The following is a 112,281-nucleotide window of genomic DNA, read 5'->3' as shown; positions in this document are numbered from 1 at the left end:
GAACCTCGTAGACCGACGGCGTCCCTGCGCGATGCTCGACGCCGAGAGCGGTCGACGCGTTCCCCTGGGGATCGTTGTCGATCACCAGGACGTTGAGCCCGGCCATCGCCAGCCCGGCGGCAAGGTTCACCGTCGTCGTGGTCTTCCCGACGCCGCCCTTCTGGTTCGCGACGGTGATGATCCGGGTCGTCACCGGTCGGGGGAAGCGACGTCCGTGGAGGTCGATCCGGCGGCGAGCGTCCTCCGCGAGCTGAGCCGCCAACGGCGTCGACTCGTCGGCGACGGGAAGACTCGCCATCAGCGCTGCCCGGCGGTCGTCCTCGGTTCCCATGCTCCGATCGCCCTCCCCGTCGTGGGAGAGCGCCACCTGCTCCTCGGAGCCGTCGGGGCCCACAGGGCTCTGCGTCACGCGTCTCATCCTCTCCGTCGTCGCCTCTCAGCATCCGCCGTGCGCCATGGCTTTCGACGGATGTCGGGGCCGAGATCGGGCGTGTCGCTCACGTCCTCGGCACCCGTTCCCCAGATCAGCGGGATCCAGTCTGCCGCACGATACGAACGACCGTCGTGGTCTCCACGCCGGGGAGCGTCGGTGCCTCGATGATCTCCGGCTCCGACCCCTCGAGCTTGCGCAGGACCTTCCGCGCCGGATCGATCTCGCGACTCACGTTACGACCCTTGAGAACGATCATCTCTCCGCCGGGTCGAACCAGCGGGAGCGACAGTCGCGCGAGCTTGTCGAGTGCCGCGACGGCTCGCGACGTCACCGCGTCGCACTCGAACGCCCCGTGATACTCCTCGGCCCGTCCTCGCTTGACCTCGATGTTCGGCAAGGAGAGGTCCTCGGCGATCTCCGTCAGCCAGGCGCAGCGCCGCTCCATCGGTTCGATGAGGTAGACGGTCGCCTCCGGCCGCATGGCGGCGATCACGACGCCCGGCAGGCCGGCGCCCGATCCCACGTCAGCGATCAACCCGGTCCTGGGCAGGAAGGGCACGACGGCGGCCGAGTTCAGGATGTGACGATCCCAGATCCGCGGAACCTCCCGCGGTCCGATGAGACCGCGCAGCTCGCCTTCGCTCCGCAACCGTTCGGCGAACTTCTCGACGACGACGAACGCGTCACCGAAGTACTCGATCAACGCCTCCCGGGGGATGTCCGGATCCTCGTTGCCTACGGACTCGTGCTGCATCGGGTCGTCTGCCTCCTCGTGTGCGAACGCCTCATCGTTTCACGTGAAACGACGTCGAGCGTGCGCGGCCCACCGAGTGCGGAGCGAGGTTCGACGCGCTGCGACCACGGTCCCGCACGTTCCGAGGATCGTCGTCACACTTCTCCTCGCCGACGCGAGGAACGGCGGTCGTCGCGACGTAGCGAACGCCGTCTATCAGGGCATCGGCCCGGGACCGCACACGCCCCGCCACCGGCGCTCGCCGCGCCCCGCATCTCCTGTGCGGTTCCCCTGCCGGCGGGATCGTCAGCAGTTCCGCACCCAGAGTCACTCGCAGCTCGTGGGCACCTGCACACCCTCAGGAACGCACTTCGCCCCGCGTTTCACGTGAAACGCGGGGCGAAGAAGCGGAGGGGTCGTCTCCGACGGTGTCAGTCTGCCGGGTAGATGACGACGTAGCGCTGCGGCTCGACACCCTCCGAGTCGCTCCGCAGCCCTGCTGCGGCCACGGCGTCGTGGATGACCTTGCGCTCGAAGGCGTTGAGCGGCTCGAGCGAAACCTTGGTGCCCTCGGCACGCACGCGCTCGATCGCCTCTGCGGCCTGCGCCGTGAGCTCACGACGGCGGCCCGCACGGAAGCCGGCGACGTCGAGCATCAGGCGGCTCCGCTCCCCCGTCCTGGCCTGCACGGCGAGACGCGTCAGCTCCTGCAGCGCATCGAGCACCTCGCCGTCGTCGCCCACGAGAGAGCTCAGAGCGGCGGGGTCGTCCGCGACGATCTCGACAGCGGCCCGGTCGTGCTCGACGTCGATGTCGATGTCACCGTCGAGGTCCGCGATGTCGAGGAGCTCCTCGAGGTAGTCCGCCGCGATCTCCCCTTCCTCCTCGAGTCGGGTGGTCTCCGGGGCGGATTCCTCGGTGGACGTCGCGTCGGGCGCGGGCGTCTCGGTAGGCGTCATGCGTTGCTCCTCACGGCACGTGCGCGCTCGGGCGCAGGTCTACTTCTGCTTCTTCTTCTTGGGCGCGGGCTTCGACGCGCCGGTCCCGGACCCGCCCTTCGCGGCACCGCCCGGTGCCGGCTTGTCCGCCGGGGCATCCTCCACCGGGGCATCCTCCGGGGTGGTCGCGGACACCGTCCCGACGGGACGGGGGGCGCTCTTCTGGCGGTCCTTGCGCTTGGGCTGCTGACGCTGGCCGCGAGGCTGCTCGATGACCGGCGTCGCGTCCTCGACGACGCCCTTCGCCGCGCGCTTGCGCGCCTGGCGCTCCTTGAGGAGGCGCTCCGCCTCCGAACCCGGGGCCGGCATGCGTCGGATCGTGTAGAACTGCTGCCCCATCGACCAGAGGTTCGTCGTGGTCCAGTAGACGAGGACGCCGACGGGGAAGTTCACGCCGGAGACGGCGAAGATGAAGGGGAAGACGTAGAGCATCATCTTCTGCGTCGAGGCCATCGGGCCCTCGAGAGCGGCCTTCGGCATGTTCTTCATCGTGAGCTGTCGCTGCGTGAAGAACGTCGTCGCGCACATCGCCAGGATGAGCACGGCGATGACGATGCGGGTCTGCAGGTCGTCCGTCTGGAGGAAGACGTCGGAGAGCTTGGCTCCGAAGACCGACGAGCTCTCGATGTCGCTCGCCACCGAAGCGTCGATCGGTCCGATGCTGTCGCGCGAGTACGTACCGTCCGAGATCGGCTTCAGCGAGTTCAGCACCCGGAAGAGTGCGAAGAAGATCGGCGACTGGAGCAGGATCGGCATGCACGAGGCGAAGGGGTTCGTCCCGTGCTTGCGGTAGAGCTCCATCGTCTCGCGGCTCATGGCCTCACGAGACGCGGGGTCCGTCTTCCCCTTGTACTTCTTCTGGATCGCCTGCATCTCGGGCTGCAGCAGCTGCATGCCGCGCGACGCCTTGATCTGCTTGAAGAACAGCGGGATCAGCAGGATGCGGATGATGATGACCAGGCCGACGATCGACAGGACCCAGGCGGGCCCCGGGCCGTCGGAGAACCCCAGGAACGTGAGTCCCTGGTGGCAGAAGTACATGATCCAGGCGACTACCCACTCGATCGGGTAGAGAAACGCGAAGAAGTCCATCCGTGACTGCTCCCTCAACTTCGGACAAAGCGTGTGAAAGCCCGTTTCCCGGGCAGCGGGCTAGTGCGTGTGTCGTGCCGGCGGAACGTCGTCGACCCCACCGAGGCTCCAGGGGTTGCAGCGCAGCAGCCGCCAGAGGGCGAGGCCCGTTCCGCGCAGGGCGCCGTGACGACGCACCGCCGTGAGGGCGTACTGGGAGCAGGACGGGTAGTACTTGCACGTGGGCCCGGTCATCGGGGAGATCACCGACTGGTAGGCCCTGATCATGCCGATCAGCGTGAGAGCGGGGACCCGGCGCAGCAGGTCGACGACCCGGCGGACGATGCCGCGCTCGTCGGTCCCCGGCTCCTCGGGCGAGGACGGCGCAGGGACGCGCGGCGGGTGGGTCGTCGTCATCGACGCTCGCCCGCTCGCTCGTCGAGCCGACGGGTCGCACGTACGAGACCGCTGTCGAGGTCGGCGCTGAGCTCCTCGAAGGAGGCGAGCGCCGCGCCGGGAAGCGCGCGGACGACGGCGCGCCCGTGCGCGGGCAGCACGGAGAGGCGCGACGCCGTGGCGGCACGCAGTCGGCGCTTCACGAGGTTGCGGTGCACCGCGTTCCCCACTGCCTTGGAGACGACGAAGCCGACCTGCGGCTGGGCAGCGCCCTCGGGATCCTCCGAGAGGTGCACGACCACGGTCGACCTACCAGCACGCACGCCGCGGCGCACCGCCCGCTCGAAATCGACGGAACGGCGCAGTCGGTGCGCCGCGGGGAGCACGTGCGATCAGGCAGAGAGCTCGGTGCGGCCCTTGCGGCGGCGGGCAGCCAGGATGGCGCGGCCGGCGCGGGTCCGCATGCGCAGCCGGAAGCCGTGGGTCTTCGCCCGGCGCCGGTTGTTCGGCTGGAAGGTCCGCTTGCTCACGAGGTACTCCAAGAACGTCGGGGAGGTACACCGTCTATGTCCTCGACGATGCAGTGACAGGCTCCGGTTGGCTCCTGCCGGTGGTTCGGGTCGTGCGCCGGACGGTCCCCCGCCCGGTCACCGCTCAGGCGCGCGGACCGGATGGCCATTGCTGGGGGCACCGGGTCCTCGCAGGGAGTTCCTGACGTGAGGCCTCGCGTCGAGTTTCCTCCACGCGGGCGCGCCAAGAACACCTGGAACGGCTGTCTGACGTTACGCTGCGCGACCCCTCCGGGTCAAACCACGACGGGTGACCTTCGCCGCGTGCGACGATGGCGCGGCGTCGTCCCGGATCCCGGCATCCTGCCGGTGAGAGCATCCTCACCCTACAACCCACAGCCTGTGGACAACTATGTGGATGAGGGGTTCCCGTGGCACGATCGACCCCAGCATCACCCCATCCGTGACCTTCTCCTCGTCGGCGCACCCCCGCCCGGCTCGTCAGCGTGCTCGACGGCCGGAGCTCTGCCCGGCGCACGCTGTCGACCCCCGTGAGGAACTGCCCGTGGCCAACCCGGACGAGAACATCGCCGACGTCTGGGCACAGACCCTGAGCATCCTCGAGGCGAGCCCGGACATCACCCCGCGGCAGATCGCGTTCATCCGGCTGGCCAAGCCGCTGGCGATCCTGGACGACACCGTCTTCATCGCGGTTCCCCACGAGCAGACCCGCACGTACCTCGAGACGCGCGTCCGGGACGAGCTGGTGACCGCGATGTCGTCCTGCCTCGGGCGCGACGTCCGGTTCGGCATCACCGTCGACCCGGAGCTCAGCTCCGACCCCGTCCTCGCGCCCGCGTCGCGGCCGGCGGTGGAGCGCCCCTACATCGAGCCCGACGACGTGCTCCTCCCTGACCTGCCGGCACCTCCCCCGCCGCGTCCCCAGGCCGAGCCGAGCCGGCTGAACCCCAAGTACGTCTTCGAGACGTTCGTCATCGGCTCCTCCAACCGGTTCGCGCACGCCGCCGCGGTCGCGGTGGCCGAGGCACCCGCCAAGGCCTACAACCCGCTGTTCATCTACGGGGACTCCGGGCTCGGCAAGACGCACCTGCTGCACGCGATCGGGCACTACGCCCACAACCTGTACCCCAACGTGCGCGTGCGCTACGTGAACTCGGAGGAGTTCACGAACGACTTCATCAACTCCATCGGTGAGGGCAAGGCCGGGGCGTTCCAACGGCGCTACCGCGACGTCGACGTGCTCCTCATCGACGACATCCAGTTCCTGCAGGGCAAGGAGCAGACGATGGAGGAGTTCTTCCACACCTTCAACGCGCTGCACAACGCCAACAAGCAGGTCGTCATCACGTCCGACCTGCCCCCCAAGCAGCTCAACGGGTTCGAGGACCGCCTGCGCTCCCGGTTCGAGTGGGGCCTCATCACGGACGTCCAGCCGCCGGACCTCGAGACGCGCATCGCGATCCTCCGCAAGAAGGCGTCGAGCGAACGCCTCGCCGCTCCGGACGACGTGCTGTCCTACATCGGGTCGCGCATCTCGACGAACATCCGGGAGCTCGAGGGCGCGCTGATCCGTGTCACCGCGTTCGCGAACCTCAACCGCCAGCAGGTCGACCTCCCGCTCGCGGAGATCGTGCTGAAGGACCTCATCACCGACGAGGACAGCGCGGAGATCACCCCCGCCGCGATCATCGCGCAGACGGCCGCGTACTTCGGCCTGACGATCGACGACCTCTGCGGCAGCTCGCGATCGCGCGTCCTCGTCACCGCTCGCCAGATCGCGATGTACCTGTGCCGCGAGCTCACCGACCTGTCGCTCCCGAAGATCGGGCAGCAGTTCGGCGGCCGCGACCACACGACGGTCATGCACGCGAACCGCAAGATCACCGAGCAGATGGCCGAGCGCCGCTCCACGTACAACCAGGTCACGGAGCTCACGAGCCGGATCAAGCAGCAGCACCGCGGCTGAGGCGGCGCGGCCGTGCCCGGACGGTGCTGCTCCTCGACTCGACGACGTGCTCACCGCGGCTCTCTCCCCTCACCGTGCGGCTCGGTCCCGGACGAGGCGGGTCGCTCCCGCCGCCCCTGCGCACCGGGGCTCCCTGAGCCCACGGCGGGTCCGCCGTACGGCGGGCGACCGCACATCCCCGCCGCTCTGCCTCGCACCCGGGCACGACGCAGCCCTCGGCACGCGTCGCGGCCGGCGTCGCGGCCGGGCGTCGCGGCCGGCGTCGCGGCCGGGCTCTCTCGCGTCGCACCGCACGCCCCCGGTGGCCCTCCGTGTCACGCGCCCCCAGTGGCCTTCCTCGACCTGCGTCGAGCTCGGACGATCCACATCGATCGCGTTCCAGGCCTCTGCCCGGATTCCTGCTATCCCCGCGGAGCGGGTCCGAGATCACCGAGATCCCTCGGCGACCATCCGATCTTCTTCCGGCTGTCGAGCCTCGTCGCGACGAGACGCCGTCCGACGACCCCGGACGGACCGGACGCACCCCTCCCCGAGCGGCATGTCATCGGCCTTGTCCACCGCCGCCGGACGGTGTCGCCAGCTCGTCACGGACCCCGAAGACCCTTCCTCACCGGTCTCGCGTGCTGTCCACAGGGTTGCCCACTGCGGTGCCATATTCTGTGGATATCGGCTCCAAGCGACCACGCGACTCCCCAGCCACGGTCGTGAACGACACTCGTACACAGCATGTGGGTGGAGTTGTCCACAGTCATCCACAGGACTCCTGTGGGTATTCACATCCGCGGAATGCGGACGACGACGGTGGACCACAGGGTCTCGTGTGTCGCGACAAATCCTGACAACATCATGGTTTTCCCCCCGAAACCTGTGGATGGACGCCCTCGTACACACCCTGTGGACGGCCCACCCGGACCGGGCCTGTGCACAGTTCTGTGGACAGTTGTGGACGAAGGCCCTCTGGGTGTGGACGGGGCACCCTCGATCGGTGGACGACGTGTGGGGACAGATCGGCCGCCCACAGGCGCCGCGACTTTCCCACACTGGGCTCACCGGTTCGTCCACACGCATTTGTGCCCTCTGACCTGGGCGGACACCGGTTTTCCACGAGATCCACAACCCCTATGACGACGACGAAAGTGTTCTCAGAGGGGAAATTCCACACGCCTTCATCAGGCTCCGGCGGCCGACGGTGCGACCTGTGCTCCACGAGCCTGCTCCCGATCCTCGTCGAGCCGCGGCGAGCGCGCGACGTCGGCGGAGACCGCCGTCGGGCCTCCATCCCCAGGCCCGCCGTTCCAGTTCCTCCCACCCGCCTCCTCGCGTAGGGTTCATGCACGACACGTGTGCGCGGACCTGCGACCCGGCACCTCGTGTCCACAGCGGCAGACCTGCCCGGTGGACGAGCGAGGACGAGCGGCCCCGACGGCGAGCCCGGCGTCGCGGCGAAGCAGGACGGCACATGTGAAGATCGGGTCCGACCGAGACGTGGGGACGAGAGGGTGTGGGATGAAGTTCCGGGTTGAGCGTGATGTCCTGGCCGACGCGGTGACCTGGACGGCGCGAACCCTGCCGACCCGCCCGCCCGCGCCCGTCCTCGCCGGGGTCCGGCTCGAGGCCGACGCGTCGGGGACCATCGGGCTGTCGAGCTTCGACTACGAGGTCTCGGCCCGGTCGGAGATCCCCGCCGAGGTCAGCGAGCCCGGCACGGTCCTCGTCTCCGGCCGGCTGCTCGCCGAGATATCCCGGGCGCTGCCCGCGAAGCCCGTGGATGTCGTCCTCGAGGGCAACAAGGTCACGGTGACGTGCGGCGCGAGCCGGTTCACGCTCCTCACCATGCCGGTGGACGAGTACCCGGCGCTGCCCGCGATGCCCGAGCTCTCCGGCACCGTCTCGGGCGACGAGCTGACGAACGCCGTCGCGCAGGTCACGGTGGCGGCGAGCCGCGACGACACGCTCCCCCTCCTCACGGGCGTGCGCGTCGAGATCGAGGGCGAGAAGATCACGCTCCTCGCGACGGACCGGTACCGCCTCGCCCTGCGCGAGCTCACCTGGACGCCCGTCACCCCGAGCTACTCCGCCGTCGCCCTCGTGCGCGCGCGCACCCTCAACGACGTGGCGAAGTCCCTCGGCGGCTCGGGCCTCGTCAACATCGGGCTCAACACGGGCGCCGGCGTGGACCTCATCGGCTTCGAGGCCGGGGGCCGTCACACGACGTCGCAGCTCGTCGACGGCGACTACCCCGCCGTGCGCCGGCTCTTCCCGGACGAGACGCCCATCCACGCCGTCGTCCCCACCGCCCCGCTCATCGACGCCGCCAAGCGCGTGTCCCTGGTCGCCGAGCGCAACACGCCGATCCGTCTGTCGTTCACGGACGGGCAGGTCGTCCTGGACGCCGGGCAGGGCGACGACGCGCAGGCGTCCGAGGCGCTGGAGGCGGTGCTCGTCGGCGAGGACATCTCGGTGGCGTTCAACCCGCAGTTCCTGCTCGACGGCCTGGGCGCGCTCGGCACCGACTTCGTGCGCCTGAGCTTCACGCACCCGAACAAGCCGGTCGAGTTCACGGGTCAGGACTCCCTGGACGGCGAGGACTCGTCCCACTACCGCTACCTGCTGGTGCCGATCCGCTTCGCCGGCTGACCCCGACGGAGCCGGACGGCTCGCACCGCACCACCGCACCCGGAGGACTCGTATGGTCACGCGCATCGGCCTCGTCGGCCTCGGCAAGATGGGCAACAACATGCGGGCGCGCGTCCGCGCCGCCGGCATCGAGGTCGTCGGCTACGACCCTCGTCCGGAGGTGTCCGACGTCGCGACGCTCGCCGACCTCGTCGCGGCACTGCCCGACGACGGCCCGCGCATCGTGTGGGTCATGGTCCCGGCGGGCGACGCGACCCGCGGCGTGGTCACCGAGCTCGGCGGCCTGCTCGGCGAGGGCGACTTCGTCATCGAGGGCGGGAACTCCTACTACGCCGAGGACCAGGCGCGGGCCGCGGAGCTGGCCGAGAAGGGCGTCGGCTACCTCGACGTCGGCGTCTCGGGCGGCGTCTGGGGCCTCGAGAACGGCTACGGGCTCATGGTCGGCGGGGACCGGACGTACGTCGAGGCGGCCATGCCGGTCTTCGACGCGCTGCGTCCCGACGGCCCGCGCGAGGAGGGCTTCGTCCACGCGGGCGAGGTCGGCGCCGGGCACTTCGCGAAGATGGTCCACAACGGCATCGAGTACGGGCTCATGCAGGCGTACGCCGAGGGCTACGAGCTCCTCGCCGCGAAGAGCGAGCTCGTCAAGGACGTGCACGGCACGATGAAGGCGTGGACCCGTGGCACGGTCGTGCGCTCGTGGCTCCTCGACCTCTTCGTCAAGGCGCTCGAGGAGGACCCGCAGCTCGCCGCGATCGACGACTGGGTCGACGACTCCGGCGAGGGCCGCTGGACGGTCGACGAGGCGATCGACAACGCCGTCCCGCTGCCCGTGATCTCCGCCGCCCTCTTCGCGCGCTTCGCCTCGCGTCAGGAGCAGTCGCCCGCGCTCAAGGCCGTCGCCGCGCTGCGCCAGCAGTTCGGCGGGCACGCGGTCAAGGCGGCCGGTCCGGCCTCCCCGGGAGCCGGGCCGCTCGAACCCCCGGCCTGACCGGTCCCCGCCGACCTCCTCGACCCTCGCCGCACCGATGTACGTCTCGCACCTCTCCCTGGTCGACTTCCGCTCGTACGAGTCCGTCGACGTCGAGCTCGTCCCGGGCGTGAACGCGCTCGTCGGGCAGAACGGGCAGGGCAAGACGAACCTCGTCGAGGCGATCGGGTACGTCGCGACGCTCGCGAGCCACCGTGTCGCGGGCGACGCCGCGCTCGTCCGTGCGGGGGCCACGCGCGCGGTTGTGCGGACGCGCGTCGTGCGGGGCGACCGGGCGAGCACCGTGGAGCTCGAGATCGCGTCGGGGCGGGCCAACAGGGCGCGGATCAACCGGTCCCCGGCCCAGCGGCCGCGCGACGTGCTCGGCATCGTCCGGACCGTGCTCTTCGCGCCGGAGGACCTCGCGCTCGTCAAGGGCGACCCGGACGGACGGCGCCGCTTTCTCGACCAGCTCGCGGTGCTCCTGGTGCCGCGCGTGGCGGCGCTCCTTGCGGACTACGACCGGGTGCTGCGCCAGCGCGGCGCGCTGCTCAAGTCGGCGACGGCGCTGCGCGGGCGCGGCCGGCGGAGGCCGTCCGCCGCCGAGCCGCCGCCCGACGACGACGCGCCCGAGACCGCGGCCTCGCCGCTCGCGACGCTCGAGGTGTGGGACGCGCGTCTCGCGAGCCTCGGCGCGGAGATCACGGCGCTGCGCCTGCAGCTCGTGGCCGCGCTCACGCCCTACGTCGCGGAGGCGTACGAGCAGGTCAGCGCGGGGCAGGGCGAGGCGCGCATCGCGTACCGCTCGTCCGTGGACGAGGCGCTCGACGCGGACGACGGTCGGGTGGGGCCGCCCGCGGCGGGTGACGCCGCGGACCCGGGCGACGGACCGGCGTCGGGCATCCCCGACGTGGCGGCGCTCGAGAGGCGCATGCTGGAGGCCATGGAGGCCGTGCGCGCGAAGGAGGTCGACCGCGGGGTGAACCTCGTCGGTCCCCACCGCGACGACCTCGTCCTCACCCTGGGCGGCCTCCCGGCGAAGGGCTACGCGAGCCACGGCGAGTCGTGGTCGTTCGCGCTCGCGCTGCGACTCGCGTCGTACCGGCTGCTGCGCGACGGCGCTCCCGCGGGCCTCGACTCGCTCCTGTGGGCAGACCAGTGGGGGCCCGACGGCGAGCCGATCCTCGTGCTCGACGACGTGTTCGCCGAGCTCGACGTCCGCCGGCGCGAGCGGCTCGCCGAGCTCGTGGCCGACGCGGGCCAGGTGATCATCACCGCGGCCGTGCCCGACGACGTCCCGAGCCGGCTCGACGGCGCGCGGTTCGCCGTGCACGACGGGACGGTGCACCGTGTCGAGGACTGAGCCCGCGAACCGGGACCCGGCGGACCGCCAGGACGACGACGCGCGCCCCGGCCCGGCCGACGACCTCCCGGAGCGACGCGCCACGGGGCTGCCCGTCGGCCACGTCGTGGAGCTGACCCCGCCGGCGGAGGTGGCGCGCCAGGCCCTGAACCGCGCCAAGGCGGCGGCGCGCGCAAAGGGGCTGCGGCCCGGGCAGGAGCCTCGCCGACGCATCCTGGCGGACCCGCCGACGTCGGGGGCGCGCCCGGGCGGCCGCGACCCGCAGCTCCTGGGCGACGTCGTCGCGCGCCTGCTGCGCGAGCGGGACTGGGTCGCGGACGTGTCGGTGGGGGGCGTCGTCGGGCGGTGGCGGGAGGTCGTGGGCGACCAGGTCGCGGACCACTGCGAGCCCGAGACGTTCGAGGACAAGGTGCTCGTCGTGCGGGCCGACTCGACGGCGTGGGCGACGCAGGTGCGGCTCCTCACGCCGCAGCTGCTCGAGCGGCTCGCGCGCGAGGTGGGCGAGGGGGTCGTCGAGACGGTGACCGTCCTCGGGCCGGCGGGACCGAGCTTCCGCCGGGGGAAGAAGTCCGTCCGCGGGCCGGGTCCCCGCGACACCTGGGGCTGAGAGGGTCCGGACCGACGACGAGGCCCGCCGTGCAGGGGGCACGGCGGGCCTCGCGGGTGGTGACCGGGGCGTTGGTCACCACGTCAGGGGGGTCACGCCTGGGCGCGACGGCGCAGCCAGAGCACCAGGGCCCCGCCGCCGACGAGCAGCGCGGCGAACGCGGCCGCGCCGGCGACCGTCGCACCGGTCGTGGCGAGCGCGGGGCCGGTCGGCTCCTCGGGCCCGGCGACGTCCTCGACGGCCACGGGGGCGACCGGCGGGTTCGCGCACGCGCTCGTCGCCGGCGGGTACTCGACCACGGTCGAGTACGACGGGTTGACCTCGAACAGCACCAGGGCGCCGTCGCGGGTCCAGGCGTAGTTGCCGTCGGTCTCCGTGTACGAGCCGTCCTCGTTCCGGACGAACCCGGGCCACTGCTTCGGCTCCTCTGCCGAGGCTCCCGGCCACAGGAGGGTCCCGCTGAGCGGCTGGTCCGTCACGACGTAGTCCTCGCCGCCGTTCGGGTGCAGGAAGGTGATCGTCAGCGGGGTCTCCGAGTCGACCGTGACGCCCTCGGGCAGGCCGATCTCGTAGCCGAGGTACGGGACGTCGCCCTGGCAGACGGCGCCGATCTCGCCGGGCACGAGCGCGCACGCCTCGTCGGACGGCAGGAGGTCCTCGAGCGGGAAGAGCGCGAAGCGGCCGTCCTCGGTCACGAGGTAGCCGAGACCCTCGGTCTCGAGGGAGAACGTCGCCTCGGCGTCCTTCGGCTCGGCGACGACGCCCTCCTCGGTGAGGGTGTACCGGACGTCCTCCGACTCGGCGGGGAGGTTCTGCTCGGTGAGCTCGGTGCCGCACACCTCGACGGCGGTCGGCACGTCCGGCGTGACGAGGACGTCGACCTCCTCCTGGACCGGCTGGGCAGGCGCACCGGGCCTCGGGGTGTCGCACGCGCCCTCGGGGAGGAGGTCGGCGAGGTCCTGGTGGTCCCACGCGACGAGCGTGCCCTCGGGGAACTCCCCGAGGTGCTTGCCGTCGGGCGAGTAGCGGATGTCCGTCGGGAGGTCGTCGAGACCGCCGGGCAGGTCCACGAGGTCCTGCTGGACGGCCCAGGCGGTGCACAGCTCGGCGGTGTCGACGCCGGGCTGGATCGCGCGGGCGACCTCGCGCACGTCGTCCAGGTCGAGGGGCTGCACGACCCAGGCCTTGTCCCACGGCTTCTCGGGCGCGGCGATCTCGGCGCTCGTGACGATCTTCTGCGGACCGGAGTTCTCCCAGGCCGCGTCCTTCGTGCGGTCCAGCTTGGGGTACACGTAGACGCCGACCTGGACCGGGGCGTCGGGCGTCTCGCAGGCCCGGGTCGAGCCGGACTGCTCGTAGTCGTACTGGCGGCCGTCGGACGCGTCGACGGAGACGGTCCAGGTGTGGTCCTGCGTGGGGTCGAGGTCGTACGACCGTGTGAGCTGGCGCTCGAAGGTCGTGGACTCGACCTCCTTCCCGTCCACGGTGACGGTGAGCTCGTTGCTCTTCTTCGAGTAGGCCCAGAGCTTCACCGAGAGCGTCGTGCAGTCGGCGGTGACGTCGGGCGTGTGAGCGGAGGCGGGTGCCGCGGTGGCCACGAGCAGGCCGCCGAGCGCGAGCGCTGTCGCCGCAGCGCTCGCGAGGAGTCTCTTCACTGAGTGGGGTCCCTTCGGGGTCGAGCCGCCCGCGTGGTATCGCTGCTGCGCGGACGACGCGCGAATCAGGATGGTGTGTGGTATTAGACCACTTTCCGCGTGAAACACCGATTCCCGACTTGTCCGCTGCGGTAGCGCTCCCACCTGGAGCGCAGGACGGTTGCTGCGGGCACTTTTCCGGCGACCGTCGACGGTCGCCCGAGCGTCGTGCACAGAGCCTGTGGACAACCGTGTGGAGAACTTCCGCCGGGACGGCGCGGATCGCGTCGCGAATGCCCTGCGAGATGTCCTCAGGACGGCCGAGATCCGCGGAATTCGGCTCGTGGCGGGTAGACTGGGGAGGTCATTCCGGGTCTTGTCACCACCCGCCCGCGCAACCCGTCCGCGGCGCCTCCACCGGCCGTCCGCGGCCGGTCGGACGCTCCTCGCACGGAGCCGGCGCAGGCGGCGGTGCGGGCCCGGAACCTTTGAGCAGCGGCGGCCGGTCCGGCACGGACACGGCGGTCGCGCGCACGACGACGAGGAGCAGTCCTGCCCGTGGCAGAGCACACCGACACCGCCATCCCCGACCCGACGGCGTCCGCGGAGGCGGCACCCTCGGCGGGCGGCGGCTACGACGCGAGCAACATCACCGTCCTCGAGGGCCTCGAGGCGGTCCGCAAGCGTCCGGGCATGTACATCGGCTCCACCGGTGAGCGCGGTCTCCACCACCTTGTGTACGAGATTGTGGATAACTCTGTGGACGAGGCCCTCGCCGGGCACGCGGACACGATCGACGTGACGCTCCTGGCCGACGGCGGCGTGCGCGTCGTCGACAACGGCCGTGGCATCCCCGTGGCGATCCACCCGACCGAGGGCAAGCCGACGCTCGAGGTCGTCATGACGATCCTCCACGCCGGGGGCAAGTTCGGCGGCGGCGGGTACGCCGTCTCCGGCGGTCTGCACGGCGTGGGCATGTCGGTCGTCAACGCGCTCTCGACGCGCATGGTGTCCGAGGTCCGGCGCGACGGGTACGCGTGGCGGCAGGAGTTCACCGAGGGCGGGAAGCCGGTCGCGCCGGTCGAGCGGCTCGAGCCGTCGCAGGAGACGGGCACGACGCAGACCTTCTGGGCCGACCCGGAGATCTTCGAGACGACCGACTACGACTTCGAGACCCTGCGGGCGCGCTTCCAGCAGATGGCGTTCCTCAACAAGGGGCTGCGCATCACGCTCACGGACGAGCGTCCGGCCCACCTCGACACCGGCGACGAGGTGACGGGCGGGGACGACGCGGCGGCGGACGCCGACGGCGTCTCGGAGGCCGACGGCACCGCCGCGGCCGGCTCGTCCCCCGCGCGCACCGTGACCTACAAGTACGACGGCGGCCTCGTCGACTACGTGAAGCACCTCAACACGGCGAAGAAGGTCGAGCTCGTCCACCCCGACGTCATCGACTTCGAGTCGGAGGACACGGAGAAGCGCATCTCGGTCGAGATCGCGATGCAGTGGACGAGCGCGTACTCGGAGTCCGTCCACACCTACGCGAACACGATCTCCACGACGGAGGGTGGCACGCACGAGGAGGGCTTCCGTGCGGCGATGACCTCGCTGGTCAACCGCTACGCGCGCGACAAGGGCATCCTCAAGGAGAAGGACGAGAACCTCACGGGCGACGACATCCGCGAGGGCCTGACGGCGGTCATCTCGGTGAAGCTCGGCGAGCCGCAGTTCGAGGGCCAGACGAAGACGAAGCTCGGCAACACCGAGGCGAAGACGTTCGTGCAGCGCGTCGTGCACGAGCAGCTCACCGACTGGTTCGACGCGCACCCGAACGAGGGTCGCGACGTCATCCGCAAGGCGATCCAGGCGTCGCAGGCGCGCCTCGCCGCCCGCAAGGCACGCGAGGCCACCCGCCGCAAGGGCCTGCTCGAGTCCGGCGGCATGCCGGGCAAGCTTCGCGACTGCCAGTCGAACCGCGCGGAGGAGTGCGAGATCTTCATCGTCGAGGGTGACTCCGCGGGCGGCTCGGCCGTGCGCGGGCGCAACCCCCGGACGCAGGCGATCCTGCCGATCCGCGGGAAGATCCTCAACGTCGAGCGCGCGCGCCTCGACCGGGCCCTGTCGAACCAGGAGGTCCAGTCGATCATCACGGCGTTCGGCACCGGCATCGGCGAGGACTTCGACCTCACGAAGCTCCGGTACCACAAGATCGTCCTCATGGCCGACGCCGACGTCGACGGCCAGCACATCGCGACGCTCCTGCTCACGCTGCTGTTCCGGTACATGCGCCCGCTCATCGAGAACGGGCACGTCTACCTCGCGCAGCCGCCGCTCTACCGGCTCAAGTGGTCGAACGCCCCGCACGACTACGTGTACTCCGACAAGGAGCGCGACGCTTTCCTCGCCGCCGGGCAGGCCGCCGGCAAGCGGATCCCCAAGGAGAACGGGATCCAGCGCTACAAGGGTCTGGGCGAGATGGACTACTCGGAGCTGTGGGACACGACCATGGACCCCGAGCACCGCACGCTCAACCAGGTGACCCTCGACGACGCCGCGGCGGCCGACGAGATCTTCTCCGTCCTCATGGGCGAGGACGTCGAGTCCCGCCGGAGCTTCATCCAGCGCAACGCGAAGGACGTGCGGTTCCTTGACATCTGAGCCGCTCCTCGCGGAGCCGGGGGGCGGCAGGACCGGACACCCCGGCGCGGCCCGCCCTCCCGGGCGGGTCCGGAGGTCTTCCAGGACGACGACGCACGAAGAGACGAACGAACGAGGTAGACCGTGACCGACGAGCAGAACCCCGAGAACGAGCCCACGGCTCCCGGCGACGGGTCCGAGGAGATCGTGCACGCCGACGGGACGGCGGTCGCGGTGCACCACGGGCGCATCGAGCAGGTGGACCTGCAGCTCGAGATGCAGCGGTCGTACCTCGACTACGCGATGAGCGTCATCGTGGGTCGTGCGCTGCCGGACGTGCGCGACGGCCTCAAGCCCGTCCACCGGCGCGTGTTGTACGCGATGTACGACGGCGGCTACCGCCCCGACCGCTCGTACTCGAAGTGCTCGCGCGTCGTCGGCGACGTCATGGGCAAGTTCCACCCGCACGGCGACAGCGCGATCTACGACGCGCTCGTGCGCCTCGTGCAGGACTGGTCGCTGCGCTACCCGCTCGTCGCCGGCCAGGGGAACTTCGGCTCCCCCGGCAACGACCCGGCGGCCGCCCCGCGGTACACCGAGTGCCGCATGGCGCCGATCGCCATGGAGATGGTCCGGGACATCGACAAGGACACCGTCGACTTCCAGGACAACTACGACGGCCGCACCCAGGAGCCGTCGGTCCTGCCGGCCCGGTTCCCGAACCTGCTGGTCAACGGCTCGGCGGGCATCGCCGTCGGCATGGCGACCAACATCCCGCCGCACAACCTCCGCGAGGTCGCGGCGGGCGTGCAGTGGCACCTCGACCACCCGGACGCCTCGCGCGAGGAGCTCCTCGCGGCGCTGCTGCAGCGCATCAAGGGCCCGGACTTCCCCACGGGCGCCACGATCCTCGGCCACAAGGGCATCGAGGAGGCGTACCGCACGGGCCGCGGCTCGATCACCATGCGCGCCGTGGTCAACGTGGAGGAGATCCAGGGCCGCGTGTGCCTCGTCGTCACGGAGCTCCCCTACCAGGTGAACCCGGACAACCTCGCCGCGAAGATCGCGGACCTCGTCAAGGAGGGCCGCATCCAGGGGATCGCGGACATCCGCGACGAGACGTCGGGCCGCACGGGCCAGCGCCTCGTCGTCGTGCTCAAGCGCGACGCGGTGGCGAAGGTCGTCCTCAACAACCTGTACAAGCACACCCAGCTCCAGGACACGTTCGGCGCGAACATGCTGGCGCTCGTCGACGGCGTGCCGCGCACGCTGAGCCTCGACGCGTTCGTCCGGCACTGGACGACGCACCAGCTCGACGTCGTCGTGCGCCGCACGCGGTACCTGCTGGCGGAGGCCGAGCGCAGCATCCACATCCTGCGCGGGTACCTCAAGGCGCTCGACGCGCTCGACGAGGTCATCGCGCTGATCCGGCGCTCGCCCGACGTCGAGGAGGCGCGCACGGGCCTCATGGAGCTGCTGGGCGTCGACGAGGTCCAGGCGACCGCGATCCTCAACCTCCAGCTGCGCCGACTTGCGGCCCTGGAGCGGCAGAAGATCCTCGACGACCACGACGCGCTCGAGCGCCAGATCCTCGACTACCAGGACATCCTGGCCAAGCCCGAGCGACAGCGGTCGATCGTGGGCGACGAGATGGGCGAGATCGTCGCGAAGTACGGCGACGAGCGTCGGACGACGATCCTCCCGTTCGACGGCGAGGTCTCCATCGAGGACCTCATCGCCGAGGAGGAGATGGTCGTCACCATCACGCGCGGCGGGTACGTGAAGCGGACGCGCAGCGACAGCTACCGCGCCCAGAAGCGCGGCGGCAAGGGCGTGCGCGGCACGCAGCTGCGCGAGGACGACATCGTCGACCACTTCTTCGTGACGACGACGCACCACTGGCTGCTGTTCTTCACGAACCTCGGCCGCGTCTACCGCGCGAAGGCGTACGAGCTCCCGGAGGGCGGGCGCGACGCCAAGGGTCAGCACGTCGCGAACCTGCTCGCGTTCCAGCCGGGCGAGAAGATCGCGCAGGTGCTCGACCTGCGCGACTACGACGCGGCGCAGTACCTGGTGCTCGCGACGCGTCGCGGCCTGGTGAAGAAGACGCGGCTGTCGGAGTACGACTCGCCGCGCTCGGGCGGCCTCATCGCGATCAACCTGCGCGAGGACGAGTCCGGGACGCCCGACGAGCTCGTCGCGGCGCTCCTCGTGGACGCCGACGACGACCTCATCCTCGTGTCGCGCAAGGGCCAGTCCATCCGCTTTCCCGCCGACGACGACACGATGCGGCCGCTCGGCCGCGCGACGTCGGGCGTCACGGGCATGAAGTTCCGCGACGGCGACGAGCTGCTCTCGGCCGACGTGGTCGAGGAGGGCTCCGACCTCTTCGTGGTCACGGAGGGCGGGTTCGCGAAGCGCACGCGGATCGACGAGTACCGCGTCCAGGGCCGCGGCGGTCTGGGCATCAAGGTCGCCAACCTGGTGGAGGCTCGTGGAGATCTCGTGGGGGCTCTGGTGACGGAGGCCGACGACGAGGTGCTGGTCATCATGGAGCGCGGGAAGATCGTGCGGTCCGCGGTCGGCGAGGTGAACCTCACCGGTCGGAACACGCAGGGGGTGACGTTCGCGAAGCCCGACAAGGGCGACCGCATCATCGCGGTCGCGCGGAACGTCGAGCGTCGTCTCGGAGAGGATCGGGATACCGTGGAGGGCGAGGACGGGACCGGCACGGCCCCGGGCGTCACCGACACGAGCAGCGCACCGACCACCGACGCGACCGCCTCGTCCGACGGGGCGGGCGGGACCGACCCGGCCCCCGGAACCACCGAGGAAACCAGATGAGCAGCGAGAACAACGCACCGCCGACCATCACGCCGCGGCTGACCGTGCCGCGGCCGGACACGGACGCGTCGGCACGCCCCGCGGCCGCGTCCCCGAGCCGGCACGGCGAGGCGGACGGGACGTCGTCGAACGGCTCGTCGAAGAAGGGCTCGTCGAAGGGCGCCTCGGCGCCGGCGACCCCGCGTGACGGGGCGACGGCCGCCGTCCCGCCGCCTCCCCCGCCGCCCCCGGGCCCGGCCGCCCAGGCCGCGCCCGCGCCCGCGCAGGGCACGGTGGACGACGACGGCATGGAGCGCGCGTCGGGCGAGAGCCGTGTCGCGGTCGCCCGGGCCGGGGCCGTGAAGGCGGCGGCCGCGGCGATCGCGGCGGCGAAGACGGCCGCGAAGAAGGTGTCGGCGGCGGTCCCCGCCGCACCCGCAGAGACGGAGCCCGAGCGCGGGCACGACGAGATCGACGACGAGACGGTGAGGCGCGTGCCCACGACCACCTCGGCCCCCACGAGCGCGGGTGCCGCCGGCGCTCCCGCCGGGGCCTCCATGCACTACTCCGCCGCCGGGGTGACGGGCACCGCGAGCCCGCTCACGGGCGCCACGCCCGCCGTGGGGACCGCGACGGGCGCGACGCCCGCCGTCCGGCCCGACGGCGGCCCGCGCCGCGTGCGGCTCGCGGTCTCGCGCATCGACCCGTGGTCCGCGATGAAGCTCGGCTTCCTCCTCGCGGTCGCCATCGGGATCATGACCGTCGTCGCGACCGCCGTCGTCTGGTACGTGCTCGACGGCATGCAGGTCTTCTTCAAGATCGAGGAGCTGTTCACGCAGATCGTCGGCACGGAGACGGACGTCGACATCCGTCAGTACGTCGCGTTCGGCCGCGTGATCTCGATCGCCACGCTGCTCGGCGTGGTGAACGTCGTCATCATCACGGCGCTCTCGACGATCATGGCGTTCCTGTACAACATCGTCGCGGCGCTCGTGGGTGGCGTGCACCTCACGCTCACCGACGACTGACCGCGCACCGGCTCCCCGACCGGGACGCACGGGCCCTCGGTTTGGGTCTGCGGCTCCCGGTGGGGTAACCTCAATCGCTGCCTGCGAGCGGAGCAGCCCTCCTGGGGCTGTCCGGCGAGGCGCGTGCGGGCCTATAGCTCAGACGGTTAGAGCGCTTCCCTGATAAGGAAGAGGTCAGAGGTTCAAGTCCTCTTAGGCCCACTGCCAACCCACTCGAGGGGAACATCATGAAGAAGCTTCTGCTCCTGCTCCTCGCTGCCGGCGCCGGGTACCTCGTGTGGCGCAAGTACACGGAGGACAACGCCGAGCGCGACCTCTGGGCAGAGGTCACCGACACCTTCGAGTGAGCACCTCTCGCCGCTGACCGGCCCCGGCCGCGTCACCCGGGGCCATGGCGCAATTGGTAGCGCACCTGCTTTGCAAGCAGGGGGTTGGGGGTTCGAGTCCCCCTGGCTCCACCATCGTCACGACCACGAAGACCCCGTCCGGCTGCGGACGGGGTCTTCGTGCGTCCGGCCTCGGCGTCGGCGTGCCCGCCGCCGAGGCTGCGTGCTGCCGCCGCGTGCCGCCGCCGTGCCCGCGTGCTCGTGAGGTCTCCGCCCCTGGGGGACGACGAGGGGCCCGTCCCTGCTGGGACGGGCCCCTCGGTCGTCTGTCACCGTGCGAGGACGGCGGGGTGGAGCGTCAGGCGTCGTCGGCCTTCTTCGCGGCGTCCTGCGCCGCGGACTCGGCGGCCTCGCGCGCCTTCTTGCCGGCGTCGCCCAGGTCGTCCTTGGCGTCCGCCGCGGCGTCCTTCACGTCCTCCGCCGTGTCCTTCACCGCGTCCTTCGCGCCGGCAGCGCCGCCACGGGTGGTGCTGCGGGCCCGGCTCGTCGCCTTCTTCGCCGCGTCCTTCGCGTCCGAGACGGCCTCGGTGACGCGGTCGGTGACGTCGTCGCGGACCTCGGCAGCGCGCTCGGCCAGCTTGTCGGTGGCCTCGCGGCCCTTCGCGACGGCGGCGCCCGCAGCCTCGCCGATCGACTCGGCGGCGTCCCCGACGGCGTGCTTGGCGTCGCCGACGACGTCGTCGAAGTGGACCTGCTGCTGCTCCTGCTCCCACGGCTCGGCCCAGGGGTCGGTCGTGGGCTGCGCGCGGCGGTAGAGCACGTAGCCGACGCCCGCGGCGGTCACGCCACCGGCGATCCACCAGAGCGTGCGGCCCTTGCCCTTCGAGGAGTCCGCCGCGGCGGCCTTGGCCGCCGCCTTGTCCGCGGCCGCGGCGAGCTTGGCGGCCGCCTTCTCCGCGGTCTTGTCGGCGTGCTTGGCGGCCTTCTTGCCGGCCTTGCCCGCGGACTTCTGCGCCTGCTTCGCGGCCTCCGCCGTCGCCTTCTTGGCCTGCTTCGCGAGCTTGCGCGCCTTCTTGCCCGACGCGGCGGCTGCCGCGGCCGTGGCGGCGGCGGTCGCCTCGGCCGCGTTGTCCGCGGCGCGCTGGGCGGAGTCGGCCGCGCTGGCGGCGGCGGCGTTGAAGCTCGCGACGATCTTCGGCAGCACGTCCTCCACGAGGCGGTCGTGCGCCGTGTCGATCGCGGGCGCGGCCTTGGTCGCGGCCTTCTCGACGCGCGGCGCGGCGGCCTGGATGCTGTCCTGCCACGCCTTCTCGACGCGCGGCTGGAGCCACTCGAGGAACGCCTCCACCTTGGGCGTGCCCCACTCCTTGGCGTGCACCGCGGCGTCCTTGGCCTGGTCCGCGAGCTGGGTCGCGGCGCTCTGCGCGGTCGCGGCGGCCTGCGCGGCCTGTTCCTTCAGCTTCTCGGTGTCGATCGACTCGAGCGTGTCCTTGACGGAGTCGCTCGCTGAGCGAGTACGGGTCATGCGTGCTCCCCGGGGTCGTCGTCCGACGGGACGAATGTGCGGATGCGATGCGTTTCCGCCCACTCTGCCACCACCCCGGCCACGCCGCGAGACATCGCCCCGGACGGGTCGGGCGCGGGTCTCGTGGGAAGATGGTGCCCATGTTCGCAACCCTCCACACGACCGCAGGTGACATCCGGATCGAGCTCCTGCCGAACCACGCCCCGAAGACGGTGGCGAACTTCGTCGGGCTCGCCCAGGGCACCACGACGTGGTCCGACCCCCGCACCGGCGCCGAGCGCACCGAGCCCTTCTACGACGGCCTGATCTTCCACCGCGTGATCCAGGACTTCATGATCCAGGGCGGCTGCCCGCTCGGGACCGGCACCGGCGGCCCCGGCTACACGTTCAACGACGAGATCCACCCCGAGCTCCAGTTCGACCGCCCGTACCTGCTGGCGATGGCGAACGCGGGCGTGCGCCGCAACCCGGTGACGGGCGAGGCCGAGGGCACCAACGGGTCGCAGTTCTTCATCTCGACGGTCCCCACGCCGTGGCTCAACGGCAAGCACACGATCTTCGGCGAGGTCGCGGACGACGAGTCCCGCGCCGTCGTCGACGCGATCAACGCGACGCCCACGCGTCCGGGCGACCGCCCGCAGGAGGACATCGTCATCACGTCCGTCACCATCGAGGACTGACCATCTCGGCGACACCTCCCGGGCCACCCGGCCCGCCGGCGTACGGGACGGCCGGACCGCACGACGGTCCCGCCGTCCCGCCGGTGTGCCCGCGGCACCCCGACCGCGTGTCGTACGTGCGCTGCCAGCGGTGCGGGCGCCCGGCGTGCCCCGAGTGCCAGCGACCGGCCGCGGTCGGCATCCAGTGCGTCGACTGCGTGCGCGACGCCGCCCGCCAGGCGCCGACGCAGCGCACCGCGCTGGGTGGGAAGGTGCGCGGCGGGCCGCCCGTCGTGACGTTCACGATCATCGGCCTGTGCGTCGTGAGCTGGCTCCTCCAGCTCGTCACGGGCGGCACGTGGACGAACATGCTCGCGTTCGCGCCCTGGGTCGGCGAGCTGCAGCCCTACCGCTTCCTCACGGCGGCGTTCCTGCACTCGACGAGCCCCGTCCACATCCTCTTCAACATGTACGCCCTGTGGATCACGGGCCCGTTCCTCGAGCAGCAGCTCGGCCGGCTGCGCTTCACGGCGCTCTACCTGCTCTCCGCGCTCGGCGGCTCCGTCGGCTACCTGCTCCTCGCGGGGGGCCCGACGTCGGAGGCCTGGTACCAGCCTGTCGTCGGCGCCTCGGGCGCGGTGTTCGGCCTCTTCGGGGCGATCCTGCTCGTCCTGCGCCGGACGGGCCGGAACGCGATGCAGATCGTCGTGCTCATCGGCATCAACTTCGCGATCGGGCTGTTCTTCCCCGGCATCGCGTGGCAGGCGCACCTGGGCGGTCTAGTCGTGGGGCTCGCGCTCGGCGCCGCCTACGCCTACGCGCCGCGCGAGCGTCGCACCCTCGTGTCCGTGGGGGCGACGGTCGTCGTCGTGGTGGCGCTGGTCGCCGCCTCCTGGCTCACCTACGCGGCGGCGGACCAGTTCGGCCATCTCACCTGACGAGGCGGCCACAGGAGTTATCCCCAGGATTACTCACAGGTGTGGAACTACACCGGTGTGAGGCCCGACGGCACCGGACGGGGCCCAGGCCCCGCCCGGTGCGCGGCTACTTCCAGCGCGTCGTGAGCGCGAAGCCCGCGATGATGAAGGCGAAGCCGACCCCGAGGTTCCATGCACCGAGCGGCGGGACGGGGAGCTGCTTCGGACCGCTGAGGTAGAACAGCACGATCCACGCGAGCCCGACGAGCATGAGCCCGAGCATCGTGGGCACGAGCCAGCGCGGGTTGCCCGTCTCGGGCTTCGGCACGCTCGGCGGACGCTGCGGCTTGGGCTTCTTGCGCGACTTCGACTCGGGCACGAGGGTGGGCTCCTGTCCTGGTGGGGCTCGCTGCGCCGGCGCCGGGACGCACCGCGGGAGCGGACGCCTGCCGTCGTCGTGCAGGAACCGTGCATGGGTCGGGCGAAGGTCGTCGACGCGCCGCGAGGCTCTGCCGGAGCACAGGTCCGTCACGATCGTGGACGACGTTCGTCGACTAGCGTAGTGGGCGCACACAATAGGCACGGACACCGCGCGCGGAGGACGTGCCGCGAGGTGTGCCGCGCACGACCTCAGCACCACGCAGTCCACGACGCCGACGCACCACGCCGACGCACGACGCCGAACCGGTCGACGACCTCGTCCGCCCCCAGGAAGGAGACGGTCGCGTGAGCACCACGGACCCTGGCGCCACGGGCCCGGACGACCCCGCCGAGGGGCCGTCGTCCGCCCCGGGCGGCACGCCGCGCGCGCGTCGCGTCCGGTCCGCCGTGACGGTCGCGCTCGTCCTCGCGCTCGCCGGGGTCATGTTCACGGCGAACGCGCGCCTCGCGCGCGGCGACGAGTCCCGGCACCCGGAGAACCTCGCGCAGCTCGTCGACCGCGAGTCCGACCGCGTGGCCGACCTCGCGACGCAGGTCGACGCCCTGACGGCGGAGGTCGCGGACCTGTCGCAGACCGGGGACGCGCCCACCGGCGTCGACCCCGACCTCGCGGCGCGCACCGCCGTCGCCGCGGGGACGACGCCCGTCGAGGGCGCCGGCGTCTCCGTGACGCTCGACGACGCGCCCCCGGAGGGCAGCTACCCGGCGGGGATCCGTCCCGACGACCTCGTCGTGCACCAGCAGGACATCCAGTCCGTCGTCAACGCGCTGTGGGCGGGCGGTGCCGAGGCGATGACGCTCCAGGGGCAGCGCGTCACGGCGACGTCGGCGTTCCGCTGCGCGGGCAACATCCTGCTGCTGCACGGCCGCGTGTACTCCCCGCCCTACGTCGTGGAGGCCGTGGGTGACCCCGAGGCCCTGCGCGACGCGCTCGACCGCTCGCCGGGCGTCCAGGTGTACAAGGAGTACGTCGACGCGGTGAACCTCGGCTGGTCGGTCGAGGACGAGAGCGACATCGAGATGCCGGGCTACCAGGGGGCGCTCGAGCTCCGCTACGCGCGCCCGTCCGACGCGGTGGCGTCGTGACCGCGACGACCCCCGCACCGGTCCGCCACGCGGGGCACCGCGGCTCGGGTCGCGGTCCGGTGTCCGCCGTCGTGGGGGTGCTCGGCGAGCTGCTCATCACGCTGGGGATCCTGCTCGGCCTGTACGTCGTCTGGCAGCTGTGGTGGACGGACGTCCAGGCGGACCGCGTCCAGGCGCAGGTCCTCGAGGAGATCCAGGCGCCGACGCCGGACGCCGCGGACGTCGGCACGACGATCCTGCGCGACGACCCGCCCGTCCCCGCCGCGCCCGCGCTCGGCGAGGTGTGGGGCACGCTCTACGTGCCGCGCTGGGACGGCAAGATGATGCCGATCGCGGAGGGCACCGACAAGCGGTCGATCCTCGACCAGGCGATGGCCGGGCACTACCCCGAGACCGTCATGCCGGGCGCCGTCGGGAACTTCTCCCTCGCCGGGCACCGGCAGACGTACGGCAAGATCTTCCACGACGTCGAGGAGCTCGAGATCGGCGACCCGATCGTCGTCGAGGCCGACGGCACGTGGTACGTCTACCGCGTCGACCACATGCAGGCCGTGAAGCCCGACCAGGTCGAGGCGATCGCGCCCGTCCCGTGGCAGCCCGGCGTCGAGCCCGCCGAGCGGTACCTCACGCTGACGACGTGCCACCCGATCGGCCTCAACTCGCTCGTCGCGCGGTACATCGTCAACGCGAAGTTCGACTACTGGATGCCCGTCGAGGACGGCACGCCGCCGGAGCTCGTCGGCCAGACCGCTCCCGCCGCCGAAGGAGGCTCGTGATGTACGGGGCGCTGTGGCGCGTGCTGCCCGGCCCGGCGTGGCTGCGGGTGCTGATCCTGCTCGTCCTCGCGGCCGCCGTCGTGCTCGCGTGCTTCGAGTGGCTGTTCCCGCTCGTGTCCGAGTACATGCCGTTCAACGACCCCAACATCCAGACCGACGCCGCCGGCGCAGTGTCCGTGGAGGCCCCGCGATGACCCACCCGACCCGCATCCTCGTCGTGGACAACTACGACTCGTTCGTCTACACGATCGTCGGCTACCTCGACCAGCTGGGCGCGCAGACCGTCGTCGTGCGCAACGACGCGGTGCCGGAGCCCGACGCCGACGGTCGCTTCCGCGACGCGGACGGCACCGTGTTCGACGGCGTCCTCGTCTCCCCCGGGCCCGGCACGCCGAAGGAGGCCGGGCAGAGCGAGCACGTGATCCGCACGTGCGCCGCGTCGCGCACGCCGATGCTCGGCGTGTGCCTGGGCCACCAGGCCCTCGCCGAGGTATACGGCGCGACGGTCACGCACGCGCCCGAGCTCATGCACGGCAAGACGAGCCTCGTGGAGCACGAGGGCGAGGGCGTGCTCGCGGGCCTCCCCCACCCGTTCACCGCGACGCGGTACCACTCGCTCGCCGTCGTGAGCGACACCGTGCCCGCGGAGCTCGAGGTGACGGCGACGACCGCCGGGGGCGTCATCATGGGCCTCCAGCACAAGGACCTGCCGCTGCACGGGGTCCAGTTCCACCCGGAGTCCGTGCTCACCGAGGGTGGCCACCGCCTGCTCGCGAACTGGCTCGAGGCGTGCGGCCTGGAGGGCGCCGTCGAGCGCTCCGCGGGCATGGCCCCGCTCGTGCGCCAGTAGCGAGCACCGCGCGGCACCGGCCCCGGTCTGCCGCCCTCGGACGCCCCGCACGACGACGGGCCCTCACCTCCGTGGAGGTGAGGGCCCGTCGTCGTGGACGGCCCGGGGGCGGTGGGTCAGCCCTCGCCGTCCCCGCCGTTGCCCCCGCCGTTCCCGTTGCCGCCGCCGTTGTTCCCGCCGCCGTTGTCGCCGCCGCCGTTCGACGGTCCGGGACCGGTCGAGACGATGAGGCGCACCTCTGAGCCGACCTCGAGCTCGGTCCCGCCCCGCGGGTCGGAGCCGATGACCGTGCCCGCCGGCCACTGCTCGGACTCCTGGGTCTGCCGTGCCCCGGGGACGAGCCCGGCACCGCCCAGCGCCTCGAGGGCCTGCTGCTCGGTCATGCCGGCGAGGTTCGTCGGCACCGTCGTCGTCTCCGCCGAGCGCGGGATGGCGACCTTGAGGGTCACGGTCGACCCCTGCGGGACGCTGCCCGCGTTGGGCTGCTGCGAGAGGACCTGGTTCTCCGGCTCGTCGGACTCCTCCTCGCTGCGGTCGACCTTCAGGCCGAGCGCCTCGACGGTCGACTTCGCGGCGTCGAACTGCTGGCCCGTGACGTCCGGGAGGGCGACGAGGCCGCTCGACACGAACAGGTTGACCGTCGAGCCCGCCGGCACGGACTGGCCGGCGCCGGGGTCGGTCTTCGTCACCGCGCCCTTCGGGACGTCCGGCGAGTCCTCCGTGTTGACGTCGCCGACGTTGAGCCCGGCGTCGGAGAGGTACTGCCGGGCCTCCTCCTGCGTCTTGCCCTTGAGGTCCTGGATGGTGACGGCGTCGGGACCGGTCGAGAACCAGACGTCGACCGAGGTGCCCGGGTCGACCTGGGCGTCACCGGCGGGGCTCTGGCGGATGAACTCGCCCTCCGGGACGTCGGAGTTCTCCTCGAGGAGCGGGTTGAACTCGAGGTCCAGGCCGTCGAAGAGTGCGGCGGCCTCCTCCTGGGTCATGCCCGCCTGGACCGTCGGCACGGTGACGAGCTCCGGCTCGACGTCCTTGTTCTGGTTGATGAGCAGCATCGTCACGATCGCCGCGATGGCGAGCACGCCGACCGCGATGAGCGTCCACATGAGGCCCTTGCGGCTCTTGGGCTGCTCGTCGTCCTCGCCGGGCGGCTGCTCCCCCGGCGGGACGGCGGGCGCCGCGCTGGTCGCCCAGGGGTTCGCCGCCGCGGCGGCCGGTGCCATGACCTGCGTCGCGGACTCGACCATCGTCGGCTGGAGGTCGGCGGCCGCGGCGGCGGCACCGAGGCCGGCGGCGGCGGCCGCGACCCCGAGCGCCGGGGCCGTGATCGACCCGCCGCGCACGGCGTTCTCCAGGTCGGCCCGGAACTCGGCGGCGCTCGAGTAGCGCGCCGTGCGGTCCTTCGCGAGCGCCTTGAGCGTGATGCGGTCGAGCACCTCGGGCACGTCGGGAGCGATCGCGCTCGGCGTTGCGGGCGCCTCGCGCACGTGCTGGTAGGCCACTGCGACGGGCGAGTCGCCGATGAACGGCGGGCGCCCCGTGAGCAGCTCGTAGAGCAGGCAGCCGGTCGAGTACAGGTCGGAGCGCGCGTCGACCGTCTCGCCGCGCGCCTGCTCCGGGGAGAGGTACTGCGCGGTGCCGATGACGGCCTGCGTCTGGGTCATGGTGGCCGCGGAGTCGGCGACCGCGCGGGCGATGCCGAAGTCCATGACCTTCACCGCGCCCGTCGGCGTGATCATCACGTTGGCGGGCTTGATGTCGCGGTGGACGATCCCGGCGTGGTGCGAGTACTCGAGCGCCGCGAGGACGCCCGCCGTGATCTCGACCGCCTCGTCGATGGGCACGGCCTGACCGTCGCGCAGGATGTCCCGCACGGTGTGGCCCTCGACGTACTCCATGACGATGAACGGGACGTGCACCGCGTTGCTGGTGGCGTCCTCGTGCACGTCCTCGCCCGTGTCGTAGACCGCGACGATGGCCGGGTGGTTCAGGGAGGCCGCTGCCTGCGCCTCGCGACGGAAGCGCGCGAGGAACGACGGGTCGCGCGCGAGGTCGGAGCGCAGGATCTTGATCGCGACGGTACGACCGAGGCGGTTGTCGTGCCCGATGTGCACCTCGGCCATGCCACCACGGCCGATGAGCTCACCGACCTGGTAGCGCCCGGCAAGCACTCGGGGAGCGTTGTCCACCACTCATTCGTCCTTCGGTGTCGTCGGAGCCGTGGGCGCGTCCGCCCACGGCACAGCTGGCGCAATCATCCCACCCGCGACCCTGCGGCCACGCGGGGAACACCACGATGTCGTCACGATGTCACCCGTCCGGGGAGCGTCTCGGCGTCGGGCACGGCGACCTCGACGGAGGTCTCCGCGCCCCGCACGGGGGCGGCGTCGCCGCCGTCGCCGTCCCGGTCCCCGAGCGTGGCGATCGTCGCGATCACCAGCACGAGCAGGAGACCCAGGAGGGCGACGAGCGGCCAGGTCAGGCCGTTGGGCAGGCCTCCCAGGCGGCGGCCCGTCGTGGTCGACGTGCGGCGCCCCGCGGAGCGCGAGGGCACGGGTGCCGACTGCGACTGACGGCGGGCCTCGGCGCGGGTCGCCGGGGCGACGGGCTCGGCGCGCGTCGAGCCCCCGGCCGCGCCGGCCGGGCGCGTGCCCGCGCGGGTGGGCTGCGGCCGTCGTGAGGAGCGCGTCGGACCGTGCATCTCGCGGCGCGGCGGGTACGACCGCGGGGCGGCCGGGTCGTCCGCCGGGGCCGTGGGGACGGGGCGCTCCCACGGGAGGGCCGGGCCGGGCGCGGCGTCGTCCGGTCCGGGCGGTGCCGGGACGGGCTCGGCGGTCTCCGGGACCGTCCCGCCGTGCCGGCCGAGCGGGCGGACGCGGGTGGCGTCGTCGTCGGGCGGCCCGGGGGGCGTCGCGGCCGACGGCGGCACCTCCGCGTGCGCGGCGCGGCGCGGCTCGGGGGCGACCCACGGGTTCGCCGGGTCGGGCGCGTGCGGGTCGCGCACCGCGGCCGGGATGACGAGCGGCGTGATGACGGGTGCCGGGTCCGGCTCGGGCGCGGGGACGTCGTCGGCGGTGGTGCGGGCCCGGCGCGCGCGGCGCGTGGGGGCCGGCGCCCCCGTGCGGGCGGACCAGGGGTCGCTCGCGAGGCGCGCGGCGATGCCCTCGAAGACGCGTGCGAGCGCGTCGGCCGGGTGGGGCCGCGCGAGCGGGTCCTTGGCGAGCATGACCATGACGAGCTCGCCGAGCTCCGGGTCGACCGACGTGGGCAGCGGCGGCACCGGCTCGTTGACGTGCGCGACCGCGATGTCCACCGGCGTGGACCCCGTGAACGGACGGTTCCCCGCGATGGACTCGTACGCGACGATGCCGAGCGCGTAGATGTCCGAGGCGCCGGTGGCGGCCTGGCCGACGGCCTGCTCGGGCGAGAGGTACTGGGCCGTGCCCATGACCATGCCCGTCGCGGTCATCGGGACCTGGTTGGCCGCGAGCGAGACACCGAAGTCGGTGATCTTCACCGTGCCGGAGCGGTCGATGAGGATGTTGCCGGGCTTGACGTCCCGGTGCACGACGCCGGACAGGTGGGCGGCGTGCAGCGCCCGGGCGGTCTGCGCGAGGATCGGCAGGAGCCGCGCGGGCGGGAGCACCGGCTCGCGCTCCAGCAGGTCCGCCATGGGCTCGCCCACGACGAGCTCCATGACGAGGTACCCGGAGCCGTTCGTCTCGCCGTAGTCGTACATCTGCGCGATGTTGGGGTGCGAGAGCGCCGCGCTGTTGCGGGCCTCGGTGCGCAGCCGGTTGAGGAAGTCCTCGTTGCCCGCGTACTCGCTCCGCAGGACCTTGACCGCGACCTCGCGGCCGAGCGCGTCGTCGGCCGCGACCCACACCTCGCCCATGCCGCCGACGGCGATGCGCCGCACGAGGCGGTAGCGGTTGCCGAGCGTCAGCCCCCGGACCGGCTTCATCCGTTCAACACCGCCTCCATGACGGCGCGGGCGATCGGCGCGGCGATCGCGCCGCCCGTCGCCTCGTTGCCCATCGAGCCGCCGTTCTCGACGATGACCGCGACCGCGACCTGCGGGTCGTCGGCCGGGGCGAAGCTCGTGAACCACGCGTGCGGCGCGGCTTCGCCGCCCGTCTCGGCGGTGCCCGTCTTGCCCGCGACCTGCACGCCCGGGATCTGCGCGGACTTCCCGGAGCCGTTCTGCACGACGCCCACCATCATCTGGGTGAGCTGCTCGGCGGTCGACGGGGAGACCGAGGTGCGCAGACGGCGCGGCTCCGACTGCCGGACGACGTCGAGGTCGGGGTTGCGGATCGTCTCGACGGTGTACGGGGCCATCTGCACGCCGTCGTTCGCGATCGCGGCGGCGACCATCGCCATCTGGAGCGGCGTGACCTTGACCTCGCCCTGGCCGATGCCGGCACGCGCGATCCCGGCGGCGTCGGCGCCCGGCGTGCCCTCGGCGGGGAAGCGGCTCGGCGTGACGTCCATGGGGATCTCGAGCGAGGCGTCGAAGCCGAAGTCCTCGGCCTGGTCGCGCATCGCGTCCTCGCCCAGGGTCATCGCCAGGTCGCCGAACGCGGTGTTGCACGAGATGCGCAGCGCGTCCGCGAGGGTCATCTCGCCCGTGGGCGAGCAGCGCGTGCCGCCGAAGTTCTTCATCGTCTGGGTCGACTGGGGGTACGGCAGCTCGTCCGGGGCCGGGATCACGGTCTCGGGCGTGTACTGCCCGCTCTCGAGCGCCGCGGCGGAGGTGACGATCTTGAACGTCGAGCCCGGCGGGTACGTGTTGCCGCGGATGGCCCGGTTCGACATCGGGTTGCCCTCGGCGTTGAGCAGCTCCTGGTAGCGCTGGCGCGCGAGGGCGGTGTCGTGCGTCGCGAGCTCGTTCGGGTCGTAGCTCGGCTTCGACACGAGCGCGAGGACCCGGCCCGTCTTGGGCTCGATCGCGACGACGGCGCCGCGCTGGTCCCCCAGCGCGTCCCACGCGGCCTGCTGGGCCGCCGGGTCGATGGTCAGCTCGACGGACGCGCCCTGCGGCTGCTGCCCCGTGAAGAGCGCGCTCAGGCGGTCGAGCCACAGCGAGCTCGCCTCACCGTTGAGGTAGTCGTTCTCCTTGTCCTCGATCTCCGTGCGCCCGTTGGTGAGCGACAGGAAGCCGGAGACGGGCGCGTAGAGCGGGCCGTTGGAGTACTGGCGCTGGAAGCCGAACGCGTCGTCCACCGGCGTCGAGGACGCGATGGCGTCACCCGCGACGACGATCGGGCCGCGGAACTTGTTGTACTCGCGGTAGATCGTGCGGGCGTTGCGCGAGTCGTTGTTGAGCGAGTCGGCCTGGACGAACTGGATGTACGTCGTCGACACCATGAGCGCGAGGAACATCACGAGGACGACGGTCGCGACGCGACGCAGGGGGACGTTCACCGGGCTCCTCCCCAGGGGTCACGGTCGGTCTCGGCACCCGCGTCCGGGCGCTGCACGACCTCGGTCCGCAGGTCGTCCGGGTGGTCGGGGACCTCCCCGGTGCGGCCGACGGCGGGCTGGACGCCCGTCGTCGCGCGCGCGGGGCCCGTGGACGGACCGGGGACGGCGGGCGCGCCGACCGTGGTGGGGGCGTCGTCGGGCAGGGCGCCCACGGCCGCGCCGCCGCCCACGACCGCGACCGGGTCGGAGTCCGTGCGGCTGCGCGCCCCGCCGGGCGCGACCTGCCCGCGCACGGGCAGGGAGGAGGGGCGCCGCGCGTCGTCCGAGATGCGCAGGAGCAGCCCGACGACGAGCCAGTTCGCGAGGAGCGACGACCCGCCCTGGGCGACGAACGGCATGGTCAGGCCGGTGAGCGGGATGATCCGCGTGATCCCGCCGACCACGACGAAGAGCTGCCACGCCATGACGAACGCGAGACCGCCCGCGAGCAGCTTGCCGAACCCGTCGCGCACGCCGATCGCGGTGCGCAGGCCGCGCTCCACGAGGACGAGGTACGCGAGCAGGATGCCGATGAGGCCCGTGAGGCCGAGCTCCTCGCCGAGCGACGCGTAGATGAAGTCGGAGAACGCGTACGGGACCGTGCGGGGGTAACCGGCGCCCCAGCCCGTGCCGAAGAGGCCGCCGTTGCCGAGCGAGAACAGGCCGCCCACGAGCTGGCCGGACCCGCCGACCTTGCGGCCGAAGATCTCCGGGTCGAACGGGTGCAGCCACACGTCGACGCGCGCCTGCACGTGCCCGAACGTCGACGCCGCGAGCACTGCGCCGACCGCGATGAGGAGCAGACCGATGACGACCCAGCTCACGCGCTCGGTCGCGATGTAGAGCATCGCGACGAACAGGCCGAAGAACAGGAGCGAGGTCCCGAGGTCGCGCTCGAACACGAGGATCGCGAGCGAGACGAGCCAGACGATGATGATCGGCCCGAGGTCGCGCAGGCGCGGGAGCTGGAGGCCGAGCACGCGGGGGCCGGCGAGCGCGAGCGTGTCGCGGTTCGTCACGAGGTACCCCGCGAAGAAGATCGCGAACGCGACCTTGGCGAACTCGGCCGGCTGGAGCGAGAAGCCGAACAGGTTGATCCAGATCTGGGCGCCGTTGATGCGGGTGCCCAGGCCCGGGACGAGCGGCAGCGCGACGAGCACGATGCCCGCGATCATCGCGGTGTAGGTGTAGCGGCGCAGGGTCCGGTGGTCGCGCAGGAACCAGACGAGGGCGAACGCGCAGAGGATGCCGAGCGCCGTCCACTGGAGCTGGCGGGGCGCGAGGTCCTGCTCGCCGCCCGTGACCTGCGAGCCCAGGTCGAGGCGGAAGATCATGGCGAGGCCGATGCCGTTGAGCGCGACGGCGATCGGCAGGATCACCGGGTCCGCGTACGGCGCCTTGAACCGCAGCAGCACGTGCGCGGCGCCCGCGAGCACCACCGTGCCGATGCTGTACACGTAGAAGCGGCCCGGGAGCTCGCCCGTGAGCTGCAGACCCACGAGCGCGTACGCCCCGATGCCCAGCGCGAGCGCGAGGACGAGCAGACCGAGCTCCGCGCCCCGGCCGGGGCGCACCTCGGTGGTCTCCACCGTGGCCATCAGGCCCCCGAGCCGGCGCCGTCGGCGGGCGCCGGGGTCACGTCCGGCGCGTCGGCCTCCGGCGTCCCCGTCGTCGCGCCGTCGACGGTCCCGTCCGCGGGCGGTTCGGTCGAGCCGTCGGTCGCGGGGGTCTCGGTGGTGTCCTCCGTGGCCTCGGCGACCAGCCGCTCGGCGCGGGCGCGGGCGTCCTCGAGCGACTGCGCGGGGATCGTGGTCTCCAGGCGGTCGACGACGTAGCCCGGCAGGTCGTCGACGCGCGTCCCCGTGAGCTCGATCGGGGTCGACAGCGTGACCGGGCCCGCGTTCTCGGGGATGCCGCGGAACACCGCGACCTGGCCGTCGGCGACGCCCACGTAGTACTGCGACTGCGTCCAGCGGTAGCCCGCCCAGCCGGCGACGCCGAGGCCCGCGACCACGAGCAGGATCGCGACCACGGTGACCCAGCGCCGGGGCGCGCGACCCGGGCGCACGTCGTCCTCGTCGTCGCCAGAGCCCTCGGCGATGGTGCGACCCTCCGTGCCGTCCTCGTCCGCCGCGTCGGCGTCCGGGTCCTCGGCCGGGGCGGTCGTCTTCGTGCTCGCCATGAGCGCGGCCGCGCGGGCCGCCGGGCCGTCCGCGGCCGACGTCGGGGCGTCGCGGTCGATCGCCGCCGACCCGACGACCTGCGCGCCCGTGCCGGGGGCCCCGCCGTCGGGCAGGGCGTCGACGTCCACGACGTCCGCGACGACGACCGTCACGTTGTCCGTGCTGCCCGCGCGCAACGCGAGCTGGAGCAGGTGGTCGGCGCACGCGTCGACGTCGTCCGTGTCGGCGAGCGTCTGCGCGATGGTCTCCTGGCTGACGAACCCGGACAGGCCGTCCGAGCACAGGAGCCAGCGGTCGCCCGGCTTCGCCTCGCGCACGGACATGTCCGGCGTGAGGTCGATGTCGAAGTCACCCAGCACGCGCATGACGACGTTGCGCTGGGGGTGGGTCTCCGCCTCGTCCGCCGAGATGCGCCCCGTGTCGACGAGGTGCTGGACGAACGTGTGGTCGGTCGTGACCTGGTTGAGCTCGCCGTCGCGCAGCAGGTAGGCGCGCGAGTCGCCGAGGTGCGCCATGGCGAGCTTGTTGCCCGCGCGCAGGATCGCGGTGACGGTGGTACCCATGCCGACCAGCTCGGGGTCGGTCACGCTGCGGTCCACGAGGTCCTGGCGGGCGTGGTCGATCGAGCGCTCGAGCTCGGCCAGCGCGTCGTCCGGGCCGTGCGACTCGCCGTCGAGCGGGGCGAGCGCGGCGATCGCGATGGACGACGCGACGTCGCCCCCCGCGTGGCCGCCCATGCCGTCCGCGACGACGAGCAGGTGCGGGCCCGCGTAGCCGGAGTCCTGGTTGTTGGAGCGCACGAGCCCGACGTCGGAGCGCGCGGCGTAGCGCAGGGCGATGTTCACTGCGGGCTACCTCTGCAGCTCGACGACGGACTGACCGATCCGCACCCGCGTCCCCGGGCCCAGGGGGGTGACCTGGGCGATCCGCTGGTCCTCGACGTAGGTGCCGTTCGTGGAGCCCAGGTCCTCGACGAACCAGGACCCGTGCTGCGGGAAGATGCGGGCGTGGCGCGACGACGAGTAGTCGTCGTCGAGGACGAGCGTGCAGCTCGGCGCGCGGCCGATGAGGATCGACGATGTCGTGAGCGGGATCGTCGTGCCGGTCAGCGGGCCGGCGGTGACGACGAGCCGCGACGGTCCCGCGGGCGCGGCGGGCCGCGACGGCTCCGGGGCGGCGGGGGTGGGGCCCGACGTCGGGCGGGCGGCCGGGGCCGGACCGCCCTTCTTGCCGCGGCGCGGCGTGATCTTCGTGCCGTACAGGTCCCGACGTAGCACCCCGATCGCGGAGAGCACGAACACCCAGAGCAGCACCAGGTAGCCCAGCCGGAGCAGGGTGAACGTGAGATCGGTCATGCGGGCCGGATCACCACTCCTCGTTGTCGGACGCGCCGGTCCAGAACATGATGCGGGTCCGGCCGATCGTCAGGGAGTTCCCGTCGAGCAGCGTCGCGGCCGGCACCTGGTGCCCCTCGACGAACAGCCCGTTCGTGGAGCCGAGATCCGTCGCGATCACACCCTCCGGGGTCACGCGGATCTCCAGGTGGCGCCGCGAGACGCCAGGGTCGTCGACGACGATGTCGGCCTCCGAGCCGCGGCCGATCACCGTGACCGGGCCGGTGAGCAGGTAGCGCTGCCCGTCGATGTCGACGAGCGGGTGGCGCGTGCTCGGGGACGCCGTCGTGGCGGGGGCGACGTTGCCGCGCACGCTCGCCGAGCGCAGCTGGAAGCGGCCGACGTCGAGCGTGTCGTTCTGCTCGAAGCTCACGCTCACGGGGCCGACGAACGCGTAGTGCTGCGACGCGGCGTACTGGGTGACGTTCGACGCCAGCTCGTCGGCGAGCGTCTCCGCGCCCCACCCCTCGACCTGGCCGAAGTCGTCCACCGACAGCTCGATGGTGAACTCGTTGGGCACGACCGTGCGCTCGCGGTCGACGACGGCGGCGCGGTCGTCGACCTCGCGCCGCAGCGCGCTCGCGAGCTCGACGGGCTTGACCTCGCTGCGCCCGACCTTCGCGAACGCGTTGTTCACGACGCGCTCGACGCCCTTCTCGAAGCGGTCCAGGACTCCCATGCCACCTCCTCCCTCGTGCTCGCTCGTGCCGCGGCTCACGCCGCGCGGATCTCGTCTGCTCTGCCGGCACCCTTCCCCGGTGGCCCCCCGCGCACCCGCGTCCGGGCAGACTACCTAGATCGTATCGATCGCGTCGGACCAGGAGGCCCGTTTCGTCGGACGATTACCGGACGGATGTGGCGCTTTCGTGGCGGAGCGTGTGAACGTCGGGCGTCCGCTCCCCCGCCGAGCACGAGGTTGCCGTCGTCCCGCCGCTCTTCCCGGGAGCGACGACGTGCTCGAGGGCGACGAAGGTCGTGGTCGGCGACGGGGCCGCGCCGCGGTGCGTCCGGGTGGCGGGCGTCACGCAGGACGGCGCGGTGCCGGTCGGTCGCCCGCGCCGTGCTAGTCTTCTGCGGCACGCGCGAGTGGCGGAATAGGCAGACGCGCACGGTTCAGGTCCGTGTGCCCGAAAGGGCGTGGGGGTTCAACTCCCCCCTCGCGCACGTGACGAGGTCCCGGTCAGGTCGTCCCTGACCGGGACTTTCGCATTCCCGGCCCTTGCTCTTCCTCCAGGCGGCGCCTCCGGGGGTCGCCCCCGGCGACCACGCGTGGCCCGGCTCCCCCGCTCACGGCGCGAGCGCGCGCGGCACGGAGGTGCCGTGGCCGTCGTGCCCGTCCGCCACGCCCCGCACGCGCGACCTGCCGCGCGCTGCGGCGTCCCACACGTCCACGACCCAGTCGGCGGCGGTGTCGACGACGACGTCGCGCGCGTCGTACGGCTCGCGGCCGGGCGCGACGAGCGGCACGTCCGGGACGGGGCCGTCCTCGCCCTGCACGACCTCGAACAGCGTGCGGTGCGGCGCGATCGCGCGGTCGAGCACGGCGGCGTCGGGGCCGTCGAGCGACACGACGACGTCGAACGTGCCCTCGCCGTCCTGGTCGGGGAAGACGGTGACGACGATCTCCTCCGCGCGGTCCGGGAGCGCGTCGACGACGGCGCGCAGGCGGCGCACGGCCTCCGGCGTCGCGGCGTCGAGGTGCGCTCGCACGAGGCGGGCGTGGGTCGCGGCGTCCATCGCGTCACCGTAGCGCCGGGCGAGGCCGCCGAAGCCAACCCTAGATCTGCTAGGGTCATAGCCCCTAGAACAACTAGGCATAGGAGCGTTATGCGTATCGACAAGGACCTCGTGGCCGCCTCGGCCACCCCGCTCGTGCTCGGGATCCTCGCCGACGGCGAGTCCTACGGCTACGCGATCCTCAAGCGTGTGGACGAGCTCTCGGGCGGCCGGATGCAGTGGACCGACGGCATGCTCTACCCGCTGCTGCACCGGCTGGAGCGCCTCGGGCTCGTCGAGGCGTCCTGGGGCACGTCCGACGTCGGCCGGCGCCGCAAGCACTACGCGATCACGGCCGCGGGGCGCGAGGCGCTCGTCGAGCGCCAGGCGCAGTGGGACGTCGTCGCGCACGCGCTCCAGCAGGTGTGGCGCTCCGCCCAGGACGGGCTGCAGAGCCCGCCGCGCGTCGCGGAGGGGTGGGCCTGATGGGCGCCGCGACCGCGCCGGCCGGCGCCGCGAGCCCCGGCCCGCACGCCGCGCTCGAGGCGCAGATCGACCAGTGGCGCGGGTACGTCCGGCGCCGGGAGGCGATCTCCGCGGCGGACGTCGACGAGATGGAGGACCACCTGCGCGAGCGGGTCGAGGACCTGCGCGCGACGGGCCTCGACGACGACGAGGCCTTCCTCGTCGCCGTCAAGCGCATGGGCACGCTCGACGACCTGTCGCGCGAGTTCGCGCAGGAGCACTCCGAGCGTCTGTGGAAGCAGCTCGTCCTCGTGGGCCAGCAGCCGGGCCGCACCCGCTCGTGGCGCGAGCTCGCGGTCGTGCTGGGGCTCGCCGTCGCGGTGGGCGTCACCGTCAAGGTCGCGACCGTGCTCCTGCCCTGGGAGACGGTCGGCCTCAACGTCGGGCTCCTCGTGCTGCCGTTCCTCACGGCCTACCTCGCGTGGAAGCGCCAGGTCACGCTGCGCGTCGTCGGCGCGCTCGTCGTGCCGTTCGTCGTGCTGGGCGTCGTGCTCAACGTGTACCCGTTCGCGCCCACGGACGCGACGTTCGTCCTCGCAGCGCTCGCCGCCCCGGTGACGCTGTGGTCCGTCGTCGGGCTCGCCTACGTGGGCGGGCGGTGGCGCTCGGACGCGCGCCGCATGGACTTCGTGCGGTTCACGGGCGAGCTCGCCGTGTACTACACGCTCATCGCGCTCGGGGGCGCGGTGCTGCTCGGCCTGACGATCGGGGTCTTCTCGCTCGCCGGCGTCGACCTCGAGCCCTACCTCGACACCTGGATCCTCACCCTGTGCGTCCCGGCGGCGCTCATCGTGGCCGCCTGGCTCGTCGAGGCCAAGCAGAACGTCGTCGAGAACATCGCGCCCGTGCTCACGCGCGTGTTCACTCCGCTGACGCTCGTCATGCTTCTCGCCGCGTTCGTCGTCCTCGCGACCGCGGGGAACCTCGCGGCCGTCGACCGCGAGCTGCTCATCCTCATGGACGCGATCCTCGTGCTCGTCCTGTGCCTGCTCCTCTACTCCGTCTCGGCACGCGACCCGCTCGCGCCCGGGTCGTTCTTCGACGGGCTCCTGGTGGTCCTCGTCGGCGCGGCGCTCGCCGTCGACGCCGTCGCGCTCACCGCGATGCTCACGCGCATCGCCGAGTTCGGAGTGAGCCCGAACAAGGCGGCGGCGCTCGGGCTCAACCTCCTGCTGCTCGTCCACCTCGCGTGGTCGGCCGTGCTCGCGACGGCGTTCCTCCGCGGGCGCCGGCCGTTCGCCGACCTCGTCGCGTGGCAGACGCGCTTCCTCCCCGTCTACGCGGTGTGGGCGGCGGTCGTCGCCCTCGTGTTCCCGCCCGTGTTCGGCTTCGCCTGACCGACGGCGGTCGGCCGTCCCCTGGCGTAGCGTGACGGGATGGCCGACCGACCGTCCGGCGGGCCGGTCGACGACGACGTCGTCGGCTGGCTCCTCGACGCCGACCCGGCGCTGCGCTGGCAGGTGGAGCGCGACGTCGTGCACGCCCCGCCCTCCGTGTGGCGGGCGACGCGGGCGCGCGTCGCGACCGAGGGCTTCGGCGCCCGGCTCCTCGGCCACCAGGACCCCGACGGGCAGTGGGCGGGCGGCGCGTACTTCCCCGCGGACGTCGGCGGGGACGGCGCGGCCCCGCCGGACGCCGAGGGCAGGCCCGAGGAGGGCCAGCCCTGGACCGCGACCACCTGGTCGCTCGTCGCGCTGCGCGAGTGGGGTCTCGACCCCGAGGTGCTCCGCGCGCGCCGCACGCCCGAGCTGCTGGCCGAGCACTGCCGCTGGGAGTACGACGACCTGCCCTACTGGGGCGGCGAGGTCGACTGGTGCATCAACGGGTACACGCTCGCCGCGGGCGCGTGGCTCGGCGTCGACGTGACGGGGCTGCTCCGCACCGTCCTCGACGGTCGGCTGCCCGACGGCGGGTGGAACTGCGCGTGGGTCGAGGGCGCGACCGTGTCGTCGTACCACTCGACGCTCAACGCGCTCAAGGGCCTCCTCGCCTATCAGGAGCACGCCGGGGCAACGGACGAGCTGCGCGCCGCGCGCCGCGCCGGCGAGGAGTACCTGCTCCGCCGCGGCCTGTTCCGCCGGCTCGGCACCGGCGAGCCCGTCGGGGACTGGGCGTTCCGCCTCGCCTACCCGTTCCGCTGGTACTACAGCGTGCTCAACGCGCTCGTCTACCTGCGCGCGGCGTCGCTGCTCGACGGCACGCCGCCGGACCCGCGCGCGGCGGACGCGGTCGAGCACGTCCGCCGCGCGCGGCGCCCGGACGGCACCTGGCTCCAGGGCCGGCGGCACCCGGGCCGCGTGTGGTTCGAGGTCGACGCCCCCGCGGGCGAGCCGTCACGCTGGCTCACGTACCACGCGACCGTCGTCCTCGACTGGTGGGACGGTCAGGACGCGGGCGGCCCCGAGACGACCTCGGCGCCGTCGAGCACCGCGATGAGCTCGTCGAACCACTCGACGTAGCTCGCCCACGTGAACGGACGCTTGTCGTCCCAGCCGACGACCTGCCCCGCCTGGACCGCGGGCAGGCCCGCGTAGACGGGGTTCGCCGCCATGGCCTCGTCGGAGCCGGTGTAGCTGAGCACGACGTCCGCCGGGTAGTCCGGCACGCGCTCCCAGCTGAGCTCCGCCCAGGCCTGCTGGTCCTGCGGGCCGCCGATCGTGAAGCCCAGCTCCTCCAGCAGCGCGAGCTGGCCCAGGGTGCGCTGCCCGACCCACAGCTCCTCGGCTCCGTTGAGCGGCAGGATCGTCAGCGGCTTCTCCGCCGCGATCGCCCGCAGGGTGTCGAGGCGCTCGTCGAACGCGGCGCGCGCCTCCGCGACCTCCGGGGTGTCCGCGTCGCCGCCGAGCGCCTCCGCGAGCGACGCGTAGTCCTCGATCACCTCGACGACGGGCCGGCCGGAGAACTTCATCCCGACGAACGGCGCGACGGCGGTCGCCTCCTCGGTGATCTTCTCGTCCCACCACCGCCACGCCGTGCCGTCCTCCGTGCCGAACCCGATCACGAGGTCGGGGTCGAGCGCGAGCAGCTTCTCCAGGTTGAGCTCGGCGTCGGTGCCCACGACCTCCATCTCGTCGACCCGCGCGTTGCCGATCGACAGCGCGCCCGTGTCGGAGAAGCCGTACCCGAACACGCCGTCGGGCCGCACGCCGTAGTCCCACAGCGCGGCGGCCGAGTAGCCGTCGACGACGAGGCGGTCCGGCGCCTCGTCGAGCTCGTACGTCGTGCCGTGGCCCGAGGACGTCCACGACCAGCCGTCGGCGCTCGCGGACGGCTGGCCGTCGCCGGCGCCGTCGGCGCCCGCGTCGGTGCCCGGGGAGCACGCCGCGACGACGGCCGTGAGACCGAGCGCGAGCGTGGCCGCCGCGACCGCGCTGGCGGGCCGGCGCCGTGGACGGGGCGCGCCGGGCAGGGTGGACGAGGGACGGGTCGTGCGGGTCATGCGGTGCTCCTCCGACGAGGCGGTGCGGGCGAGCGCAGGACGGTGGGGGGTCGGTCGGGCGGGGTGGTCCGACCGGGAGAACGGGGCCGCGTCAGGCGCGGCGGGGCCGGCCCTCGGGCACGACGAGCGGGGTGCCCGTCACGGGGTCGGCGATGATGCGGCACGGGAGGCCGAACACGTCCTCCACGAGCTCGGCCGTGACGACCTCGCCCGGCGCGCCCTCGGCGACGATCGCGCCGTCCTTCATGGCGATGAGGTGGGTCGCGTAGCGGCACGCGTGGTTGAGGTCGTGCAGGACGGCGACGAGCGTGTGCCCGCGGTCCCGGTTGAGGTCGGCGCACAGCTCGAGCAGCTCGATCTGGTGGGCGATGTCGAGGAAGGTCGTCGGCTCGTCGAGCAGGAGGAGGGGCGTCTCCTGCGCGAGGACCATCGCGACCCACACGCGCTGGCGCTGACCGCCGGACAGCTCGTCGACGAGGCGGCCCGACAGGTCGGTCGTGCCGGTCGCGGCGAGCGCGGCGACAACGGCCGCCTCGTCCTCGCGCGACCACTGGCGCAGGAGCTTCTGGTGGGGGTAGCGCCCGCGCGCGACGAGGTCCGCGACGGTGATCCCCTCGGGCGCGATCGACGACTGCGGCAGGAGGCCGAGGCGGCGCGCGACCTCCTTCGCGGGGATGGACGAGATGGAGCGGCCGTCGAGCACGACCTCGCCCTGCGACGGCTTGAGCAGGCGCGACAGCGCCCGCAGCAGCGTCGACTTGCCGCACGCGTTCGGCCCGACGATCACCGTGAACGAGCCGTCGGGGATCGTCACGTCGAGCCCCGACGAGATGACGCGGTCGTCGTAGCCGACGGTGATGCCGTCGGCGTGCAGGCGGTCGGCGGCGGGGGCCGAAGCGCGGTCGGCGGTGCCGGGCGCGGCCGCGTCGTGCGGGGCGTCCGCGAGCTGGGTGGGTGCCACCGGGGTCCTTCCGGTCTGCGGGGTCGGGGTCACTTGCGGGCCTCGCGGACGAGGAGCCAGACGAGGTAGGCGCCGCCGACGCTCACGGTGACGACGCCGACGGGGAGCTGGGTCGGGGCGAACGCGCGCTGCGCGACGAGGTCGCTCGCGGCCAGGAGCACCGCGCCCATGCACGCGGCGGGCAGGATGCGCACGCCCGCGCTGCCCGTGAGGCGGCGCGCGAGCTGGGGTGCGGCGAGCGCGACGAACGCGATCGGCCCGGCCGCCGCGGTGACGAGCGCGGTGAGCGCGACGCCGAGGACGACGAGCGCGAGCCGCACCCGCTCGCTGCGCAGGCCCAGCGCGGCCGCGGCGTCGTCCCCGAGCTCGAGCAGGCCCATGCGCGGGGCGAGCCACACGAGCGGCAGGGCGAGGAGCGCGGCGAGCACGCACGCGGGGATTGCCTGCGCCCACGTCATGCCGTTGAGCGACCCCGCGCCCCACACGGCGGCGGCCATCGCGGTCTCGAGGTCGGCCTTGACGATGAGCCACTGGTTGGCGGAGGCGAGCATCGCGGACACCGCGATGCCGACGATGATGAGGCGGAACCCCTGCACGCCGCGCCGGTAGGCGAGGACGTACACGACCCCGGCGGTGACGATCCCGCCGACGAGCGCGCCCGCCGCCACGCCGACGTACCCGCCGCCGAGCAGCATGATGACGACGAGCGCCCCGGTGTACGCGCCCGTGTTGAAGCCGATGACGTCGGGGCTGCCGAGCGGGTTGCGCGTGAGCGACTGGAAGATGGCGCCGCTCGCGCCGAGCGCCGCGCCGAGCACGAGCGCCATGAGCGCGCGCGGGAGGCGCCACTCGACGACGACCATGTGCACCGGGCCGTCGGCCGCGCCGACGAGCGCCTGGAGCACCTGCGGCACGGTGAGCGGGTAGTCGCCGGTGGTGAGCGCGACCACGCCGACGGCCAGCGCGACGAGCAGGAGCGCCCCGCACACCGCGAGCGTGCGCAGGTCGAGCCGCAGGCTCACGCCCCGGCCGCGCACGACGCGCGTCGGGCGGCCGAAGTCGACGCGCCGGTCCGGACCGGGCGCCCCGGCCGGGAGACGGTCCTGCACCGGGGCGCTCACAGCCCGCTCGCCTTCGAGCGGCGCACGAGCGCGATGAGGACCGGGGCACCGACGAACGCGGTGACGATCCCGACCTGGAGCTCGCCCGGCATGACGACGACCCGGCCGACGACGTCGGACACGAGCAGCAGGACGGGCGCGAGCACCGCCGAGTACGGGAGGATCCAGCGCTGGTCCGGGCCTACCGTCCACCGCGCGACGTGCGGCACCATGAGGCCGACGAACGCGATGGGCCCGGCCGCGGCCGTCGCCGCGCCGCACAGGAGCATGACCGCGACGCCGACGAGCACGCGCGTGCGTCCGACGTTTGCGCCGAGCGAGCTCGCGAGGTCGTCGCCGAGCGCGACGGTGTTGAGCGGGCGCGCGACGACGAGCGCGATGACGAGCCCGATCACGACGAACGGCGCGATCGTCCCCGCCATCTCCATCGTGCGGCCCGCGAGCGAGCCGGCGCCCCAGAAGCGCATGCGGTCGAACGCCGCCGGGTCGAGCAGGGTGATGCCCTGCGAGACACCGCCGAGCACCGCGCCCAGCGCGACGCCCGCGAGCGTCAGACGCACGGGCGTCGCTCCCCCGCGGCCCTGCGACCCGATGGCGTACACCGCGACGGTCGCGACGACGGCGCCCGCGAACGCGAACCAGATGAACGACCCGATGTCCGTGAGCCCGAGGAACGCGACGGCCAGCACGACGGCGAACGCGGCGCCCGCGTTGACCCCGAGGATGCCCGGGTCGGCGAGGGGGTTGCGCGTCATGGCCTGGATGAGGGCGCCCGAGACGCCGAGCGCGGTGCCGACGAGCAGCCCGACGACCGTCCGCGGGAGGCGCAGGTCGCGGATGATCACGTGGTCGCCCGAGCCGTCGTAGCCGGTGAGGGCGTCCCAGACCGTGCCGAGCGGGACCGGCTTCGAGCCGACGACGAGGCTCAGCACGACCGCGAGCACGAGGATCGCGAGGGCGACGAGGAGCCCGAGGCTGCGCCCCGCGTTCGTGCGGGCGACCCCGGCCGGGCGGTCGGCGCGGTCGGCCGGTGCCGTGCCGCCGGGGACGTCGGCCGTCGTGGCGGCGGTCGCGGGCGAGGTCATGGTGCTCGGATCTGCTCGAGGGCGCTCGGCCCGGCGGGTCAACACGAGTGAGGTTACCCTCACCTTAATTCACGCCCCGGAGGGTCCGGCAAGATCGTCCACGAACCCGGTGGAGTGACCCCGCTCACCGTCGGTGCCGGAGGGGGTTGCCGGTCCGCGAGCGGCGTGTGCGAGAGTGGCCGCATGACCTCGCACGTCCCCGTCGCCGCCGACCACGTCGTCACCGTCGACGACCAGGGTCGCCGGACCGGCACCTTCGAGCGCGCCGCGGTCCACACGACCGAGACGCCCCTGCACCTCGCCTTCTCCTGCTACGTGCTCGACGACGCGGGCCGCCTGCTCCTCACGCGGCGCGCCCTCGCGAAGCGCACGTGGCCCGGCGTGTGGACCAACTCGTTCTGCGGGCACCCGCGCTGGACGGAGTCGACCGAGGAGTCGATCCTCCGCCACGCGCGGCACGAGCTCGGGCTCGAGATCGCGGACCTGGAGGTCGCGGTCCCCGGGTTCCGCTACCGGGCCGTCGACGCGTCGGGCGTCGTGGAGAACGAGATCTGCCCCGTCTACGCGGCCCGTGCGGCGGGCCCGGTCGAGGCGAACCCCGACGAGGTGATGGAGCTCGCCTGGGCCGACCCGCGGGACGTCGCGCGCGGGGTCGCCGCCACGCCGTGGGCGTTCAGCCCGTGGATGGTGCTCCAGGTCGGGGCGCTGGGCGGCGCGAGCACGGCCGGCGACGGCCCGACGGCGCCCCTCGCCGCGGCCTTCGGTCCCGCCTCCGCCTGACCGCGCCCGGCCCGCGACCGGGTAGGGGCGAGGAGTCAGACGCGACGGAGCTGCGCGCGGCGGAACCGCTCGGGGATGCCCAGGTGGTCGGCGTCCTCGGCGGTCGAGCGCAGCCGCCGCGGCGGGAGCGCGTGCGGGAGGACCGCGTCGGCGCCGGGGACCCGCGCGTCGTGCATCGCGGCGGCGAGCGCGTGCACCAGGGGCGCCTGCCGGGACGGCCGCCGCGTCGAGAAGACCCACAGGTCGAAGCCGGGGGCGGTCGCGAGGTCGACGGGCTGGCCCTGCGCCCACGCGTGCCGCGCGACGACCGGCGACACCGCCAGGAACGTGACCGGCCGGCGCGACCACAGCACCGTGCGCGACGCGCCGCTCACGCCGCGATCGGCCATGAGGAGCCCGATCGTGCGCTGGTTGCCCACGACCGCCGAGACCGTGCGGGGGTCGATCCCCGACCACGGGATCACCGTGGGCCGCAGGAACGGCGCGAACGAGCCCACGACGATGCCGCCGTCGAGCACGAGCAGCTTCTCCGAGCCGAGGAACCACAGCAGGACGCCGAGCACGGCGGCGACGGCCACGAGCAGGACGGCCGCGGCGACGACCTCGCCGTCGGCGAGGCTGGCCACCGGCGCGAGCAGCACGAGCACGAGGACCACGGCCCACGCGGGGCCGTTCGGCGTCGCGGCCTCGACGTGCCGCAGGCGGCCGAGGCGCGACGCGTCGGCCCAGTGGCGCACCTTGCGCGTCGCGCGGTCGCCGGTCGGCGCGGCCGTCATCGGCCGAGCAGCTCGGCGGGGAGGCGGCGCAGCGTCGCCGGCCCGACCTCCGACAGCTCGAGCGTGACGGGCGCGCCGTCGGCGTCGTGCTCGCCGCCGCGCACGACGTACACGCCGTCCGGCGTCGCGTAGACGCTCACCCGGACGAGGGTGTCCGAGCCTGCGCGCACCGCCCCGAGCACCGTGACGGCGACCGCTCCGGAGAGCTCCGGCGACGTGCGGGCCTCCGCGGCGAACTGCTCGGTCGTGAAGGTGCGGGCGCGGCCGTCGAGCACGGCCTTCGCCGCGGGGTCGAGGAACACCGCGAGGCGCCCCGCGAGCTCGGCGAGCGGGTAGACGCTGAAGGAGTGGTGGCCGCTCGGCCCGACCTCCTCCTCGAGCACCCGGTCCTCGTCGTGCAGGTAGACGTACACCCAGTGCTTGCCGAGCGCCGTCGTGCGGTCCGCGGAGAGGATGGCCGACGCCGTACGCCGCAGCACGAGCGGGCCCGTCACCTCGGGGACCGCGTCGATCCCGACCTGCGGCTCGCCGCCCGGCCCGGGCGGGCGCTCCTCGTCGGACGGCACCACGAGACCCCGCGCGAGCAGCGACCGCAGGGCCACGCGCCCCACGAGCGTGCGGTCCGCGCCTTCCTGCGCGTCGAGCCAGGGCAGCGGGACGAGCTGCGGGTTCTGGAGCCCGTCGAGGATCGCGACCTCCTCGTCCGTGAGCGTGACGACGTGCGTCACCTCGCCGGGCGCCGTGCGCGCGAGCGTCTGCTCGGCGGCCGCGATGTCGGCCGCGGACCACTGCATGGTCGGCTGCTGGGTCACGAGAAGAGGCCTCCGATGAAGTCGCCGGCGGCGGAGAGCCCGTCGCCGATCGCGTCACCGACGTCGGACGCGACGTCGCCGATGGTATCGGCCGCGTCCCCGACGAAGCTCGTGACGTCGTTCCAGCCGTCCGCGAGGTACGGGCCCGGGTCCGAGAAGAACCCCGTGATCGAGTCCCAGTTGTCGTAGACGAGGTTGCCGAGCGCCCAGACGCCCGCGACCGCCGCCGCGCCCGCGACGACCGCGATGCCGACCGGGTTGGTGAGGAGCCCCGCCGCGATCGCCATGGTGCCCGCGCCGCCGATCACGGACAGGACGCCCATGCCGCGGTCGACGCCGCCGCGCACGCCGTCGTACTGGGTGTTGACGATCTGGTTGATGCCGCCGACCACGCCGGCTGCACCGCCGGCGAAGCCCATGAACCGGGAGAACGTCGTGGCCCGCCCGAGCACGCTCAGCGCGTCCCCGACCGCCATCCCGCGCGTGAGCTGCAGGGCGCTCGCCGCCGCGGGCGACAGCGCCGCGAGCCGGCTCGCGTCGAGGAAGCCGCGCGCGGCGAGGAAGGTGCGGTACGCGATCCACGCGCCGCTCCCGGCGCCCCACGCGGACAGCGCGGTGTCGCCGACGTCCCAGATCGACCCGTCGAGCGGGTCGCCCGCGCCGGGAGGGCCGCCGCCGGGGCCGGTCGGCACGCCGGGCCCGGGGACGCCCGGGGACGGGATGGACCCGCCCTCGGTGCTCGTCGCGAACTGCTGGTCCGCGTGGCGCAGGACGGCCTGCGACGCCTCGGAGAGCGTCTGGCTCACGCCGCGCAGCAGCGCGACGGACGTGCCGGTCCACTCGCTGCGGAACTGGTCGGCGTCGCCGCCCTGCCAGCGGCCCGCCGCCTCCACGAGGCCGCTGACCTCGGACGTCGTGCTCACGAGCTGGTCGGAGGCGGACCGCAGCGACTGCGCCAGCCTCCGCAGCTCGTTGACGTCCGCGCCCCACATACCGCTCACGTCGTCCTCGTCCCCTCGTCGGTCGTCCGGCCCGCCGGCACCCGGTGTCCGGGACGCGCGAGGCGGGCACCGGGGAGGCTATCGTGCGCGCCGTGGTGCGGGCGATGGGGAGTCCTCCCCGTCGGGTCGTGGCGCGCCCGCGCCCGCGCACCGCTCGCGTTCGGCTCCGGCGCCCGGGCGGGTGACAATCGACCCATGCCTGACGCGGTACCCGACACCCCCGCCACCCCCGACCGCGCGAGCGAGGCGCCGGTGCCCGCCCGGGACGCCTCGTTCGAGGAGCACGTCGCGTGGGCCCGCGCGGTCCCGGTCGTCGGGTTCGACCTCTCCCCCGTGGCGGGCCGCGTCGTCGAGGACCCGCTGCCGTGGGACTACGTGGCGCTCGCGCGCGAGCTCGTCGCGAGCGGGCGCGGGCCCGTGCTCGACCTCGGCACGGGCGGCGGCGAGCTCCTCTCCACGCTCGGCCCGTTCCCCGCGGGCTCCGCGGCGACGGAGGGCTGGGCCCCGAACCTGCCGGTGGCCCGACGGCGGCTCGAGCCCCTCGGCGTCGAGGTGCGGCCCGTGGAGGGCGACGACGAGCAGCTCCTGCCGTTCTTCGACGGCCAGTTCGCGGTCGTCCTCGACCGGCACGAGGAGTTCGACCCGGACGAGGTGCTCCGCGTCCTGGAGCCGGGCGGCGTCTTCCTCACGCAGCAGGCCGACTCGCGCGACGGCGTGCGTCTGAGCACCGCGCTCGGTGCCGAGCCGGCGTGGGACCCGGACTCGGTCACGCTCGACGCCGCGGTCGAGGTGCTCCGCGAGGCCGGGTTCGTGGTCGACGCCGCGCGCGAGCACGAGGGCCTGCGCCGGTTCCGGGACCTGTCCGCCCTGCTCTGGTACCTGCGGCTCATGGCCTGGCAGGTGCCGGAGCTCGCGTCGCTCTCGCCCGAGGCGGTCGCGCGCTACGAGGCGCCCCTGCGCGCCCTGCACCTGCACCTCGCCGCGGGCCACGAGTTCGTCGACGAGGCGCCGCGCTTCCTCGTGGTCGCGCGCAAGCCCTTCTGACGCCTACTCAGCGTCGGGGTGCGGGCAGCAAGAAGCCCGCGGGCTGGAGGGTTCCTCCTGTCGTGCTGGACGAGGGCACGACACCCGCGGGCTCCGGTGGTTGCGTGGTACTCGCTCGCCGCCGGGGGCTCCCCTCGGAAGACCCCGCCCGGTTCACGGGCTCACCGCATCCGGTCCGTTGCTGGATCGGTTGCGCGACGACTAGCGCGCAACCACCTCACGAGTCCGAAGAATCTTCACTTCCAGGACCACCTCCTTTCGCGTGTACGACGACGGTACGTCCGCCTCCCGCGGCCACGCCAGGGGTTTTCGCCCACGGCGTGGAACCGCCGTGGCGCGTCCCGCCCGGTCGCCCGGTCGGTCCTTCGAGGGTCGGCCGGGCGACGCGCGGTCCGACGTCGCGCGCTCGACGCGGGTCAGGCGGGGCGCAGGTGCGCCCACTCCTCGGGGTAGTCGTCGAGCCACGCGGCGAACGACTGCGCGGGTCGCTCGACGAGCCGCGGGACCGTGTCGCTCACGTGGGCGAGCTCGCCCGCGGCGATCGCCGTGTACGACGACACCCAGCCGTCCACCTCGAACCGCGGCGCCCCGTACCGGTCGCGCGACGCGTACGCCTCGTCGACGGTCTCGGGGTGGTACGTGATCTCGCGGCCCGTGGCCGACGACAGCTCGGCCGCGACCTCGGCGAGCGTGAGCGCCTCGGGGCCCGTGACGTCGTAGGTGACGCCGTCGTGGCGGTGCGCGTCGGCGTCGAGCAGCACGACGGTCGCGACGTCGGCGATGTCGTCGTGCGAGACCGACGCGACGCGCCCGTCGCCCGCGGGGCCGCGGATCACGCCGTCGTCGCCCACCATGAGCGCGAGCCCGCGGTGGTAGAGGTTGTCGCGCAGGAACGTGTGCCGCACGCCCGTCGCGCGGATGTACTCCTCGGTGCGCCAGTGGTCACGCGCGAACGTGAACACGGCGTCGGGGGCGGCGCCCACGAACGACACGTAGACGATGCGGTGGACGCCCGCCGCGACGGCCGCGTCCACGGCCGCGCGGTGCTGCGCGACGCGGTCGACGTCCTCGCGCGCGGACACGAGCAGGACGGTGTCCACGCCGGTGAACGCCTCGACCATGCCGCGCGTGTCCGTGTACCCGGCGACGACGGCGACGTCCGACTCCGGCAGCGGGTCGTCGCCCAGGCTGGGCGCGCGGGCGGCGTCGCGCACCACGAGGCGTTGCGGCGCGCCCTCGGCGGCGAGCCGGAACGCGAGCTTCGACCCCAGGAGACCGCTCGCGCCCGTCACGGCGACCCGTCCCGACCCCGCCCCGATCATCATCTCCTCACGGTAGGCGCCCTGGTCACGGGCCGCCCGACGACCGGCCTGGACGGGAGGGGAGCGCCCTCCTCGCGCAGAATGGGGCCATGTCCAGTGCCGAGACCCGCCCCGGGCCCTACCGCGTCATGACCGTCTGCACCGGCAACATCTGCCGCTCCCCCATGGCCGAGGTGGTGCTGCGCGACCGCTTCGAGGCGGCCGGTCTCGGCGACCGCGTCGTGGTGGACTCGACCGGGATCAGCGACGAGGAGCGGGGGAACCCGATCGACCGCCGCGCCCGGGCCGTCCTGGCCGAGCACGGGTACGTCGTCGACGGGACGCACCGGGCGCGTCAGGTGCGCGCGGGCGACCTCGGCGCGCGCGACCTCGTGCTCGCGATGACCGCCCAGCACGCGCGGGCGCTGCGGCGCCTCGACGCGTCGGCGCCGGTGCGCCTGTACCGCTCGTTCGACCCGGCGGCGCCGCGCGTCGAGCCGGGCGGGTCCGAGCACGTGCTCGACATCGCCGACCCCTGGTACGGCGGGCAGCAGGACTTCGAGGACTGCCTCGCCGAGGTCGAGGCCGCGGCTGACGGGATCGTGGACCTCGTGCGCTCAGAGCTCGACGGCTGAGCGCGCGCGACGGGCGTCCGTCCCGTCGGCGCGTGACCCGCGCAGCGGGGCCGTGGACCAGCGGAAGCGGTCGAAGAACGCGTCGAGCGCGGGGACGCGGGACAGCACGGTGAACAGCCCGAGGCCGAGCACGCCGCCCACGACGTTGAAGAGCAGGTCGCTGGCGTCCGCGACGTGGCCGCCACCCAGCAGGTGCGAGGTGACGTACTGGGTGACCTCGATCGCGAGACTGAAGGCCGCTGCCGTGAGCACGACGCGCCACCACGACGGCCGCGCCAGGAGGAGCGGCAGGAGCACGCCCAGCGGCACGAACACGAGGACGTTCATCACCGCGTCGGCGACCTCGTAGTCCACGAGGGGCACGAGGACCAGGTGGGCGTCCCACGCGGCGCTGCTCGCCGGCTTGTCGAGGAAGATCGGGAACACCGTGTTCGCCACGACCCCGGCCGCGTAGACGGCGAGCGCGAGCGCGACGGCGGCCCGCGGCAGCGTGAGACGACCGGACCGGTGCAGGCGCCACAGCAGCAGCCCGAGGACCACCGCCCCCAGCGGGACGACGACGGGGAGGACGGGGACCTCGCGAAACACTCGAACCGCTCCTTCAGCTGACGACGCCACGCACGACGTCGCCGACGGTAGCGGTGCCCCGCCACCCGGGAGATCCCCCGACGGTGCGACCCCGGCCGCGGCGCCCTCCCCCTGCGGGTGGACCGGGGCGCGCCGCCCGAGGTGTCATCGGGTGTCGTCGAGCGTCACCGGCGGCGGGTCCGCCCGCGCAGCGTCCCGACGGCGGTGCCCACGGACCGCGCGACGGACCGTCCCGCGTGACGCACCGTGGCACCGAGCCGGCCGAGCGCGCGGCCCACGCCGCCCGTCGCGCGCGGCGCGCCGCGGGGAGAGGGGGCGACGGCGTCGGGCACGGGCGGGGTGACGGGCGCGGGCCGCGGCAGGTACGCCCCGACCCACTGCGCGATCCGCCCGTAGGCGAGCGCGCGCACGGGCCGGGAGGAGAGGACGACGTCGTGCAGGGCGCCGTCGAGGCGCGCGACCGTGACGAGGTCGCCGAGCTGGACCGAGCGCTGCGCGACGCCGTCCACGTCGATCGCCGTGTCGGTGTGCATCATCTCCGGCGTCCACCGCGGCAGCAGCGTGCTCCGGGCCGAGAGCAGGACGAGCACCGGCGCGCCGATCCCGAGCCCGCGCGCGACGGTCTGCTGCCCGCGGAAGACGGCGGACAGCCACGCGGGCGTCGTCCGGAAGCCGTGCTGCGGGCGCCAGGCGAGGTCGTAGGACCACTCGCCGTCGAACTCCTTGCTCACGGAGCGCGTGTAGAAGCCGAGGTCGACGTTCGGCAGCGGGCGCGTGGGCGTGAGCCGGGCGCGCGCGCCGATCACGGGCTCGAGCAGAAGACGGCCGACCTCGCGCGTCTGGAACTCGAGCCACGGGCTGTTGAGGACGAGCGCCGCCGCACGCCCGGGGTGGCGCGCGAGCCACAGGCTCAGCGTCAGGCCGCCGGTCGAGTGGCCCATGAGCACGACCTCGCGCGGGGACCGCCCGTCGCCCCGGTGGCCCATCGCGACGAGCGCGGCCTCGATGTCCTCGTCGTACGTCGCGAGGTCGGCGACGAACCCGGGAGTCTGGCCGGGCCTTAGGCTGCGGCCGTACTTGCGCAGGTCGAGCGCGTGGAACCGCGCGCCGTGCGCCTCCCAGAAGTCGGCGAGCTCGGTCTGGAAGAAGTAGTCGGACCAGCCGTGCACGTACAGCACGTCGAGGTACGGGTCGGGCCCCGGGCGCCGGCGCCGCACGAGCGTCGCGACGACGTCGCCCTCCTCGTCGGGCGCGAGCGGCAGCGTGAGCTGCTCGTAGTCGTCGCCCAGGACGTCGGGCTGCCAGTCCGCCATGCGGCCGACCCTAGGCGGGCCCGACGACGACCGCCCGCCCGGCGGGTCGCGGACCGGTCGGGCGGGGTCGGGTCCGGTCGGGCCGGTTCCGGTGGTCAACGGTCGGCGCGGCGGGCGCGCCAGCGCGCGACCTCGTGCTCGACGTCGCGCGTCGGGGTCACGACGGGCGGCCCGCCGAGCAGCTGGCGGCGGGCGTCGACGACGCGCGCGTTGAAGTCCGCGAGGATCTCGCGCACGGCCTGCTCGTCGAGCTCGCGGTCGAGGCGGTCGTCGAGCTCACGGTCCTCGGTCTTGAGGAGCATCGCCGGCGGCCCGAGACCGGTGAGCTGCTCGCGCTCGATGACCGCCTTGAGCCACCAGTCCGGGTCGTGCGTGCCCGTGAGCCCGGGGATCGGCTTGCCCGCGAGCGGGAGGTCGTCGAACTCGCCGCGCCGGACCGCCTGGTCGATCACGGTGTCGACGTACATCGCACGGTCCTCGGGTCGTACACGACGTGGGCCCCCGGCCGGGAGGTCGTCCTCGCGCGCCTCGGCCGCGCCGCGCGTGCCGGGTTCGCCCGGCGCGTCCACGGGCTCACGGCGGGCGGGGTCGTCGTCGGACGCCTCCCGCTCCGCGGCCTCGCGCGCGGCCTCCCGCTCGACCCGGTACTGCGCGGCCCGCCGGACGGGGTCGTCGTCCGGGGTGCGGGAACGTCGTCGGAACACGAGCACCTCCCTCGTCGTCTCCGCCCAGCGTAGGCAGCCGCGGGCCGGCCGGACGAGCAGAGAGCTCAGCCGTCGAGGAGCGGGTGGTACCGGCGGCGCAGGGCCCGGTCGAGGGCGGCCAGCACGCCGCCGACCGTGAGGACCGTGTTCACCGGGCCCGGGAGGTCCGGCACGAACGGCGGCGTCCAGCCGGTGAACTGCGACGCCAGCTCGAGCAGCTGCGGCACCTGCGTGAGGAGCGCGACCGCGAGCACGACCCACGCCGTCACGCCCACGGCGCGGCTCGCCGTCGGGCGCTCGCGGTCCATGCGGTCGCGCCACGCCTCGGCGGTCCCGGGCAGCGGCGGGACGTCGTGCACGGTGCCGACCGCGTCCACGACGCGCACGTACCGCATCCCGTAGGTGCTCATCCTCGCCTCCAGCGTCGCGCCCCCGAGGTCGAAGCGGGCTCGCGAGCGCTGCTCGTCGACGAGCCGACCGTCCCGGTACAGCCGGATGCGCTCGTCCCAGTCGAGGAAGTCCACGGCCACGACGTACTCGTGGCCGCCGTGCCGGAGCCCGAACGCGCTGCGCCACAGGACCGCCCACCCGCGGACGGGGCGGAAGGTCGCGGCGCGGTCCCGCCCTCCGCCGCGGTCGCCGTCCTCTCGGTCGTCGGGGCCGTCGCGCCAGGCGTCGTCGGTCGTCATGGTCCCATCCGACCCCGGGCGTCGGGCACGGCGCGTCCGCCGGACGACCGACACCCCGGTGCGCGGCCGGCCGACGTCCGACGAACGGATGACCCGGGCATGATGGGCTCATGCCCGGGTCGATGAAGGTCTCACGCCGCTCCCACGTGCCGCCGTTCGCGGTGATGGAGGTCCTCGCCGAGGCGAACCGGCTGCGCGACGCGGGCGCGTCCGTGCTCAACCTCTGCGCGGGCGAGCCGTCGACCGGGGCGTCGGACGTCGTGCGGCGGCGTGCGATCGAGCTGCTCGAGCACGGCGACCTCGGCTACACCGAGTCGCTCGGGGTCCCCGCGCTGCGGCGCGCGATCGCCGAGCACTACGACCGCTGGTACGGCGTCGAGATCGACCCGGCGCGGGTCGCGGTGACCACCGGGTCGTCCGGCGGGTTCCTCCTCGCGTTCCTCGCGGCCTTCGACGTCGGCGACCGCGTCGCGCTCGCCCGCCCCGGCTACCCCGCGTACAAGAACATCCTGCGCGCGCTGGGGTGCGAGGTCGTCGAGCTCGACTGCGGCCCGGAGACGCGCTACCAGCCCACGGTGTCGCAGCTCATGGAGGCGTACTACGACGGCGGCCTCGACGGGCTCGTCGTCGCGAGCCCCGCGAACCCGACGGGGACGATGATCCTGCCCGCCGAGCTCGACGCCGTCGCGACGTGGTGCACCGACCACGACGTGCGGCTCGTCAGCGACGAGATCTACCACGGCATCGTCTACGGCGACGGCGCGGACGGTCCGGCCGCGGCGCTGCCCACGGCGGCGCGGTACGTGCCCGACGGCGCGGTCGTCGTCAACTCGTTCTCGAAGTACTGGGCGATGACCGGGTGGCGCCTCGGGTGGCTCGTGCTGCCGGACGAGCTCGTCGGGCCGGTCGACGCGCTCGCCGGGAACGTCGCGCTGTCGCCGCCCGCGCTCGCGCAGCACGCGGGCGTCGCCGCGTTCTCCCCCGAGGGGTACGCCGCCGCGGCCGAGAACGTCGCGCGGTACGCGGCGTCGCGCGAGCTCGTGCTGTCCCGGCTCGACGACCTCGGGTGGTCGCGCGTCGCGCCCGCCGACGGCGCCTTCTACGTCTACGCCGACGTGTCCGGGGACGGCCTCGACTCCGTGACGTGGTGCGCGCGCCTGCTCGCCGAGGCGGGCGTCGCGCTCACGCCCGGCACGGACTTCGACGGCGTCCGGGGCGGGGACTGGGTCCGGCTGTCGTTCGCCGCGGCCCCGAGCACGGTCGCCGAGGCGGTCGAGCGGATCGCCGCCTGGCGCCGCACCCTCTGACAGGCCCGGGGCGCGTCGCCCCCGCGGCGTCCCCGGTGCCGGGCGGGGGACCCGCCCTGGTCGCGACGGTCCGCGGCCCGCGCGAGGATCGTCCGGTGCCCCACGACTCCCGTGACCTGACCGACGGACCGCTGCCCCCGCGACCGGAGGGCGCCCTGCGCCTCGCGACCTTCAACACGCTGCACGGTGCCGCGCTCGACGGGACGGTCGACGTCGAGCGGTTCGCGCGCGCCGTCGCGTACCTCGACGCCGACGTGCTCGCGCTCCAGGAGGTGGAGCGCGACTCGCCCCGCTCGCACCGCGCCGACCTCGTGGCCGTCGCGGCGGAGGCGCTGCGCGCCGAGCACCGGCACCTGTCCCCCACGCTGCGCGGCGTCTCCGGTGCGTGGGTGCGCGCGGGCCGGCCCGGGTCGGGCGTGCGGCGCGTCCCCGGCGTCGCGTCGTACGGGATCGGGCTCGTCAGCAGGTTCCCCGTCGAGCGGTGGTCGCGCCTCGAGCTCGACCGGATGCCGTGGCGGTCGCGCGTGCGGCGGCGACGGCCGGGGACCGCGACGGGGGCCGCGCGCCTGCTGCCGTTCCGGGTGGTGCCCGACGAGCCGCGCGCCGCGCTCGCCGCCGCCGTCCGCACGCCGTGGGGGCCGCTCACCGTCGTGACGGCGCACACGACGTCGCGCCCCGAGTTCACCGCGGACCAGCTCCGGTCCTTCACGGGGGCCTGCGCGCCGCTCCCCCGCCCGCTCGTGCTGCTGGGCGACCTCAACCTGCGCGCGCCCGAGCCGGCAGAGATCACCGGGTTCACGTCGCTCGCCGACGTGCTCACGCACCCCGTGGACCGGCCCGTGCGGCAGATCGACCACGTGCTGGCCGACGGCCTGCCCGGCGGCCCGACCGTCCGGGCCCTCGGGCCCGCCACGGCCGTCGACACAGGGCTGTCCGACCACCGCGCGGTCGTCGTGGACGTCGTCCTGGAGCCCGCGCCGGGCGCTTAGCGCTGAGCCGGGCCGGGGGTGGTCAGGCGGCGAGCCCGACCTCCTGGGGTGCGGGGTCGCCGTCGGCGCGCACGGCGGCCGGTGCGGAGGCGGCCGCCGTGATCCCGGCGGCCTCGGCGAGCGCGGGACGGCGCGCACGGCGCGCCCGCACGATGACGACGATCGCCTGGGCGCCGATGAGGACCCACACGAGGTTCGCGGCGACGGACGGCCACACGCCGTTCGCGGCGGCGACCATGCCCATGAGGCCTGCGGCGGTGAGGTTGGTGAGCTGGAACGGGGCGGACGACGGCGCCCAGCGGCCACGGCTGACCATCGCGTAGGCGACGACGCCGGCGGCGGCACCGATCCAGCCGAGGAACATGACGATCGCGTCGAGGGTGACGGGCACAGCGGTACTCCGGTGACGAAGAAGGGGTGGAGGGGGTACCGCGACGCTGCGGTGGCTGTGCGCTCCGGGCCGATGGCTGGTGGCGCGGGTGGTGCGAAGCTCGGGCGCCGACCCGTAAGGAGGAGGAGGTAACCGACCGGCGCCACGACAAGTGTGAGGCCTTCCGAGGTTCAGCACAATCGAAGGATTCTGCACCGGGCGTTTAGCATCTCTACATGGCGACGGACCCACGCAGACTTGGTTTCCTCCTTGCCGTGCACCGGGGCGGAGGCATCCTCGCGGCAGCGGATCTCCTGCACGTCACCCCGTCCGCGGTCTCCCAGCAGATCCAGCGGCTCGAGGCCGAGGAGGGGGTCGTCGTGCTCGACCGCGGACCGCGCGGCGTGACCCTCACCCCGGCCGGTCGCGTGCTCGCCGAGACCGCCGAGCGCATCGAGACCGAGCTCGTCGAGGCGCGCAAGGCGCTGGCCGCGCTCGGCGACGAGGTGAGCGGGCGCGTCGCCGTCGGCTCCTTCCAGACGGCGATCCGCGCCGTCGTCGCGCCCGTCGCCGGAAGGCTCGCCGAGACCGCGCCGGGGATCGAACTCGACGTGCAGGAGCGCGAGCCCACCGAGGCCCTGCGGCTGCTGCGCGCGGGCGAGCTCGACGTCGTGCTCCTCGAGCGCGACTACGAGGCCGACTCCCCCGCCCCGCGCGGCACGCGCGAGATCGTCCTGCTCGACGAACCGTGGCGGCTCGTCGTCCCCGCGGGCATGCCGACGCCCACGCGCCTCGACGACGTGCGCGACGCCGTCTGGCTGGGACCGGAGCCCGGCACCGCCGCCGCCCGTGCGCTCCGGCGGCTGGCCCGCGGGCTCGGCGGGACCCTGCGCACGCGGCACAACTACTACGACTTCGACGTCGCGCTCTCGCTCGTCGCCGCCGGGCTCGGTGTCGCGATGCTCCCGGCGCTCGCCGTGGAGGGCGGCGCGTCGGACGAGGTGCCCGACGGCGTCACGGTCGTCGGGCTGCCCGGCCTCGGCTCCCGCCGCCTCGTCGCGCGCCACCGCGCGACCCGGCACGAGCCCCGTCCCGTGGTCTCCGCGGTGCTCGACGAGATGGTCGCCGCCGCGGGCGACATCGCGTTCGCCTGACGCCGGGGTCCCCGGGCCACCGGGCGATCCCGGGCCCTGAGGGTCCGCGACGTCGCGGGGCGTCGTAGCCTGCCGGGGTGGACGTAGCGGTGGTGGGGGCGACGGGCGACGTCGGCCGACAGGTGTGCACGCAGATCGTCGAGCGGCGGGTGCTCCCGCCGACGGCGCGGCTCCAGCTCGTCGGCCGGGCCGGCGGGGCGTCGGGGCGCGCCGTGCACGGGCTGCGCGCCGACCTCGTCGACGCGTACGACGAGCACGCGCCGCTCCTCGACGTCGCGCACTCGCCCGACGACGTCACCGCCGACGTCATCGTCGTCGCCGCCGGCCTCACTCCCCCGGCCCGGACGGGCGCCGACCCCGACCGGCGCGTGCTCGCCGCGACCAACAGCGCGGTGCTCGCCGAGTACGCGGACGCGATCGCGCGGCACGGCTCGGGCCACGAGGTCGTGATCGTCGTGACGAACCCCGTCGAGCTCGGTGTCGCGGTCATGGCGGAACGGCTCGGGCGGCACCGCGTGCTCGGCATGGGGGCCTGGCTCGACACGCTGCGGTTCCGGCGCGAGCTCGCGGTCGAGCTGGGCGTGCGGCGGCACCGCGTCGGCGGGTTCGTCGGGGGCCAGCACGGCGAGGACGCCGTGCCGCTGTGGTCGACCGTCCGGGTGAGCGGGCTCGACGCCGACGAGCGGGCGCGCGCCGTCGCCGCGCTGCGCCGCGGCCGCACGCTCGACGCGCTGCCCGGCGAGATCGCCGCGGCGAAGGACGAGCTCGCGCGCGTCGCGAGCCAGGACATGGGCGCCGCGTTCGAGCTCATCGACACCTGGCCCGCCGACCTGCGGCTCGTCACGCGGCCCTGGATGACGCACCAGTCCGGCGCCAAGACCCCCGCGGGCACCGCGAGCGCGACCGTCGACCTGCTGGAGGTGATCCTCGACGGCCGCGAGATCGTCGTCGCGGGGCAGGTCGCGCTCGACGGCGAGCTCGACGGACGGCTCGGCCCGACCGACGGCGTGCCGTCGCGCGGCGTCCTCGGCGTCCCGGTCGTGCTCGGCCCCGGCGGCTGGACGCGCGTGCTGCTCGACGAGCTGCCCGACGACGAGGCGCGCCGGCTCGTGCAGGCGGCCGAGGGGATCGATCGCCTGATCTCGGCGAGCGCGGTGTCGGACGCGGGCCGTGCGGCGGGCGCGGCGGGTCCGCAGGGCGGGGCGGGCTCGCCGGGCGTGGCGGCGGGCGTCCCCGGCGCGACCGGTGCGGCGGGCGCGGTGCGTGCGCCGGGCCCGGTCGGTGCGGAGCGCGACTGGGTCGCGACCGTGCACGGCCTCGACCAGCCGGGCACGCTCACCGCGCTCACCGGGGTCTTCTCGACGCGCGGCGTGAGCTTCGACTCGCTCGCGACCGGGCCGGTCGACGGCGACGGCCGGGCGGGGCGGATCGTCGTGTCGTTCCGTGCGACCCCCCGCCGCACGCGCGCCCTGGAGCGCGCGGTCCGGCGACTCGCGACGGTGCGTTCCGTCGTCGTGGAGCCCGCGGGCGACTCCTCCCGGCGCGGCACGCCGGGCTGAGCGACGGCCGGGCTCGCGGCGTCGACCGTGCACGAGCCGCCGCCGGGTCAGCGGCGAGGACCCACCTCGCGGCGCACGGCCCGCGTCCCGACGACGAGCCCTCCCACCGTGAGGGCGAGCGCCAGACCGGTCGCGACCAGCACGACGACGAGGCCCGCGGCGTCGTCGACGAGGAGGAGCACCGGGGCGGCCGCGACGAGCACCCAGCCCGCGGCCTCGCTCAGCGGCCGGGCCGTGCGGTGGGCGGTGCGCCAGGCGTCGTCACTCGCCAGAGTCGTCGCGGTGCGGATGCCCGCGACCTGGTTGCGCCCGATCCGTCCGGAGGCCGTGGCGCGGGCGCACCAGACGAGCAGGAGACCCGCTCCGGCGAGGACGAGCAGGAGCACGAGATCGGCCACGGTGTCGGGGTGCACGTGCCCCACCCTGTCACGGCCGCGCGCGCCCGTGCCGGGCTACCGGTAGGCGTGCGCCTGGAGCGTGGACATCTCCGCATGCGGGTCCGCCGCGAGCGCGACCGTGGCGCCCGCCAGGGACCGCCCGGGTGGCGCGACCCCGGTAGGATCGTGCGCACAACTGCAGTTCTGCCGCCCGAACCTCGACGGGAGAGCTCGGCAGCACGGTCCCCGGACCGGGCGCCGGCGCCGAAGGAGCAAGTCCTCCCCGGGAATCTCTCAGGCCCACGTACCGTCGAGGCGAGGCAACTCTGGAAAGCGGTCGTGCGCTCGTCGGACCCCCGGCGACCTCGGCCCACCGACGGTGCAAGTCGGCGCGCCCCGGCCCTCGTGGCACGGCGGACCGGCAAAACTCTCAGGTCGACGCGTGCGTCCGATGACAGAGCGGGGAGGGACCCGCCGTCGTCCCCTCCCCCGGAGGTCCCCGTGACCCAGCCGTCCCTCGACCGCACCTCGCCGCCCGACGCCGCCTCCGGCGCGTTCGCGCCGCGCCACCTCGGCCCGCGCGGCCGCGAGGTGCAGGTCATGCTCGACCAGCTCGGCTACTCCTCGCTCGACGCGCTGGTCGACGCCGCGGTGCCCGCGACGATCCGCACCGAGCGCCCGCTCGACCTGCCGGCGGCGCGCACCGAGACGGAGGTGCTCGACCACCTGCGCGCGCTCGCCGCGAAGAACGTCGTCAAGACGCAGATGATCGGGCTCGGCTACTACGGCACCGTCACTCCCCCGGTGATCCGTCGCAACGTCCTCGAGTCCCCCGCCTGGTACACGGCGTACACGCCGTACCAGCCCGAGATCTCGCAGGGCCGCCTGGAGGCGCTGCTGAACTTCCAGCAGGTCGTCGAGGACCTCACCGGCCTCGACGTCGCGAACGCGTCGTTGCTCGACGAGGCGACCGCGGTCGCAGAGGCCGTCGCCCTCATGTGGCGGGCGTCGCGTGCGAAGAGCGGCTACGTGGTGCTCGACGCCGACCTCTTCCCGCAGACGCTCGCGGTGACGCTCGGTCGTGCGCAGGCCGTCGGCCTGCCCGTGGTCGTCGCGGACCTGTCGGGCGGCCTGCAGGCGGGGCTCGCCGCCGCCCGCGCGGCGGGCGCGTTCCCCACCGAGGTGGACGACGACGCGCACCTCGTGGGCGTCGTCGTCCAGCAGTCGGGCGCGTCGGGTCGCGTCGTGGACTGGCGGCCCGTGGTCGCGGAGGCCAAGGGCGCGGGTGCGCTCGTCACCGTGGCGAGCGACCTCCTCGCCCTCACGCTGCTGGTCTCCCCCGGCGAGCTCGGCGCCGACGTGGCGGTGGGCTCCGCCCAGCGGTTCGGCGTCCCGCTGTTCTACGGCGGCCCGCACGCCGCGTTCATGGCGGTCCGCAAGGGCCTCGAGCGCTCCCTGCCCGGCCGCCTCGTGGGCGTCTCGATCGACGCCGACGGCGACACCGCCTACCGCCTCGCCCTCCAGACGCGCGAGCAGCACATCCGGCGCGAGAAGGCGACGAGCAACATCTGCACGGCGCAGGCGCTCCTCGCGATCGTCGCCTCGATGTACGCGGTCTACCACGGCCCCGACGGCCTCCGCGCGATCGCCGAGCGCACCCACGCCCACGCCACGACCCTCGCCGAGCACCTGCGCGCGGGCGGCGTCACGGTCGAGCACGACACCTTCTTCGACACCGTCCGCGCCGTGGTCCCGGGCCGCGCCGCCGCCGTCGTCGAGGCCGCCGCGGCGGCCGGCGTCAACCTGTACAACCCCGACGCAGATCATGTACAGATCGCCTGCGACGAGACCACCACGCCGGCGATCCTCGCCACGGTCGTGCGGGCGTTCGGGATCGACCCCGCAACCGGGCAGAGCGAGGACGCCGCTGCTGCCGCATCGCCCGGCCACGACCTCCCGACCTGGGCGACCCGCACGACGCCGTACCTCCAGCACCCCATCTTCCGTCTGCACCGCTCCGAGACGTCGATGCTGCGCTACCTGCGCCGCCTCGCGGACAAGGACCTCGCCCTGGACCGGACGATGATCCCGCTGGGCTCGTGCACGATGAAGCTCAATGCGACGGCGGAGATGGAGGCGATCTCCTGGCCGGGGTTCGCGGACCTGCACCCGTTCGTCCCCGCCGACCAGGCGCGCGGCTACGAGGAGCTCATCGGCGGCCTGGAGTCGGCGCTGGCCGAGATCACGGGCTACGCGGGCGTCTCGGTGCAGCCGAACGCGGGCTCGCAGGGCGAGTTCGCGGGCCTGCTGGCGATCCGGGAGTACCACGTGTCTCGCGGGGACGTGGAGCGCGACGTGTGCCTGATCCCCGCCTCGGCGCACGGCACGAACGCGGCGTCGGCGGCGCTGGCGGGCCTGAAGGTCGAGGTCGTGCGGACCGCCGAGAGCGGCGAGGTGGACCTCGCCGACCTGCGCGCGAAGCTGGCCGACCACGGGCCGCGGGTCGCGGCGATCATGATCACCTACCCGTCGACGCACGGCGTCTTCGAGGAGCACGTCCGCGAGGTCTGCGACCTCGTACACGAGGTGGGTGGTCAGGTGTACATCGACGGGGCGAACCTCAACGCGCTCGTCGGGCTCGCGCGCCCGGGGGAGTTCGGCGGCGACGTCTCGCACCTGAACCTGCACAAGACGTTCTGCATCCCGCACGGCGGGGGAGGGCCCGGGGTCGGCCCGGTCGCGGTCGGCGAGCACCTCGTGCCGTTCCTCCCGGGCGACCCGCTGGCGCCGGGCGCGTCCGCCGCGACGCCCGTCTCGGCGACGCGGTACGGCTCGGCCGGGATCCTGCCGATCTCCTACGCGTACGTCGCGCTCATGGGCCCGGACGGGCTCACGGAGGCGACGAAGACGGCGGTGCTCACCGCGAACTACATCGCGAGCCGTCTCGCCGACCACTACCCGGTGCTGTACACGGGGCCGAACGGCCTCGTCGCGCACGAGTGCATCCTCGACCTGCGCCCCATCACCGCGGAGACGGGGGTGACGGCGGAGGACGTGGCGAAGCGGCTCATGGACTACGGGTTCCACGCCCCGACGCTCTCGTTCCCCGTGGCGGGCACGCTCATGGTGGAGCCGACGGAGAGCGAGGACCTCGCGGAGCTCGACCGGTTCGTCGACGCGCTCGTCGCCATCCGCGGCGAGATCGACGCGGTCGCGTCGGGCCGCTGGGCGGTCGAGGAGTCGCCGCTGCGCGGCGCGCCGCACACCGCGGCGGCGCTCGTGGCGGAGGACTGGGACAAGCCCTACTCGCGCGAGCTCGCGGCCTACCCGGTCGCGAGCCTGCGCGCCGGGAAGTACTGGCCGCCGGTGCGCCGCATCGACGGTGCGCGGGGCGACCGCAACCTCGTGTGCTCGTGCCCGCCCCTGGAGTCCTACGTGACGGGAGACCTCGCATGACCGAGCAGCAGACCGGGACGACCGAGAGCGCGGAGCGCCGCAGCCCGCTGCACGACGAGCACGTCGCGCTCGGCGCGAACCTCACGAGCTTCGGCGGGTGGCTCATGCCGCTGCGGTACACGTCCGACCTCGCGGAGCACCGCGCCGTCCGCGAGGCGGCCGGCCTGTTCGACCTCTCCCACATGGGCGAGATCGAGGTCGCGGGACCGCAGGCCGCGGCCGCGCTGGACCACGCGCTCGTCGGGAACCTCTCCGCGGTCGCGCCGGGCCGGGCGCGCTACACGATGATCTGCCAGGAGGACGGCGCGGTCCTCGACGACCTGGTGGTGTACCGCCTCGCGGACGAGCGATTCCTCGTGGTCGCGAACGCGGGGAACGCGGACCTCGTCGCGCGCGAGCTCGTGGAGCGCGCCGCGGGCTTCGACGCGACGGTCACCGACCAGGGCGCGGGCACGGCGCTCGTCGCGGTCCAGGGCCCGCGTGCGGAGGAGATCGTCGCGGGCCTCACGGACCCGGCCGACCCGGTCGCCGCCGAGACCGTGCGGGACCTCCGGTACTACGCGGCCGCGCCGCTCGTGCTGCGGACCGACGACGGCCCGGTCGACGCGCTCGTGGCCCGCACCGGGTACACGGGGGAGGACGGGTTCGAGCTCTTCGTGCCCGCGGACCGCGCCGCCGTCCTGTGGCGCACGGTGCTCACCGCGGGCGCGCCGCTCGGCCTCGTCCCGGCGGGCCTGTCCGCGCGCGACTCGCTGCGCCTGGAAGCGGGGATGCCGCTGTACGGGCACGAGCTCGACACCACGACCACGCCGTACGAGGCGGGGCTCGGGCGCGTCGTGAAGCTCGACAAGGTCGACGCCGACGGCGCGCCGCTCGAGTTCGTCGGCCGCGCCGCGCTCGCCGCGCGCCGGGAGTCGCCGCCCGCGCGCGTGCTCGTCGGGCTCCGGGGCCTGGGGCGGCGGCCCGCGCGGGCGGGCTACGCCGTCGTGCTGCCGGGCGACGGCGTCGACGCCGGGGGAGCGGTGGGGGAGTCCGCGCGTCGCGTGGGCACGGTGACGTCCGGCGCGCCGTCACCGACGCTCGGCCACCCGATCGCCCTCGCGTACGTCACGCCCGAGCTGTCGGCGGAGGGCACCGAGCTTGCCGTCGACGTGCGCGGCCGGGCCGAGCCCGTGGTCGTCGTGCCGCTCCCGTTCTACCGTCGTCCCCAGCAGTCCTGACCGCCCCGTCGTCCCGAAGGAGAACCCCATGACCGAGGCCCAGTTCCCGGCGCACCTGCAGTACACGGCCGAGCACGAGTGGATCGACGGCTCGACGCCCGCCGTCGTCGGGATCACCGCGACGGCCGCCGAGGCCCTCGGCGACATCGTCTACCTGGAGCTGCCCGAGGTGGGCGCCGAGGTGACCGCCGGGAGCGTCATCGGCGAGGTCGAGTCGACCAAGTCCGTGTCGGAGCTCTTCTCGCCCGTGACGGGCACGATCGTCGAGGTGAACCAGGCGGCGGTCGACGACCCGGCCGTCGTGAACTCGGACCCGTACACCGACGGCTGGCTGTTCAAGGTCGACGTCGTCGACACGGGCGACCTGCTCACCGCCGACCAGTACGCGGCGCACGTCGGCAGCTGACGGCCGTGCCGGGGCGGTGCGGACCGCCCCGGCACAGGGTCGGCGCGACGGTCAGCGGAACGTCGTCGCGTAGTACGTCTGCTGGTCGACGGTCTCGACCTCGACGTCCTGCGTCCGCTCGAGGTGGCGGCGCAGGTTGTCCGCGAACCGCAACGAGTCGTCGTTGAACCGCGACACGTCGTAGGCGCACACCACGCGGTTCTCCGCGAGGTGCGCGACGAGCGCGTCGATCATGTCCATGAACGTCCGGCTCGCCCGACGGCCCGGGTGGGCGAGCGTGAAGCCGATGTACCAGACGGCGCCGCGCGCAGCGTGCTCGGGGTAGCGCGCCGCGAAGAACTCCGGGCTCACCCACGGGACCGCCGCGAGGTCTGTCGCGAGCGTCGTCAGCCCGACGGCCGCGCCGTCGTCGTCGTGCGCGAGGAGCTTGAGGACCCGCGGGTCGCTCATCTCCTCGTCGAACTCCTCCCGGTGCAGCACGTGCCGGGCCGCCGCGCGCGTGCGCAGCGGCTCGAACGCCTCGAGGTAGAGCTCCCAGAACCGGTCGGCGAGCTCGCCGCCCACGGTCTGCTCGAACGTCACCGCGGCGCGCCCCGCGCCGGCGCGCGTCGGCGCCGTCACCGGGTCTCCCCGTCCCAGCCCTCGCGGCGGTACGCGGCGACGACGACGGAGCACACGGGCAGCGACTCGCAGCGCACCCCGGCGACCCGGCGACCGGCCGGGTGGAACCGGTTGCCGCGGGTCGCGGCCAGGTCCTCGAGGCTGAGCGTGAGGTCCAGCTCGAGCTGCTCGTGCGACGGCGCCTCGTGCTCCACGAAGAGACCGGCACCGCTGTCGTCGTCGCGCAGCGACCACGCCACGCCGGCCCACGCCTCGTGGCCGGGCATCACGGCGTGCGCCTCGGCGTACACGCAGTAGAGGAGGTCGCCGTGCCCGCCGTACCCCTCCTCGAGACGGTCCACCTCGACCACGCGGGACCCGGGCGGCACGACGGAGCTCAGCCGGACGAGGTTGAAGTCGCCGACGCCGGCGTCCGTGAGCGCCGCGTCGAACGCGGAGAGCTCGGTCCTCCCCGTGCCCGTCCCGTGGCTCACGTAGATGATGGGTCCCGCGGTCATGTGATCTCCGTCCCTGAGGCTCTTGCCCCGTCGTCGTGCGCCGTGCCCCAGCGGCCCGCGGCCGTGTCCAGGAGGTCGAGCACGGGTTCCAGCAGCTTCTCGGGGGCGGTGCTCCCCTTGCGCAGGTAGACGGTATCTCCCAGCCGGAGGTCCGCACGCTCGTGCGCGTCCAGGCGGGCCCCGCTGTAGATGACGAGCGGGACCCGGCTCAGGCGGCCGTCCTGGCGGAGCGCGTCGACGACCTCGCGGCCTGCGCCGTCGGGCAGCGTGAGGTCGAGCACGACGAGCGCCGGGTCGTCGCCGCCCGCGAGCACCTCCAGCGCCTCGTGGACGCTGCGCGCCAGCGTGACGACGAGGCCCGCGCCCTGCAGGACGGCCCGGACCACCTCGCCGACCTCCGGGTCGTCCTCGACGACGAGCACGTGCTCGTGGTGCGGGCGCAGGCTCACGGCCTCCTTGACGGTGCGCTCGAGCTCCGCGGGCGCGACCGGCTTGACGAGCCAGCGGTCGGCGAGCGACGCCGTCGCCTGGGCCTTCGAGGGCTGCGAGCCCGAGACGATGACGACGGGCACGTTCGCCGTCGCGGCGCTCCGGCGCACCCGGTCGAGCACGTCCTGCCCGTCGCGCCCCGGCATCGCGAGGTCGAGCACGACGGCGGCGGGCCGGGCGGCCTCGATGGCCGCGAAGGCGAGCGTGCCGTCGGTCACCCCGACGACGTCGTACCCCCGCGACTCCAGGACCGCGCGCAGCACGTCGACGACGTACGCGTCGTCGTCGACCACCACGACCCGGGGGCGCTGGTCGCCGGGCGCGGTCGCGGGCACGTCGTCGGCCGGGTCGAGGACCGGCTCCGGCCGGGGGAGGGTCGCGCGGAAGGTCGCGCCCATGCCCTCGCCGCGGCTCTCGGCCCAGATGCGGCCCCCGTGGCGCTCCACGATGCTCTGCGAGATCGCCAGGCCGAGCCCGCTGCCGCCCCGCTCGCGCGAGTCCGACGCGTCGACCTGCTCGAAGCGCCGGAACACCGCCTCGAGCTTGTCCGGCGGGATGCCGCGCCCCTCGTCCTCGACGCGGAGCTCGACCATCTCCCCGGCGGAGCGCGCGGACACGCGGACCGTCCCGCCCGGCGGGGAGAACTTCACGGCGTTGCTCAGCAGGTTGGTCAGCATCTGCACGACGCGGTCACCGTCGACGGCGACGACCTCGTCGGTGTCCTCCTGCACGATCTCGACGCCGGCGTCGCGCGCGAGCAGCCCGACCGGCTCCGCGGCCGTCGAGACGAGGTCGGCGACGCGGTGGTCGGCCCGCTCGAGCGGCGTCGTGCCCGAGTCCATGCGTTCGATGTCGAGGATGTCGTCCACGATCCGGTTGAGGCGGTCGCTGCTGGACCGCGCGACGTGCACCATGCGCGCCGAGCGCTCGGGGAGCGTGCCCAGGGCCCCGCTGTCGAGCAGGCCGAGCGCGCCGCGGATCGCGGTGAGCGGCGTGCGCAGCTCGTGGCTCACGACGGACACGAACTCGTCCTTGAGCCGCTCGACCTCCCGCCGGTCCGTGATGTCGCGGAACACGACGACCGCGCCCAGCGTGCGGCCGTCGTCCTTGAGCGGGCTCGCCGTGACCTCGACGGCCACCTCGGAGCCGTCCTCGCGGAGGTAGACGTCCTGCTCGGCGACCGCGGTGATGCCGTCGCGCACGGCCTCCCGGATGTAGCAGGAGTCAGCGGGATAGGGGTTGCCGTCCGCGTCGGGGGCGTGGAAGAGCGCGTGCGCGTCCCGGCCGATGAGCGAGTCGGGGCTCGCGCCGAGCGTGCGGGACGCCGCCGCGTTGACGAAGGTGACGCGGCCGTCGGGGTCGACGCCGTAGATGCCGTCCGCCACGGACTCGAGCGTCCGCGCGCGCTCGCCGGCGAGCGCGCGGAGCTGGGACGTGCGCTCCTCGACGCGTCGCTCCAGGCCGTGCAGCAGCGACTCGTTGTCGGCGACGACGAGGATCTGCCGTGCGACGACGGCGAGCAGCACGACGACCCACAGCGCGTTCGGGGCCCACGTGAAGCCCGTCGAGGACTGCACGACCCGGATCAGGGCGGCCGCGAGGAACAGGCAGAACGTCACGGTCGTGCCCAGGATCGCGGACCCCTGCGCCCGCTCGTCGGCCACCGGGCTGCCGCTCGCCGCCCGGTGCCGCGCGGCGAGCGCGATCATGAGGTACCCGCCGACCCACCCGACGTCGATCGGGCTGCCGAACGTGAACGTGCCGTCGGCCGAGAGCAGGGCGAACGCGACGTCGGCGACGGCGTAGAGCACGAACCCGCTGCCCACGAGCACGAGGGGCACCCGCTCGGAGGCGGTCGAGCGGGTCATCACGAGGACGGCGAAGGTCGCGAGCAGCGCGTCCACCACCGGGAGCGTGTACGCCGTGACGGCCGTGGTGCCGGTCGGCGGGGCCTCGGCCGAGCGGAGCGTCACCGCGTAGAGCGCGATGTACAGCACCGAGCCGCCGACGACGACGCTGTCGAGCAGCATCCGCCCGATCTCCTTGCCGCGCGGGCGCACGGTGGGGAAGAACGCGAGCCCGACGATGCCGAGGACCAGCGCGGCGATGTAGGCGTAGTCGCCCGTCGACGGGTTGTCGACCAGGCCCGCGTAGACGTTGCCGACGAGACCGACCACGCCGCCGAGCGCGAGCAGGCTCCACGCCCGACGCCGTCGGCCCGTCGAGCGTGCCGCGCGCCACCCGCAGCTCGCCGCAGCGATCGCCCCGGCGCTCACGATCGAGGCCTGCGAGACCGTGCGTCGCGTCTCGGCGTCGAGGGGGCTCGCGAGGACCGCGGCGAGGAGCACGAGGAGGACGCCGACCACCCAGCACCAGAGGACGAAGGGGTCGTGCGTCCGCTCCGCCGGTCCCCGCTGCCCCACCATGCGTCGAGCGTAGGGGACCGCCCGTGGGCGCGCGCTGCCGGGCACGGGCTTCTCGGCTAGCGTCGGGACGATGGACGCGGAAGGGCAGACCAGGCGGCGCGTGGTCGTCATCGACGACGACCCGTCGATCCGCGAGGTCGTCGAGCTCGCGCTCGACGTGGTGGGCGGCTACGAAGTGCACGTCGCCGCCGACGGGGACGAGGGCGCGGCGCTCGCCGAGCGCGTGCGGCCCGACGCGATCGTGCTCGACGTGATGATGCCCGTCGTGGACGGGCCCACCGTGCTCGCGCGCCTGCGGACGCGCCCCGCGCTGCGTGACGTGCCGGTCGTCTTCCTCACCGCCAAGGTCGGCGCGGGGGAGATCTCGCGCCTCGACGGCCTGGGCGCGGCCGGCGTCATCACGAAGCCGTTCGACGCTCTCGACCTCGCGGCCCGGCTGGGCGCGCTCCTCGGGTGGGAGCCGTGACGGCCGGGCCCGACGGCCGTGCGGAGGACCGGCTCGACGCCGCGCTCGTCGTGCTGCGGCAGCGGGCGCGCGCCCGGAACGCGGCCCGCGTCGAGGAGGCCGCCCGCCTCCTGGGGCCCGGGGCGGACGGCGCGGAGGAGCCCTCGGCCGAGGCCGTCCTGGAGGCTGCGGCGCTGTGCCACGCCGTCGCCGGGTCCGCCGGGACGTTCGGCGACGACGACACGACCGCGGCCGCGCGCGCGCTGGAGGCGGCGCTCCGCGGGGGCGACCTCGCCGCGGTGCCGGCACGTCTCCAGCGCCTGCGCGCCCTGACCGACGGCGCCCGGGAGGCCACGAACCCCGAGTCTTGAGCAAATCTTGAGGTTCTCCTGCGGCGGACGTGGGATTCCCCCGAGGACCGCGCACCAGGGTGGTGGGTGCCGAGGGGACGGTCCCCCGGACTGGCAGGGGGGTACTCCCATGATCGACACCGTGACGTCGCCCGACAGCCCGACCCGACGCGAGACCCGTGCGAGCCACGGGCCCCGCGTCCCGACGCCGACCTACCTCACGTCGGGACCGCAGGCGAGCATCGACGCCGCCATGGCAGCGCTGAGCGACACCGTCGAGCGCACGCTGCAGGAGGACCTCGCCCAGGGAATGCTCCCGACGGTCGAGCAGATGAGCGTGAGCGTCGTGACCCGTTCGACGGGTTCCGTCGAGGACTACACCGCGGTGGCGCTGCTGCTGCTCTCGTACCAGCACCTCGTCTGACCTGCACCGACGCCGCTCCGGCGGCTGGTTCGTCCGGGTCTGGACGAACGTCCTGAAACTCGTCGCGAGAAGTCGCGTCATGAAACGACTCCCGTCCCATCCCTTCAAGTAGCACCAACCGGAACTCGCCACGTGGGGATGACGTGACCGGAGAGCATCTGGAGGAGAACATGAGCACCATCGAGCTGGTCCGCCCCGTGGCGGCCCCGTCGGAGCGGATCGCCACGCCGATCGCTCCGCTGACCCGCCGGGAGCGGGTCGTCCTGTCGAACCTGTCTGAGGACGTCACGCTCGAGCAGATCGCCACCAAGCTCTTCGTCACGCGCAACACGGTCAAGTCGCAGGTCCGCAGCCTCTACCGCAAGCTCGGCGTCTCGACCCGTGCCGAGGCCGTGGCCTGGGCCCGGGCGGCCGGCCTGCGCTGACGAACGGGCCCGCGGCCCTCGCAGGCCGCGGTCGCGGTCGCGTCACCCGCACGTCACGACGCCGTGCGACACTCCGCGTATGACTCTGCGCAGACTGGTGGTGGCCGCGGCGATCGTCGACGATCTCGTCGCCCCGCGGCTCCTGCTCAGCGCGCGCCGGTCCCGTCCGTCGCACCTCGCGGGCCGCTGGGAGTTCCCCGGGGGCAAGGTCGACCCCGGCGAGACCCCGACGGAGGCGCTGCACCGCGAGCTCCGCGAGGAGCTCGGCGTGGCCGTGGAGCTCGGTGACGAGATCGTGGGCCCCGACCACGGGGCCTGGATCATCACCGACCGCCACGTGATGCGCCTGTGGTTCGCGCGGGTCACCGCGGGAGAGCCCCAGCCGCTCGTCGAGCACGACGAGCTGACCTGGCTCGACGCCGGGCGCTGGCTCGACGTGCCGTGGCTCGACGCCGACGTGCGCATCGTCGAGGAGCTCGCGCGCCAGGTGGCGCCCGAGGCGGTCTGACCGCCGACCCCTCCCGGCCTGCGCCACGCGCTCCGCGCGCGCCCTGCGGGACGCGTGGCTACGGTCGCGACGTGAGCCGAACCACCGCCCGGGCGCGCCGCGCGCTGCGCGACCTCGGGGACCGCCTGCCGCCCTGGGCCGCCGTCGTGCTCGGCGCCGCCGCGACCGCGCTCGGCGCCGCCGTCGTGCTGCGGCCGTTCGCCTCGCTCGCGGTCCTCGTCGTCGCGGTCGTCGCGGCGTTCGCCGTCCTCGGCGTCGCCGAGCTCGTCGGCGACGGCGGCGCGCCCCCGGACGCGCGCGGCCCCCGCGCCCTGCGCGTCGTGCGCGGGCTGCTGTTCCTCGCCCTCGCGGTCGCCGTGCTCGTGTGGCCCGCGCCGACGATCGGGGTCGTCGCGCTGCTCGTGGGCGTCGGCCTGGTCGTCGCCGGGGTCCTCGACGTGGTCGACGGCGTCCGGTCGTCCGGCACGGACCGCTGGGCCCGCGTGGCGGTGGGCGCGGCGTCCGTGCTGCTCGGCGGGCTCGCGCTCGTCTGGCCGGACGTGACCGTGCTCGTCGTCGCCGTGGTGCTGGGGGTGCGCCTCGTGCTGCTCGGCGTGCGGCTGCTCGTCGCCGGGCTGCGCCGTGCGCGCGCCGCGCGCCGTCCGCCCGACCCCGTCGCCGCGCCGTCGCGCCGGTCCCGGTCGGCGCGCCGCGGCCCGGCCGCGCTCGTCGGGGCCGTGCTCGCGTTCGTCGCGGCCGCGGGGCTCACGGGCGTGAGCGTCGCCGTGCAGCGCGCCGCGCCGCACGCCGACGCGTTCTACGACGCGCCCGACGCGCTCCCGGACGAGCCCGGCCGCCTGCTGCGGGCCGAGCCGTTCACGCGGCAGATCCCGGACGGGGCGTCGGCCTGGCGCATCCTCTACACGACGACGCTCGACGAGGGGGAGCCCACCGTCGCGAGCGGCCTCGTCGTCGTGCCCGACGGCGTCGGGACGGACGGCGGAGCGCCGCCGCCCGTCGTCGCGTGGGCGCACGGCACCACCGGCTTCGGGCGCGGGTGCGCGCCGTCGGTGCTCGACGAGCCGTTCGAGTCCGGCGCGTTCTTCCTGCTCGACGACGTGCTCGCGCGCGGCTGGGCCCTCGTCGCCACCGACTACGCCGGGCTCGGCACGCCGGGACCGCACCCGTACCTCGTCGGCCAGGGCGAGGCCCGCTCCGTGCTCGACGCGGTGCGCGCGGCCCGCGCCCTCGACGACGCCACGCTCGGTGAGCAGACCGTCGTGTGGGGCCACTCGCAGGGCGGGCACGCCGCCCTGTGGACGGGCGCCGTCGCGCCCGCGTACGCCCCCGACGTGCCGCTCGCGGGCGTCGCCGCGCTCGCTCCCGCGAGCGACCTCACGGACATGGTGTCCCACCTGGAGAACGTGGCCGGGGGGAGCGTGTTCGCGTCGTACGTCGTGGCGGCGTACGACGCGGCCTACCCGGACGCGGACGCGATCGAGGCCGTGCGCCCGGGGGCGCGCCTCGTCGTGCACGAGATGGCGTCCCGCTGCCTGTCCGAGCCGGGCGCGCTGGTCTCCGTCGCCGAGGCGCTGTCCATGGACCAGCCGCTGTGGACGACCGACCCCACGGACGGCGCCCTGGGGGAGCGGCTCGCCGAGAACGTGCCGACCGGGGCGGTCGAGGCGCCGCTGCTCGTCGCGCAGGGGGCGTCGGACCCGCTGGTCCTCCCGAGCACGCAGGACGCGTACGTGGGGGAGCGGTGCGCGGCCGGGCAGCCGGTCGACTACCGCACGTACGAGGGGCGGGACCACGTCGGCCTCGTCCAGGCGGACTCGCCGCTCGCCTCCGACCTCGTGCGCTGGACCGAGGCGCGCCTCGCGGGCGAGCCGCCGACGCCCACCTGCGCCACCGGCTGACGCGTCGGCGTCGCCGCGTGCCGTGGCGCGGGCGGACGGCGGCCGACGGCTGTCAGGGGCGCTCGTCGTCCGCCGTGTCCGCCACGTCCGCCGTGCCCTCCGCGTCCGCCGCGCCGGCGCGCGCCCGGAGCAGGCTCGCCACGTCGGCGAGCGTGCTGCCCACGGCCCGCGGGGCCCGGTCGGGCCGCAGGTAGCGCTCGTCGTCGTCCGGTGTGCCCACGGCCGGGCGAGGCGGCGCCGTCGGCCCGTCCCCTGGCGAGGCGCCAGGCACGGCACCCGGCTCCGGCAGCCCCTGCACCACGCGGCCCCCGTCGGCCCGCCAGGCGAGCGTCGCGTCGACGAGGCGCCGGTACACCCCCGCGTCGAGCGGGTCGCGCAGCCACGCGTCCGCCGCCTCCGCGACGTGCCGCGCGAGGCGCCCGTCCTGGTCCGTCACGTCGTCTCCCGGTGGGTGGTGTGCCGTCGTCCGGTCCCATCCTCGCGTGCCGCGACCGCACCTGCTTGCGAGCGCGCGGGCGCGGCGCGACGGTGGCGAGCGGAGGTGGTCACCGTGGCCGACGTGTTCCCCCGGATCGCCCAGGTCGTGCTCGACACGACCGACGCCCGCGCGCTCGCGGAGTTCTACCGCGGCCTGTTCGGGCTCGAGTACCGCGCGGGCGACGAGCCGCCCGCCGCGGGCGAGCCCGACCCCGACGGCGCGGACTGGCTCGTGCTGCGCGCCGCACCGGGCGGGGTCCAGCTCGCGTTCCAGCAGGTCGGGGCGCTCCCGCCCTCGACGTGGCCCGACGACGGCGTGCCTCAGCAGCTGCACCTCGACTGCACCGTGCCCGACGTCGCGGAGCTCGACCGGCAGCACGACCGCGCCCTCGCGCTCGGGGCACGGCTGCTGCTCGACCGGTCCGACGACCCGGACGAGCCGCTGCGCGTCTACGCCGACCCGTCCGGTCACCCGTTCTGCCTCTTCGTGGGCTGACGCGCGGTCGCCGCCCGTCGCCGGGCGCGGGATCATGCGTGCATGACCGCGACCCCGCTGACCACCGCCGAGCTCACCGACGTCTACACCGACCTCCACCGGCACCCCGAGCTCGCGTTCGCCGAGCACCGGACCGCCGGGATCGTCGCCGAGCGGCTGCGCGGCTGGGGGTACGACGTGCACGAGGGGATCGGCGGGACCGGCGTCGCGGGCGTCCTCGCGAACGGTGACGGACCGCGCGTCCTGCTGCGTGCCGACATGGACGGGCTCCCCGTCACCGAGCTCACCGGCCTGCCCTACGCCTCGACGGACACCGCGACCACGCCCGACGGCCACGAGTCCGGCACCATGCACGCGTGCGGCCACGACGTGCACGTGACGTGCCTGCTCGGCGCCGCGGCCGAGCTCGCCGCGCACCGCGACACGTGGTCGGGCACGCTCGTCGTCGTCTTCCAGCCCGCCGAGGAGGTCGGCGGGGGAGCGCGGGCGATGGTCGCGGACGGGCTGTTCGACCGGACCGGCGGGCGGCCCGACGTCGTCCTGGGGCAGCACGTCATGCCCCTGCCCGTGGGCGTCGTCAACCTCACCGCCGGGCCGGCGATGGCCGCGACCGACTCGTTCCGCGTCACCCTGCACGGCAAGGGTGGTCACGGCTCGAGCCCCGAGTCGACGGTCGACCCCGTCGTCATGGCGGCCGCGACGGTCATGCGGCTCCAGGGCGTGGTGTCGCGGGAGGTGGGGGCGCGGGAGTCCGCGGTCGTGACCGTCGGGGCCCTGCGCGCCGGGACGCAGGCCAACATCATCCCGGGGTCGGCGGAGCTGCTCGTCAACGTCCGGTCCTTCACGCCGCAGGTGCGCCGTCGCGTGCTCGACGCGATCCACCGCATCGTCGACGCCGAGGCCGCGGCGTCCGGGGCGCCGCAGGCGCCGGAGTACGAGGAGGTCTCGACGTTCGACCTCATGGTCAACGACCCCGCCGCCGCCGAGCGCACCCGGGCCGTCCTCGCTCGCACGCTCGACGAGCAGCACGACCGCATCGAGGCCGCGGGCGGGCGGGCCGCGGTCGTGTCGCTGCCGCCGCTGCCCGGCTCCGAGGACGTCGGCGACCTCGCCACGGCCGCCGGCGTGCCGCTCGTCTACTGGAACCTCGGCGGGTTCGACCCCGCGCTGTTCGCCGCGTTCGACCTGTCCACCGCGACGGGCATGGGCAACCTGCCCGACGGCGTCGCCCCGAACCACTCCCCGTACTTCGCGCCCGTCCCCGAGCCGACGCTCGGCCTGGGCGTCGCGCTCCTCGTCGCCGCGGCACGCGACTGGCTGCGGACCGCGTAGGACAGCCCTACTGGGTGGCGACGAACACCTCGTCGGCGAAGTACCCCGGAGTCACACGGATCAGGCCGGGGTCTCCCGCCGGGACCGCGATGACCGTGTTCCCGGTCGTGGTGCCGCCCGTGTACAGCTCGTCGATACCGAGGCTCGGGTCCGGCGGGAGCGCAAAGGTGTCGTACGCGGCCAGGACCTCGCCGGTGCTGGCGACGTAGTCGATGCCCACCGCCATGGCGAAGCTCGACTCCGCGCCCGTGTAGGTGATCGTCGCGTTGATCAGCGCGTAGGTGAACCCCTCGGGGGCCGGCTCGTTGTACAGGTCGGGTGCCATGACCGCGTCCGTCGCGTCGAGCTGCACCGAGTTGATGGTCACGTCGAAGTCGTCGCCGCTGATGACGCTGCCGATAGGGACCGGGTTCTCGCGGCTGCCCGGCTCGGAGGCCGCCTCCTGCTCCGTGTCCGTCTCGGTCCCCTCCGCCGCGCCCTCGTCCTCGGCAGGCGCCGAGTCCTCGGCGTCCGGGGTGGTCACGGTGACGTCCGAGCCGCCGAAGGCCTCGTCCACGGAGTCACTGACCACGGTGAAGAAGACGACGAAGCCGACGATCGTCCCGACGACGGACAGGACGAGCGCCGTGACGACCGGCCACTTCTTACCCTGCACGAAGAACCCGATGATCGACAGGATGAAGGCGATCGGGAGCAGGACCCAGCCGATGATCAGCGCGCCGGGGATGCAGGCGAAGACGAACCCGACGACCGCGGCGGCCAGCGCCACCCACCCGAGGGGGTGGACCGTGCGGGCGGTGGCCGTCGTCGCGCCCGGGTAGGCGGCTCCGTAGGCTGCTGCCGAGGGGTCCCCGCCGGGGGCGCCGTAGCCGGTACCGGGAGCGGCCGGCTGGTTCTGCGGGGCCGGGATCGTGTGCTGCGTCCACGACGATCCGTCCCAGTACCGCTGGACACCGGTCCCGCTGCCGTCGTCGTACCAACCGGGTGCCGGAGAACCATCGGGCGTGCTCATGGGCACATGCTAGGTGGGCGTGGTGAGCGCCCCGGCACCGGTCGAGCGGAATTCACCCGGTCGTCCGGTCGACGGGCGTCGGGGTCAGGCGGACTTCTCGCGCGGGGTGCGGGCGCGCGCGGTCGTGGTGCGCGGCACGATCGTGGGGTTGACGTTGTCCAGCACGACCTCGCGCGTGATCACGACCCGCTCCACGTCATCACGCGACGGCACGTCGAACATCACCTGCTGCAACACCTCCTCCATGATCGCGCGCAACCCCCGCGCCCCCGTCCCCCGCAACAACGCCTGCTCCGCGACCGCCTCGACCGCACCCTCGGTGAACTCCAGCTCCACCCCGTCGATCGCGAACATCCGCTGATACTGCTTCACCAACGCATTCCGCGGCTGGGTCAGGATCCGCACCAACGCCTCCCGGTCCAACGCCGCCACCGACGCGATCACCGGAAGGCGCCCGATGAACTCCGGGATCAACCCGAACCGGTGCAGATCCTCCGGACGCACCTGCGCGAACAGGTCCTCCCCCGCACCCGTCTCGATCGGCGCACCAAAACCCACACCCCGCTTGCGCGCCCGCGCCGCCACGATGTCGTCCAACCCCGCAAACGCCCCCGCCACGATGAACAGCACGTTCGAGGTGTCCACCTGGATGAACTCCTGGTGCGGATGCTTACGACCACCCTGCGGCGGCACCGACGCCGACGTGCCCTCGATGATCTTCAACAACGCCTGCTGCACACCCTCACCCGACACGTCCCGCGTGATCGAGGGGTTCTCCGCCTTCCGCGCCACCTTGTCGATCTCATCGATGTAGATGATGCCCGTCTCAGCCTTCTTCACGTCGAAGTCCGCCGCCTGCACCAGCTTCAGCAGAATGTTCTCCACGTCCTCACCGACATACCCCGCCTCGGTGAGCGCCGTCGCGTCCGCGATCGCAAAAGGCACGTTCAACATCCGCGCCAACGTCTGCGCCAGATACGTCTTGCCCGTCCCCGTCGGACCGATCAACAAGATGTTCGACTTCGCCAGCTCCACGTAGTCCGGGTCGTCGGTCGCGAGGGCCTCGCCCGCCTCCTCGGCGGCAGCGGCGGCGCGCACGCGCTTGTAGTGGTTGTGCACCGCGACGGCCAGCGCCCGCTTGGCGCCGTCCTGCCCGACGACGTAGCGGCTGAGGTGCGCGAAGATCTCGTGCGGCGTGGGGAGCGGGCCGCTGCCGGTGACGATGTCCTGCTCGGCCGACTCCGTCTCGCGGTCCTCCTCGACCATCTCGAGGCAGAGCGCGACGCACTCGTCGCAGATGAAGACGCCCGCGGGGCCCGCGATGAGCCGCTTCACCTGCCGCTGCGACTTGCCGCAGAACGAGCACGTGAGCGCGTCCGCCGCGCGGGGCCCGCGCTGACCGCGCGCGCCGCCGTCGTCGGTGCCGTCGGAGCGTGCCACCAGGTGCCTCCAGTCGAGTCGGTTGCGGCCGATCGTAACCGTCGCCCACGACACCCCCGCACGCGAGCCCTGGGACGCGCCGGGTCAGGCGTGCGGGGCGTCGTCCGCCGGGACGCCGCCGCCCGCGTCCTCGGTGAGGAGCTGGAGCCGGCTCGCGGTGCGGAACGCGTCCGGGCGGTCGGGGAGCGCGGTGCGGAAGGTGCCGAGCGCATGGGGCGACGTGACGACGAGCTCGACGTCCGCGTCGACCAGCACGTCGACGACCGCGATGAACCGCTGCTGCGCCTCGCGGTCGACGGCGGTCAGCAGGGGGACGTCGGTGACGACCCACCGGCGGAAGCGCACGGACCAGTCGAGGTACTCCAGGGTCGACGTCGGCCGGCCCGCGAGGTCGTCGAACGTCACCCACAGCTCGTGCGCGCGCGCCGCCGTCACGGGGAACGTGCGCGACCCGGTGCGCACCGCCGTCGCCTCGTCCGCGCCCGGGCGGCGCAGGCCGCGGGCGTCGAGCTGCGCCGTCGTGCCGGGGCGGAGCCACGCGCCCGCGGCGAACCCGGCGCGACCGCGCCCGCCCAGCGTCCGGTAGTCCGTGGGCCCGGCGAGCTCGACGACGTCGAGGTGCGCGCGCAGGAGCGCGATCCCCGGCTCGGCGACGTGGTGCCACAGCGGGTTCGGCAGCAGCGTGCCGGGCTCGTAGTTGGACGTCGCGAGCACGACGACGCCCGCCGCGAACGCCCGACGCAGGAGCCGGGTGAGCAGGGTCGCGTCGCCGGTGTCGTGCAGGTGGAGCTCGTCGAGGTAGAGCAGCGTCGTCCCGCGCAGGAGGCCGTCGATCGCGGAGTCGACGGCGCCGGGGCGTGGCTCCGGCGACTCCTCCGACGGCCTGGGCGGCGTCGGCTCCGCGACCGGCGCGGTCGCCCGGGTGCGCCACCCGCGCGTCGGGCCACCCTGCCCGACGGCGGGCCGCGGCCCGGTGAGGGCGGTCACCCGTCGGGCGTGGATCGCCGCGTGCAGCTCGCGGAACAGGTCGTACACGTGGACCCGCTTGGTCGCGCCGGCGGGGAGCCCGTCCGCGACGGCCGCGAAGAACGCCCCCGCCAGCCACGACTTCCCCCGCCCCGCGGGGCCCCACACGTACATGCCGCGGACGGGGCGCCGTCGGGCCCCGGCGAGCTCCTCCCCGAGCCGGACGAGCCGGTCGAGGAGCGCGGACTGCGCCGCGTCGAGCGCGAACCCGTCACGCGCGGCGGCCGCCTCGACCGCGCGTCGGACGCGGTCGAGGCGGCGGCTGGTCACCGGGTCAGCCTAGGCGCGACGACCACGCAGGGTCTTGACCCAGACGTCGATGACGTCCCAGGCCGCGATGACGACGGTCGCCGCGATGATCCCGTTCGAGAGCCACGTGAGCGAGTCGCCGCCCGTGACCTCGAGGAACGCGGGGTTCACGAGGCGGTCGGCGCTCGCGAGCCACACGACCACCCCGGCGAACAGGGCCCCGATGACCGTGTTGACGGCGGCGAGCCCGATGGTCCACCGACCGCGTGCGTACACGAGGATCGTGAGGACGATCTCGGCCGCGACGAGCGCGACGAGCACGCCGGTCCAGACGGGCCACAGGTCGGGGTGCAGCACGGGGACCGCGGTGCCGTCGGGGCCCCGGTAGGTCGCGACGTTCTGGAGGAGCAGCACGGCGGCGACCAGGACGAGCAGGCCGACCGACACGACCGTGTCGACGAGCGTGACCTCGCGGGGCGCGCGCTCGGTCGGGAGGCGGTCGACCGTCCAGGGGCCGGTGAGCTCGTCCCGGCTCCGCGGGGCGCCGTAGCGCTCCAGCAGGACGAAGACGAGGGTCGTCCAGAACGCGATCTGGAGGGCGACCGAGGCGGTCGTCCAGATGCCGCTCCAGATGGCCGACCCGACGGGGCCGCCGTCGACGAGGTCCGTCGTAAGCACGATCGCCCCGGGGATGAGGCTGACCCAGAGCAGCACCTTGAGGAGGCGCAGCCAGTCGAGGTAGAGCGTCGGCCCGATGAGGTACAGCGGGCGACCGGCGAGGTCGGCCGCGAGGCGGTCGGGGTCGCCGAGGTCGTTGAGGACGTCGGTCTCGGCTCGGGCCGGGTCGGCGCCGGCCTCGACCTTGGCCTCGACCGCGTCGGCGACGGACGTGCGGAGCTCCTGCTCGAGGTCGGCGTGCTGGCTCGCGGGGACGCGGCGCAGCGTGGCGGCGACGTAGCGGTCGGTGAGCGTCATGACGTGCCTTCCTGGGAGTCGATGGTCTGGAGGCTCCGTGCGATCGCGAGCCACTCGTCGAGCAGGTCGCGGGCGAAGCGCTCGCCCGCGGGGGAGGTGCGGTAGAACTTGCGCGGCCGCGCCTCGTCGGTGTTCCACTCGCTCACGAGGAGGCCCTGCTTCTCGAGCCGGCGCAGGAGCGGGTAGAGCGTGTTGGCGTCGACGGGGACGCCCGCTGCGGCGAGCGCCTCGAGGAGCCCGTAGCCGTAGCCGGGCGTGCGCAGCAGCAGCAGGCTCGCGACGACGACGGAGCCGCGGCGCACCTCCTGGCTGTGCCCGGCGTAGATCTCGGGATCGGTCATGTCACACACCATAGTGTGTGACGCACGGTATGAGCAAGAGGCACATCATCGTGTCGATGAGAGAGCGCTAGACTGGAATGGTTCCAGAGAAGAGTGCGTACCTGCCGCGGGAGGCCGAGTGACCGACCTGATCGACACCACCGAGATGTACCTGAAGTCGATCTACGAGCTGCAGGAGGAGGGGATCCCTCCGCTGCGCGCGCGGATCGCCGAGCGCCTCGGGCACTCGGGGCCGACGGTCTCGCAGACCGTGGCGCGCATGGAGCGCGACGGCCTCGTCGTCGTCGGGGGTGACCGCCAGCTCGAGCTCACGGCCCTCGGCCAGCAGACGGCGGTGCGCGTCATGCGCAAGCACCGCCTCGCCGAGCGCCTGCTCACCGACGTCATCAAGCTCGACTGGGAGCACGTCCACACCGAGGCCTGCCGGTGGGAGCACGTGATGAGCGACCTCGTCGAGCGGCGCCTCGTCGGGCTCCTCGACCACCCGGCGCACGACCCGTACGGCAACCCCATCCCCGGCCTGCGCGAGCTCGGCGAGGACCTGCCCGAGGTCGGCTACCTCCAGGGCGTCGTGTCCCTGCGCGCGCACCTCGTCGCGCGCGGCGCGGTGCCGGGCACGGAGGTGCGCGTCGTGCTCCAGCGCATCGCGGAGCCGATCCAGGTCGACGTCGAGCTGCTCGCGCGGTTCGCCGAGGCCGGCGTGCTCCCGCACCGGACCCTCGTGGTCACGGTGGGCGACGGCGTCCTCACCGCCTCGGGCGAGGGCGCCCTGACCGTCCTCGACCTGCCCGACGACGTCACGCGCCACCTCTTCGTGACCGCGGACTGACGGTGTCGTGGCCCGAGGCGGCCGCTGAGAACGAGGTTGGTCCCGCTATCCGGTGGATAGCGGGACCAACCTCGTTGTGGTGGGGGAGCAGGGTCGTGCTCGCCGACCGGGTGTCGTGCGGCGGGGTCGTCAGGGGACGATGAGCCCGGCGGTCTGGGTCTTGGCGCGCTGGAGGCGGGCCTCGGCGTCGGACCAGTTGACGAGGTTCCACCAGGCGGTGACGTAGTCGGCGCGCACGTTCTGGTAGTCGAGGTAGTAGGCGTGCTCCCAGACGTCGAGCAGGACGATGGGGGTCAGGCCGAGGGTGAGGTTGCCCTGCTGGTCGTAGAGCTGGACGGTGATGAGCTTCTGGCCGATGGAGTCCCAAGCGAGGATGGCCCAGCCGGAGCCCTGGACGCCGGCGGCGACGGCGGCGAACTGCTTCTTGAAGGCGTCGAAGGAGCCGAAGTGCTCGTCGATCGCGGCGCCGATCTCGCCGGTGGGCTCGCCGCCGCCCTCGGGGGAGAGGTTGGTCCAGAAGGCGGAGTGGTTGACGTGGCCGCCGAGGTTGAACGCGAGGTTCTTCTCGTGGAGGTTGATCGCGGCGAAGTCGCCGGACTCGCGGGCCTCGGCGAGCTTCTCCAGGGCGGTGTTCGCGCCGGTGACGTAGGCCTGGTGGTGCTTGGAGTGGTGCAGCTCCATGATCCGCCCGGAGATGTGCGGCTCGAGCGCACCGTAGTCGTAGGACAGCTCGGGGAGAGTGTAGACAGGCATGGTTCCTCAGGTTCCTTCCGTCGGTATGCAGCCACGCTAGGACCTCGACCACGGTTGAGGTCAAGGAGGGCGCGCTGTGATCTTGCAGGTCGGACGGGTCGTCCCGCCCGTCGAACGGCAGCGCCGAGCACGCGGTCCGCGACCGGGAGGGCCCCTCTCCGGTCGCTCGTCCCGTGCTCGACGGACGGTGGTCGGCCAGGGGGCCGGGGTCCGAATCCGTTGGGCTGGGGGGTCCTCGTCGGGCACGATGGACGGATGCCCGACGACGCCCGCACCGGCCTGCGCGTGACGACCGCACTGGTCGTGCCCGAGGCGGAGCTGTCGTGGCGGTTCTCGCGCTCGTCCGGCCCCGGCGGGCAGGGCGTCAACACGACGGACTCGCGCGTCGAGCTGTCGTGGGACGTCGCCCGGTCGGCGGTCCTCACCGACGCCCAGCGCGCACGCCTGCTCGACCGGCTGGGTCGCCGCGTCGTCGGGGGCGTCGTCACGGTCGCGGCGTCCGAGCACCGGGAGCAGCGGCGCAACCGCGAGGCGGCGCGCACCCGGCTCGCCGCGCTCCTGGCCGCGGCCGTCGCGCCGCCCGGGCCGTCACGGCGGGCGACGCGGCCCACGCGCGGGTCCGTCGAGCGGCGGATCGCCGCCAAGAAGCGGCGGACCGACGTCAAGCGCCTGCGCCGCCCGCCGCAGGACTGACCGGGCGGGCACGCCTCACCGACCACGACCCTGCGCGCGGTCGAGCACGAGCCTCCTGTCGTCCTCGACGCGAGAGCGACAGCAACCTCGTGGTCGGCGGGGTCAGAGGCGGCGCGCGAGCTCCGGGTAGTCCACCACGAGACCGTCGGCGTCGACGGTGAGGTCGGCCGTGAAGTCGCGCGTCGCGCTCGTGTACCTGACGACGCCCTGCCCGGTCGCGGGGTCGAGCGGCTCGCGCGCCGCGTAGACCTGGTCGCTGCGCAGGACGCGCAGCGACGGCACCTCGACCCAGGCCATCACGAGGTGCGTCTCGTGCGCCGGCGGGTCGTCCCCGAGCAGGCCGAGCCGCAGGATCGGCATCGTGTTCGTCACCGGGCAGAGCGCGATGTCGCAGTCCAGCGCCCTGTCGAGCGTGGCCGGGTCCTCCACCCCGGGCGCGGCCAGGCCCGACGGCGGCGTCCCCGCCTCGCGCACGTCGGCCCGCCACGCGCCGTCGGGCATCCGGACGAGGTCGAGGTGCCGCGACCACCCGAGGCCCCGCACCGACACGTCGAGGTGCTCCGTGACCCAGCCCGGCCCGGTGCGCAGCGCCCACGCGGTCGCGTAGGTGGTGGCGCGCGACGTGCCGAGCGCGGCCAGACGGTCGCCGCGGACGGTGACCGTCGCCGCCTCGAGGCGGTCGGGGTCGTCGTCCCAGCCGGTCCATGCGACGTGCCTCGTCCGTGGGCTCACGCCGGTCAGTGTGGGCCGAAAAGCCGGTGCTCGCGCGGCGAGCGCGTGGCAGGGTCGCGCTATGACCTCTCGTATCTCCCACACCACGTTCGACGCGCGGGACGCCTACGCGCAGTCCGTCTTCTGGGCCCAGGTGCTCGGGTACACCGACGTGCCCGGCGACCCGAACCTCCCCGGCCACGAGGAGTGCATGATCGTCCCACCGTCCGACGCGACGACGCCCGCCGAGAGCCGCGGGCACGTCCTGTTCGTCGAGGTGCCCGACGACAAGCAGCTGAAGAACCGCGTCCACCTCGACCTGCGGCCCACCGACGGGTCGCGCGAGGAGGAGGTCGAGCGCCTGCTCGCGCTCGGCGCGACCCAGGTCGCCGACCGCCGCACGCCCGACGGCGGCGGCTGGGTCGTCCTCGCCGACCCGGAGGGCAACGAGTTCTGCATCCTGCGCAGCGACGCCCAGGTCGCGGCGGGCGCGGCGCGCTGAGCGCCCGCGCTGACACGGGGCGGGCCGTCCTTCCCGCTCGCGCGACGTCGTCCCCGAGGCCGCTGATCGCTTCCCGCGACGGGCGGTCGTCGCCGGGCGGTCCCGGTGTCGCACCCCGGCGCGTACCCTCGGGTCGTCGCAGGGGGAGGGTGGCCACGTGGTCGGTCAGGTGTTCGTCGACGAGAGCAAGGCACGGGAGTACCTGCTCGTCGCGGCCGTCGTGCTGCCCGGCTCGATGAACACGGCGCGACGGGTCGTCCGCGACCTCACGATGCCCCGCCAGCCACGCATCCACATGAAGAGGGAGAGCGACGCGCGTCGCCGGAAGATCCTCGAGGCGTTCGTCGGACTGGCCCCGGAGGTGACGGTCTACCGGGCAGGAGGCGCGTACAGGACGGAGCTCGAACGGCGCGAGAGGTGCCTGCGCGCCCTCGTCGAGGACATCGCCCGCGACCGGCGCACGCACCTGTGCCTCGAGCGGGACGAGAGCCTGGTCCAGCGCGACCGCAGGCACCTGATCGAGGCCACCCGAGCCGCGGGGTGCTCGGAGAGTCTGGCGTACCGGCACGAGAGCGCGACCGCCGAACCGCTGCTCGCGCTGCCCGACGCGATCGCCTGGGCGTGGGCGAGGGGCACCTCTTGGCGCCAGCGGTGCGAGCCCGTGGTGAGCCGGGTCGTCGATCTCTAGCACCGAGCCCGGACAGCGCGAGACCCGAGCGCCACGACCATCCGGACGGGTCTCGGGTCCACTTCCCGACGCTCAGCGCGACGGGCTCGTCCCAGGATAGTGGCGGGCGCCCCGGCGGGCAACGGTCTCGTCAGCGGTCGGTCATCCGGATCCAGCCGCGCTGCGCGGCCCGGACGCCGGCCTCGAACCGGCTGGTGGCGCCGAGCCGCCCCATGAGGCCGGCGGCGTGTCGGCGCACGGTGCGGGGCGAGACGCCCAGCCGGACGGCGACGGCGGTGTCGGTCTTGCCCTCGGCGAGCAGCCGCAGCAGCGTGTCCTCGCTCGGGGCGAGCGCGTCGCCGTCGGGCCGCGCGCGGTCCCACTCGGACTCGGCGAGGGCACGGAGGGCGGCGACGGCGTCGCGGTCGGTCACGGCGCGCGTGCGCCCGGGGCGCGCCACGAGCACGACGGTGGCGTCGAGGGCGACGAGCGACACCGGGAGTGAGGTCGCGACCCGTCGCTCGACCGCGGGGGCGCCGCCGCTCACGTCACCGGGCCGACCCGCCGCACGACCGGGGCCGCCGTCCTGCGCGGGCGCGCCGTCGGTGCCCTCGCCGCGACCCGCACCGAGCGTCACGACGCGGAGGCGTGCGGCGTGGCGGGCGCGCTCGCGGACCCGGAGCCACAGGGGCTCCGGGCAGGCCTCGCTGCCGTCGTCGAGAACGAGGACGTCGTGCGCGCGGCGCAGCGCGAAGGCCCGCGCGGAACGGCGGGCCCCGAGGACCGGGTCCCGCTCCGTCGAGGTCACGCCGTGTGACTGTAGTCGACCCCGGTAACGGTCCCGGGCCGCCCCGCGGTGCGGACCGATGTGACGGGTTGCGGTCGAGAGAAGGCATTTGTCCTCTTCCGGCCACGTGAATTTGTTTACACCGCGAGCAACCGCTGCGAGGCTTCCCCCGGACCGCCGGGGTGGGGCGTGTGCTTCCTGGCGTCCGCGTGCGTCGGGACGGTCCCGGCGCCGGCGAGCAGGGGGCGACGTGGGCGTGCTGCCGGACGACCGGACTCTCGTGGACCTCGTCCGCGACCACGTGCGCGAGCGCCCGGACCACCCCGCGGTCGTCGTCGTGCCGGAGGTGGGGGAGCGGCGGACGCTCACCTACGCCGAGCTCGACGCGCAGGCGGCGGCGCTCGCGGCCCGCCTCGCTGCCCGCCACGAGACCGGTGACCGCGCGCTGGTCCTCTACTCCGCCACCGCGTCGTTCGTCGTCGGGCTCCTCGCGTGCTTCTCCGCCGGGCTGGTGCCCGTCCCGTCCCCCCTCCCGGGCGGGCAGGCGTACCAGCGCGAGCGCGTGCGCGGGATGCTCGCGGACTGCGACGCCGCCGTCGTCCTCGTCGACCCGACCGCCGCGATCGAGACGACGGAGTGGGCCGTGCCGCTGCGACGTGCCGACGGCGGCCCGGTCGCCGTCACCGTGGTCGACGGCGCGACGGACGGCCCGGCGCGGCGGGACCGCCCGGGCCCGCTGGACGTCGCGTTCCTCCAGTACACCTCCGGGTCCACGAGCACCCCCAAGGGCGTCGTGGTCACGCACGCGAACGTGCTGCACCACCACCACGCCTTCACCACGACGCTCGGCCTCGTCCCGGACGACGTCTTCTGCAGCTGGCTCCCGGGGTACCACGACTTCGGCCTCGTCGGGATGCTGCTCGTGCCGCTCGGTCTCGGGGCGACGGCGGTCGTCGTGCCCTCGACGTCGTTCCTCAAGCGCCCCGTCCGCTGGCTCTCCGCCATCACCGAGACGGGTGCGACGGTCACGGCGTCGCCGAACTTCGGCTACGACCAGTGCGCGCGGCGCGTGCGCGACGACCAGCTCGCCGAGCTCGACCTGTCCCGCCTGCGCTGGGCGCTCGGTGGCGCCGAGCCGGTCGACCCGGCCGTCCTCGACGCGTTCACGCGCCGGTTCGAGCCCGTGGGCTTCCGCGGGTCCGCGCACGGGCCGGGCTACGGCCTCGCGGAGGCGACGCTGACGGCCACGTACCCCGACAGGCGCCTCCCGCTCGTCGTCACGGCGGACGAGACGGCGCTCGCCGACGGCCGCCTGGTCGTGACGGAGGAGGCTTCCTACCTGTCCGCCCTCCCCGACGCCGCGGCGGTCGAGGGGCCGGGCGCGCGCCTGGTGTGCTGCGGCGTGCCGAGCGGGGTGGAGCTGCGGGTCGTGGACGGCGAGGGCGCCACCGTGCCGGACGGCACGGTCGGCGAGGTCTGGCTGCGCGGCGGCAGCGTCGCGGCCGGGTACTGGGGCGACGGGGCGGCGACCGCGACGGCGGAGATCTTCGGCGCCGTCGCCGCAGACGGCACGGGCCCGTGGCTGCGGACCGGCGACCTGGGGGCCCTGCACGGCGGCCAGCTCGTCGTCACGGGCCGCATCAAGGAGCTGCTCATCGTCGCGGGCCGCAACCTCTACCCGTACGACCTGGAGCGCGAGCTGCGCCGCCTGCACCCCGGGGCCGAGGGCCGCCCGGGCGCGGTGTTCGAGGCGGACGGCCGGCCGGGCGCGCTCTGCGCGGTCCAGGAGTTCCGCCCCACGCCGGGCGCCCGGGCTGGCGGGGCGGCGAGCGCCGAGGAGGAGCTGGACGCCGTCGTCCGCCAGATGGCGGCCCACCTCGCGACGGTCTCGGGCGCCGCGGTGCACGACGTCGTCCTCGTGCGTCCCGGCCAGGTGCCGCGGACCACGAGCGGCAAGATCCAGCGCGGCCGGGCGCGCGACCTGCACGGCCGGGGCGACCTGGCCGCGCTCCACTCCCTGCGCGCGGCCCGGGACCGCGCGCACCCCGAGCTCGCAGGGACCCGACCATGACCGCACCCCGCCCCGACGCCTTCGACGACCTCGTGCTGCGCCACGTCGCCACCGCGCTCGGCGTCGCCCCCGCCGACGTGGACGCGGGGGCCGACCTCGCCGGGCTCGGCCTCGGCTCGGTCCAGGTGCTGGCGCTGCTCGGCGACCTGGAGGACGTCCTCGGCGTCGACCTCGACCCGGAGGCGGTCGTCGACAACCCGACGCCCCGCGCGCTCGCGACGCACCTGCGCAGCGTCGTCGACGTCCCCGGGACGGCGGCATGACGACCCTCGTCGACGTCGGCGCGCACGTGCCCGCGACGCGCGTGCCGATCCGGGACCTCGCCGACGAGCTCGGCCTCGACCACCTCGAGCTCGGCGTGTTCGAGCGGTTCTTCGGGCTGCGCGAGGTGTGCACGGCGCCGGGGCAGACCCTCACCGACCTGCTCGTCGCCGCGGCGCGCGCCGTGCCCGGGCTCGCGGGCAACGAGCACCGCGTCCGGTACGTGCTGGGGGCGCGGACCATCGCGACGGTCGCCCCGGTCGGGGTGAACCCGCTGCACGACGCCGCGACGCGCCTCGGCCTGGACCACGCGGTCGTGTGGACGCTCACCCAGCACGCGTGCGCGTCGGCGCTGCTCGCGGTCGACCTCGCGGGGCGTCTCCTCGCGTCGGACGGCGACCCGGACGCGCTCGCGCTCGTGCTCACGGGCGAGAAGGCGTTCAGCCCGGGCTCCCGGCTCATCGAGGGCACGACGATCATGGGCGAGGGCACGGCGGCGTGCCTCGTCGCGGCGTCAGGCCCGGCAGGCTCGTCCGCCGACGGGCTCGCGCCGGGCAGCCCCGTCCTCGCCTACGCGACCCGCACGCTGGGCGAGTACCACCAGGTGCCGCTCCCCGAGGACCTCGCGGGCCCGTTCGGCGTCACGTACACCGAGGTGCTCGCCGAGGTCGTGCTGGAGGCCGTCGAGCGCGCGGGCCTCACGCTGGACGACCTCGCGCTGGTCCTGCCGCACAACGTCAACCGCGTGTCCTGGCGGCGGCTGTGCGCGCGTCTCGGCCTCCCGCTCGCGCGCGTCCGGCTGGACGACGTCCCGGTGACCGGGCACTGCTTCGGGGCGGACTCGTTCATCGGCTACGCGGCCGCGCGCGCCGAGGGTCGGCTGCGGCCCGGCGACCCGTTCCTCATGGTCGCCGTCGGGCTGGGCGCCACGTTCTCCGCCATGGTCCTGCGCCACGAGGCCTCGGAGGGCTTCAGGGTCTCCGAAGGCTCCGAAGGTGCCACGGCCCATGACACGAAGGAGCAGGCATGACGGTCGACCAGGTGACGAGGACAGCCCCGCAGACCACCACGGCCGACCGCGAGCCGTTCCTCGCGCGGACGAAGCGCGCGCTCGCGGGCGCGCCCGACGCGCCGCTCGTCCTGCTGGGGAACGTCGAGGTCGAGGACGCGTGGGCGGCCGGGGAGGTCGGCCTGCCCGCCGTCGGCGGCGCGTCGGCGACGGCGGCGCTCGTCCACCGCATGGACGAGCTCGCGCTGCTCCTCGCGGGCCCGCGCGACCACGTCGTGCTCAAGGCCGAGCCGGACCCCGACCACCTCGCGCACCTGGACGCGCTGGGCGTCGGGCTCCCCACGGTGCACGTCGCCGGGTCGAGCGACCCGCTGCGCACGGTGACGCTCGACGCGCTCGACTCGCCCGCGCTGCTCGCGCGCCTGGGGGAGCTCGCGGCGGACGGCGTGCGGCTCCTCGCGCACGGGACGTCGTCGGCCGAGGAGGACCTCGCGACGGCGACGGGCCTGCGCTCGGTGCTCCCCGACGCGGCGACGACCAAGACCGTCAACAGCAAGGTCTACAGCCGCGGGCTGTGCGACGAGCTGGGCGTGGAGCAGGCGCGCGGCTGGGCGTGCCGCACCGTCGAGGACTTCGAGCGTGCGTGCGCCGAGGCCGCGCGGCTCGTCGCGGACGGCGCGACCGTCGGCGTCAAGGACGCGTACGGCGTCTCCGGGAAGGGGATCCTCGTCGTCGACGACCCGCGCCGGCTCGACCAGCTCGTGCGCATGGTCGCGCGCCGGGCCGCGCGCTCGGGCGACGACCGCCTCGCCGTCGTGGTGGAGGTCTGGGCCGACAAGGCGACGGACCTCAACTACCACTTCACGGTCGCGCGGGACGGCTCGGTCGCGTTCGACTTCGTCAAGGAGGCGATCACGGAGGGCGGCGTCCACAAGGGCCACCGCATCCCGTCGCGCCTGCCGGCGGACCAGGTCGACGCGCTGGCCGAGCTGTCGGGCCGCCTCGGCGCGCGGCTCGCGGCCGACGGCTTCCACGGCCTCGTCGGGGTCGACGCGCTCGTGCGCACCGACGGCCGGCTCCTGCCCGTCCTCGAGATCAACGCGCGCAGCAACATGTCGACGTACACCGTCCCGCTCCAGGAACGGTTCCAGCCCGACGGGTGGGTCGCGCTCGCGCGCCAGTACCCGCTGGTGCTCGACGCGCCGCTCCCGTTCGCGGCGCTCCACGACCTGCTCGGCGACCTGCTGCCCGGCGCCCCCGGCGAGGCGGGCCTCGTGGTCCAGGGGACCGGCACGGTCAACGCGGGGGCGTCGGGCGCGTCCGGGCCGACGCCGAGCACGACGTTTGCGGGCCGCCTCCACGGCCTCCTCGTCGCGCCCGACGAGGACACCCTGACCCGCCTCGACCGCGCCGTGACGGAGCGGCTGGCCTCGCGGCCCACCGGCCGCCCCACCGAAGGAGACGCCCGATGACCACGACCCCGACCCGGCCGACGACGCCCGGGAGCGCGGACCTCGCCGCGGTCGCGGAGCGGTACGGCACCCCCGTGTACGTGTACGACGGCGACGTGCTCGCCGCGAACTACCGGGCGCTGCGCGAGCGGCTGCACCCCGCGCTGGGGATCTTCTACTCGCTCAAGGCGAACCCGAACGTCAGCGTCTGCGGGCTGCTGCACGCGCTCGGCGCGAACGCCGAGGTGTCGTCGCTCGCCGAGCTGCGCACCGCGCTCGCCGCGGGCGTCGCGCCGCAGGACGTCCTGTTCCTCGGCCCCGGCAAGAGCCGGGACGAGCTCGTCTCGTGCCTCAACACGGGCGTGCGCGCGATCATCGTCGAGTCGCTCCCCGAGCTCGCGCTCGTGGACGAGCTCGCGCAGGCGGTGGGACGGCCCGCGCGCGTCGTGCTGCGCGTCAACCCGTCGTTCTCGGTCAAGGGTTCCGGGCTCACCATGGGCGGCAAGCCGCGCCAGTTCGGCATCGACGAGCAGCAGCTCCTCGACGCGCCCGACCTGTGCGACGGCCTCACCGCGTCCCGCGTCGTGGGCGTCCAGGTGTACATGGGGACGCGGATCCTCGACGAGGGCACGATCGTCGAGAACACGACGCGGATCTTCGATCTCGCCGAACGGCTCGCGGAGCGCCTGCGGTTCCCGCTGGAGCTCGTCGACGTCGGCGGCGGCCTGGGCGTCGCGTACTTCGAGCGCGAGCGCGACCTCGACGTCGAGGTCCTCACCGCGGCGCTCAACCCCGTCGTCGAGGCGTTCGTGCAGCGCCACCCCCGGACCGACCTCGTCATGGAGCTCGGCCGCTACCTCGTGGCGCTGTGCGGCACGTACGTCGCGCGCGTGCGGTACGTCAAGGAGTCGATGGGCGAGCGGTTCGCCGTGGCCGACGGCGGCACGAACCACCACATGGCGGCCGTCGGCATCGGGTCGTTCGTCAAGCGCAACTTCCCGATGCGCCGCGTGGGGCCCGCGTCGACCGCCGAGGACGTCGCGTGGAACGTGACGGGCCCGCTGTGCACCCCCAACGACACGATCGGCAAGGCCGTGCCGCTCCCGGCCGACCTCGCGCCGGGCGACCTCGTCGCGGTCGACCGCTCCGGCGCGTACGGCGCGACGGCGTCGCCGGTGCACTTCCTCAGCCACGGGTACCCGGCCGAGGTGCTCACGCTGGGCGACGAGACGTTCCTCGTCCGGCACGCGGACACGCCCGACGACCTCCTCGCGCGCCAGGTGTTCCACGACCTCGGCGCGCGGGTCGAGCCCGTCGGCGCCGTCCCCTGACCCACCGCCCGTCCGCCGTCGTCCAGCCACCGCCCGCCCCGCGGGCGCCGACCCACCACCCGGAGGAACCATCGTGAGCACCAGCACCGAGCCGCAGGAGGCCCTCGGCCGCGAGCGCGTTGTCGGGGCCGTCGTCGAGGCCCTGTCGAGCGTCCTCGGGCGACCGCTGCCCGACGTGACCGCGACGACGCGCCTGTTCGACGACCTCGACCTCGACTCCACGAGCGTCCTCGGCCTGCTCATGGCCCTCGAGGACTCGCTCGACATGGAGGTCGACCCGGAGTCGCTCGAGCAGCACCACCTCGAGACGGTCGGCTCGCTGACGGACTTCGTCGTCGAGCACTCGACCCGGAACTGACGTGCCGCTCGGGGGCAGCGGTGCGGGGCCCGGAGCCTCGCCGGCGTCGGGTCCGCGCCAGGACGCGCTGCGGGTGCGGGCCGTCGTGGACGTGCCGGTCGACGACCTCGTGCCCGTCGGGGACGGGACGCGGCGGTCGGTCGCGGAGGACCTGCGGTACGTCTACGGCGAGGACCAGCCGACGGAGTGGCTCGAGGACGGGCCGGGCCGCGACTACCCGACGATGATCCGCGCGGCGCGCGCGGCGCTCGACGGGCATGGGCTGCTCGACGACGTGCGCCTCGTCGTGCTCGTCGTGACGACGCCCGACCTCCAGCACGAACGGCTCCTCGGCGGGTTCGTCGCGGACCTGTTCGACGGCGGCCCGTCCACCTTCTGCGTCACGGAGCAGGGGCTCGCGGGCCCGTTCACCGCGCTGCGCCTCGCGGGCGAGCTGCTCGCCGACGGCGGGCCCGTTGTCGGGTCGCGCGGCGGACCGGGAGGCGGGCCGGTCGGCGGGCCGGGCGATGCCGGGCGCGCAGGGACGGCCGTCGTGCTCGTCCTCGAGCAGTGCACGCTCCCGCCCACCGCGACGCGCGTCCCGGCGCGGGACCGCGTGGTGGCGCTCGTCGTCGCGCGCGACGGCGCGGGGCGGCCCGTCGAGGACCTGTCGGTCGCGCGCGCCCCGCGGGGTCCGCGCCCCGCGGGCCCCGGCGCGTCGGCGAGTTCGTCCGACGCGCCCCGCGAGGCGGGCCCGGACGTCCGGCGCGTCGTCCTCGGTGTCGACGTGGACCCGGCCGACGTGCCCCTGCTCGACGGCGACGTCGTGCGGCACGCCGACCCCGGGGCCGCGGCGACGGGCGTCTGGGAGGTGCTCGCGGACGACGACGCCCCGGACGCGCCCGTCGTGCTGCACGAGCGGTGCGTCGAGCTCGGCTACCGCTGCTCGCTCGCCCTCGGTCCGCGGTCGGCCGCGACGGCCCCGGAGGCCGGCGGCCGCGCCCGCGAGGCGGTGCTCGCATGAGCGCGGGGGTCGTCTCGCGGGACGCGGGCACGGTGAGCGCCGGCGTCGCGGCGCCGGGCGCCGCGGGGGGTGCAGCGACCTCGGGGGCCGGGGTCGCCCGGGTCACCGGGATCGCCGGGGTGCGCGACGTCGCGCGCGAGCAGGGCGCGGTCGCGGCGCTGGTCGCGCTCGCCGCGGTGCTGCCGGTCGCGGCGCTGCCGGGGGAGTGCGTCCTGCTGCCCGACGACGTCGCCCCGCCGCCCGGGGCGGCGCTGCTGGGCGAGGTGGTGACGGACGCGGGCCCGCTGCTCGCCTGGCGCGCGGCGGCGTCCGGGCCGGTGGACGACCGGCGCGGCCGCGCCGCGGACGCCGCGTGGCGCGTGGGGGTCGCGTGGGCGCGGACGGGCCTGTGCGAACGGCTGGCCGACCGTGCGGTCGACCGGCTGCGCGGCCGGAGCGTCGGCGGCACGGCGACGGTGAACCTGCCGCCGGTCCGCCTCGTCCTCGCGGACGCCGCGCTCGCGCACCTGGAGGCGCAGGCGCTGCTGGCGCGCGTGACCGCGGAGCCCGGGGAGCGGGCGGACGACCGACCGGTGCCCGCCACGACGCTCGCGCGCGTCACCGCGGTGCTCGACCGCACGTCGCGCACCGTCCACAACCTGTTCGGCGCCTCCGGGTTCGTCGACGGCGACGCGGCCCGGCTGGCCCGCACGATCGACCTGCTCGGCCATGCGAGCGGGACGCTGCCGACCGGGGCGACCCGCGGCGGGGAAGGGCAGGACGCATGACCACGGTCGACCTCCTGGCGCTGCGGGACCACCTGCGCCCCGTGGCCGTCGCGCTCCGCGAGCGCGCGCTCGCGGTCGACGCCGACCCCGGCGCGCTGCACGCGCTCCTCGACGCCGGCGTCCTGCCGTACCGGCAGCTCGGCGGCTTCCCGCCCGGCTATCTCGACGACCCGCTGCGCGTGCGGGGCGTGCCCGTGCTCGTGCGGACGTGCGTCGAGCGCGCCGTCGTCGCGGAGACGCTCGCGTGGGGCGACGCGTCCGTCGTCGTCGGGGCGCCGGGGCCGTCGATGTCCGGGGTCGTCGTGGACGACCTCGCGGACGACGAGCAGCGCGACCGCTTCTACCGGCACGTCGCGCAGCCGCGCACGTGGACGTTCTTCGGGCTCACCGAGCCCGACCGCGGCTCGGACGCCGCCGCGCTCGAGACCGCGGTGGCCGCGGGAGGCGTCCTGCGCGGCCACAAGAAGTACGTCGGCAACGTCGCCCGGGCGAGCCTCGGCGTCGTGTTCGCGCGGCACCGCCCCGGCCCGCTCGGGGTCGGGGTCTACCTCGTCGACACCGCGCGCCCGGGCTTCGACGCCGCGCCGCTCGTGACGACGGGCATGCGGGCCGTGCAGCTCGGCGAGGTCCGGTTCCGCGACGTGCCGCTCCGCCCGGAGGACACCCTGGGGCGGCACCTCTCGCCGTCGCGCCGCGGGCTCCTCGGCGCGGTCCGCACGTTCAACCGGCTCCGACCCGTCGTCGCGGCGCTGGCCGTGGGCGTCACGCAGGCGGCCCTCGACTACGTGCGGGCCGAGCGGTCGTCGTTCCGGGCCGACGAGCGCCGGCTGCTCGAGACCTTCGACGACCGTCTCCACGCGGCCCGGGCCCTCGTGCTCCAGGCGGCGCGCGGCGCCGACGCCGACGCGGCGGACGGGACGCTGCCCGCGGCGGCGAAGGCCACGGCGCTGGACCTCGCGGAGGAGGTCACGCGCGCGGTGCCCGCGTTGCTCGGACCCGGCGCGCGGTGGGAGCACCCGTACCTCGACAAGCTCGTCCGCGACGTGCCCGGCCTGGAGATGATGGAGGGCACGCGGACCGTCCAGCGGCTCACGCTCGCCCAGGGCTGGCTGCAGGGCAGGGCACGGCATGTCGAGCTCGTCTAGGGAGGCGGGAACGGCACCGGCCCTGCCCGTCCCCGGGCCCGATCCTGACGCCGCGCCGCGGGGCGCGTCGGGGCCGCCGGGCGTGTCCGCGCCGTCGGTCGCGGAGCTGCGCCGGCGCGTCCTGCGGCTCGCGGGACCGATCTGCGCCGCGCTCGTCGTCGGGGCGCTCGCGCAGCTCGTCGTCGCGGCGCTCCTCGGCCACATGGGCGACGACGGCCTGTACGTGCGCTCGCTGTTCATCCCCGTGACGTTCCTCGTCCTCGCCGTCCAGGAGGGCCTCGACGTCTCGACGCAGGTCGGGTTCGCGCGCCTGCGCGGCGCGCGCGGCCGGGACGGCGTGCCGTCGTCCGCGACGACGGCGCTCCTGGGGCGGTTCGTCGCCGCGGGCGGTGCGGTGCTCGGCGCCGTGGCGCTCCTCGTCGTCCTCGCCGCCCCGGCGCTCGCGACCGTGCTCTCCGTGCCGGACCCGCTCGTCGCGGAGTTCGTGGCGTTCGCACGCTGGACGGTGCTCGCGAGCGTCCTGTCCGTACCGACGGCGGTGGCGGCCGCCGCGCTGCGCGGCTGGGGCCGCACGGGTGCGTCGGCGACCGTGGCGCTGCTCGTCGCGGGGCTCCAGGTGCTCGTCGTGTGGCTCGTCGGGCTGGTCGGCGGGTTCGGCGTCCTCGCCGTCCCGGTCGCGATCGCCGGGTCGACCCTCGTGGGCGCGGGCGTCGCGTGGGCCCTCCTCGTGCGCGCACGCCTCCTCCCGCCCGCGGGACGACGGATGCGCGGCGCCGCGCGACCGGGCGCGGCGGACCACCGGGGCGTCGACGTGCGCGCGCTCCTCCTCGGCGTCGGCCTGCCGGTCGGTCTGTCCTACCTCCTGCTCACCGTGACGAACCTCGTCATGGTGTGGGTGCTCGGGCCCTCGGGGACCGACGTCGTCGCCGGGTTCGGCGGCGCCGCGACGGTCCAGACGCTCGTCGTCGTGCCGGCCATCGGCCTCGCGGCCGCGGTGAGCATCGTCATGAACCAGCAGTGGGGCGCAGGTGCGCTCGGTCTCCTGCCGCGCACGTTCCGGGCCGGGACGGTCGTGGTCGCGGGGACGTACGTCGTCGTGGGCGCCCTCGTGCTCGCGGCGGCGCCCCTGCTCGCGGGGCAGCTCTCCGCCGACCCGGAGGTCGCCGCGCAGGCGGCGCTGTACCTGCGGGTCGTCGGGCCGTCGTACGCGGGCGTGGGCCTCGTGCTGTACCTCGTGACGCTGCTCGAACAGCTCGGGTACGGGCGCGTCGCCGTGACGCTCAACGTGCTCTACCACGCGGTGTCGCTCGGGGTCGGCGGGGCGCTCGCGCGGGCGGGCGGCGGGCCGACCGCGCTGTACGCGACGATCGCGGTGGCGAACGTCGTCGGGCTGACCGTCCTGCTCCCCGTCGCGGTGCGTCTCGTGCGACGACGCGCGGGCGGCGGCAGAGCGCGGCAGGTCGCGCCGTGACGGCCGGGCCCGCGGTCGCGCGCGCCGGGGAGCCCGGGCCGGGGCGGGTGACCGCCGCGCGGGGCGAGGTCCGCGACCCGGTGCTGAGCGTCGTCGTCATGCACCACCCGGCGCGGGGCGACGTGTCCGCCCTCGTGCGCGCGTGCGCCCCGCTGGACGTCCGCGTCGTGGAGGACCCCGACCCGGACGGTCCGCCCAGCCCGCTGCGCACCGCGAAGCGCGCCTGGGCCGCCGTCGCGCCCGGCGCGACGCACCACCTCGTGCTCCAGGACGACGTCGCGCCCGTCGCGGGCTTCGCCGAGCTCGTCCGGCGCGCGGTGCGGGCCCGGCCGCGGCACGCCGTCGCGCTGTACTCGAACTGGAACAGCCCGCGCAACGCCTACCTCGTGCGCGCCGCCGCGGCCGCGGGCCAGGCCTGGGCGCCGCTCGGCCACGACGAGTGGGTGCCGACGCTCGGCCTCGTGCTCCCCGCCGACGGCGCCCGACGGCTCGCCGCGCACCTCGCGACCCTGCCCGACGACGCGCGCGACGACGACGAGGCCGTCGTGACGTTCTGCGCGCGCGAGCGGTACCCGGTCGTCGCGACGCTGCCGCACCTGCTCGAGCACGGCGACGGCCCCAGCCTCGCGGGCAACGACGCGCACGGCGCCCGGCACGCCACCGTCCCGGCGGACGACGTCGTCGACCCGGACGCGTGGGACCGGCCCGGGCCGGAGCGCACGCCGGCGCGCGTCCCGGCGACCCTGCGGCCGGTCGCCGTCACGCTCGAACGGTCGCGCTGCACGCTGCGCGTGCTGCGCCCCACGGCGGGCGAGCCGCTCGAGCACCCGTTCGGGTGGGCCTGGGACGCCTGGGCGGGGTGGCTCGGCGTCCACCCGGCGGCGGTCGCGCACGACGTCGCGGCGCTCGCCGCAGGGGTCTGCCCGCGGCTGGGGGGCGTCGCGCCCGCCGCGCTCGTCGAGCTCGGCGCGGCGTGCTGGCTGCTCGGGTCCGACGTCGCGCGGACCGCCTGGCCACCGCCCGCCGGCCCCGGGACGACGGCGCACCGGGCGGCCGCGGTGCGGACGTGGGTGCTCTCGGGGCTGCTCCCCGCCGACCGCCCCGAGAGCCGCGTCGACGAGCTCGTCGCGTTCGGTCTCGACGCGCTCGCCGCGGGCGCGACCTGGGCGGCCACGGCGCGGGACGCCACGGCGGGCGGCGCGTCCCCCGCGGGGCCCGCCCGGCCCGGCCCCGGCGCGCGCGGAGACCGGCCCGACCCGGCCGCACGCGACGACCGTCGCGGCCCGGCCGCTGGCGACGACAGTCCCCACCCGGCCGCTCACGACGACCGTCGCGGCCCGGCCGCTCTCGGCGACCGGCTCGACCCGGCCGCGCTCGACGCGGTGCGGGTCCTGGCCGAGCGGGACGCGGCCGTCGTCTGCCGCGCGGCCGGTCCCGCGGTGCCGGTGCGGGTCGTCGTGCACGACTGCGCGTCGTGCGGTGCGCAGGCCGCGGACGCCGTCGCCGACCACGCCGCGCACGGCGACCTCGACGGCGCGGCCGAGCACCTCGTGGCGGACGAGCAGGACGTCGTGGACGAGCACGGCGTCGTGGCCGAGCACGGCGTAGCGGCGACCGCCGTCGGGTCGGACGAGACCGTGTCCTCCGCGGGCGACGGGACGGGCCGCCCTCACCCGGCGCCTGGCGGCCCCGACCCCGTGCACGGCGACGGGCGGACCAAGGACGCCCGGGCGACGGTGGAGGTCCTCGCGTGCGAGCGGCTGGAGGTGCGGGGGTTCCTCGGCCTCGTGCCGGGCGGACGGCACGTCTCGCGCGGGCTGTGGGCGGCACGCCGCGCGTCGGCCGCGGGCGGGGAGCGGCTCGACGCCGCCGACCTCCTTGTGGCGCTCGCGGACGAGGCGCCCGGCCTGCCCGTCGTGGCCCGCGCGGTGGGCGAGCCGCTCGGCCGCCCGTGCCGCGCGCCGCTCGGCCTCCAGCACGCGACGGGCGCCGCGCAGGAGTACGCCGACCGGTACGCCGCGGCGCGGTCCGCGCGTGCGGCGGAGCTGCTGTGAGCGGCGGCCCTGCGGGCGTGTGGCGGTGGCGCGGCGACGCGCTGCTGCTCGACCTCGACGGCACGCTCGTCGACTCGTCCGCCGCGATCGAGCGCCACACGCTCGCGTGGGCCGCCCGCCTCGGGCTCGACGGCGCGGCCGTCGTCGCCGCGTCGCACGGGCGGCGCGACGTCGAGGTCGTCCGCCTCGTCGCGCCGGGTGCCGACGTCGCGCGCGAGGCCGCGTGGCTGCACCGCCTCTCGTGCGACGACACCGAGGGCGTCGTCGCCGTGCCGGGCGCGGCCGAGCTGCTCGCCGGTCTGGACGCCCGCACGTGGACGGTCGTGACGTCGGCGGCGCGCGAGGTCGCGCTCGCGCGCCTCACCGCGGCGGGGCTGCCGGTGCCTGGGCGCCTCGTGTGCTCGGAGGACGTGACGCGCGGGAAGCCCGACCCCGAGGGCTTCCGCGCCGGGGCCCGGCTGCTCGGGGTCGACCCGCGGCGGTGCCTCGTGCTCGAGGACTCGGCGGCGGGCGTCGCGGCTGGGCGTGGGGCGACGGCGGCCGTGCTCGCCGTCGGGCCCGAGCCCGTGCCGGGGGCGCACCACCGCGTGCCCGACCTGCGGCCGGTGACGGCACGACCCCTGCGCGGCGGGCTGGAGGTCCTCGTGCGGGCCGACCGTCCCCTGCGCGTCGCGAGCCTGGAGGTCGTGGCATGAGCGGAGTCCTCGACGTCGAGGCCTGGTACGTCGACACGACGGTCCCCGTGCTCGGCAGCGACACCCTGCTGGGCGCGGCGGAACGGGCGCGGTCCCGGCGGTTCGCGGTCGCCGCCGACGCCTCCCGGTACGTGCACGCCCACGTCGCCGCCCGCGCGATCCTCGCGCGGCGCGCGGGCCTGGCACCCGCGGACGTCCGGTGGGAGGTGGGGCCGCACGGGAAGCCGGGGCCCGTCGTCGGGCAGCGGTGGAACCTCAGCCGGAGCGGGGGGCACGCGCTCGTCGCGCTCGCGGGCGACGACGTGGGCGTCGACGTGCAGGTGCGCGACCCCCGCGTGGACGTCGCCCGCGTCGCGGCGCGCTACCTCGGCCCCGCGGCCCGGACCGCGGGAGCCACCGACGACTGGCGTCGCCTCGCGCGCCTGGAGGCGTGCGCCAAGGCGGTCGGCGGGCGCCTGCTCGACGTGCTCGGCCTCGACGTCGCGGCCCCGGGGCTCGTGCGGGCCGACGACGGCGCGTGGCGCGGGCAGGAGTGGTGGGTGTCCGACGTGCCGGCCCCGGACGGAGCCGTCGCCGCGTGCGCGACGCCGGGCGCGCGCCCGCACGTGTGCCGCGTCCGGGCGTGGCCGGGGGAGCAGCGCGACCGCCCGGTCCGCGTGCCACGACCGGTCGCCGCAGGGGAGGAGGCCCGATGAGGGTCGTGCACCGGGTCGAGGTCCGCGGGAGCGCGGGCGAGGGGCCCGCCACATGGGGGCAGACCGCCATCCGGCGGGCCCTCGCGGCGCTCGCGCCGCAGGACCACCAGTTCAACCTCGTGTGGGGCGGTCCGCTCGACCGACCGCTGCCCACCGCCGCGGCGGTGGAGGTGGTGCGCGCGCTCGTCGAGCGCCACGACTCCCTGCGGACGCGAATGCACGCGCGGGGCGACGCCTTCGTCCAGGAGATCTGCGGTGTCGGGACGGTCGAGGTGGTCGAGGAGCGCGTCGACGACCTCGCCGCCGTCGCCGTGCGCGGCGCGCGCATGCGTCACGAGCTCTGGGGCCGCAGGTTCGACTACGCGACGGACCTGCCCGTGCGCGCCGGTCTCGTGACCGTCGACGGCGCGGTGCACCACACGGTGCTCGTCGTCGCGCACACGGCCCTCGACGGCTGGGGCCTGCCCGTGCTCGACGCCGACCTCACGGCCCTCGCCGCGGGGAGCGCCCCGCCGGAGCGGGCCGCGTGGACTCCTCTCGACGAGGCGGCCTGGCAGACGTCGCACGACGGCCGCCGGCACGACGCCGCCGCCCGAGCCCGCACCCTGCGCACGATGCGGGCGGCGCCCGTCGTCGTCTTCCCGCGAGGGAGCGCCGACGGCGAGGGCCCGGACAGCGAGAGCGCCGTCCGCGAGGGCAGAGGAGACGAGGGCACGGAGGACGGAGGCGCGGAGGCCGCCGCGCGGCCGCGCTACCGGCAGACCGTCCTGCGCTCGCTCCGCCTCGGGCCCGCCGCGGAGCGCGTGGCCGCCCGGTGGCGCACGAGCACGTCCGGCGTGCTGCTCGCGGCGTCGTGCCGGGCGCTGGCCGCCGCCGCGGGCCGCGGCGACCTCGCGCTCCAGGTCATGGTGAGCAACCGGTTCCGGCCGGCGCTCGCGGACGCCGTCGTGACGACGGCGATGGAGGGGCTGCTCCACGTCGACGGCCTCGACGCCCCGTTCGAGGAGGTCGGGCCGCGCGTCTGGCGGGCCGCGATGACGGCGTACCGCTCGGCGTACTACGACAAGGACCTGCTCCGACGCGAGGCCGCCGCCGACCCGACGACCGCGTACGACGGGACCTGCTGGTACAACGACCGGCGCGGCACCGGGCCCGACCGGACGCTGCGCGCACGACCCACGCGGTCGCGGCGGCTGGCGCGCGCCGACGCGTCCGACGAGCAGGGCGGCGTCACGCTCACGCTGCACCTCGTGGACGCGCCGGACGGCGGCGTCGACGTCGTGCTCACGGCGGACGCGGCGCGCCTCGACGACGCGACCGCGGCGTTCGTGGTGCGAGACGTCGAGCGCACCGTCCTGGCGGCGTCCCGGGCCCCGACCCCGCCGTCGCCTCGACGCGCCCCTCGGCCTGCCGCCCCCCGCGCCCCCTGACCGGGGCAGCGAGGGCTGCGCCCCGCGCGTCGGGCGGTGTGACGTCCGCAACGGGCTGCGGGTGAGACGGCGCCAGCGCGTGCGAGAAGTCCCGGACCCTGGGAGTGTTCACGTCCGCAAGGGAAACCGACATATCGGAGGAGTACTCATGGGTTGGATCGCGTACATCGTCCTCGGCCTCGTGGCCGGTCTCATCGCCCGTGCCGTCCTGCCGGGCAAGCAGACCGGTTCGGTGATCATCACGATCCTGCTGGGCATCCTGGGCGCGCTGCTCGGTGGGTGGCTCGGCTCGGTGTTCTTCGGGACCTCGCTGGGCGACCTGGGCGACTTCCGCACCTGGCTCCTCGCCATCCTGGGTTCGCTCATCACCCTCGGCGTGTACGGTGCGGTCACCCGGAACAACCGGGGCTGACCGTGCGCACGGCGCACCGTCGGTGACGTCGGGGACGGGAGCGTCGTGGGGAGCACTGGCACCGGGGGAGTCCACGTCGAGGACGGCGGCCGTCGCTGGGTGATGTGGGGCCAGATCGACTTCGCGGTCACCCACGCCGTCAAGGCACGGCTCGCCGCCACGATCGACGGCCGCCCCAAGACGGTCGACCTCTCGGCCGTGACGTTCATGGACTCGTCGGGGCTGCACCTGCTCCTCATGAAGGTGACCGAGGAGTCGCGACCGCGGCTCCTCGGCGTCCCGCCCCAGGTGCTCGAGATCCTGGAGTTCAGCCACGCCCTCGATCTCGTCGAGATCGTCGGCCCCGACGAGGTGCCCCCGCCCGACGAACCGGCCGGTGCGCTGGCCGGCTGACCGACGCCCGCGGCGCGCGACGTGCTATCCCAGCGCGTCGCGCGCCGCGCATGCGACCGCTGTCGCGAGCCGGTCGAGCGAGGCGGAGTGCAGCCGCCACTGCTGCCAGTGCTGCGGCACCTCCGTCGCCCGCTCGTCGTCGAAGCCGACGAGGCGCCCGGCCCGCTCGGCCCGGGCGCTCTGCAGGTCGGGCAGCATCGCCCACCCCATGCCGAGCTCGACGGCCCGGCGGAACTCGTGCGACGCCGGGACGTAGTGGCGCGGCGGGTCGAGCGCGGTGCCCGCCTCCTCCGCCCGCAGCCGCAGGTAGCGCTCCTGGAGGTCGTCCTTGCGGTCGAACGCGAGGACGGGCGCCCGGGAGAGCGCGGCGGCCGTCGGGCCGTCGGGGAACCAGCGCTCGACGAACGCCGGGCTCGCGCACGGCCGGTAGCGCATCCGGCCCAGGAGGGTCGACCAGCAGCCCGGCACCGCGTCCGCCACCGACGTGACCGCGGCGACCGCCGTCCCGTCGCGCAGGAGCCCGATCGAGTGCTCCTCGTCCTCGCGGAGCACCTCCAGCCGCGCCCACCGCGCCGCCTCGGCGAGCGCGGGCAGCGCCCAGGTCGTCAGGGCGTCCCCGGAGACGACGAGCGTGATCTCGGGCAGCGCGGCCGGGTCGCCCGCGTCCTGCCCGTCCCGCCCAATGCCCAGCTCGGCGAGCACGTCCGCCTGCTGGAGCGCGAGGTGGCGTGCGTGCCGCACGAGCACCCGCCCGGGCGGGGTCAGCTCCGCGGGCTTGCCCCGCCGCACCAGCACCTGCCCGACGGCGGACTCCAGCGCACGCATGCGCTGGCTCACCGCCGACGGCGTGACGCCGAGCCGGCGCGCCGCGGCGTCGAACGTGCCGGTCGCGGCGATCGCCTCGAGCGCACGGAGCTGGTCGGGCTGGAGGTCAACCATGAGCGCATCTTATGGTTCTGCAGAATCTATCGCTGTACTTCATCACCTCACGTCCCTACCGTCGAGGGGTGCTGTCCTTCCTCGCGCCCCTCGCTGCCGGCCTCGCCGCCGGGCTGTCCCTCATCGTCGCGATCGGCGCGCAGAACGCGTTCGTGCTGCGCCAGGGGCTGCGGCGCGAGCACGTGCTGCCCGTCGTCCTCGTCTGCGCGGTCTCGGACCTCGTGCTCATCGCGGCCGGGACGGCCGGCCTCGGTGCGCTCGTGACGGGTGCGCCCGTGCTCCTCACCGTCGTGCGCTGGGGTGGCGCCGCGTTCCTCCTGACGCTCGCGGCGCTCGCCGCCCGGCGGGCGCTGCGCCCCGGAGGGCTCGACCCGGCGTCGGGCGCGGGGGCGACGTCGGCGCGGTCGGCCGTGGGCACGTCGCTCGCCCTCACGTGGCTCAACCCGCACGTGTACCTCGACACGGTCCTGCTGCTGGGGTCGCTCGCCGCGGGCTACGCCGCCGCGCACGCGGGCGGTGCGGGGGCCGGGGGCGCCGACACCGCCCGGTGGTTGTTCGGCACCGGGGCGATGGTGGCGAGCGTCGTCTGGTTCACCGCGCTCGGCTTCGGCGCGCGGCTGCTCGCGCCGGTCTTCGCCCGGCCCGGGGCGTGGCGCGTGCTCGACGGCGTGATCGCCGTCGTCATGGCGACGATCGGGGTGTCCCTGCTGCTGGGTGGCTGAGCGGCTGGGAGCAGTTCACCGCGCGGGTCACGCGGGGGGTGCGGGGCGGTGGGGCCGCGGGGTCAGGGCGTCGGGTCGAGCTGGTAGAACGTGCGGATGCGCTGCTGGGTCGCCGGGTCGATGCGGCGTCGAGGGCTCGTCGAGCCGCCGGCGTGCACCGCGATCCACGAGCGCAGGACCGTGGGCTGGACGTCGACGACGCGCGCGAACTCGTCCACGGTGGGCCACGCGGGCTGCGGCGTGCGGACGCGCGGGCCGCTCGCGGCGAGGTGCAGGTCGTCGCCCCAGGCCATGGCCTCGGCGGTCGACGGGAACCCGCCGATGCGGCCCGGCGTCGGGAACGGCTTCTCGAGGCACCACTCCGCGCCGCGCGCGACGATGCGGTAGACGCCCTCGGGCGCGCGCGCCTCGTACACGTCCGGTCCGGTGTTCCCCCAGTTCAGCCCCATGGGCCACATCTTCAGCGGAAAGCGCTGTCAGCGGAAGGGACCTTCGTCAACTTCACCCGCTCTCGCTACTGGACGCTTGTCCAGTTCACATCTAGCGTGAGGGGCAGCCGGTGCCGCATCTCTGCCCCCTGCTGGTGCGGCACCGGCAACCACCCCTCACCTCCGCGGCAGGCGCTCGACGTCCCGCCGGTAGAGCGCGGCGTGCTCCCGCAGGTCGTCGCGGCCCGTCGTCCGGGCACGCTCCTCGGTCCAGTCCGCGAGGTCGAGCAGGCGCTCGCGCATCGTGCGGAGCACCACGGCGGCCCCCGGCGCCGCGTCCGGCCCGTAGGCCTCCAGCAGGTGCGCCAGCCGTTCCTCGGGCCGGGCGTCCGCGGGAGCGGGCATGTCCTCGCACCACCCGCACATCCGGTAGGCCAGGTAGGCGAGGTCCCACGCGCGCGGCCCGGGCGCCGCCATGTCGACGTCGATGAACCCGACGACCCGCTCGCCGTCGTGCACCATGTTGTACGGCGCGACGTCGTTGAGGCACACGACCTCCGCGGGCTCGCGCACCGGCGAGCGCCACACGGCACCCGGGGGAGCGAAGCCGACCGAGGCGTCGTGCACCGTCCGCAGCATCCCCGCCGCCTGCTCGCGTGCCGCGGCCGTCCACACCCAGTCCGGGACCGGCCAGCCGCCCGTCTCGCCGGGGATCCAGCCGAGCACCTCGCGGCCGCGCTCGTCGAGCCCCAGCGGCGCGGGCACGAACGACACGCCCTGCGCGCGCACCCAGGCCAGCAGCGCCTGGACGGTCGGCGTCCACGGGCCCGCCGAGCGCCGCACGGTGTCCCCGCGCCGCACGACGTCGTTCACGTTGCCGCCGGTGAGCTCCTGCTCGGTCGTCGTGTCCTCCATGGCCCCGATCCTGCTCGGTACGCGGAACCGGGCACAGCGATTAACGGTCCCCGGCGAGCGCCCAGGCGCGGGGCCGACGACGCAGCCCACTACGATGCGGAGGTGAACGCGGACGCGAGCTGGTTTGACGAGGCGACGTCGGGCAGCGACGTCGGTCGCCTCGCTCGCGAGGTCGCGTGGGCGGACACCCCGCTGGGGGAGCCCGAGACCTGGCCGGTCGCGCTCCGCCACGCGGTGCGGCTGTGCTTCTCCACCCGGTTCCCCGCGATGCTCGTGTGGGGTCCGGAGCTGACGCTCCTCTACAACGACGGGTACCGGGACCTCCTCGGCACGGACAAGCACCCGAGCGCGCTCGGGGCGCCGGTCCGTGCGGTGTGGCCGGAGATCTGGGACGACATCGAGCCGCTGTTCGACGCGGTGCTCACCGAGGGCCGCGCCACCTGGAGCGAGGACATGCCCCTCGTGATGAACCGCTCCGGCTTCGACGAGGAGACCTACTTCACCTTCTCCTACAGTCCCCTCGTCGACGACGACGGACAGATCGCGGGCGTCCTCGACATCGTGACGGAGACGACCCGGGAGGTCGTGAACCAGCGCCGCCTGCTCACGCTCGGGGAGCTGCACGCCGTCCTGCCGACGACGGCGGGCAGCCTCGCCGCGTTCGCCCGGCCGGTGGTCGAGGTGCTCGCCCGCAGCGCCGACGTCGCGCGCGTCGCGTTCTACGCCATCGACGGCCCGCGCCCCCGCGTGCTCCTGGAGGCGGGCCACGCGGCCGACGGCACGGAGGCCGACGTCGTCGGACGCACCCTCGCGACCGGTCAGCGCGAGGTCGCGCGGGGCCGCGTCGTCAAGCCCCTGCGGGACGCGAGTCCGCGGGGCGCCGCGGGCGTCCTCGTCCTCCAGGCGGCGACCGGCCGCCCGTGGGACGACGACTACGCGCGCTACCTGACGGGCATCGCGACGACGATCGGCGCGGCGCTGCGCGACGCCGCGCGGATGCGGACGACCCTGGACGAGCTGCGCCGTCGGGCCGAGCGGTCGGAGGAGGAGACGGCGCGCGCCCGTGAGCTCGCGCTCGTGCTCCAGCAGGCCGTGCTCACCGAGCCGCCGCAGCCCGAGGACCTCGAGGTCGCGGTGCACTACCAGCCCGCGACCCACGACCGCGACATCGGCGGCGACTGGTACGACGCGTTCGTGGCGTCCGACGGCGTGACGACCCTCGTCATCGGGGACGTCGTCGGGCACGACCTCGGCGCCGCCGCGACGATGGGCCAGCTCCGCGGCCTGGTGCGCGCCATCGGCTACGACAGCGGCGCGACCCCGGCCCGCCTCCTCGAGCGCGTGGACGCCGCGATCGACGGCCTCGCCCTGGGGATCAACGCCGTGGCGACCGCCGTCGTCGCCCGCATCGAGCAGAGCGACGACGAGCGCTCCCGCGGCGTGCGGACCGTCCGCTGGTCCAGCGCGGGCCACCTGCCCCCGGTCGTCGTCCGCGCGGACGGCACGGTCGAGGTGCTCACCGTGCGCAACGACCTCCCGCTCGGGCTGCGCCCGGGTGCGGGCCGGCACGACCACACGGTCGAGCTCGGCACCGACGACACCCTCGTCCTGTACACGGACGGCCTCGTGGAGCGCCGCGGGCACAGCATCCGCGACGACGTCGCCGCGCTCGCCGACGCGCTGCGCGGCCTGGCGGGCGCGAGCCTGGACGACGTGGTGCGGACGGCGCTCTCCCAGGTCCTCCCGGGCGACGGGGAGGACGACGTCGCGCTCGTCGCGCTCCGCACCGGTCCGCAGGCGGCGGTCGTGCGGCGCGACGTCCCCGGCACCCCGGTGGCCGTCTCGGCGTGAGTCCCGGCGAGCGCCGGCGTCAGGGCGCGACGTCCACGAGCGCGGACGGCGGCGCAGCGCACCCGATCGTCGGGTCGACCTCGCACACGGTGGGGGCGTGCCGGAGGCTCACCGAGACCTCGGCCTCGCCGGTCGGCACGTCGTCGGGGACCGGGAACGTGCCGACCGCGTCGCCCTCGTCGTCGGGCTCGAGCACGCCGAGGGGGACGCTGTACCGGCCGGTGGCGGGATCGTCCGCGGATCCTGACACCGTGATCAGCACCTCGTAGCGCGCGCGGGCGGGCAGCTCGCGCTCGCACCCCGCGCTGCTGCTGCTTCCCGCCACCTCGACGTGCAGGTCGTCGCCCGGAGCGACGCGCTGCGGCGTCACCAGCGGGTCGTCGGGCTGGCAGTACGCCGTCGGCTCGCCGGTCCCGAGAGCGCAGCCGGACGCGACGGCCACGACGACGGCCAGCCCGCAGAGCGCCCTGCGGGCGACCTGTCCACGACCCAGGCAGGACGCCGTCACGGCCGCGGGTCGACGCGGCGCCACGGCTTCTCGTCGCGCCGGGCGCCCGTCCCGGCGGCGCAGCGGCGGCAGACGGACGTGACGGCGTCGGCGTCCCGCCCGGTCGCAGGCTGGACGTCGGCCCACGTCACGTGGGGGAACCGCACGAGACCCTGGCGGCTGAGCTGCAGACGGCACACCGTCGCGTTGGTGCCGCGCTCCCACGCGTGGACCTCGCCGGCGGGCATGCGGACGCCGTCCGTGTCGACCCACGTCCCCGTCGCCGCCACCGCGGCCCCTGTGACACGTCTCGGCATCGTCGTCACCTCCGGCTCCCATCCTCGGCCGGGCCGCGCGCGGTCGCAGCCCTGGCTGGCGGTGCGGTCAGGTGAGGTGGTCGAAGTCGCCGCGGACCCAGGCGGCGTGCCGCTGCGCGGAGCGGAGCACGACCGCCCGGGCATCGGCGGGGATCACGCCCTCGAAGTTGTTGTAGAGCCGCTCGAACGGGCGCCGCGCCACGCGCTCGGCGACGCGCAGCACGACGGCCGCCGAGAGCGGGATGCGGTTCGGGTAGGACCGCATGAAGCTCACCGACGTGCGGTCGGGGTTGGCGAAGATCGTGTCGCCGGAGAGCAGCACGCCCCGACCGTCGGCGCCGGCGGCCCAGTGCACGACGGCGCTCCCGGGGAAGTGGCCGCCCGGCTGCGAGAGCACGACGCCCGGCAGCACCTCGCGCTCGCCGGTCCACGTCTCGACGACCCGGTCCGGCCGCGCGACCCAGTGCGCGTCCGCCTCGGCGACGAGCACGGGGACGTCGCCGAGCGCACGGCTCCACTCGACCTGGACGCCGAACATGTGGGGGTGGCTCGCGGCGATCGCGACGACCGGGCCGAGCGCGCGCACCTGCTCGACGGCGGCGTCGTCCACGTAGCCGGGCGGGTCCCACAGGAGGGTGCCCGCCGGGGTGCGCACGACCTTGGCCTGCTGCCCGATGCCGACGCTGGGCTCGCTCGTCAGGCCGAACAGGTCCGGCTCGAGCTCCTCCAGGACGAAGCGTTCGCCCGCCGCGGCGAGCTCGGCGAGCGTGGTCCACGCCTGGCCCGTCGCAGGCACCCACTGGCGCTCGTCGGCGCAGATCGCGCACACCGCCGGTCGCTCGGCGTGCTCGACCGCGCACGTGCGGCAGATCCACCAGCCCGCGTCCGGGGTCGGGTCGGGGGAGGGCGCGGGCGTCGTCGTCATGGCACAGGTCTACCGTGCCCCGCCGACACGCGACTCCTGAGAGACTGTCGCCCTCATGATCTCCACGCTCCTCGTCGCGCACCCCTGGATGTCGCCGCTCGCGCTCGCGGCCCTCGTCGTCGTCGGCCCGTTCGTGGGCTCGTGGCTCGTCGGGCGCCGCCGCCTCACCGGCGCGCTGCTCGCGCTGTCCCTCGTGCCGCTGCTCCTGCTGACGCTCGTGCCGGTCGACCGCGAGCTGTACGCCGTCTGCACGGTGAGCTGGGTGCTGCCGACGCCGGCCCGGGTCGAGCTGTTCGCGAACGTCGTGCTGTTCGTGCCGCCGGTCCTCCTCGCGGCGCTGCTGCTCCGCCGGCCGCTCGTCGCGCTGCTGGGCGGGGTCGTCGCGTCGGCGCTCGTCGAGGCGTTCCAGGCGCTCGTCCCGGCGCTGGGCCGGTCGTGCGACACGAACGACTGGCTCTCCAACTCGATCGGTGCGCTCGTCGGTGCGGGGATCGCCGTCGTCGCGCTGGGTCTCGCCGCGCGGCGGGCGCGCACGACGGACGACGACCGCGTGCCCGCGACCCGCGCGTCCTGACGGCCGCGGCCGAGCGCCCGGTCGGGCCTGGGCGCCCGCGCGCAGGACCTGAGGACGGACACGGTGTGGGAACGCTTCCACGGAGCGTGCTCCCCGGGTTAGCGTGGTGGTCCGGGCGCGTCGCCCGTCACCGCCGACAGGACCACGCCGGGAGTACGCCATGCCGACCACCACGCTCGACGACGTCGCGGCCGCCGCGCGCGTGTCGCGGTCGACGGCGTCGCGCGTCGTGCGCGGGGCGGGCCGCGTGTCGGACGAGGCGCGCCGCGCCGTCCTCGCGGCGGTCGACGAGCTGGGCTACGTGCCGCACCCGGGCGCGCGGGCGCTCGCGAGCGGGCGGGGCGAGCGCGTCGTGGTCGCGGTCGGGTCGCCGTCGGCGGACCTGCTCGCCGACCCCTACGTCGCGCGCGTCGTCGCGGCGGCGAGCCGCACCGCGGACACCCAGGGCGTCGGGGTGGCGCTGCGCTGGCTCGGCCGCGACCCCGGCGAGGAGCTGCGACGCCTCGCGCGCGACCCCGGCGTGGGCGGCGTGCTGCTCGTCGACTACTCGGCCGACGTGCTCGCGAGCGTGCCGCGCGAGCTGGTGGCGCGCGTCGCGGCGATCGGCCCCGCGGACGGCCGCGTCCCCTCGTACGACGTCGACGCTGCCGCCGGGATCGCCGCGCTCGTCGAGCACGTGCTCGCGGCCGGGCGGCGCGACGTCGTCATGCTCACCGGGCCGGGCTGGCTGCCCGGCTCGCAGCGGGCCGTCGAGGCGTACGAGGGCGTGGTCCGGGAGGCGGGGGTCCCCGCGCGCGTGGTCGCGGCCGACCTCTCGTGGCTCGCGGGCGCCGAGGCCGCGCGCGAGGCACGACGGCGCTGGCCGGGCGTCGACGCGCTCGTCGCGATGAGCGACACCCTCGCCGTGGGCGCGATGCGCGCGCTCGCGGAGGACGGCGTCCGCGTGCCCGACGACGTCGCGGTCACCGGGTTCGACGACCAGCCGTTCGCGGAGCAGGCCGGGCCCGGCCTGACGACGGCCACGCACCCGGTGGAGCGCATCGCGGCCGCCGCGACCACGGCCCTGCTCGGGCGGCGGCACGACGACGAGCGGACGTTCCCGTCCGTCGTCGTGCGGCGCACGAGCGCCTGACCCGGCCGTCGGGACTGCGCTCGCCCGCTCGCCAGGGGGTGGCGCCTCAGGCGGGGAGGTCGTGCGCGAGCAGGTCCTCGCGCAGGTGCCGGGCGTACCCGCCGGGCGTGCGTCCGACGAGGCGCGCCGACGTCAGGACCTCCCCGGCCGCGTCGGCGACGACGCGCGCCCCCGCGGCCCGGGCGCGCTCCACGAGCCCTACGTCCTCGTGCTCCGCCACGGGCGCGAACCCGCCCGCGGCGTCGTACGCCGTGAGGCGGACGCCCAGGTTGGCGCCGTGCACGTGCCCGTTGGCCGTGCCCGGCCGGTGCGTCGCGAGCCACGCGCGCGCCCGGTCCGGCGAGAGCGCGGCCAGCTCGGGGCGGACCGTCCCGACCACGACGTCCGACCCCGCGTCGGCCAGGTCGAGCTGACGCGTCAGCCAGTGCTCGGGCACCGCGGAGTCGGCGTCGGTGCACGCGAGCCACGTGCGCGACGCGGCGCCGTCCCGGCGCACCTGCAGGTCGGCCACGCCGGCGCGCACCCCCGCCCGACGGGCGCGCCCGACGTTGCCGTACGCGACCTCCACCACGCGCACGCCCGCGGCCCGGGCGACGCGCGCGCTCCCGTCCGTGCAGCCGTCGAGCACGACGACGACCCCGACCCGCACGTCCGGCCGGTCCCGCCCGACGACGGCCGTCGCCCGCCCGAGCGCCGCCAGGCAGCGGGGCAGCAGCTCCTCCTCGTCGCGGGCGGGGACGACCACGACGACGCGCTCGACGGCACCCGCCGACCCGACCCCCAGGGCGCTCACAGCAGCCCCGTCGCGCGCGCGACCGAGACCGCCGGACGGCGGACGAGCACGTCGAGGACGAAGTCCTCCTCCACGTGGTGCGCGAGCCGGTCGAGCTCCGGGCGGGCGGCGAGGCGCGCGTGCACCTCGTCGCCGCCGAGCGGGTACTCGACGACGTCGTGCCGCCAGTGGCACGCGACGAGCACGCCGTCGTCGGCGAGCGACGCCGTCGCCCGGTCCAGCGCGCGGTCGAGGTCGTCGCGACCGTAGTAGTAGAGGACCTCCGAGAGCACGACGAGGTCGAACGTGCCGTCGGGCCACTCGTCCGGGGTGTCGAGACGCAGCAGCTCGACCTCCGGCCCGAGGCGGCGCCGCGCCTGCGCCAGCGGAGCCTCGGCGACGTCCACGCCGACCACGCGGTCGCAGCGCGCGGCGAGCTCGGCCGTGAGCACGCCCGTCGAGCACCCGAGCTCGAGCGCGGCCCGGAACCGCCGCCGGGGAAGGCTCGCCAGGAGGACGGCCCGCTTGCGCTGCTCGTACCAGCGCGTCTCGAACCCCCACGGGTCGCGTCGGCCCGCGTAGAAGCGCTCGAAGAACCCCGCGCCGAGGCTCGCGCCCGGGTCCGCGGGCTCCTTCGCGACCCGGCGGCCCGACGCGTCGACGAGCACCTCGACGCCACGGTCCGCGTGCCGGAGCATCTCCGGGCCGAGCGTCGCCTCGTCGCCGGGCGCCGTGGACAGCGGCTCGACCTGCGTCACGTGGGCGGCGAGGGCGCGCCGCTTGGCCTCCCTGGCCTCCGCGCCCAGCGGCAGCGCGCGCAGGGTCGGCCACGGCACCGCGTCGTCGCCCGGCTCCGCCCAGTGCCACAGCCACACGGGGTACTCCAGGAGGCGCAGGCCGAGGCGGTCGGCGACCTCCGCCGCCACCTCGCCCGCGATCCGGTGGTCGCGGTGCCCGTCGCCGCGCCACGGCGCGCACAGCACCACCGACGACGGCGGCACGCCCCCGCCGCCCGGCCCGGCGAGCACGTCGTCCAGCACGTCGCCGAGCACCCGGGCGAGGTCGCCGCGGTGCTCGCGCAGGCCGCCGTCGGGCAGGCCGGGCAGCACGACCCGGGCCGCGGGCGCCAGGACGGCCACCGCGTCGGCCACCTCCGCGCGGCGGACGGCACGGAGCCGCTCGGGGGAGACCGTCGTCGAGCCCGCGTGCGACGCCTCGCCGTCCGTCGCGACCACCACGGTGACCGCGGCGCCGCGGCCGGCCAGCTCGTGCACGAGCCCCGCCGCGCCGAACGACTCGTCGTCGGGGTGCGCGGCGAGCACCACGAGGTGCGCGACCTCGCCCACGTCGAGGCGCGGGACGTCCAGGATCCCGGCGCGCAGCCACGCGTCCTCCGACGTGCCGGGCGCGCGGTGGTCGAACGTCACCACGCCGTCGTCCCGTGCGCGAGGAGCGCGCGGCCGAGCGACGCGTCGTCGCGCTCCGCGTGGTGCTGGCGCACGTACAGACCGAGGTCCGCGACG

At 74.7% G+C, this 112,281-nt stretch carries 113 protein-coding genes, 3 tRNA genes and 1 riboswitch (2 of these 117 running past the window's edge); of the genes, 63 read left to right on the top strand and 53 right to left on the bottom strand.

The window, feature by feature from the left end:
• The 7 genes from B8281_RS03880 to rpmH form a co-directional block, all read right to left on the bottom strand.
• On the bottom strand, positions 1–409 hold the 5' end (the start) of the coding sequence (locus B8281_RS03880; protein ID WP_332306493.1) for a ParA family protein. Its footprint begins 764 nt before the window's first position; the window shows 409 of its 1,173 coding nt (coding positions 1–409); it begins with the start codon at positions 407–409; its stop codon lies off the left edge, out of view.
• Positions 410–524: 115 nt separating this feature from the next.
• On the bottom strand, positions 525–1,187 hold the full coding sequence (rsmG, locus tag B8281_RS03875) for a 16S rRNA (guanine(527)-N(7))-methyltransferase RsmG (protein ID WP_043651568.1): 663 nt from the start codon (positions 1,185–1,187) through the stop codon (positions 525–527).
• A 410-nt stretch (positions 1,188–1,597) separates the two neighbouring features.
• Positions 1,598–2,125, bottom strand: coding sequence for a R3H domain-containing nucleic acid-binding protein (locus B8281_RS03870; RefSeq protein WP_034651924.1), 528 nt, complete (start codon positions 2,123–2,125; stop codon positions 1,598–1,600).
• Positions 2,126–2,164: 39 nt separating this feature from the next.
• A complete protein-coding gene (gene yidC / locus B8281_RS03865) occupies positions 2,165–3,256 on the bottom strand; it encodes a membrane protein insertase YidC (RefSeq protein ID WP_043651562.1) in 1,092 nt (363 codons plus the stop codon).
• Positions 3,257–3,316: 60 nt separating this feature from the next.
• A complete protein-coding gene (yidD, locus tag B8281_RS20075) occupies positions 3,317–3,652 on the bottom strand; it encodes a membrane protein insertion efficiency factor YidD (RefSeq protein ID WP_021479903.1) in 336 nt (111 codons plus the stop codon).
• Positions 3,649–3,954: a ribonuclease P protein component gene (gene rnpA, locus B8281_RS03855; RefSeq protein ID WP_369824965.1), complete on the bottom strand. Its 306-nt coding sequence runs from the start codon at positions 3,952–3,954 to the stop codon at positions 3,649–3,651. The genes yidD and rnpA overlap by 4 nt, the downstream gene beginning before the upstream one ends.
• 69 nt (positions 3,955–4,023) lie before the next feature.
• The gene (rpmH, locus tag B8281_RS03850; RefSeq protein WP_034225701.1) at positions 4,024–4,161 is read right to left on the bottom strand and encodes a 50S ribosomal protein L34; all 138 of its coding nucleotides are present in this window, start codon (positions 4,159–4,161) and stop codon (positions 4,024–4,026) included.
• 544 nt (positions 4,162–4,705) lie between these two features.
• Here rpmH and dnaA point away from each other — a divergent pair.
• From dnaA to B8281_RS03825, 5 genes are all read left to right on the top strand, one after another.
• Positions 4,706–6,127: a chromosomal replication initiator protein DnaA gene (gene dnaA / locus B8281_RS03845; protein WP_043651559.1), complete on the top strand. Its 1,422-nt coding sequence runs from the start codon at positions 4,706–4,708 to the stop codon at positions 6,125–6,127.
• Positions 6,128–7,633: 1,506 nt separating this feature from the next.
• Positions 7,634–8,764: a DNA polymerase III subunit beta gene (dnaN, locus tag B8281_RS03840; RefSeq protein ID WP_034651929.1), complete on the top strand. Its 1,131-nt coding sequence runs from the start codon at positions 7,634–7,636 to the stop codon at positions 8,762–8,764.
• Between the two features lie 52 nt (positions 8,765–8,816).
• Positions 8,817–9,755, top strand: coding sequence for a phosphogluconate dehydrogenase (NAD(+)-dependent, decarboxylating) (gnd, locus tag B8281_RS03835; RefSeq protein WP_034651935.1), 939 nt, complete (start codon positions 8,817–8,819; stop codon positions 9,753–9,755).
• A gap of 37 nt (positions 9,756–9,792) precedes the next feature.
• A complete protein-coding gene (gene recF / locus B8281_RS03830; protein ID WP_085386967.1) occupies positions 9,793–11,097 on the top strand; it encodes a DNA replication/repair protein RecF in 1,305 nt (434 codons plus the stop codon).
• A gap of 106 nt (positions 11,098–11,203) precedes the next feature.
• Complete coding sequence (locus B8281_RS03825; RefSeq protein ID WP_061268303.1) at positions 11,204–11,704, top strand: DUF721 domain-containing protein; 501 nt, start codon at positions 11,204–11,206, stop codon at positions 11,702–11,704.
• A gap of 92 nt (positions 11,705–11,796) precedes the next feature.
• Here B8281_RS03825 and B8281_RS03820 read toward each other — a convergent pair whose 3' ends face one another.
• Positions 11,797–13,359 (bottom strand): hypothetical protein, encoded by a 1,563-nt coding sequence (locus tag B8281_RS03820; protein ID WP_085386966.1) that lies wholly within the window; start codon positions 13,357–13,359, stop codon positions 11,797–11,799.
• A 561-nt stretch (positions 13,360–13,920) separates the two neighbouring features.
• On the opposite strand from B8281_RS03820, the gene gyrB reads away from it, so the two are divergent.
• From gyrB to B8281_RS03795, 6 genes are all read left to right on the top strand, one after another.
• The gene (gene gyrB / locus B8281_RS03815) at positions 13,921–15,996 is read left to right on the top strand and encodes a DNA topoisomerase (ATP-hydrolyzing) subunit B (RefSeq protein ID WP_031315400.1); all 2,076 of its coding nucleotides are present in this window, start codon (positions 13,921–13,923) and stop codon (positions 15,994–15,996) included.
• Between the two features lie 183 nt (positions 15,997–16,179).
• Positions 16,180–18,819, top strand: a complete 2,640-nt coding sequence (gene gyrA / locus B8281_RS03810; protein ID WP_232322760.1) for a DNA gyrase subunit A — start codon at positions 16,180–16,182, stop codon at positions 18,817–18,819.
• A complete protein-coding gene (locus tag B8281_RS19110) occupies positions 18,816–19,826 on the top strand; it encodes a DUF3566 domain-containing protein (protein WP_085386964.1) in 1,011 nt (336 codons plus the stop codon). The genes gyrA and B8281_RS19110 overlap by 4 nt, the downstream gene beginning before the upstream one ends.
• 127 nt (positions 19,827–19,953) lie before the next feature.
• Positions 19,954–20,027, top strand: a tRNA-Ile gene (locus B8281_RS03800).
• Positions 20,028–20,053: 26 nt separating this feature from the next.
• Positions 20,054–20,173 carry a DLW-39 family protein gene (locus tag B8281_RS19695; RefSeq protein WP_021483216.1) on the top strand — a complete coding sequence of 40 codons (120 nt, stop codon included), beginning with the start codon at positions 20,054–20,056 and terminating at the stop codon, positions 20,171–20,173.
• Between the two features lie 38 nt (positions 20,174–20,211).
• A tRNA-Ala gene (locus B8281_RS03795) sits at positions 20,212–20,287 on the top strand.
• Between the two features lie 223 nt (positions 20,288–20,510).
• Here B8281_RS03795 and B8281_RS03790 read toward each other — a convergent pair.
• The gene (locus tag B8281_RS03790; RefSeq protein WP_085386963.1) at positions 20,511–21,677 is read right to left on the bottom strand and encodes a hypothetical protein; all 1,167 of its coding nucleotides are present in this window, start codon (positions 21,675–21,677) and stop codon (positions 20,511–20,513) included.
• A gap of 140 nt (positions 21,678–21,817) precedes the next feature.
• Here B8281_RS03790 and B8281_RS03785 point away from each other — a divergent pair, with 140 nt between their 5' ends.
• Both B8281_RS03785 and B8281_RS03780 read left to right on the top strand, forming a co-directional pair.
• The gene (locus tag B8281_RS03785) at positions 21,818–22,357 is read left to right on the top strand and encodes a peptidylprolyl isomerase (RefSeq protein ID WP_021483785.1); all 540 of its coding nucleotides are present in this window, start codon (positions 21,818–21,820) and stop codon (positions 22,355–22,357) included.
• Positions 22,358–22,464: 107 nt separating this feature from the next.
• Positions 22,465–23,274: a rhomboid family intramembrane serine protease gene (locus B8281_RS03780; protein ID WP_342065157.1), complete on the top strand. Its 810-nt coding sequence runs from the start codon at positions 22,465–22,467 to the stop codon at positions 23,272–23,274.
• Positions 23,275–23,380: 106 nt separating this feature from the next.
• On the opposite strand, the gene B8281_RS03775 is transcribed toward B8281_RS03780, so the two are convergent.
• Positions 23,381–23,632: a cell division protein CrgA gene (locus B8281_RS03775; protein ID WP_021483485.1), complete on the bottom strand. Its 252-nt coding sequence runs from the start codon at positions 23,630–23,632 to the stop codon at positions 23,381–23,383.
• Between the two features lie 347 nt (positions 23,633–23,979).
• On the opposite strand from B8281_RS03775, the gene B8281_RS03770 reads away from it, so the two are divergent.
• The 4 genes from B8281_RS03770 to B8281_RS03755 are packed head-to-tail and all read left to right on the top strand — an operon-like array spanning position 23,980 to position 26,406.
• Complete coding sequence (locus tag B8281_RS03770) at positions 23,980–24,780, top strand: DUF881 domain-containing protein (protein ID WP_232322665.1); 801 nt, start codon at positions 23,980–23,982, stop codon at positions 24,778–24,780.
• The gene (locus B8281_RS03765) at positions 24,777–25,556 is read left to right on the top strand and encodes a class E sortase (protein ID WP_085386962.1); all 780 of its coding nucleotides are present in this window, start codon (positions 24,777–24,779) and stop codon (positions 25,554–25,556) included. The genes B8281_RS03770 and B8281_RS03765 overlap by 4 nt, the downstream gene beginning before the upstream one ends.
• Entirely contained in the window at positions 25,556–25,750 is a 195-nt protein-coding gene (locus B8281_RS03760; RefSeq protein WP_021482317.1) for a hypothetical protein, read from the top strand. The genes B8281_RS03765 and B8281_RS03760 overlap by 1 nt, the downstream gene beginning before the upstream one ends.
• A complete protein-coding gene (locus B8281_RS03755) occupies positions 25,747–26,406 on the top strand; it encodes an aminodeoxychorismate/anthranilate synthase component II (protein ID WP_085386961.1) in 660 nt (219 codons plus the stop codon). The genes B8281_RS03760 and B8281_RS03755 overlap by 4 nt, the downstream gene beginning before the upstream one ends.
• 116 nt (positions 26,407–26,522) lie before the next feature.
• Here the strand turns inward: B8281_RS03755 and pknB are convergent, their stop codons facing one another.
• The 7 genes from pknB to B8281_RS03720 all read right to left on the bottom strand — a co-directional run bounded on the left by pknB (position 26,523) and on the right by B8281_RS03720 (position 36,128).
• Entirely contained in the window at positions 26,523–28,598 is a 2,076-nt protein-coding gene (pknB, locus tag B8281_RS03750) for a Stk1 family PASTA domain-containing Ser/Thr kinase (protein WP_085386960.1), read from the bottom strand.
• Between the two features lie 110 nt (positions 28,599–28,708).
• The gene (locus B8281_RS03745) at positions 28,709–30,370 is read right to left on the bottom strand and encodes a serine/threonine-protein kinase (RefSeq protein WP_085386959.1); all 1,662 of its coding nucleotides are present in this window, start codon (positions 30,368–30,370) and stop codon (positions 28,709–28,711) included.
• Positions 30,367–31,833 (bottom strand): penicillin-binding protein 2, encoded by a 1,467-nt coding sequence (locus B8281_RS03740; protein WP_085386958.1) that lies wholly within the window; start codon positions 31,831–31,833, stop codon positions 30,367–30,369. Before B8281_RS03740 ends, B8281_RS03745 begins: the two co-directional genes overlap by 4 nt.
• A complete protein-coding gene (locus B8281_RS03735) occupies positions 31,830–33,470 on the bottom strand; it encodes an FtsW/RodA/SpoVE family cell cycle protein (protein ID WP_085386957.1) in 1,641 nt (546 codons plus the stop codon). Before B8281_RS03735 ends, B8281_RS03740 begins: the two co-directional genes overlap by 4 nt.
• Positions 33,470–34,900, bottom strand: a complete 1,431-nt coding sequence (locus B8281_RS03730) for a Stp1/IreP family PP2C-type Ser/Thr phosphatase (RefSeq protein WP_085386956.1) — start codon at positions 34,898–34,900, stop codon at positions 33,470–33,472. Before B8281_RS03730 ends, B8281_RS03735 begins: the two co-directional genes overlap by 1 nt.
• A 6-nt stretch (positions 34,901–34,906) precedes the next feature.
• Complete coding sequence (locus tag B8281_RS03725; protein ID WP_034652653.1) at positions 34,907–35,410, bottom strand: FHA domain-containing protein; 504 nt, start codon at positions 35,408–35,410, stop codon at positions 34,907–34,909.
• 10 nt (positions 35,411–35,420) lie between these two features.
• A complete protein-coding gene (locus B8281_RS03720) occupies positions 35,421–36,128 on the bottom strand; it encodes a DUF3662 and FHA domain-containing protein (protein WP_021480387.1) in 708 nt (235 codons plus the stop codon).
• Between the two features lie 401 nt (positions 36,129–36,529).
• On the opposite strand from B8281_RS03720, the gene B8281_RS03710 reads away from it, so the two are divergent.
• A tRNA-Leu gene (locus B8281_RS03710) sits at positions 36,530–36,613 on the top strand.
• Positions 36,614–36,736: 123 nt separating this feature from the next.
• Here the strand turns inward: B8281_RS03710 and B8281_RS03705 are convergent.
• The gene (locus tag B8281_RS03705; RefSeq protein WP_085386954.1) at positions 36,737–37,186 is read right to left on the bottom strand and encodes a DUF6389 family protein; all 450 of its coding nucleotides are present in this window, start codon (positions 37,184–37,186) and stop codon (positions 36,737–36,739) included.
• A 90-nt stretch (positions 37,187–37,276) separates the two neighbouring features.
• Here B8281_RS03705 and B8281_RS03700 point away from each other — a divergent pair, with 90 nt between their 5' ends.
• Genes B8281_RS03700 through B8281_RS03690 form a run of 3 tightly spaced genes read left to right on the top strand, consistent with a single transcriptional unit; the run spans position 37,277 to position 40,149 of the window.
• On the top strand, positions 37,277–37,651 hold the full coding sequence (locus tag B8281_RS03700; protein WP_024841614.1) for a PadR family transcriptional regulator: 375 nt from the start codon (positions 37,277–37,279) through the stop codon (positions 37,649–37,651).
• Positions 37,651–39,027, top strand: a complete 1,377-nt coding sequence (locus B8281_RS03695) for a permease prefix domain 1-containing protein (protein ID WP_085388591.1) — start codon at positions 37,651–37,653, stop codon at positions 39,025–39,027. The genes B8281_RS03700 and B8281_RS03695 overlap by 1 nt, the downstream gene beginning before the upstream one ends.
• A 39-nt stretch (positions 39,028–39,066) precedes the next feature.
• Positions 39,067–40,149 (top strand): squalene cyclase, encoded by a 1,083-nt coding sequence (locus B8281_RS03690; RefSeq protein WP_085386953.1) that lies wholly within the window; start codon positions 39,067–39,069, stop codon positions 40,147–40,149.
• Here the strand turns inward: B8281_RS03690 and B8281_RS03685 are convergent.
• From B8281_RS03685 to B8281_RS03670, 4 genes are all read right to left on the bottom strand, one after another.
• Positions 40,074–41,129, bottom strand: a complete 1,056-nt coding sequence (locus B8281_RS03685) for an ABC transporter substrate-binding protein (protein ID WP_085386952.1) — start codon at positions 41,127–41,129, stop codon at positions 40,074–40,076. The two genes, B8281_RS03690 and B8281_RS03685, sit on opposite strands and share 76 nt — an antisense overlap.
• A 91-nt stretch (positions 41,130–41,220) precedes the next feature.
• Entirely contained in the window at positions 41,221–42,090 is an 870-nt protein-coding gene (locus B8281_RS03680) for an ABC transporter ATP-binding protein (RefSeq protein WP_021482257.1), read from the bottom strand.
• 29 nt (positions 42,091–42,119) lie between these two features.
• On the bottom strand, positions 42,120–43,211 hold the full coding sequence (fepG, locus tag B8281_RS03675) for an iron-enterobactin ABC transporter permease (protein WP_232322664.1): 1,092 nt from the start codon (positions 43,209–43,211) through the stop codon (positions 42,120–42,122).
• Positions 43,208–44,296: an iron chelate uptake ABC transporter family permease subunit gene (locus B8281_RS03670; RefSeq protein ID WP_085386951.1), complete on the bottom strand. Its 1,089-nt coding sequence runs from the start codon at positions 44,294–44,296 to the stop codon at positions 43,208–43,210. The genes fepG and B8281_RS03670 overlap by 4 nt, the downstream gene beginning before the upstream one ends.
• Before the next feature lie 183 nt (positions 44,297–44,479).
• On the opposite strand from B8281_RS03670, the gene idi reads away from it, so the two are divergent.
• Positions 44,480–45,076 (top strand): isopentenyl-diphosphate Delta-isomerase, encoded by a 597-nt coding sequence (gene idi / locus B8281_RS03665; protein ID WP_051027835.1) that lies wholly within the window; start codon positions 44,480–44,482, stop codon positions 45,074–45,076.
• Between the two features lie 35 nt (positions 45,077–45,111).
• Here the strand turns inward: idi and B8281_RS03660 are convergent, their stop codons facing one another.
• From B8281_RS03660 to B8281_RS03650, 3 genes are read right to left on the bottom strand one after another with little or no spacing between them, the layout of a single operon-like run.
• Positions 45,112–45,852 (bottom strand): hypothetical protein, encoded by a 741-nt coding sequence (locus B8281_RS03660; protein ID WP_085386950.1) that lies wholly within the window; start codon positions 45,850–45,852, stop codon positions 45,112–45,114.
• Complete coding sequence (locus B8281_RS03655) at positions 45,849–46,664, bottom strand: hypothetical protein (protein ID WP_085386949.1); 816 nt, start codon at positions 46,662–46,664, stop codon at positions 45,849–45,851. The genes B8281_RS03660 and B8281_RS03655 overlap by 4 nt, the downstream gene beginning before the upstream one ends.
• Positions 46,661–47,665 (bottom strand): hypothetical protein, encoded by a 1,005-nt coding sequence (locus B8281_RS03650; protein WP_137281383.1) that lies wholly within the window; start codon positions 47,663–47,665, stop codon positions 46,661–46,663. Before B8281_RS03650 ends, B8281_RS03655 begins: the two co-directional genes overlap by 4 nt.
• Before the next feature lie 195 nt (positions 47,666–47,860).
• Between B8281_RS03650 and B8281_RS03645 the strand changes: the two genes are divergently transcribed.
• The gene (locus tag B8281_RS03645) at positions 47,861–48,709 is read left to right on the top strand and encodes a class I SAM-dependent methyltransferase (RefSeq protein WP_085386948.1); all 849 of its coding nucleotides are present in this window, start codon (positions 47,861–47,863) and stop codon (positions 48,707–48,709) included.
• A gap of 416 nt (positions 48,710–49,125) precedes the next feature.
• Here the strand turns inward: B8281_RS03645 and B8281_RS03640 are convergent, their stop codons facing one another.
• Complete coding sequence (locus tag B8281_RS03640; RefSeq protein WP_198163138.1) at positions 49,126–50,034, bottom strand: SDR family oxidoreductase; 909 nt, start codon at positions 50,032–50,034, stop codon at positions 49,126–49,128.
• An 86-nt stretch (positions 50,035–50,120) separates the two neighbouring features.
• Between B8281_RS03640 and B8281_RS03635 the strand changes: the two genes are divergently transcribed.
• The gene (locus B8281_RS03635) at positions 50,121–50,645 is read left to right on the top strand and encodes a low molecular weight protein-tyrosine-phosphatase (RefSeq protein WP_232322663.1); all 525 of its coding nucleotides are present in this window, start codon (positions 50,121–50,123) and stop codon (positions 50,643–50,645) included.
• Here B8281_RS03635 and B8281_RS03630 read toward each other — a convergent pair.
• The 4 genes from B8281_RS03630 to B8281_RS19685 all read right to left on the bottom strand — a co-directional run bounded on the left by B8281_RS03630 (position 50,628) and on the right by B8281_RS19685 (position 53,939).
• The gene (locus B8281_RS03630; protein WP_085386946.1) at positions 50,628–51,233 is read right to left on the bottom strand and encodes a VanZ family protein; all 606 of its coding nucleotides are present in this window, start codon (positions 51,231–51,233) and stop codon (positions 50,628–50,630) included. The two genes, B8281_RS03635 and B8281_RS03630, sit on opposite strands and share 18 nt — an antisense overlap.
• Positions 51,234–51,397: 164 nt before the next feature.
• Positions 51,398–52,546 (bottom strand): alpha/beta hydrolase, encoded by a 1,149-nt coding sequence (locus B8281_RS03625; RefSeq protein ID WP_085386945.1) that lies wholly within the window; start codon positions 52,544–52,546, stop codon positions 51,398–51,400.
• A 95-nt stretch (positions 52,547–52,641) separates the two neighbouring features.
• Positions 52,642–53,250: a DUF1992 domain-containing protein gene (locus tag B8281_RS19690; protein ID WP_232322662.1), complete on the bottom strand. Its 609-nt coding sequence runs from the start codon at positions 53,248–53,250 to the stop codon at positions 52,642–52,644.
• A gap of 65 nt (positions 53,251–53,315) precedes the next feature.
• On the bottom strand, positions 53,316–53,939 hold the full coding sequence (locus tag B8281_RS19685) for a hypothetical protein (protein ID WP_232322661.1): 624 nt from the start codon (positions 53,937–53,939) through the stop codon (positions 53,316–53,318).
• A 122-nt stretch (positions 53,940–54,061) separates the two neighbouring features.
• Between B8281_RS19685 and B8281_RS03615 the strand changes: the two genes are divergently transcribed.
• Positions 54,062–55,246 carry a pyridoxal phosphate-dependent aminotransferase gene (locus B8281_RS03615; protein WP_085388587.1) on the top strand — a complete coding sequence of 395 codons (1,185 nt, stop codon included), beginning with the start codon at positions 54,062–54,064 and terminating at the stop codon, positions 55,244–55,246.
• A gap of 95 nt (positions 55,247–55,341) precedes the next feature.
• Positions 55,342–56,235, top strand: a complete 894-nt coding sequence (locus tag B8281_RS03610; protein ID WP_232322660.1) for an endonuclease/exonuclease/phosphatase family protein — start codon at positions 55,342–55,344, stop codon at positions 56,233–56,235.
• 22 nt (positions 56,236–56,257) lie between these two features.
• Here B8281_RS03610 and B8281_RS03605 read toward each other — a convergent pair whose 3' ends face one another.
• Positions 56,258–56,626, bottom strand: a complete 369-nt coding sequence (locus B8281_RS03605) for a hypothetical protein (protein ID WP_198163137.1) — start codon at positions 56,624–56,626, stop codon at positions 56,258–56,260.
• A 215-nt stretch (positions 56,627–56,841) separates the two neighbouring features.
• Between B8281_RS03605 and B8281_RS03600 the strand changes: the two genes are divergently transcribed.
• Both B8281_RS03600 and B8281_RS03595 read left to right on the top strand, forming a co-directional pair.
• Complete coding sequence (locus tag B8281_RS03600; protein WP_043653108.1) at positions 56,842–57,759, top strand: LysR family transcriptional regulator; 918 nt, start codon at positions 56,842–56,844, stop codon at positions 57,757–57,759.
• Positions 57,760–57,836: 77 nt separating this feature from the next.
• Positions 57,837–59,318 carry a lactate dehydrogenase gene (locus B8281_RS03595; RefSeq protein WP_085386944.1) on the top strand — a complete coding sequence of 494 codons (1,482 nt, stop codon included), beginning with the start codon at positions 57,837–57,839 and terminating at the stop codon, positions 59,316–59,318.
• Positions 59,319–59,365: 47 nt separating this feature from the next.
• On the opposite strand, the gene B8281_RS03590 is transcribed toward B8281_RS03595, so the two are convergent.
• Positions 59,366–59,731 (bottom strand): SdpI family protein, encoded by a 366-nt coding sequence (locus B8281_RS03590; protein WP_198163136.1) that lies wholly within the window; start codon positions 59,729–59,731, stop codon positions 59,366–59,368.
• Positions 59,732–59,907: 176 nt separating this feature from the next.
• A riboswitch (glycine riboswitch) is annotated at positions 59,908–60,015 on the top strand.
• Between the two features lie 280 nt (positions 60,016–60,295).
• Between B8281_RS03590 and gcvP the strand changes: the two genes are divergently transcribed.
• The 3 genes from gcvP to gcvH are packed head-to-tail and all read left to right on the top strand — an operon-like array spanning position 60,296 to position 64,777.
• Entirely contained in the window at positions 60,296–63,151 is a 2,856-nt protein-coding gene (gene gcvP / locus B8281_RS03585) for an aminomethyl-transferring glycine dehydrogenase (protein WP_369824964.1), read from the top strand.
• The gene (gcvT, locus tag B8281_RS03580) at positions 63,148–64,371 is read left to right on the top strand and encodes a glycine cleavage system aminomethyltransferase GcvT (protein ID WP_085386941.1); all 1,224 of its coding nucleotides are present in this window, start codon (positions 63,148–63,150) and stop codon (positions 64,369–64,371) included. The genes gcvP and gcvT overlap by 4 nt, the downstream gene beginning before the upstream one ends.
• Positions 64,372–64,399: 28 nt before the next feature.
• Positions 64,400–64,777: a glycine cleavage system protein GcvH gene (gene gcvH, locus B8281_RS03575; protein WP_021483687.1), complete on the top strand. Its 378-nt coding sequence runs from the start codon at positions 64,400–64,402 to the stop codon at positions 64,775–64,777.
• Positions 64,778–64,828: 51 nt separating this feature from the next.
• Here gcvH and B8281_RS03570 read toward each other — a convergent pair whose 3' ends face one another.
• From B8281_RS03570 to B8281_RS03560, 3 genes are read right to left on the bottom strand one after another with little or no spacing between them, the layout of a single operon-like run.
• Positions 64,829–65,398, bottom strand: a complete 570-nt coding sequence (locus tag B8281_RS03570; protein WP_051027849.1) for a hypothetical protein — start codon at positions 65,396–65,398, stop codon at positions 64,829–64,831.
• A complete protein-coding gene (locus B8281_RS03565) occupies positions 65,395–65,895 on the bottom strand; it encodes a pyruvoyl-dependent arginine decarboxylase (RefSeq protein WP_043653117.1) in 501 nt (166 codons plus the stop codon). Before B8281_RS03565 ends, B8281_RS03570 begins: the two co-directional genes overlap by 4 nt.
• Positions 65,892–68,810: a response regulator gene (locus B8281_RS03560; RefSeq protein WP_157446548.1), complete on the bottom strand. Its 2,919-nt coding sequence runs from the start codon at positions 68,808–68,810 to the stop codon at positions 65,892–65,894. Before B8281_RS03560 ends, B8281_RS03565 begins: the two co-directional genes overlap by 4 nt.
• Before the next feature lie 70 nt (positions 68,811–68,880).
• Between B8281_RS03560 and B8281_RS03555 the strand changes: the two genes are divergently transcribed.
• The 6 genes from B8281_RS03555 (at position 68,881) to B8281_RS03530 (ending at position 72,860) form a co-directional block, all read left to right on the top strand.
• Entirely contained in the window at positions 68,881–69,276 is a 396-nt protein-coding gene (locus B8281_RS03555) for a response regulator (RefSeq protein ID WP_043653120.1), read from the top strand.
• Entirely contained in the window at positions 69,273–69,626 is a 354-nt protein-coding gene (locus B8281_RS03550; protein ID WP_167496879.1) for an Hpt domain-containing protein, read from the top strand. Before B8281_RS03555 ends, B8281_RS03550 begins: the two co-directional genes overlap by 4 nt.
• Positions 69,627–69,735: 109 nt before the next feature.
• The gene (locus tag B8281_RS03545) at positions 69,736–70,029 is read left to right on the top strand and encodes a hypothetical protein (RefSeq protein WP_043653125.1); all 294 of its coding nucleotides are present in this window, start codon (positions 69,736–69,738) and stop codon (positions 70,027–70,029) included.
• A 170-nt stretch (positions 70,030–70,199) separates the two neighbouring features.
• A complete protein-coding gene (locus B8281_RS03540) occupies positions 70,200–70,454 on the top strand; it encodes a helix-turn-helix transcriptional regulator (RefSeq protein ID WP_043653127.1) in 255 nt (84 codons plus the stop codon).
• A 79-nt stretch (positions 70,455–70,533) separates the two neighbouring features.
• Complete coding sequence (locus B8281_RS03535) at positions 70,534–70,962, top strand: (deoxy)nucleoside triphosphate pyrophosphohydrolase (RefSeq protein WP_085386939.1); 429 nt, start codon at positions 70,534–70,536, stop codon at positions 70,960–70,962.
• A 71-nt stretch (positions 70,963–71,033) separates the two neighbouring features.
• Entirely contained in the window at positions 71,034–72,860 is a 1,827-nt protein-coding gene (locus tag B8281_RS03530; protein ID WP_085386938.1) for a lipase family protein, read from the top strand.
• A gap of 52 nt (positions 72,861–72,912) precedes the next feature.
• Here B8281_RS03530 and B8281_RS03525 read toward each other — a convergent pair whose 3' ends face one another.
• Positions 72,913–73,296, bottom strand: coding sequence for a hypothetical protein (locus B8281_RS03525; RefSeq protein WP_085386937.1), 384 nt, complete (start codon positions 73,294–73,296; stop codon positions 72,913–72,915).
• A gap of 114 nt (positions 73,297–73,410) precedes the next feature.
• Between B8281_RS03525 and B8281_RS03520 the strand changes: the two genes are divergently transcribed.
• Entirely contained in the window at positions 73,411–73,833 is a 423-nt protein-coding gene (locus tag B8281_RS03520) for a VOC family protein (protein ID WP_043660025.1), read from the top strand.
• A gap of 42 nt (positions 73,834–73,875) precedes the next feature.
• The gene (locus B8281_RS03515) at positions 73,876–75,165 is read left to right on the top strand and encodes an amidohydrolase (protein ID WP_085386936.1); all 1,290 of its coding nucleotides are present in this window, start codon (positions 73,876–73,878) and stop codon (positions 75,163–75,165) included.
• A gap of 7 nt (positions 75,166–75,172) precedes the next feature.
• On the opposite strand, the gene B8281_RS19105 is transcribed toward B8281_RS03515, so the two are convergent.
• The 5 genes from B8281_RS19105 to B8281_RS03490 form a co-directional block, all read right to left on the bottom strand.
• Positions 75,173–76,177 (bottom strand): DUF2510 domain-containing protein, encoded by a 1,005-nt coding sequence (locus B8281_RS19105; protein WP_232322659.1) that lies wholly within the window; start codon positions 76,175–76,177, stop codon positions 75,173–75,175.
• Between the two features lie 84 nt (positions 76,178–76,261).
• Positions 76,262–77,617 (bottom strand): ATP-dependent Clp protease ATP-binding subunit ClpX, encoded by a 1,356-nt coding sequence (gene clpX, locus B8281_RS03505; RefSeq protein ID WP_085386935.1) that lies wholly within the window; start codon positions 77,615–77,617, stop codon positions 76,262–76,264.
• A gap of 84 nt (positions 77,618–77,701) precedes the next feature.
• On the bottom strand, positions 77,702–78,913 hold the full coding sequence (gene zapE / locus B8281_RS03500; protein ID WP_085386934.1) for an AFG1/ZapE family ATPase: 1,212 nt from the start codon (positions 78,911–78,913) through the stop codon (positions 77,702–77,704).
• 9 nt (positions 78,914–78,922) lie between these two features.
• Positions 78,923–79,867: a permease prefix domain 1-containing protein gene (locus B8281_RS03495; RefSeq protein WP_085386933.1), complete on the bottom strand. Its 945-nt coding sequence runs from the start codon at positions 79,865–79,867 to the stop codon at positions 78,923–78,925.
• Positions 79,864–80,208 (bottom strand): PadR family transcriptional regulator, encoded by a 345-nt coding sequence (locus B8281_RS03490; RefSeq protein ID WP_043659819.1) that lies wholly within the window; start codon positions 80,206–80,208, stop codon positions 79,864–79,866. Before B8281_RS03490 ends, B8281_RS03495 begins: the two co-directional genes overlap by 4 nt.
• Positions 80,209–80,326: 118 nt before the next feature.
• On the opposite strand from B8281_RS03490, the gene B8281_RS03485 reads away from it, so the two are divergent.
• The gene (locus B8281_RS03485; protein ID WP_085386932.1) at positions 80,327–81,037 is read left to right on the top strand and encodes a metal-dependent transcriptional regulator; all 711 of its coding nucleotides are present in this window, start codon (positions 80,327–80,329) and stop codon (positions 81,035–81,037) included.
• A 129-nt stretch (positions 81,038–81,166) separates the two neighbouring features.
• Here B8281_RS03485 and B8281_RS03480 read toward each other — a convergent pair whose 3' ends face one another.
• The gene (locus B8281_RS03480; protein WP_074804415.1) at positions 81,167–81,790 is read right to left on the bottom strand and encodes a superoxide dismutase; all 624 of its coding nucleotides are present in this window, start codon (positions 81,788–81,790) and stop codon (positions 81,167–81,169) included.
• 255 nt (positions 81,791–82,045) lie between these two features.
• Between B8281_RS03480 and arfB the strand changes: the two genes are divergently transcribed.
• The gene (arfB, locus tag B8281_RS03475; protein WP_085386931.1) at positions 82,046–82,483 is read left to right on the top strand and encodes an alternative ribosome rescue aminoacyl-tRNA hydrolase ArfB; all 438 of its coding nucleotides are present in this window, start codon (positions 82,046–82,048) and stop codon (positions 82,481–82,483) included.
• Positions 82,484–82,585: 102 nt separating this feature from the next.
• Here arfB and B8281_RS03470 read toward each other — a convergent pair whose 3' ends face one another.
• Complete coding sequence (locus B8281_RS03470; protein ID WP_085386930.1) at positions 82,586–83,215, bottom strand: putative glycolipid-binding domain-containing protein; 630 nt, start codon at positions 83,213–83,215, stop codon at positions 82,586–82,588.
• 61 nt (positions 83,216–83,276) lie between these two features.
• Here B8281_RS03470 and B8281_RS03465 point away from each other — a divergent pair, with 61 nt between their 5' ends.
• Positions 83,277–83,696, top strand: a complete 420-nt coding sequence (locus B8281_RS03465) for a VOC family protein (RefSeq protein WP_085386929.1) — start codon at positions 83,277–83,279, stop codon at positions 83,694–83,696.
• Positions 83,697–83,853: 157 nt separating this feature from the next.
• Positions 83,854–84,384: a hypothetical protein gene (locus B8281_RS03460; RefSeq protein WP_085386928.1), complete on the top strand. Its 531-nt coding sequence runs from the start codon at positions 83,854–83,856 to the stop codon at positions 84,382–84,384.
• A gap of 130 nt (positions 84,385–84,514) precedes the next feature.
• Here B8281_RS03460 and B8281_RS19100 read toward each other — a convergent pair whose 3' ends face one another.
• Positions 84,515–85,171 carry a LuxR C-terminal-related transcriptional regulator gene (locus B8281_RS19100; protein WP_157446547.1) on the bottom strand — a complete coding sequence of 219 codons (657 nt, stop codon included), beginning with the start codon at positions 85,169–85,171 and terminating at the stop codon, positions 84,515–84,517.
• A gap of 229 nt (positions 85,172–85,400) precedes the next feature.
• On the opposite strand from B8281_RS19100, the gene B8281_RS03450 reads away from it, so the two are divergent.
• The 16 genes from B8281_RS03450 (at position 85,401) to B8281_RS03375 (ending at position 101,696) form a co-directional block, all read left to right on the top strand.
• Positions 85,401–87,221 carry a fatty acyl-AMP ligase gene (locus B8281_RS03450; RefSeq protein WP_198163135.1) on the top strand — a complete coding sequence of 607 codons (1,821 nt, stop codon included), beginning with the start codon at positions 85,401–85,403 and terminating at the stop codon, positions 87,219–87,221.
• Entirely contained in the window at positions 87,218–87,484 is a 267-nt protein-coding gene (locus B8281_RS03445; RefSeq protein WP_085386926.1) for an acyl carrier protein, read from the top strand. The genes B8281_RS03450 and B8281_RS03445 overlap by 4 nt, the downstream gene beginning before the upstream one ends.
• Positions 87,481–88,512 (top strand): 3-oxoacyl-[acyl-carrier-protein] synthase III C-terminal domain-containing protein, encoded by a 1,032-nt coding sequence (locus B8281_RS03440; RefSeq protein WP_085386925.1) that lies wholly within the window; start codon positions 87,481–87,483, stop codon positions 88,510–88,512. Before B8281_RS03445 ends, B8281_RS03440 begins: the two co-directional genes overlap by 4 nt.
• Positions 88,509–89,963, top strand: a complete 1,455-nt coding sequence (locus B8281_RS03435) for an ATP-grasp domain-containing protein (RefSeq protein ID WP_085386924.1) — start codon at positions 88,509–88,511, stop codon at positions 89,961–89,963. Before B8281_RS03440 ends, B8281_RS03435 begins: the two co-directional genes overlap by 4 nt.
• A complete protein-coding gene (locus B8281_RS03430; RefSeq protein WP_085386923.1) occupies positions 89,960–91,273 on the top strand; it encodes a type III PLP-dependent enzyme in 1,314 nt (437 codons plus the stop codon). Before B8281_RS03435 ends, B8281_RS03430 begins: the two co-directional genes overlap by 4 nt.
• Positions 91,274–91,346: 73 nt before the next feature.
• The gene (locus B8281_RS03425) at positions 91,347–91,631 is read left to right on the top strand and encodes an acyl carrier protein (protein ID WP_021482864.1); all 285 of its coding nucleotides are present in this window, start codon (positions 91,347–91,349) and stop codon (positions 91,629–91,631) included.
• Positions 91,632–91,704: 73 nt separating this feature from the next.
• On the top strand, positions 91,705–92,634 hold the full coding sequence (locus tag B8281_RS03420) for a hypothetical protein (protein ID WP_157446546.1): 930 nt from the start codon (positions 91,705–91,707) through the stop codon (positions 92,632–92,634).
• Complete coding sequence (locus B8281_RS03415; protein WP_085386921.1) at positions 92,631–93,401, top strand: acyl-CoA dehydrogenase family protein; 771 nt, start codon at positions 92,631–92,633, stop codon at positions 93,399–93,401. Before B8281_RS03420 ends, B8281_RS03415 begins: the two co-directional genes overlap by 4 nt.
• A complete protein-coding gene (locus B8281_RS03410) occupies positions 93,398–94,546 on the top strand; it encodes an acyl-CoA dehydrogenase family protein (protein ID WP_085386920.1) in 1,149 nt (382 codons plus the stop codon). Before B8281_RS03415 ends, B8281_RS03410 begins: the two co-directional genes overlap by 4 nt.
• Before the next feature lie 82 nt (positions 94,547–94,628).
• Positions 94,629–96,017, top strand: a complete 1,389-nt coding sequence (locus tag B8281_RS03405) for an MATE family efflux transporter (RefSeq protein ID WP_198163134.1) — start codon at positions 94,629–94,631, stop codon at positions 96,015–96,017.
• Complete coding sequence (locus tag B8281_RS03400) at positions 96,014–98,071, top strand: hypothetical protein (protein ID WP_085386918.1); 2,058 nt, start codon at positions 96,014–96,016, stop codon at positions 98,069–98,071. Before B8281_RS03405 ends, B8281_RS03400 begins: the two co-directional genes overlap by 4 nt.
• Complete coding sequence (locus B8281_RS03395) at positions 98,068–98,766, top strand: HAD-IA family hydrolase (RefSeq protein ID WP_157446545.1); 699 nt, start codon at positions 98,068–98,070, stop codon at positions 98,764–98,766. Before B8281_RS03400 ends, B8281_RS03395 begins: the two co-directional genes overlap by 4 nt.
• Entirely contained in the window at positions 98,763–99,461 is a 699-nt protein-coding gene (locus B8281_RS03390) for a 4'-phosphopantetheinyl transferase superfamily protein (protein ID WP_085386917.1), read from the top strand. The genes B8281_RS03395 and B8281_RS03390 overlap by 4 nt, the downstream gene beginning before the upstream one ends.
• Positions 99,458–100,891 (top strand): condensation domain-containing protein, encoded by a 1,434-nt coding sequence (locus tag B8281_RS03385; RefSeq protein WP_085386916.1) that lies wholly within the window; start codon positions 99,458–99,460, stop codon positions 100,889–100,891. Before B8281_RS03390 ends, B8281_RS03385 begins: the two co-directional genes overlap by 4 nt.
• Positions 100,892–101,039: 148 nt before the next feature.
• The gene (locus tag B8281_RS03380; RefSeq protein ID WP_009863124.1) at positions 101,040–101,303 is read left to right on the top strand and encodes a GlsB/YeaQ/YmgE family stress response membrane protein; all 264 of its coding nucleotides are present in this window, start codon (positions 101,040–101,042) and stop codon (positions 101,301–101,303) included.
• A gap of 45 nt (positions 101,304–101,348) precedes the next feature.
• Positions 101,349–101,696, top strand: coding sequence for an STAS domain-containing protein (locus tag B8281_RS03375; RefSeq protein ID WP_137280009.1), 348 nt, complete (start codon positions 101,349–101,351; stop codon positions 101,694–101,696).
• Between the two features lie 24 nt (positions 101,697–101,720).
• Here B8281_RS03375 and B8281_RS03370 read toward each other — a convergent pair whose 3' ends face one another.
• Complete coding sequence (locus tag B8281_RS03370; RefSeq protein WP_085386915.1) at positions 101,721–102,635, bottom strand: LysR family transcriptional regulator ArgP; 915 nt, start codon at positions 102,633–102,635, stop codon at positions 101,721–101,723.
• Between the two features lie 71 nt (positions 102,636–102,706).
• On the opposite strand from B8281_RS03370, the gene B8281_RS03365 reads away from it, so the two are divergent.
• The gene (locus B8281_RS03365) at positions 102,707–103,357 is read left to right on the top strand and encodes a LysE/ArgO family amino acid transporter (protein WP_369824963.1); all 651 of its coding nucleotides are present in this window, start codon (positions 102,707–102,709) and stop codon (positions 103,355–103,357) included.
• 62 nt (positions 103,358–103,419) lie between these two features.
• On the opposite strand, the gene B8281_RS03360 is transcribed toward B8281_RS03365, so the two are convergent.
• Both B8281_RS03360 and B8281_RS03355 read right to left on the bottom strand, forming a co-directional pair.
• Complete coding sequence (locus B8281_RS03360; RefSeq protein WP_085386913.1) at positions 103,420–103,806, bottom strand: hypothetical protein; 387 nt, start codon at positions 103,804–103,806, stop codon at positions 103,420–103,422.
• A gap of 156 nt (positions 103,807–103,962) precedes the next feature.
• Positions 103,963–104,700, bottom strand: a complete 738-nt coding sequence (locus B8281_RS03355; RefSeq protein ID WP_085386912.1) for an aminoglycoside phosphotransferase family protein — start codon at positions 104,698–104,700, stop codon at positions 103,963–103,965.
• 102 nt (positions 104,701–104,802) lie between these two features.
• Between B8281_RS03355 and B8281_RS03350 the strand changes: the two genes are divergently transcribed.
• Positions 104,803–106,551, top strand: coding sequence for a SpoIIE family protein phosphatase (locus tag B8281_RS03350; RefSeq protein ID WP_085386911.1), 1,749 nt, complete (start codon positions 104,803–104,805; stop codon positions 106,549–106,551).
• Positions 106,552–106,570: 19 nt separating this feature from the next.
• On the opposite strand, the gene B8281_RS03345 is transcribed toward B8281_RS03350, so the two are convergent.
• The 3 genes from B8281_RS03345 to B8281_RS03335 all read right to left on the bottom strand — a co-directional run bounded on the left by B8281_RS03345 (position 106,571) and on the right by B8281_RS03335 (position 108,280).
• Positions 106,571–107,083: a hypothetical protein gene (locus B8281_RS03345; RefSeq protein ID WP_085386910.1), complete on the bottom strand. Its 513-nt coding sequence runs from the start codon at positions 107,081–107,083 to the stop codon at positions 106,571–106,573.
• Positions 107,056–107,355, bottom strand: coding sequence for a hypothetical protein (locus tag B8281_RS03340; protein WP_085388583.1), 300 nt, complete (start codon positions 107,353–107,355; stop codon positions 107,056–107,058). Before B8281_RS03340 ends, B8281_RS03345 begins: the two co-directional genes overlap by 28 nt.
• A 67-nt stretch (positions 107,356–107,422) precedes the next feature.
• A complete protein-coding gene (locus B8281_RS03335; RefSeq protein ID WP_085386909.1) occupies positions 107,423–108,280 on the bottom strand; it encodes an MBL fold metallo-hydrolase in 858 nt (285 codons plus the stop codon).
• A 55-nt stretch (positions 108,281–108,335) separates the two neighbouring features.
• On the opposite strand from B8281_RS03335, the gene B8281_RS03330 reads away from it, so the two are divergent.
• Positions 108,336–108,854 carry a VanZ family protein gene (locus B8281_RS03330; protein ID WP_051028346.1) on the top strand — a complete coding sequence of 173 codons (519 nt, stop codon included), beginning with the start codon at positions 108,336–108,338 and terminating at the stop codon, positions 108,852–108,854.
• Positions 108,855–109,014: 160 nt separating this feature from the next.
• Positions 109,015–109,986 carry a LacI family DNA-binding transcriptional regulator gene (locus B8281_RS03325; protein WP_085386908.1) on the top strand — a complete coding sequence of 324 codons (972 nt, stop codon included), beginning with the start codon at positions 109,015–109,017 and terminating at the stop codon, positions 109,984–109,986.
• A 46-nt stretch (positions 109,987–110,032) separates the two neighbouring features.
• Here B8281_RS03325 and B8281_RS03320 read toward each other — a convergent pair whose 3' ends face one another.
• The 3 genes in view from B8281_RS03320 to B8281_RS19675 are tightly spaced (each overlapping or abutting the next) and all read right to left on the bottom strand, a layout consistent with a single transcriptional unit that may run on beyond the window.
• Positions 110,033–110,779: a glycosyltransferase family 2 protein gene (locus B8281_RS03320; RefSeq protein ID WP_085386907.1), complete on the bottom strand. Its 747-nt coding sequence runs from the start codon at positions 110,777–110,779 to the stop codon at positions 110,033–110,035.
• Positions 110,776–112,185 carry a PIG-L family deacetylase gene (locus B8281_RS19680; protein WP_232322657.1) on the bottom strand — a complete coding sequence of 470 codons (1,410 nt, stop codon included), beginning with the start codon at positions 112,183–112,185 and terminating at the stop codon, positions 110,776–110,778. Before B8281_RS19680 ends, B8281_RS03320 begins: the two co-directional genes overlap by 4 nt.
• Positions 112,182–112,281: the final stretch of an acyl-CoA dehydrogenase gene (locus B8281_RS19675; protein ID WP_085386906.1), read on the bottom strand. Its footprint extends 992 nt past the window's final position; only the last 100 of its 1,092 coding nucleotides appear in the window; its start codon lies off the right edge, out of view; the stop codon is at positions 112,182–112,184. The genes B8281_RS19680 and B8281_RS19675 overlap by 4 nt, the downstream gene beginning before the upstream one ends.

Origin of the sequence: Cellulosimicrobium sp. TH-20 (genome assembly GCF_002105775.1) — a bacterium.
Taxonomy (GTDB): Bacteria; Actinomycetota; Actinomycetes; order Actinomycetales; family Cellulomonadaceae; genus Cellulosimicrobium; species Cellulosimicrobium funkei.
The sequence above is the reverse complement of the archived record's forward strand: the minus strand, read 5'-3'. Positions and strand labels throughout refer to the sequence as shown.

Bases quoted from the DNA above. Each gene is read 5' to 3' on its own strand.
- B8281_RS03360 (WP_085386913.1), bottom strand. From the start codon at position 103,806: ATGGGGCTGAACTGGGGGAACACCGGACCGGACGTGTACGAGGCGCGC.
- B8281_RS03635 (WP_232322663.1), top strand. From the start codon at position 50,121: ATGTCCAGTGCCGAGACCCGCCCCGGGCCCTACCGCGTCATGACCGTC.
- B8281_RS03565 (WP_043653117.1), bottom strand. From the start codon at position 65,895: ATGACCGCGGGACCCATCATCTACGTGAGCCACGGGACGGGCACGGGG.
- B8281_RS19105 (WP_232322659.1), bottom strand. From the start codon at position 76,177: ATGAGCACGCCCGATGGTTCTCCGGCACCCGGTTGGTACGACGACGGC.
- gnd (WP_034651935.1), top strand. From the start codon at position 8,817: ATGGTCACGCGCATCGGCCTCGTCGGCCTCGGCAAGATGGGCAACAAC.
- B8281_RS03440 (WP_085386925.1), top strand. From the start codon at position 87,481: ATGACGACCCTCGTCGACGTCGGCGCGCACGTGCCCGCGACGCGCGTG.
- B8281_RS03725 (WP_034652653.1), bottom strand. From the start codon at position 35,410: ATGACCGATCTCACGTTCACCCTGCTCCGGCTGGGCTACCTGGTGCTG.
- B8281_RS03480 (WP_074804415.1), bottom strand. From the start codon at position 81,790: ATGCCTGTCTACACTCTCCCCGAGCTGTCCTACGACTACGGTGCGCTC.
- B8281_RS03705 (WP_085386954.1), bottom strand. From the start codon at position 37,186: ATGGACGCCGCGACCCACGCCCGCCTCGTGCGAGCGCACCTCGACGCC.
- B8281_RS03355 (WP_085386912.1), bottom strand. From the start codon at position 104,700: ATGGAGGACACGACGACCGAGCAGGAGCTCACCGGCGGCAACGTGAAC.
- B8281_RS03495 (WP_085386933.1), bottom strand. From the start codon at position 79,867: ATGACGCTCACCGACCGCTACGTCGCCGCCACGCTGCGCCGCGTCCCC.
- B8281_RS03540 (WP_043653127.1), top strand. From the start codon at position 70,200: ATGAGCACCATCGAGCTGGTCCGCCCCGTGGCGGCCCCGTCGGAGCGG.
- B8281_RS03745 (WP_085386959.1), bottom strand. From the start codon at position 30,370: ATGAAGCCGGTCCGGGGGCTGACGCTCGGCAACCGCTACCGCCTCGTG.
- B8281_RS03645 (WP_085386948.1), top strand. From the start codon at position 47,861: ATGCCTGACGCGGTACCCGACACCCCCGCCACCCCCGACCGCGCGAGC.
- B8281_RS03515 (WP_085386936.1), top strand. From the start codon at position 73,876: ATGACCGCGACCCCGCTGACCACCGCCGAGCTCACCGACGTCTACACC.
- B8281_RS03790 (WP_085386963.1), bottom strand. From the start codon at position 21,677: ATGACCCGTACTCGCTCAGCGAGCGACTCCGTCAAGGACACGCTCGAG.
- B8281_RS03465 (WP_085386929.1), top strand. From the start codon at position 83,277: ATGACCTCTCGTATCTCCCACACCACGTTCGACGCGCGGGACGCCTAC.
- B8281_RS03685 (WP_085386952.1), bottom strand. From the start codon at position 41,129: ATGACCCGCACGACCCGTCCCTCGTCCACCCTGCCCGGCGCGCCCCGT.
- B8281_RS03870 (WP_034651924.1), bottom strand. From the start codon at position 2,125: ATGACGCCTACCGAGACGCCCGCGCCCGACGCGACGTCCACCGAGGAA.
- B8281_RS03760 (WP_021482317.1), top strand. From the start codon at position 25,556: ATGTACGGGGCGCTGTGGCGCGTGCTGCCCGGCCCGGCGTGGCTGCGG.
- B8281_RS03660 (WP_085386950.1), bottom strand. From the start codon at position 45,852: ATGACGGCCGCGCCGACCGGCGACCGCGCGACGCGCAAGGTGCGCCAC.
- B8281_RS03640 (WP_198163138.1), bottom strand. From the start codon at position 50,034: ATGATGATCGGGGCGGGGTCGGGACGGGTCGCCGTGACGGGCGCGAGC.
- B8281_RS03670 (WP_085386951.1), bottom strand. From the start codon at position 44,296: ATGACCTCGCCCGCGACCGCCGCCACGACGGCCGACGTCCCCGGCGGC.
- yidD (WP_021479903.1), bottom strand. From the start codon at position 3,652: ATGACGACGACCCACCCGCCGCGCGTCCCTGCGCCGTCCTCGCCCGAG.
- B8281_RS03380 (WP_009863124.1), top strand. From the start codon at position 101,040: ATGGGTTGGATCGCGTACATCGTCCTCGGCCTCGTGGCCGGTCTCATC.
- B8281_RS03335 (WP_085386909.1), bottom strand. From the start codon at position 108,280: ATGACGACGACGCCCGCGCCCTCCCCCGACCCGACCCCGGACGCGGGC.
- idi (WP_051027835.1), top strand. From the start codon at position 44,480: ATGACCTCGCACGTCCCCGTCGCCGCCGACCACGTCGTCACCGTCGAC.
- B8281_RS03490 (WP_043659819.1), bottom strand. From the start codon at position 80,208: ATGACCGATCCCGAGATCTACGCCGGGCACAGCCAGGAGGTGCGCCGC.
- B8281_RS03755 (WP_085386961.1), top strand. From the start codon at position 25,747: ATGACCCACCCGACCCGCATCCTCGTCGTGGACAACTACGACTCGTTC.
- B8281_RS03785 (WP_021483785.1), top strand. From the start codon at position 21,818: ATGTTCGCAACCCTCCACACGACCGCAGGTGACATCCGGATCGAGCTC.
- B8281_RS03410 (WP_085386920.1), top strand. From the start codon at position 93,398: ATGACCACGGTCGACCTCCTGGCGCTGCGGGACCACCTGCGCCCCGTG.
- B8281_RS03600 (WP_043653108.1), top strand. From the start codon at position 56,842: ATGGCGACGGACCCACGCAGACTTGGTTTCCTCCTTGCCGTGCACCGG.
- yidC (WP_043651562.1), bottom strand. From the start codon at position 3,256: ATGGACTTCTTCGCGTTTCTCTACCCGATCGAGTGGGTAGTCGCCTGG.
- B8281_RS03535 (WP_085386939.1), top strand. From the start codon at position 70,534: ATGACTCTGCGCAGACTGGTGGTGGCCGCGGCGATCGTCGACGATCTC.
- recF (WP_085386967.1), top strand. From the start codon at position 9,793: ATGTACGTCTCGCACCTCTCCCTGGTCGACTTCCGCTCGTACGAGTCC.
- gcvH (WP_021483687.1), top strand. From the start codon at position 64,400: ATGACCGAGGCCCAGTTCCCGGCGCACCTGCAGTACACGGCCGAGCAC.
- B8281_RS03555 (WP_043653120.1), top strand. From the start codon at position 68,881: ATGGACGCGGAAGGGCAGACCAGGCGGCGCGTGGTCGTCATCGACGAC.
- B8281_RS03690 (WP_085386953.1), top strand. From the start codon at position 39,067: ATGGCCGACCGACCGTCCGGCGGGCCGGTCGACGACGACGTCGTCGGC.
- B8281_RS03330 (WP_051028346.1), top strand. From the start codon at position 108,336: ATGATCTCCACGCTCCTCGTCGCGCACCCCTGGATGTCGCCGCTCGCG.
- B8281_RS03615 (WP_085388587.1), top strand. From the start codon at position 54,062: ATGAAGGTCTCACGCCGCTCCCACGTGCCGCCGTTCGCGGTGATGGAG.
- rsmG (WP_043651568.1), bottom strand. From the start codon at position 1,187: ATGCAGCACGAGTCCGTAGGCAACGAGGATCCGGACATCCCCCGGGAG.
- B8281_RS03700 (WP_024841614.1), top strand. From the start codon at position 37,277: ATGCGTATCGACAAGGACCTCGTGGCCGCCTCGGCCACCCCGCTCGTG.
- B8281_RS03720 (WP_021480387.1), bottom strand. From the start codon at position 36,128: ATGGGAGTCCTGGACCGCTTCGAGAAGGGCGTCGAGCGCGTCGTGAAC.
- B8281_RS03545 (WP_043653125.1), top strand. From the start codon at position 69,736: ATGATCGACACCGTGACGTCGCCCGACAGCCCGACCCGACGCGAGACC.
- gcvP (WP_369824964.1), top strand. From the start codon at position 60,296: ATGCTCGACCAGCTCGGCTACTCCTCGCTCGACGCGCTGGTCGACGCC.
- B8281_RS03415 (WP_085386921.1), top strand. From the start codon at position 92,631: ATGAGCGCGGGGGTCGTCTCGCGGGACGCGGGCACGGTGAGCGCCGGC.
- B8281_RS03560 (WP_157446548.1), bottom strand. From the start codon at position 68,810: ATGGTGGGGCAGCGGGGACCGGCGGAGCGGACGCACGACCCCTTCGTC.
- dnaN (WP_034651929.1), top strand. From the start codon at position 7,634: ATGAAGTTCCGGGTTGAGCGTGATGTCCTGGCCGACGCGGTGACCTGG.
- B8281_RS19110 (WP_085386964.1), top strand. From the start codon at position 18,816: ATGAGCAGCGAGAACAACGCACCGCCGACCATCACGCCGCGGCTGACC.
- B8281_RS19685 (WP_232322661.1), bottom strand. From the start codon at position 53,939: ATGACGACCGACGACGCCTGGCGCGACGGCCCCGACGACCGAGAGGAC.
- B8281_RS03435 (WP_085386924.1), top strand. From the start codon at position 88,509: ATGACGGTCGACCAGGTGACGAGGACAGCCCCGCAGACCACCACGGCC.
- B8281_RS03735 (WP_085386957.1), bottom strand. From the start codon at position 33,470: ATGGCCACGGTGGAGACCACCGAGGTGCGCCCCGGCCGGGGCGCGGAG.
- B8281_RS03325 (WP_085386908.1), top strand. From the start codon at position 109,015: ATGCCGACCACCACGCTCGACGACGTCGCGGCCGCCGCGCGCGTGTCG.
- arfB (WP_085386931.1), top strand. From the start codon at position 82,046: ATGCCCGACGACGCCCGCACCGGCCTGCGCGTGACGACCGCACTGGTC.
- B8281_RS19695 (WP_021483216.1), top strand. From the start codon at position 20,054: ATGAAGAAGCTTCTGCTCCTGCTCCTCGCTGCCGGCGCCGGGTACCTC.
- B8281_RS03385 (WP_085386916.1), top strand. From the start codon at position 99,458: ATGAGGGTCGTGCACCGGGTCGAGGTCCGCGGGAGCGCGGGCGAGGGG.
- B8281_RS03625 (WP_085386945.1), bottom strand. From the start codon at position 52,546: ATGGCGGACTGGCAGCCCGACGTCCTGGGCGACGACTACGAGCAGCTC.
- B8281_RS03445 (WP_085386926.1), top strand. From the start codon at position 87,218: ATGACCGCACCCCGCCCCGACGCCTTCGACGACCTCGTGCTGCGCCAC.
- B8281_RS03695 (WP_085388591.1), top strand. From the start codon at position 37,651: ATGGGCGCCGCGACCGCGCCGGCCGGCGCCGCGAGCCCCGGCCCGCAC.
- B8281_RS03370 (WP_085386915.1), bottom strand. From the start codon at position 102,635: ATGGTTGACCTCCAGCCCGACCAGCTCCGTGCGCTCGAGGCGATCGCC.
- B8281_RS03430 (WP_085386923.1), top strand. From the start codon at position 89,960: ATGACCACGACCCCGACCCGGCCGACGACGCCCGGGAGCGCGGACCTC.
- gcvT (WP_085386941.1), top strand. From the start codon at position 63,148: ATGACCGAGCAGCAGACCGGGACGACCGAGAGCGCGGAGCGCCGCAGC.
- B8281_RS03390 (WP_085386917.1), top strand. From the start codon at position 98,763: ATGAGCGGAGTCCTCGACGTCGAGGCCTGGTACGTCGACACGACGGTC.
- B8281_RS03340 (WP_085388583.1), bottom strand. From the start codon at position 107,355: ATGCCGAGACGTGTCACAGGGGCCGCGGTGGCGGCGACGGGGACGTGG.